Consider the following 95,439-nt stretch of genomic DNA (forward strand, 5'->3'; position numbering starts at 1 on the left):
GACCACCGCCACGCTCACCGGCCACGTCGGTGCCGTGTTGTCGGTGGCGTTCAGCCCGGACGGGCGCACCCTCGCCACCGGCGGAGCCGACCACACCGTGCGGCTGTGGGGCACGGCCACTGGCAAGACCACCGCCACGCTCACCGGCCACGTCGGTGCCGTGTTGTCGGTGGCGTTCAGCCCGGACGGGCGCACCCTCGCCACCGGCGGAGCCGACCACATCGTGCAGCTGTGGGACACCACCACCGGCAAAGCCACCGCTACCCTCACCACCAACGTCAATTCGGTGGCGTTCAGCCCGGATGGGCGCACCCTCGCCACCGGCGGCGACGACGCCACCGTGCGGTTGTGGGACACCACCACCGGCAAGACCACCGCCACCCTCACCGACAGCGGATTCGTGTTGTCAGTGGCGTTCAGCCCGGACGGGCACACCCTCGCCAGCGGCGGCAGCAACACCACCACGCGGCTCTGGTTCTACACCGAACCGGACGCCGCGATCAGTGCGATCTGCGCAGCCGTCGCCCGCGACCTCACCTCTGAGGAGAAAGCGGCGTACCTACCCAAATCCTCCAGGCCGGTCTGCCACTCATGAACCTTCAGCCCGACGGCACCCCCGGCTCAGCCTTGCCGGACGTACCACCAGTCCCCGACAGCCGAGCGACCACCCCGCCAACGCACATGAAGCGCTATGTGGCCGGTCAACCCGACATAACGTCGGGCTAACCGGCTACATAACGTTGGTTGACCACCAGGAGGCGAAGGCCTCGCCCAGCTGGGACAAGAGCCCCGGCGCCGCCTCCACGGGCACCTCGGCCAGCACCTCCGCGCCCCCGACGCCGGATCGGCCCGCTCCCGCAGGCCAGTAGCCCCGGATAATGAGCCGTCAGCATGACGACAACCCTTCTCCGTGTACTGACGAAAACGCGGTGGAAGGCGGACTCGACGGAACCAGTGCGGCATGGGGTCTTGGTGTCGCTGGAGCACCGAAGGCGCTACGGCGCAGGCGGGAAATCGCTGGATCACGGCTGTGGAGGACCCATAGCCTGACCGGCCATGACGACCCCTGACGAGATTGACGAGACGGCTGTCCTGCACGCCTTGCTACGTCACTTCGAGCGCGTCGCGCTGCTTGGCGAACGTACCGCCGGTCCATGGCCCGGATGGCGTGTGGAGGCGGGCAGTGCGCTCGCCGGCGATGACGCGAGAACCAACCCGTACCAGCTTTCCCACAGCGCTCACCATGCCCTGGTCGTGGCCGTTGACCACCTAAGAGCCCTGGCGGCTCTCGTGAGCGGCACCGAGAACGCCGGCCACCGCGAGATGCTGCTGCCCACCCACGCTCCGTTCACCCTGCTGCGCGCCGCTCTGGAGAACGCCGCGCGGGCCGTGTGGCTGCTCGGCCCCGCCTCCCGCCGCGAGCGGGTCCACCGCTGCCTGCGAATGCACCTCGCGGACCTGAAGAGCAGCACCGCGAAGATCGAACTGCTAGGCCACACCCTGGAGGGCGGTCAGGAACGCCAGGAACGGATCAAGAGCCTGCTGCGTACGGTCGGCATACCGGAGGGCGAGCTGTCGAACGGGAAGCTCAAAATGCCTGGGTATGGCGGCATCGTGCGCGCGGCCGGCACGCACATTCCCGCCGGAGGGGAACGCGCCGAACTGGTCTGGAGTGCTTGCAGCTCCCTCGCGCATGGCGACCTGCACGGCACCCTCACCGTCCTGGACCGCGAGACGATGGCCACCGACGGTGACGTCAGCTGGATCAGGTTCACCGGTTCGACGAAGGCCGCGTTGGTCATCACCAAAATGGCGATCGACATGACCGAGTCGGCCTTCGCCCTCTACACCACCCGTGCCCGCGCTCCCTTCTAGGATCGGGAGCGCGCAGCTCCTGGACGTCACCGGTCGCGAAGGAATGCTCTTGTAGGCGAGGCGTCGACGAACTCCCTGGTTTCACACCGCACTTCATGAGTTTCGATGGCGACGGAACGGCCGGTCACCTGGAAGAGGCGTTGGCAGGGCGCGCTCATGTAGTGGGAGGAGTGCTGGGAGGGAGCGCTCCGGCCGGGGGCGGTGTATTGGCTGCTGCTGGTGTCGTCCCGGAGAAGGTATGCCTTGCCGACTTCGACCGTGACGGGAAGACGCGGTTTCCGGAGCCGGTGCGTGCAACGTGGATTGACGAGGACCTGGCCGCCCACTGCGCCTCCGGGCCCGCGTCGGCGACAGCGCGGGCCCGGGGTCGCCAGAGGCTCTGCGCTTCGGTCCTCGTCGACGAACTCGTGCGTCCGGCGACGGTAGGGCCTCCGAGATGGCGGTGAGGCGGTTCGGCGACCAAGGCGTCGGATCGCTTGCTGAGGGCCAGATCGCCGTCCTGGCGCACCAGTCAGACGTCTTCGTGGTCGAGGTGGAGGACGGCTTCGACGGGCGGCTGAGCGAGGAGGCCGTCGGCCGGGCGGGTCATGTCGCCCTGCGCGCCGGAGGTGTCGGTGTCCTTGTCCATCCGGAAGGTGACCGAGACGGTCGGGGTGAAGACACGGCCGCCGATCCGCCGGTCCCACCAGCACCTGGGCTCGCGGCGGGGGCACCTGGATTCAGGTTCCGTACGCGGTGAGCACTCCGTCTCCGAGCAGTGTGTCGGAGGTTGCGGGGGAGTCGAAGAGCCGCAGCGGCTGGGCGACGTTGACACCCCTCTGGCCGACCTGGGAGGCGGTCCGCTGGGTCACCAGCGCAAGGCTGTAGAAGGTTGCCGGCACCACACGTCTGCACGCACGACCCCGCCCGGTATCCGGCCGCCCCTACGCCTACCTCGGCGGCCGCGTCCCCGAACCGCCGTTCGGCGCCGCAGCCCTGCGGCCTGTCACGGAGAGCGCCGGCCGATGTCACCGAAGGCCTGGGAGGGCAGCCCGGTGCGCAGAAGGTCGAAGGCGTCCAGAACACTGCCGCCGGCCGCAGGGTCGGGCCACCGGTCCGGGTCGACCACAGGGACACCGAAGTACGTCTGGCCCCATCCGTCCTTCCACATCGGGTCGACGACCGTACCGTCGGTGCTCGCACACCAGGCATGCGCGAGCGGTACCACGCTGTCGCCCCCGACACCGGCGGCGGCGAAGCCCTCGACGTAGACCAGACCCGGGCGTCGCCGGGCGGTGGTGGATGCGTTGCCGTAGCAGAGCTTCTCGGTCATGGGCGCGATGCCGATGGGCAGGGCGGCCGGTTCGAAGAAGCGACCGTGCTGGAGAAGAAGATGGTACGCAGAGCGGTATGCCCAGCCCGCGGTGCCTGGGGCAGAGTGCTCGTACAGCTCGGCGTGAATACGGATGTAGCCGAGAAGGTCGGCTTCGTCTGCCGTGAGTTCCGGTGGCGTGGTCATGCCTGTTCTCCGTCGTCCGCAATCCGTGCCGCAGCCCGGGAACGGACCGGACGTGACATGCCTGGAATCCAGGCCACGGTGAATCGTGGCGGGGCCGCGATTTGCCCTTCACGCCAGGGAGATCGTATGCCCGTGGTGGTCATCGGCCGTCCCCGCTGCCAGGAATATCGGCAGAGCGGGTCAGTTCCATTCGAGCGCTGTCCGGCTCCCAGGTGATGGTATAGCCGTGGATCGGGGCTCTCTCCGCCGCCCATCGGAAGTGCTCCAGCACGTCGGGGTTGTCTTCCATGTGACGTCCCGTGAGGGTGTAGCCGCCTTGGACCTGATATTCCACATCGATCCGGTGGGCGGCCTTGACGGGCAGGTTGCCGGTGCGGCCGCCGACGGCACGGAAGGTGAAGCCCGCCTGGCCGTCGCCGCCGACGGCCAGTCCCATCTCGCGGAACAAGCGCTGGGCCTGAACGAGCGTGATCTTCCGTGGCGAGTCTTCGTTCGTTGCCGGCTTTCGGGTGGCGACGCGAGGAGAGTCGGTTGCCGGCCGGGGCGGTGCCGGGGGCTCCGGGCAGGGGAGGGGCCCGCCCGCCTCCCGGGCCAGGGCGGCCAGCGTGCCGACGGGGTACTCGGGGTGGTCGGCCCACTTCCGGGCCTGCTCCATCAGGTGTCGGACGTGCTTGGCGGCCAGGTCGAGCCGCCCGGCGGCGATCGCCGTGTCGACGGCGCCGTGTGCGTATGCGGCAGCGCGGAGCAGGGCGCCAGGGTTTGAGCGAAGGCTCTCGGCCATGACGTTGACCTGGTCGAAGGCTCGCTGGTTGATGAAGTCCACAAGCCGGTTCACGTTGTTGCCTATGGCGGTCGTGACTTCGTCCGGTCCGAAGTCGCCGGAGGGAACCGCTTCTGGGGTCACGTGACCAGTCCTCGGGAGAAGTCGTGGGCGTGGAAGGCACGGGGGCCATCGAGATCGTAGCCGTCCAGGATCCGGACCCGGGTCGTGTCCCCACCACCTGGTCCTTGTGGGTTCGCGTCTTCACCGAGTCGATGGGCGTCCGCAGGTCCCGGTAACCGGGAAGGCCGCGTTGATGACCCTGCTCGATGGCGGCGAACGGATGCCCGGCGCCGTGACGCAGCCAGCCGCGTGCCGGCCCCTTGTGAGGAGCACCGGCCCTCCCGCTGCGGGCCTCGCAGGTGTGCCGGCCGTGCTGCCAGACGCAGGACCCTTGCCGACGTCATGCACCGGTTCGGGGAATTCGGCCAGGTCGTCGGCATCGAAGTGTGAACTGCCCTGCCAGCATGGAGGATCCGCGCAGGTGATCCTCCAGGAGGGGGCCGGTCGAAGCCGAGGTCGGACTGCCTTCAGCTGTCGGCCATGGCGGCACGGGGTCGCCCTGGAACCCTCAGGGAGTTCCAGCCTCAGGGCGACCCCGCGTGGCCGAGACGAGCCGATCGAGAAGGTTCCTGCCTACTGCGTGGTTCCCAGACGGAGGGTGGCGCCGTCGGGCAGCTCGTGGATCTTCTGTGCGATCGGGCCCCTGATCCGCATCGCCTCGCCCGCCTCCCGGACCACGAGGTTCTCGAACGCGAACTCACCGCCGGCGACGAAGAACTGGAGCGGTACAAGACGCTGGTCCGGGGCAAGAGCGCCGTTCTGCTGCTGGAAGGCGTGGGCGAAGGAGGCGACGCCGTTCACGTCCGGGTCGCTCAGCAGCCACGCGGCCCAGTCGTCCAGGCCGGCACCGAGGTCCTTCACCTCCGCGGTCTCGGGATTGAAGGTGACGACGCGTTCACCGCCGACGATCGCGAACTGGGTGCCGAAAAGGTCCTGGCCGAAACAGAAGACGTGATCGGCCAGGCCCTCGTAGGTGCTCTTCCACACCTCGTCCGAGTTCCAGGACAGCAGGTCGGGCCCCAGCCCCTCGTCCCCGGCCCGGAAGACCTGCACGCCGGCGTTGAAGACGAAGAAGCCGTTCATCCGGCCGAGCAGGGCCCCGAGCTCCTGGAGCGGTCCGGTGTCGAAACCGAAGTCGAGGTCGATGGCCGGGCCCATCGGGCCGCGGGCACGGCCGAGCAGCTGGTCCAGTGGACTGTCGGGCATCTTCACTCCGCTGCTCGTGCTTCCGGGCCGATCGCCCTGGTGAGGTAATGATGCCGCACCCGGTCCGTGGCCACGAGGCGCAGGGTGGGCTGGAGGACGGGCGCGTCCGGGATCGCGTCCCACTTCGCGTAGGGCCACCAACGGCTGTGCGCGGCCAGGAGCATGCGCTCGCCGTGCTCGGTCTCGCCGCGCGTGGCGTACCAGCCGGCCATCCACAGACAGATGGCGTACTGCTCGGGTTCCGCTCCCGTCTCGGCCAGGAGCTGGTGGGCCCGGGTGAAGTCGTTGGTCTCGCAGAGCGCCTCCCACACCAGTCGGCCCTGCCGCTGGTCCAGGTCGCGGAAGTCGCGGTCCAGGAGTTCCGCGCCGATGACGCCGTCCCGCGGGAGAACCGGACCGCCCCAGTCGCTGTGGCAGGGAAGAAGACGCTCCGCGCCCTGCCGGGCCAGCTCCCCGGAGGCCCACTCGAAGTCCCTGCGCATGACGCGACCCGCCGGAACATGCTCGGCGCATGCGGCCAGACGCGGCGCGGCCGGCTTCTGCGCATGGAGCTGGGCGGCGAGCAGGGCCTGCCGGAAGGGAGTGGACTGGTCGCAGAGTTCCCCGCCGAGGGGACCGTCGCGTTCGATCAACGCCTCCGCCAGGTCGGCGGCCTGCCCGAACTCCCCGGTCCAGAAGAGGATCTGCACAGCGGCGGCTGCGGCCTCCCACACCGGCCCGCGGGCCCCGCCCTTCCTGCCGGCGATCTCCAACAGGGCAGGAAGATCGGCAAGGAAGTTGCCCTCCCTTGCGTTGGAGATAATCTTCTCACTCTTGTTCACAACCACCTCCGATCTTCATCTATTTCACTTTTATCTTTACTCTCGTCCCGTTGGGGAGTCCGCCTAAGGCCTTCCCCATGGTCGAGCCGGAGCCGGTATTATCCGATCCGTTGATGTATTTTACACTAGCCCCTCTCCCTCCCTCCTTGAACATGGCCGGGGGGTACTCGTCACGCTGACCGGAAGGGCTGGTGGGAATTCCGCGAAGCGAATTATCTCGATTGTCGTCACCGCCCGCCCGGTCGATGGTCAGGACGGAGGGAAGCGGCGCGCCAGGGCTGTGCGAGGCGCCGCGCCAGATCTGCCCGTTTTGAGCCTCCGCAATGTGCCTGGCCGATTCCGGATACTTGCCGCTGTCGATCAGGTACTCGACGTCGAAGTCCCCCTTGGCCCCGACGGCCGCGGCGAGCTTGGTCCTGGCGTCGGCCTGGGCCACAAGCCTCGCCTTGCCTCCCTTGCCGCCTGTACCCGGGTTCTTCGCGATCTTCTCCGCGAGCTCGATGATGCTGCGCTTGTGCGCCTCGTCGGCCGCGGTGACGTTCTTCACGACCTGCTTGGCGCCCGCGCTGGCATGCTCGTACATGCCACTGACCGCGTCGGCCGCCTCCTTGCTGATGGTCCTCCCAATCTTCTTGGCGGCATCTTCGAGTGCCTTTGTGATCGGGTGCCGGCTCATCCGAAGCTCACCGCCGCAGTCGCCGTCGTGAAGGTCCTGGCATGCCCCCGCACGTCATCCGCATGCTTCTTCAGCTTCTCCGCGGTCGCCAGAAGCTTCGCGGGATCGACCCGGAACCCGGTCCCGACATTGCCGGCCGCGCCAGGCCCCGCACCGGCCAGAGCCTTCTTCACCCCCTCGAATACCAACCCCTTCACCGCCTTCTCGACCTGCTTCTGAAGCGGATCCATGGCCTTGGTGATGAGAATGGCGACGACCTCCTCCTCGGCCTCCTTGATCAACTGGTTGACGATCTTCCGCGTCGCCGCGATCGCCGCCGCCTCGGCGACCGAAGCAACGCCAAGGGTCGCGACAGAGGCGATCGTCCCACCCACCGCCTCGGCGGCCAGGATGCCGAGCTCCACGATCACCGCGCCCTTCATCGCCACGATGGCATCCGCAGCCACGTCGAGAGCGGTCGCTGACGCATTGCACACGGCAACGAGTTCGTGCAGGTGATCCTGAGTCATCTTCGACCAGCGCGCGACCAACTGGTTGTACGACTGCGCCTGATAGTGCTGCGCCATCTCCCGCAGGGTGGCAGTTGCCGCCGCGTGCGTGTGGTCGATGTTCGTCGCGAAGCCCCGAACGTGACCGGCGTACTCCCTGACCTTGTCCTCGTTGATCTGGGGCCACGGCACGCCCAGCAAGTCCACGACCCATACCAGTCCACCGGGTAACTCGATGGCCATCGCTCCCCCTCAACGGCGACACGCACACAGAATGATGCCACGCACACGGTGGGCTACGGCTGTTTTCGCCCGGCCGGACACCCAGTCCGCCCACCGCGGAGCCGCAGCCCCCTGCCTCGGCACTTGACCCGAGCCCTTCGCAACACTGACGCTAAGTCAACAGACGTTCAAGAAACGAGACTTGGGGGAGCGTTGGACGAGAAGGTGCTCATCCGCGTGGACGACGCCGACACCACCGCGATCGGCTCCCTACTGGCCTGGCTCCGAGCCGAGCCCACCCTGCGCGGGCGCGTCGAACCGGTCGGGACGGCTCCGCGACCCGGTTCGCTGGGCACCCTCGCGGACGTGCTCACCGTCGCCCTCGGCGCCGGCGGAGTCGCCTCCGGCCTGATCAGCGCCCTGATCGCGTGGATCCGCCGGCAGAGCGGCGACACGGTCGTCCACGTGACACGCTCGGACGGCAGCTCGATCGAGCTGCGGGCGACGGCCGTCCACGGACTCGACCCGGATGCCCTCGCCACCCTCGTCCGCGAGGTCGGAACCTTACTCGCCAGCCCATCCGAGTCGGCCGCCGCCCCATCGGCCGACAACGAGTAACGCCAGGTGGCGACGAGTGACACCGGAGGCCCCCGGATGACACCAGCCGGCCCCCTCGGCCTGCCCCTGAGCCTGCCCGGCACACGGGCCCTGATCATCGGAACCGGCACCCACATCCCCGGATCCGTCCTGCCCGACGTCCCCGCGGCCGCCGGGACCGTCCACGCGATCAGAGAGGAGCTCGTCACCCGCTGCGGCCTTGACCCCGACCACGTGCGCACCGTGATCGACCCCGAAGACCCGCTCGTCCTCGGCGACGCGCTGACGGCCACCGCCGAAGCGGCCGAATCAGTACTCCTCGTGTACTACGTCGGCCACGGCCTGGTCGGGCTGGACGGCGAACTCCACCTGGCGACCCGCACCACCGACCACCTGACCCGCGGCCTGGCCTTCCGGGCCCTTCGCTACTCCGCGCTGCGCGAGGTCCTGGCCTCCTCCCGGGCGCGCTCGATCGTCCTCGTCCTCGACTGCTGCTACTCCGGCCGGGCCGCCCCCGTCGCCGGCGCGGCCAGCCTGTTCGACACCTCCTACCCCGGCGGCGGGTTCACGCTGGCCTCGGCCGCCCCGGAAGAACTCGCACTGGCCCCGGTCGGCGCCCAATACACCGCCTTCAGCGGCGAACTGCTGCGCCTGCTACGGGAAGGCGACCCGACCGGCCCGCCAAAGCTGACACTGGGCCACATCCACCGGCACCTGGCCCGGACGCTGCCCAGCCGCGGCTTCCCCAAGCCGTACTGCCACTCCGAGGACCGGGCCGGCGACCTGGTACTGACCACCAACCCGGCCTACACCTCCCCACCGGAGCCGCCACCGCCGACCGGACCGGAGGAGGAGCCCGGCGCCGCTCCCGAACTGGACACCTGTCCATACCGCGGCCTGGCACCCTTCGGCTCACAGGACGCCCGGTTCTTCTTCGGCCGCGAGCAGCTGACCGCCGAACTCGTCGCCCGGGTATCCGCCAAGCTCTCGCTCGACGGCCCGATCGTGCTCGTCGGCCCCTCCGGCGCCGGCAAATCCTCCCTGCTACGCGCCGGCCTGCTGCCCGCACTCGACCGCGGCCTGCCCGGCGCCGAGAACGCCTGGCGCTGGCCCCGCGCGGTACTCACCCCGGGAGAGCACCCGCTCTCCCGGCTCGCCGACGTCCTCGCCGCCCTGCTCCCAGACGACCCGGGCACCCGCCGCGAAGTCCTCCTCGACACCCTGACCACGAGCCCGGAATCGATCGCCGACCTGCCGACGGACGGATCCCGCCTGCTCCTGGTGGTGGACCAGTTCGAGGAATTGTTCACCGCCTGCAAGGACGAGCAGGAACGGGAGGCGTTCATCCGCGCCCTATCCGCCCTCTGCTCACGCACCGAGCGAGGCCACACCCCGCCGGCCGTGATCCTGCTCGGACTGCGCGCCGACTTCTACGGACACTGCGCCGCCTACCCGGCCCTGCACACCGCACTGAAGGCCAGCCAGGTCCTGGTCGGCCCGATGCTCCCGGAGGAACTGCGCGACGCCATCGAGAAGCCCGCCCACCTCGCCGGCCTGCGCGTGGAACAGGGCCTGGTGGACCTCCTCCTCCAGGACCTCCGCACCAGAAGCGACGAACGGCACGACACCGCGACCGCGCTCCCCCTGCTGTCGCACGCCCTGCTGGCCACCTGGCAAAAACGCACCGGCCGAGTCCTCACCCTGACCGGCTACCAGGCATCAGGCGGCATCTGGCACGCCGTCCGACAGACCGCCGAGGACACCTACCAAGCCCTCACCCCCGAGGAGCAGCGGGCCGTCCAGCAGATCCTGCTGCACCTGGTGCACGTCGTCGACGGCGCCGAGGACACCCGCCGCCGCGCCCCGCTGGCCGACCTCGGCCTCGACACCGACCCGGCCGCACCCGCCGCCCTCGACGCACTCATCCGGGCCCGCCTGGTCGTCGTGGACGACGGCCACGCCGAACTCGTCCACGAGGCCGTGCTGCGCGCCTGGAAACGGCTGGCCGACTGGATCCGCGAGGACCGCGCCGGCCTGGTGGTCCGCCAACGCCTCCACGACGCCGCGAAGGCATGGGAGCAGGACGGCCGCGACGAGGGAGCGCTCTACCAGGGCGTACGGCTCGCCGCCGCCCGTCAGTGGATCGAGGAGTCCGCCCAACGGCACGGAACCGTCCCAGCGGCCCGGGAGTTCGTGACGGCGAGCCTGGCCCGACAAACCGCCGAACAGCACACCGCCCGCCGCCGCACCACCCGCCTGCGCGCCCTGGCCGCCACCCTCGCCGTGCTGCTCCTGGTCGCCGTCACCGGCGTGGGCGCAGCCGTCTGGCAGAACCGGGTCGCCAACGAGCAGCGCGACCTCCTGGCCTCCAAGCTCGGCGCCCAGGCAGCCGACCGCCTCCGGACGACCGACCCCACCCTCGCCCTCCAACTCGCCCTCTCCGCCCGCCACATCGCCGACACCCCGGAGGCCCGCAGCAGCGTCTACAACGCCGCGCTCGCCCCGTACTACACGCCGATCAAGGGACACACCGACACCGTCCGGAAGCTCGCCTTCAACGCCGAACGGCACCTGCTGGTCAGCGGCGGCCGCGATCACACCGTCCGGCTCTGGGACCTCTCGGACTCCCGCCGGCCCCGACCCGTGGGTCTGATCGACACCCACGACACCAGCCTCGCCCTGAGCAGCGACGGTCGGCTCCTGGCCACCACGAACTCCGGTGACTCCGTCCAACTATGGGACGTCTCCGACCCCGCCCACCCCGCTGCCGTCGCCACCCTGGCGGACACCCACGGCACCCTGGCCTTCAGCCCGGACAGCCACGCACTGGCAGCCGTCGACAAAGACCGGTCCGAGCTGTGGAACCTCACCGATCCCCGGCATCCGGTCCGGGCGGGTACCGTCCCCCCGGGCACCGATGCGCCGCAGTCCGTCGCGTTCAGCTCGGACGGGCGCCTTCTCGCCATATCCGTCAAAGCGGCTGACGGCAACTACGCGGCCGAGCTGTGGAACGTCGCCGACCTCGCCAACCCCGCGCGGACCGCGGCACTCAACGACAGCCACGCCCTCTCACTGGCCTTCAGCCCGCGCCAGCCGCTGCTAGCGGTCGGTACCAACGGCCGCGGCGTGCTGCTATGGGACACCACCAACCCGGCCAAGCCCGACCCGGTCACCACACCCACTCCGGACTTCATCGCGGATCCGCCCTACTCGACCTACCCCGTGGCGATCGCGACCGGTCAGCTCGTGGGGGCGATCGGGTTCTCCCCGGACGGCCGGACCCTGACCCTCGGGGGCTCCAACGACGACGGCTACCAGCTCGGCCATGCCGAGACCGTCGACATCACCGACCCGCACCAGCCGGCCGTCCTGGCCGACTTCCCCACCCCCGGGGTGCTCACCTCGGTCCAGATCGGCGAACGCGGGTCCCTGATCAGCGCAGGCACCGAACCGGAGATCCGGCACTGGTACCCCTCCATCGACTCCACCCTGCCCAACACCCGCAAGGACGGCGACTACTCGCCGGAGGGCGGCATCCTGGCCTGGGCCACCGACGCCCGCATCCACTACGAGAGCTTCACGCAGAGATACCGGCTGTGGCGGACCACCGGGCCCTACGACCTGCGCCCGGCCGGCACACTAACGGCTCCGAACGTCCTGCTCGTCAACGACCGCACCCTGCTCTCGTACGTCAAGGGCGGTCCGGCACGGCTCTGGGACATCACCGACCCCGACCACCCGGCGCCGGGGAGCACGCTCAACGAGATCGCTGAGGAAGTCCCCCACAGCGGCTTCGGCAATCAGGACTCGCACGTGGCTCTGGCGGACGGGATCCTCGCCCTCAACGGGAGTGACGGGCTGATCCACCTGTGGGACGTCGGCGACCCGAACGCCGCGAAGCAGCTGTCCACCATGCAGTCTCCGCAGCCGCCCGGCCGCCTCCTCCTCGACAAGCGGAAACTGGTGTCCATCGACCAGCGGCAGGACCGCCGGAGCATCGATGTCTGGGACCTCGGCGATCCCAGCCGACCCGTCGCCTCGCCCTCACTCCCGATCAGTGTCGGTGTCGTGTTCGAGAGCAGGAGATCGGACCTGCTCGGCATCGCCACCGGCAGCGAGTCCCAGAACCCGAAGTCCATCCAGCTGTGGAACCTCGCCGACCCCGGTCATCCCGACCACGCCGAACTTCTCAACGGCATCGTGAACGGCATGACGCTCAGCCCCGACGGACGGACCCTGGCGGTGACGACCGACAAGACCATCGACCTGTGGGACGTCTCCGACATTCACCACCCCGTGAAGACCAACGCACTCACCGCCGAACGGCCGGGCGCGATCGGGTTCAGCCCCGACGGCCGTCTGCTCGCCAGCTTTGCCAAGGCGGGTCGACGCACCGATCCCCTCGTCGGCCAGTTCCATCTGTGGCGGGTGGAGGATCCGCGCGCCGCCACCGACGTGGGCACGCTGACCCTCCCCGGTGTGATCGACGCCGCCTCGTTCAGCCCCGACGGGCAGGGGCTCCTCATCGACAAGGCCGGTGACGACAGCGGGGCGAAGGGCCGGGCCTACCTCATCGACCCCGACATCGACCGGGTCACTGCCCGCCTCTGCGACCTGGTCGGCGGCATCATCACCGCCGACCAGTGGCACCGCTACTTCCCCGGCACGCCGTACCGCCCGCCGTGCAGGTGACGGCGGGCGGCGGACCGTCGGACGGGAGCGGGGTGTGGATCCGGGCCAGGTGACGCGGAGCAGGACGGGCAGGGCAGCGGCCACCGTCTCGCGAGTACAAAGACAGCGAGCACCGACCCAGGAATAGATCAGGCCCGCAATGACGCTCTCGTCAGCCGCTGCCGACGTCTGGACCATGGAAGAGCACCGCGGGTTCGCCAATGACCTGGGGCCATTCCAGTTGGTCGCGGCGTTCGCGGCTTCGAACCAGCAGCGCTTGCCCGCGGTGGACTCTCCGAGACCGTCGACACACTGGTCGCGCCCGGAGCACTCACTGCGTACGGCACCTGGATCCGGGTAACCCAGCGCAGGCCCATCGCCTGGGGGGACCCGCAGATCGGCGGCCGCGTCTTCACCCCGACCGTCTCGATCGACTTCCGGCTGGGGAAGAACGCAGACCTCTCGGGCCAGCAGGACGACATGGTCCGCCTGGCCGACGCCCTCCTCGCGCGGGTGCCCGGAGACGCGGTCCTGCACCTCGACTACGAGGACGTCTGGATGGTGCGCCAGGACGGCCAACTGAGCCTCAGCGAGAGCTCCGACGTGTGGCCGCCGAACCGCCTCGCCGCCGTTTCGGGGCCCTACCGCCGCCACACGCACGAGTTCGTCTACGAGGACTGACCACCAGCGCCGTCCGGGAATCCGGCCCGGCCCCTCGCCCATCCTGGACACGCCGTCCCCGGCCGGAGGCCCGGGACAGCGGCGCGAGTGTCTCCGGCGAGAGTCGGCAGAGAGGAAGCAGGCAGCGGCCGATCGAGAGGGCGCCCGAGCCTGACCCGACACCGCCGCCGACTTCCTGGCCACCATGGCCAAGGCCGACCTGGCCCTGGCCGACGTCAGCCAGCACGAGGTCGACCGGTGGCTGGCCGGAGGCCGCAGCACCCGCTACGAGGTCCGCGACTTCCTCCTCTGGGCCGCACGCCGCGGCCACAGCCGCGACCTCGCCGTCCCCGCCCGGACCCGTCGTCCTGGACGACGACTCCCACTGGGAGAGCCTCCACCAGTGCTTGACCGACCCGGAACTACCGCCCGACGTCCGCGCCGCCGGGGCCGTCCTCTACCTCTTCGGCCAGGAGGTCACCCGGATCGCCGCCTTGCCGACCGACTCCGTGGCCGAGCGGGCCGGCGAGACCGTCCTTCTCCTGGACCGCGTGCCCATCTACCTGCCCGACCCCCTGGTCCGGCTCCTCGCCGACTTCGCCGACCGGCCGCGACCACCTGGCTGGGCAGCCAACCACCCCAATCCATGGCTCTTCCCCTCCGCCGAACCCGGACGGCACATCACCGGCTCCGCACTCGCGCGACGCCTCACCGCCCACGGCATCCCCAGCCGCCCGGCCCGGGCCGCCGCCCTCGTCCAACTCGCCCAGGACATGCCCCCGGCCGTCCTCGCCCCCATGCTCGGCCTCAACCTCAACACCCTCACCCGATGGCGCTCCTGGGCCGTGACCGACTGGACCGCCTACCTCCAGGCCCGGGCTGCCGCCTGGCCCGCCCACGTCAACGGGACCGGCGGCGCGCCGACCACCGGGTGACGGTACGACGGTCGGCTGTCCCCGGCCGGTAGCCCTTGCCGCATGACCACCTCTGCCTGGTGGCGCCGAGGCGCCACCACCGTTGCCGCACTCACCCTCGTCCTCGCCCCCACAGCCGCGCCAGCAGCGGCAGCCGCAGTACCACCGGCCACCTCCGCAGCCACCGCCCAGCACCGGCAGCTGCCCGAACCGCCTCCGGCCGACCAAGCCCGTACCGAGTTGGACGAACTCGTCGTCGAAGCCCCGCACTCCATGGAGGGGTACTCGCGGGACCGCTTCCCGCACTGGGTCCAGCAGTACGGTACCTGCGACACCCGCGAGGTGGTTCTCGCCCGCGACGGCCAGGACGTCGTCCAGGACGACCAGTGCCGCGCCGTCTCCGGCACTTGGGTGAGCCCTTACGACGACAAGACCTTCACCGACGCCAAGGCCCTCGACATTGATCATCTGGTTCCGTTGGCGGCGAGTTGGCGGGCGGGTGCCGACACCTGGACCACCGACAAGCGCCGCGCCCTCGCCAACGACCTGACCCACTCCCAGCTGGTCGCCGTCTCCGCCGCCAGCAACAGGGCCAAGGCCGACAAGGGACCGGACGCCTGGAGGCCGCCGCTGCGGTCGTACTGGTGCACCTACTCCCGGGCCTGGACCGACATCAAGCACCTCTACGGCCTGACCGTCACCGAGTCCGAGAAGACGGCGCTGGTCGAGATGCTGGACACCTGCGCGTAGCCGGCGGTGAGCCCGCCCGCCCAGAGCCGATGGACAGGCGGGCAGGTTCGGCTGAGTTGGGCTTTCGCCTGCGTGTGCCGGTGCGCGGGCTCTACGGTGTCCGCATCGGCATGATCGCAGGTCAGGTGTTCAAGGGGTGGGTGCGAATGGATGTTCCGCTGGCGGACGCGGTCGCGGCGGTGCGCGACGAGCTGCTGAAGGCGGCGGCCCAGGTCGGAGACGACCCCGGGGTGGTGTTCGCGGTGGGTCCGGTGGAGATGGAGTTCGAGGTCGAGCTGCGCGCCGACGCGAAGGCGAAGGCCGGCTTCAAGCTGTTCGCGGTCGGCGCGGAGACCGAGGCCGGTCTTTCCCGCACCCGCACCCACCGGGTCTCCTTCACCCTCACCCCCAAGCGCCCCGACGGGGGCGACCTCCTGGTCAGCTCCGCGCAGGAGCGCCCGGCGGGGCCCGGCGACACCAGCGGGCGCATCAGCGACTGAGGACCGGGATCGCGGCCGTCGTCCGGTCGCGGCCAGCGGGCGGCATGCAGGGCGGGTTGTAGGGGGCGTGGGTGGAGCGGGTACGTCTTGCCGGGGTGAACGGGCCGGGCGGACGCGGGTCCGGGTACGCGGTCGGCGGACATCTGGTCCTGACCTCCGCCCACGTCACCGGTCCAACCGGCACCAGGGTGACCGTCCTCCACCCGGTCGGCACCGGCACCGCAACCGCACAGGTCGTCTGGGCCGGCACCTCCGGTGGGCGCGACGACGCTGCGTTGGTCCTCGTCGACGACTCCCCTCACTGGCAGCCGCCGACCGCGCCCGTACGGTGGGGGCGGCCAGACACCACACGCCCCGGCGCCCCGTGCGAGACCTGGGGCGTCCCCGACGAGACCTAGCGCCGCGGCCACGTGGTCGAGCGCTCGCACCTGCACAGGAAAGTAAGCCCGGGGCAGTAGCTTCGTCGGCAACCAGTACATCATGGACCTGCGCCCCCGCCACCGAGTGGCCGGCGGTTGGTACCTCACCGATTGCGGGGCTGTCCGGGGCGGCGGTGTTCTGCGACTGCTACCTCACCGGTGTTGTCGCCTACGACCAGACGGACTCCGGCTGCGGGCGTCTCAACGTGCTCCCCGCCTACGTCTTGGACCACGACCCCGCCTTTTGGGCCGCCCTCTCCGCCCACGGTGGCGGCCTGGCGGCCAACGTTGGAGGCAGTGGAGTTCCAGGAAGTTGCCGACCCCACCAGCAACCCCGCCGCCCGGCGCGCCCCGGTGACAACGGCGGCCCTGCTGGCGGCGGGACGCCAGATCGTTCCCTTCCGCAGCCGCGCCCGCGACTACCCCGTAGAGGAAGTCAATAGCGGTGCGGTCCGATCACGGGTCAAGGTGATGAAGACCACTGGCGTTGGAACGCCGCCGAACCGCCGCCCCGGCGAGCCACAGCCATCTGCCTTCCCTGCCAGAGGGGAGCCGCAATGGCCGGATCTGTGATCGGCGGTAGCCGGCCTGCTTTGGCCGCGCCTTTTCGCTATCCGCGTTCGATCCGCGAGGATGACGCGGTGGACTTGAACCTCACTCTGCGCCTTCGTGGCCTCCTGGCCACCTACAAGGGTCTGCGCGATGATTCCGGCCTGACGCCCCAGAAGCGGGGGCAGGCGTTCAACACACTGATCGCCGACGTCCTCAAGGCGTGGGGACACGATGCCCGGCCCAGTGTGATCGGGGTAGGCGGCAGGGACGAGACGGACGTCTTCTTCACGATCGGCCACAACTACATTCTCGAAGCCAAGTGGGAAGCCGACCCCCTCAGCGCGGACCCTCTGACCAAGCTCTCCGAGCGGCTCTCCACCCGCCCCCCAGGTACCCGCGCCATCGTCCTGTCCGCGACCGGCTTCAACTCGAACGCACTGGAGTGGATCAACCGCCACAACGAGCTGCTCCTGATGGACAGCTCCCACATAGAGGCAGCCCTGTGCGGGCTACTCGACCCAGAGGAGCTGCTGCACCGACTCTACGGCGAGACTGCCGCTTCCGGTAACCGGCTGGTCCCCCTGGCCGACATCGTCGTCCCCCGGCACGCCGAACCGGACGTTCCCGTGCTTACGCGGACAGCCACCGCCCCGCCGCCCTGGCCGATCGTCAAGACCAGTGCCGAAGGTGTGGACGCCAGCGTGGAGTTCACCGGAGTCTGGCAGTCCGACCAGCACCCGAGCGGAATCAGCGCTGCTCCCGCCAACCGGCTCCTGATCACGACCAACGCCGGCGTGATTGAACTCCACACCACGACCGGCAAGATCAAGTGGGCCCTGGCGCTGCCCGGCACCGAAGACCGGGCCGTCCGCAGCATCGACGGCTCGGTGACCGTGCTGTGCCGCGGCGCGCTTGTACGCTGGCACCCCAAGACCCGCGACCTTCAGCTCGTGGCCGGCGGCTTCGGCGGCTACGCGACCCTGGAAGCCGGGCGGGACGGCACCCTGTGGGTCTACAACCAGGTCGGGGGACTGGCCGACGGATCGGTCACCATCAACCGCATCGGCGAACGGCCCGGCGACGAGACCCGCCACGACGTCCCGTTTCCCAACGGCATGCGGGCTATCCACCTTGGCGACGAGCGACACTTCCTCAGCGGCACTGGGCGCAGCACCCCCATCGACGTCAGCAAGAACCCGTCCGCCGACAAGGAGGACTGGATCGACTCCGCCGTTCCCGACCCTCGCGCGGCCACCGGCCCAGACGAATACACCATCCTCGCGGCCGGCATCCGCAGCTCCGTCGACGGAAGCCTTCAACGCCTTGACCTCCGGCAGGCACCGGACTGGACCGAACTCCTGACCTTCACCGCCAACCGGGCCACCGACCTCACCATGAAGCGCACGAGCGCCGCTCGAGCTGAGGGCTGGCTGCTGGCCGACGCGTCCGGCAACACCCAGAAGCCCACCCCGGTCCTGGTCAAGCTCACCCTTACGCCCACAAGCCCGAGTTGACCATGCAGCAGGACGAACCCTCCCGACTCAGAGCCAGCACCGGCCCGGCCCGAACCGCTACCCGTCGGACGAGCACCGCTTCCACCTCGCTGGGTCAGTCCTCCCTCTCTCACTCCAAGGGCGCACCAGGGCCTGCGGAGTGAGGGATGACGCTCCATCCGGCGGGGCGATCGAGAGCGGGCCCCGGCGGCCGGACAGAACACCTCGAAGACAGCCCAGCAGGGCGCAGTCAGTGGAAGGGCCAGGGCCGCCGGGAATCCGGCTACGAGCATCAGTGTCGGTGGGTGCCGGTAGCCTCCCCCGAGGGGTCTAACAGGGAGAGGAAAACGGCATGGCCGGACGGCGCTCAGAAGCACGTACGAACGGCTCCATCTACAAGCTCACCGATCCTCGCGACGACAAGATCAGATACATCGGACAGACGGTCAACCCTGTCCACGAGCGGCTGGCCCAGCACCTCGCGAAGCCCACCAACAAGGGCATGAACGCCTGGCTCGGCATCCTCTACGCCAACGGCGAGACGCCCAGGATCTCGGTCCTCGCCACGGTCGACAAGAGCCAGCTCGACGCCGAAGAGCAGCGGCAGATCAGCGAGCACGTAGCGGCCGGCCACCGTCTTCTCAACGCGCCGTACTACCACACCAACGTCTCCGACCTGCGATCCGATTCTGAGCCGGCCAGCATTCTGCTGGACCATCACTGGTCCCCGGGTTGGCGCGCTCGATGGCGAATGCGTCGTGAAGCCCGAGCACAGAGCCGAGCCAGGCGGCGTGATCAAGTCATCGATGAATTCGGCGAACTCTGGGACGGGAAGCTCTTCGAGACCTTGGCCGAGGCTTCCATGAACAAGTCGATCGGCCATGGCGAGTGGTGGTTCCGGTTCCTCGTCCTGGTCCCGCAGGCAACAATCCGCATGGCGTGGCTGGCACTGCGTGTATTGACCAGCGACTCACGAGCCCTACGTCGCGTTCCGTGGCTTGTCCTAGGTATTTGGTACTGCTACAGCAAGTTACGCTTCAGCCTGATGCTGCATGACTTCATCGCACCACTCTTGCCGGTGCAGCAGATGGCTCGATTCTGGGACCGATACCTTTCCTATGGCGCCCATGAATTCCTTTCATCGTGCGTCATCGCCGCCCCAGTCATGGGGTTTGCATTTTCCGCCCTGATGTACACGACGAAGAAGATGGACTTGGAGGCGGAGCGCGACACGGAGAAGAAGGCCGCAGAAGCGGCCACGAGTCAACAACCTCGGAGCGACCTCGACGGGGCGCTGCTCTACGGCGTCCCTCGCCAGTCCTCGATGCGTAGGACCCGCAAAAGGCCCGCAGCGGCAACGAGGCCTCCAACGGGCGCAGAAACTGGCGTGCCCTGACGTCAGCTCGGCAAACAGCGAGCAGCGGGCAGGCCGAGCGATCACATCGCCTGGCCCACCGGCCCGGCGCTCAGTTGGCCTTCAGGCCGTCCAACCGGCCCCGCCGAGACAGCCACCGCAGCCATAGAGTCAGCCCGAGTCCAGATGAAGTGCTCGGTGGTGCCGACATCGTCGGGCGGCGCCCCGCTGAAGAGATGGTAGGCCGCATGAGTCGGTACCGCTCCCTGAGGCGCCGCTCCGGCTCGGTGCTCAGTCCGACGTGTGCTCCACTTCGACCAAGCCGACGTGTTGACCGGAGACCAGCTCCCGCAACTTGGCGCGCGTCTCCGGGTCCGTGGAGTACACGACGGTGCCGATCATTCCTCGTGTCAGCAGCACCTTGTAGGTGTTGCGGATCAGGCGGCTGATGTCGGCGTCGGTGGTGGACTTGCGGAACACGGGGTCCTTGGACGCCGTCCGGTCGGGGATCCACCGGTCGGTGCGCCAGACGAGGTCCGGCCCGAGGATGACGCCGCTCCAGTCGTACTCGAAGCCCTGGGCGGTGTACACGCAGCCGACCTGGCCGAAGCCGGCCGGGTCGGTGGCCCACAGCGCGGCGGGCGGGGCACCGGCGATCGAGCGGTCGCCGTACACGTTCCACGGCCGGGCCCAGTCACCGATGCGCACGTCGAGGGGGAGCGGGTCTCCAGGGGCGACCTTCGTCGTCCACTTCCAGCAGTACCCGGCCGACATCCGGGCACCGTACCCCTCCGCGCGCCGGGCGTCGAGGAACGTCTCCAACTCCTGGGGGCTGTCGACCACCTCCAGGACGACCTTGCCGTCGGGCTCCCAGCCGACCGGGCCGCCGGGCTCGAGGTCCAGGAGTCGCACCACCCAGTTCAGGTAGGCGTCGCTGCCGCCGCAGCGGAACTGGCTGTCCAGCTCGACCACCTGGCAGCCCAGGCCCTTCACGGCGGCGGCCGCCCTGATCTGGGCCACCGTGCCCATCTCGCCCGGCCGGACGACCTGGTGCTCGTCCAGCAGGAAGACAGGAACCCGGGCAGCGTCGATCAATTCTTCGATCTGCGGCTTGCCGGTGCGCTGGGCGGCCCGGGTGTAGCGGTTCGCCGACGTCTCCCGGATCCGGTGCGCCTCATCGCAGATCAGCACGTCCAGCCCGTTGCGCTCGGCGGCCATGAAGCTGTTGAAGTACTTGAACAGGTCCTGGACCTCACGCTTCCGCGCGCCGGCCACCCGACGCATGGTGGTGGTGAACGAGCTGGACCCGGTCGCGTGCAGAGCCGTGACGCCACGCCGGTACAGATCACCCAGGAGGGACAGCGCGATGACGCTCTTCCCGGTCCCCGGGCCGCCCGTGATGACGACGACCTCCTTGTGATCGGACTGCTGCGCCTGGCGGACCGCGCGCAGCACCAACTCGTAGGCGACCCGCTGCTCGTCGAGCAGTACGAACTGCTCGCGCTCGCGGACCTCCTCGGCGGCGACCGCCATCAACTGCTTGGACGGGGCCACCTTGCCCGCGAGCAACTGGTCTGCGGCCTCGGCGCCGGAGACCGGCTCCAGCTTTGATCGGAGGTACTGGATGAACTCCCCGCGGCGCTCGGCGGTGAAGAGCCGGCCGCGCTCGTCCTGCGGCACCTCGTAGAGGCCCTGGACGCCGAACTCCGTCGCGTTGTGAAGGAAAGCCACTCCGGACAGCCGCTCGGGATGGGCGGCGAGTGCGCCGTTGAAGGAGATCAGGTAGTCGCAGTAGCCGCGGACCTGCTCGATCGGGTTCAGCACCGGCCGGGCGTAGGCGTCGACCCGGCAGAGCAGGGGCTCGCCGTCCTCCGGCAGCGCGCTGCTCCACTGCTTGAGCTCGACCACCACGTACGACGGCTCGCCCGTGCCCGGGTGCACGCCGGCGAGTATGACGTCCGCGCGCTTGCTGTTGAGCGGCAGCGAGTATTCAAGGAGTACCTCGACCATGCCGAGCCCGGCGTCCAGCAGAGCGTTGGTCAGGACCGGGATGCTCCGCTCCCAGGAGCGCACCTCGGACGGGCTCGGCTTGTGGCCGTGCTTGTGAACGAACTGGTCGATGAGGCGCACGAACAGTGATCCGGCCAGGCTCTCGGTGGCGACCGCAGACGCGGAGTCGCGGAACAGCAAGACATGCTCCCAGGCAGCACGAAGTGACTCGTGCGGGTGGGGGCATGTCCCTGGAGGGAAGCCCGGCGGGCCGCGCTGATGACTGGCCAAACTTACAACGGGTGGTCTGAGCTCGTACTCGAACGCTAGAGGAAAGGGGCCCAGAGACTTCCTCGTTGCTGTCAGGCATGGATGCGGAGCGCACTGGGGCCCGCTCACCGTCTCTCTGCAGAGCCAGCCACGCGCCTGGCGACACTTGCGGTCGACGCACCAGACCGCATCCTTTGCCGATCGTTCCTCGTGTGCCGCGAAACGGTGTGCGCCGAACCCCGCCGCACCCGGTGATCTAATACCGACCTAGAGGTTCTGACCGTGAGTTCTCGGCGTTGGCGAGCTGCCGCTCGATGCATCCAAGTCGACTACGTCTCGGTTCCGAGACGTGCTTTCTGCTTGAGCGAGACGGAGCTGCGGTTCGGGACCCGCAGTGCCGTCTGCACCTGGGCGATGTGTCCTGCTTCGAGGGCGCCTGGGGCTTCGGGATGTTCCGTGACCTGGGCTGGGTAGCTGATCCCTGCTGGGCGCTAGCAGTGCGATCACTCCTCGGGCCGTCCCTGGGTGACGCGCCGGGCAGAATTCGCTGCCTCCATCGCTCTCAGCCGTGGCTGGTGCTCCGTGGGCGGAAGAGAGCTTCGGAGGTCAACTGGTGATGCCCGGTGCTGTGTCGCCACCTCGAGCCCCCTGGGAGGATCACGGCAGCCAGTCGCCTGAATCTGCCGGATGGTAGCTCAACTCATGTCTCTGAAAAAAGTTCTGATGGTTTATCACTCAAACGAGTGGGGGCTGTCGGTGGGGGCTGCTTCGATGCGAACTGTCCGAGAGGTTCTGCCCAAGGAGGTTTTCATGGAAGCGTTGTACGAGCGGCTGGCCGAGGCGGCGAACGGGCTGTCGACGGACGGTGCGATCCGGCTCGTGGCCCAGTACGAACCGGTGGCCGGCCTGGGGGCGCCCGTGGCGCCGCCGACGGTGAAGCTCAAGGAGAGCGACGGGCCGGGCCAGTTGTTCGAGAACCGGTGGGTCGGCGGGGAACGCACGAGGGTGGTGCTGCTGGATCAGCGGCAGTCGCAGGCGAACCGCTGCGAGACGGCTCTGTTGGAGGCCGTCGACCTGGGGGATGTGGTGGTGCCGCATCTGGCGCTGCATGTGACCGCGGAAGGCCGGGTGCTTCGGATGACGAACTTGGATGCGCCGCACCGTTCCCGTGATGCCTACTTCCGGGACGCGCTGGACGAGTCCGGGGTCAAGTTCGACGAGACGGACACGGGCCGGGCGCTTCGCGATACCGGGACCGGAGATGTGCGCGCCTTCCTGGAGTCGGCGCCGTCGGACCTCGTGTACGGGCTGTGGGACTCGCACCGCAAGCGCCGCGTGCAGCTGAAGGTGCCGCGCACCTACACCTCGGAGCTGGTGGGCCTGGATCCGCTGTCCGGGAAGAGGGCGGCGGGGCGCTTCGACAAGTGGAACTTCCCCGGCGACAACGTGGAGCTGACCGCCGACGGCTGGAGGCCGGTCGAGGGCACCGGGAAGAAGGGCAAGGGGAAGACGCTCAAGGCGTCGGCGGTCGGGCACGGCATGATCCCGCCGGTCGAGGGCATGGGCGGGGTGACGGTCCGCGCGATCGAGCGGAACGCGACGCTGGCCATGGCGGGCCTGCGGGCGCTGCGCTTCGGCGACGCGCCGCAAGAGTACGTGCGGGCAGGCAGGGCCCTGCTGGCGGCCCTGGCGCTGCTGGGGGACCGGCTGGCGTTCGCGGCGCCGGCGGTGCGGCTGCGATCGGGCTGCGACCTGCTGCTGGTGTCGGAGCGTATCGAGTGGGTCGGCCGCGGGCGCGAGGGCGTGGCGGTGACGGAGCCGCTGGAGCTGGACACCGCGGCGCAGGCACTGGAGCTGTTCGACTTCGCGCGCTCGCGGGCCGAGGAGGCTGGCCTGGTGTGGTCGAAGGAGCCCGTGCGGCTGCGGCCGAACACGCAGGTCCAGCAGGCGATCGAGCGCTCCTTCCGCCTGGAGGGCATCGGCGAGGCGGAAGGCGAGTAGAACGTCATGCCCTTCCACATCTCGGTGGAGCTGCTGGAGCCGCTCTACCAGGCGACCGCCATGGACGGCGAGCAGGCCGAGTGGCCGCCCCACCCGGCCCGCCTGTTCTGCGCACTGGTCGCGCACGCCGACCTCGACGATGCCGCGCACCGGATGGCGCTGACCTGGCTGGAGGCCCAGGATCCGCCCGTGGTCACGGTGCCGGCCAGGCCCTTGGAGGCGGAGCACCCGCGCGCGGCGTGGGTGGTGACCAACATCGTGGACCCGGGAAAGGTGACCCACGGCCTGCTGCCGGGACGCACCGCCGGCGGTGTGCCGCGAGCGTGGGCGCAGAAGACGCTGTCCGGTACGCGGATGGTGTTCAGCTGGGCTGGGGAGCCGGGTGAGGAGCTCGCCCCGGTGCTGAAGGAACTGGCCCGCCGGGTGCCGTACTTCGGGCGATCGACCGGGGCCGGGCTGCTGGATGCCTGGTGCGGCCCCGACGAACCCGGTGACAAGGACGGGTGGCGGCAGAGCTGGAGGCCTGCCGCCAGCGGGGAGTACCCGAAGGAATCGCGGCCGATCCGGATCCCCTACCGCGGCTATCTGGCGTGGCTGGAGGAGGCGTTCGAGGAGCAGCGGCCGTCCTGGAGCCAGGCGGTCACCCACCACTACCTCGACCCCGACCACACCGACCGGGACGAACCGGCAGTGGCGGAGGGTCCGTTCGGTGATCTGCTGACGTTCTCGTTCGCCCCAGGCGTGACGCTGGACCCGCGGTGGACGCTGGAGCTGACCAGCCGGCTGCGGAGCATGGTGATGGGCACCCTGGAGGCGATGGGCCACGACGTCGAGGCGATGACCACGGTCCACGGCCACAAGAACAGCCCGGACGACCCAAGGCCGGTCGCCTACCTCGCGCTGCCGTTCGCCGGCCACCACCACGCCGACGGGATGCTGCGCGGACTCGGCATCGCCCTGCCCCGCGAGATGCCCAGGCAGGACCGCAAGGCCCTGCTCGCGGCCCTCCTTCGAAATGACGGGGGCTTGCGGTGGATCCCGTTCGCGGACGGGGAACCGCTGGACCTGGTACGGGTCAGTCCCGCCGACCACGACCAGTGGCCGCAGACTGTCCAGCCGGGGACGTGGCAGGGGCCATCGACGGCGTGGACCACGGTGCTGCCGATGGTCCTCGACCGCTTCCCCAAGAAGTACGAGGAAGCCGCGTGGGCGGACTCGGTCGCGGCCAGCTGCGCCGCGGCCGGTCTCCCTGAACCTACGCAGGTGCAGGTGAGCCCGCGCGGCGCGCTTGTGCCCGGGGCCCGGGGCGTGGACGGGTTCCCGGTGCGCCGCAAGGACGGGGAGAGGCCGCTGCCGAGCTGCCATGTGCGCCTGACCTTCCCGGTCCCGGTGACGGGGCCGGTGGTGCTGGGCAGCAAGAAGAACTTCGGCCTGGGCCTGTGCCGCCCGGAGCCCGACTTTCAGGAGGACGACCAGTGACGGGCACCGAGCGGCTGCCGGTGATCGAGACGGCCGAGTTCCCTGCCTTCTTCCGGGAGCTCCACCACCACACCCACTGCCCCGGCGGGGCCGAGACCGCGGTGTGCGCCGGGTGCGAGGGCTGGGCGCCGTTCCCGTGGCAGAGCGCCTACCTGAACGCCGTGGCCGAGGGGGCCGACTGGCCCGACCTCGATGTTCCCACCGCGCTGGGCAAGACGACGTTCATCGACATCTGGCTCTTCCTCCTCGCCCAGCAGCACTCTCACCACCGGCACCAGGAACTGGGCCGCGAGTACCGGACGGTGCCGCTGCGGCTGTTTTTCTGCGTTGACCGGCGCTTGGTGGTCGACCAGGCCCACCAGCACTCCACGGAGCTGGCCGCGGCGCTCGCCGAGGCGCCGGCCGGTTCGGTGCGGGCGAAGGTCGCCGCCGCGCTGCGTGACCTCGGCGGCGGCGAGTTGCCGCTGGAGGTGGTGCGGATGCGTGGCGGCACCCGCTGGGAGTCGAACTGGGTGCGCAGCCCGGCCCAGCCGCTGGTGGTGACGTCGACCGTGGACCAGTACGGCAGCCGCCTGCTGTTCCGCGGCTACCACACCTCCCCGCAGCGCGCCCCGATCGACGCCGCCCTGACAGGGCACGACGCTCTCCTCGCTCTGGATGAGGCCCATCTGTCGAAGGCTCTGCTGGCGACCGCCGCCGACACCGCGCTCTACCAGCAGACGGCGGTGCGAGGGGAGTTGGCGGCGCGGGCGCTTCGGGTGGTGAGCCTGTCGGCGACCAGCGCCACCGGCGGCCGGCCCCGCCTGGGCATCGGTGAAGACGACTGCGCCCATCCGATCGCCGGGCGGCGGATCGCGGCCGAGCGCCACGTGACGCTGCTGGACGCCGGCGGCTGGTCGAAGAAGCCCGCAGAGGCGTTCGCCCTCGCGGCCGAGACCGCGCTGGACGCCGTTCTGCCTGTCCTGGGGCTGCCCGCGGTCGCGTTGATCGCCAACACCATCAGCCACGCCCGCGCCGCCCACGAAGCGCTGGCCCGGCGCACCGACGTGGACGTGCTGCTGCTGACCGGCCGCTGCCGGCCCGCGGAGCGCGACCTGCTTGTCACCGGCCCGCTGGCCGAACTCCTCGACGGTGTCAGCCGGGACCGTGAACGCCCCCTCGTCGTGGTCAGCACCCAGACCCTCGAAGTGGGGATCGACTGCACCTTCGGGGCGATGGTCAGCGAATGCGGCGACTGGGCCTCCATCCTCCAGCGCCTCGGGCGCCTCGACCGCCGCGGCGAACTCGGACCCGTGCCCGCGATCCTCGTCCGCGCCCACAAACCCGAGGACCCCGACCGCATCCCCGTCTACGGCCCGGCCGCCGCCCACACCTGGCAGTGGCTCACCCAGCACACCCCCACCCACGACACCCAGGACCCTGCCGAGCTGACCCCCCATCTCCTGGACGGCCTGGTCCTCAACCCCGTTACCCTGCCCCAACTTCTCGACGGCACCGACACCACACCGCTCACCCGCGCCGGCGAACACATCCCCCCGGTCGAGCAGACGCGCCTGGGCGCCTTCGCCCGCACCAGCCCCATCCCCGTCCCCGACGAATCCCCCGCCCCCTTCCTTCACGGCCTCGACACCGGCCAGCCCGAAGTCCAACTCCTGTGGCGCGCCGACCTGCCCACCGACACCACCGACCCCGAGACCCTGGCCGAACACATCCGCACCACCCCCGTCCACCCTGGCGAAACCCTCGCCCTGCCCCTCGCTGCGGTGCGCCGCTTCCTCACTCAACCCCGCGCGACCCCCGACACCAGTGACCTCGAAGGCCCCGACGCCGACACCACACCCGAACCCCGCAACCCACCCACCCGCCTTCGCACCACGGTCCTCCAACGCGAGACCGACGGCACCTGGACTACCCCGCGCCTCATCCAAGACCTGAAGCCCGGCGCCACCCTCGTCCTGCCCACCACCGCTGGCGGCCACGACGCCTACGGCTGGACCGCAGGCCCCGACACCCCCGTCCCCGACCTCGGCGACCACCCCACCGACAACACCCGCACCCCGCTACGCCTCGACCCGGCCGTCCTGGCCAGCACCACCGGCAGCGACCCCGAACAGTTCACCCCGATCATCAAGCAGGCCCACACCGACCTCACCGCAGACCCCGACGACCCGGACGCCTTGAGCACGACCGACGCGGTCCACGCCGCGATCACCCGGCTGCTCGCCGCCCTGCCCACCGACAGCCCGGCAGACGGCCCCGCCCGACACACCCCGGTACTGCGCCGGCGTCTGGAGCCCCTGCTGCAGGTCGCCGAGTGGCGCACCGGACGAGCGGCTGCCGTCGGGGTGGTGCTGATCGATCACGGTGGTCCGGGCCGGATCACCCTCGTCCCGCCCCGGATCACCGACGCCGGCCACTACCGGATCACCGTCGACGACGAGGACCCGGACAGCAGCAGCCTCACCCGCCCCGTCACCCTCAAGCACCACCACCAGACCGTCGGCGAACGCGCCCGCGACTTCGCCCGCGCCGTCGGACTGCCCGACGACCTGGTCGACGCCATCGTGCTGGCGGCCCAGGCCCACGACTGCGGCAAGGACCACCCGCGGTTCCAGTGCATGCTCTGCTCCGGTGACCGCTTGCTCGCCGAATCCCTGCCCGAACCCCTCGCCAAGTCCGGCATGGATCCCACCGACCGCACCGCCCGCCGACGCGCCGCCCGCCTGGCCAACTGGCCCAAGGACCTGCGCCACGAAGCCCTCAGCGCCGCCGCCGTCCACACCTGGCTCGCCACCAACCCCACAGTCGCCCGAGGCCTCGACCACGACCTCGTCACCCACCTTGTCGCCGCCCACCACGGCTACGCCCGCCCGATGCTGCCCGCGTTCGCCGACCCCGAGCCGGTCCTCGTCGAGTGCACCATGCCCGACGACACCACCGTCACCGTCTCCAGCATCGTGATCGGCACCGACTGGAACGGCCCGGACCGCTTCGACGCGCTGAACCGGCGTTACGGCTTCTGGGGCCTGGCCCTCCTCGAGACGATCCTGCGCCTCGCCGACATCGCCTGCTCCGAAGAAGGCAACTGACGTGCACCAGCTCGAACTCCCCGCGCTCCGCTCCGACGACCCGCTCGGCTTCCTCGCCGCCCTGGGCGTCCTCGAACTCACCACCGCCGTCCTGCCCGCAAAGCCCCGCCTCCACTGGAAGGGCCCGGCCGGAGCAGCCGTCCTCAGCACCGCCCATCCCCTCACCCTCGACACCCTCACCGAGCTTCTCACCAGCCATCTCCCGCCCAAGCCCGCCCAACGGAGCAAGAAGAAGGTCAACGGGGAGGAACCCGAGAACCCGGCAGCCGCTGTCGACCCGCTCCCGCACGCCCCAGGCCTGCTGACCATCCCCCGGGACGACGACCCCACCGCCCGCAACGACGCCCTACGGATGCTTCTCGACGCCAACCACGACCTCCTGCGCCAACTCGCCCGAGCCGAAAGAGAAGACGGCAACCACCTCGCCCGCTGGCTCGCCGCGCTCACCAACAGCATGTGCTTCCAGGAGTTCACGCCCGACAGCAAAACTGGGGGCTCCGGGAACACGGTGGTACGCCGCACCCGCACCACCCCGCTGATCGCCACCAGCGGACGCATGACCCTGGCCATCGTGATGCAGAAAGCCGTCGAAGGATGCCACCAGGATCCCTTGCAGATCCGGTCCGCCCTGACCGGCTGGCGCCGTATCCCCGAATACGCACCGGCCAACCTGGACCACCGCGCCCTCGGCGACGCCCACACCAACCCCGAGGGCGAGGCCTACCAGCGCGGCGCCCCCGGCCCCACCTGGCTCGCCCTCCACGCCCTCGGCGCCTTCCGCCTCACCGCCATCGGCCGAACCGAAGCCGCCACCAGCTGGGACATCGCCGAGGGCGGCGCGCTGCGCTGGCCAGCATGGACACCACCCCTGACCACCACCGCCGTCACCGTCCTGCTCGAACACCCCGCCGTCCGAGCCCCCGAACCCGCCACACCCCGCAATGGCAGAATGCTGACCGACCTCGGCGTCACCGCCCTCTACGCCGCCCCCCGAACAGGCACCTCGAAGTACGCCAGCCCCCTCGGCGCGGGCCGCCCCCTCTGGCCCTGAACCCCACCGTTGATCACCCGCAAGTACCCGAACCTTGACAACTCCACAACGCCAACCCCACCGAGGTCACAGACCGCCCCAACTTCGGAACCACAAGGACGCCACGCACCCCCGGCCCACACCGAAGCAAAATGTTCTAGATAGCCCGAAAAATCACCGCCGCCATTCGGCACACAGACCATTCACCGAATAAACCAGCAGGTCAGATAGCGTTTCTCCGCACCACTTCGGTGCGGCTCCATCGCAGCTCCGTCGAGGCGTTCAAGGACGCCCTCGCCGAGCACGTTTCTCCGCACCACTTCAGTGCGGCTCCATCGCAGCCGCAGTGAAGTGGTGCGCGTGGGATCCGCTTCCGCTGTTTCTCCGCACCACCGTGGTGCGGCGCCATCGCAGCACCTCGACCAGCAGCACCAGGTCGTGGAAGACGACGAGTTCCTCCGCACCTCACGGGCTCACGGGTGCGGCAGCATCGCAGCTGGATGTTGGCGCCGGTGGCCGTCGTCTCGGTGCTTGTGCTCCATGCCTCCATGGTGCGGCATCATCACGGCGCTGGATCGTCGCCCACCTCGTCCACCGTCAGACGGATGCCACTGCCCACGTCCTGGTGCGACACCATCGCAGTATGGCGCACTCGTCCACGTCAACTAGGGTGATCGCCGCCCTTCGTCACCATCCCGGTGAGGCACCATCACAGCTCGACGGTCATGTAGTACTTCGGCTCCTGTGCCACGGGCCCTCCGCACCGTCTCGGTACCGCCCCATCGCAGCAACAGCTCCGACTCCTGTTACTACCTGCTGATAGACGTTCCTCCGCACCTCACCGGTGCGGCACCATCGCAGCTTCGACGGCACCCGAATGCGCAACTCCTACGCGCTCGCTCCTCCGCACCCCGCCGGTGCGGCACCATCGCAGCCCGACCGAGCGCCTGGAGAACGGCGAGCGCCACACGGTGCGACTCCATCGCAGCTCCACCGCTTGGACCATGGCCGGGCGCCACGCCGCGCGCCTCCGCACCATCCCGGTGCGGCACCATCGCAGCCAGGCCGGATAATCCTCTAGGTAGTCGGCCGCCCTCGTCGCTCCGCACCATCTGGGTGCGGCACCATTGCAGGTCCTCGATCGCCCACGCCGACCAGTGGTTGGCGACGCCGTTGCTCCGCACCATCCCGCTGCGGCACCGTTGCAGCCCATTAGTTCTGGCTGCCCCGCTGTCCACCGAAGGGTTGGGATTACTCTGCAACCGCCAGGTGTGGCACCATCGCAGCGCCATAGCTCCCTACGTAGCCGCGTCCTGTACGCCGTCCCGCCGTGTCCTTCTGGTGCGGCGCCATCGCAGCTTGTGGACGTGGAGGACGTGAGCGATCTCGCTCACAGTTGCTCCGCACCCGTCTCGGTGCGACACTATCGCAGCGCGGACCATGCGCTCATGGGCTTGGACGCTGGCACGTCCCTCCACATCTTGCTGGTGAGGCACCATCGCAGCGGCGATTATCTCGCCAAGTCCCAGGATGGCTGGGGCCCCGTTGCTCCGCACCATCCCGGGGGAGGCTGAATCTCAGCTGGCACGTCAACCGCCGGCACCGCCGACCCCTCGGCGTCCCTCTGCGCCTCGCTGGTGCAGCTCCATCGCAGCTCTACTTCCCGGTGCCTACCGGAGTCGGTCTTGTGGTTTCTCCGCACCAACCGGCTGCGACACCATCGCAGCATCACCATGGCCGACGAAGGCACCGAGGGCTGGATGCTCTTCCGCACCATCGCGGTGCGGCACTATCACAGCTACGAGGGCCTGGCGTCCGAGACGGTCGAGACGTTGCAACGCTCCGCACCATCGCCGTGCGGTACCACCGCAGCATCGCGTGGGCCGGCGTGGTCAACGGAACCACCACCGCGTCGCTCTGCACAACTTCCGGTGCGGCACCATCGCAGCAACTTCCAGGCACAGCCGATGGTGTCGACTGTCGAGCCGCTGCACACCATCCGGGTGCGGCAGCATCGCAGAATCGGCAAGGGCAGGTCCAGGAATACCCACTCGCCGGTCGCTCCGCACCATCCTGGTGCAGCAGCATTGCAGTCGCGGTGACGTCCGATCTCAGGATCGGTGGACCTGATGGCGTCTCGGCACCACGTCGACGCGACTCTATCGCGGCCACACCCGGGGCTTGGTACCGAACAGCATGATTACCTGCGGCTCTGCGACACCGAGGTGCGGCACTCTCGCAGCAAGGATGCCGGCCTCAACGCCGAGAAGCTCACCGAGTCTCGCCGCACCATCATGGTGCGGCACTATCCCAGTTTGCCTAGCCCGGTGACGATCAGTTCTTCCTGGCCGATTCCTCCGTACCTTGTCGGTGCGGCACCATCGCAGCACCCGGTTCGGGGACTACCTCACCGCGCGGAAGTCCCTCTCCCTCCGCACCATCTCGGTGAGGCCCCATTGCAGGCGCACGCAGGGTCGGGCCGTATCCCTCCAGGACTATGGTCGCTCCGCATCGTCCCGGTGAGGCACCATCGCAGCTCGTCGCGCGGGATCAGGTACACGTGCTCCTGGGGGAAGCCGTTCTGCACTGCCCTGGTGCGGCACCATCGCAGTGCCATGCGCCCAACCAGGTATTGACTGGGGGTACGGGTGTTGCTCTCCGCACTATCCCAGTGCGGCACCATCGCAGCTTGTAAATCAGCGTCCGGCGTCCGGCGACGACCCGGTCGCTCCGCACCACCTTGGTGCGGCTCCATCGCAGCGCGAAGGCGACCCGGAAGCTTGGCGCGTCGGTCGCGTGTCGCTCCGCACCACCCTGGTGCGGCACCATCGCAGCTTCGAAAGCTCGCTGTTCGTCGAACCTCCGGCCGACCGTCACTCCGCATCCCCGGTGCGGCAGCATCGCAGGCTAGTCGTGGTGCACGGCTGCGTAGGCCATGTCCAGGCTCCTCGCACCTCGCCGGTGCGGCACCATCGCAGCGCGCCATTGCTGAGCGGGAGCACCTGCAGGATGACCGCTAAACTCCGCACCTTCCCGGTGCGGCACCATGACAGCGTTCCGGTGCCCATCTTCTGCGTCGACCCGATCAGTGCTCTGTCCGCACCGTCCCTGGCGCGGCACCATCGCAGCGCCTGGCTCGACCGACCGGCGACGCTCCGGAGTTCGTCACTCCACGTCGTCCCGGTGCGGCACCATCGCAGCACACGGTCGAGGAACTGTTCAACCTGGCCTGGGCTGGTCCCTCCGCACCACCTCGGTGCGGCATCATCGCAGCGACAGCATTAGCGGGGTGACGGCGAGCATCCCGGCGTTCCTCCGCACCATCCCGATGCGGCACCATCGCAGCATCCAGTGCTGGAAGCAGCGAACCGCCAGGACGGCAATGTCCCTCCGCACCTTGCTGGTGCGACACCATCGCAGCTCGTCACCTAGATCCGTTAGGTGTAGCCACTGGACAGCCTCTCCGTACCCTCCCGGTGCGGCACCATCGCACTGCGGTGCTCGGCGACAAGCAGTGCGCGACCTCGTAGTGGCTCCGCATCACCCCGGTGCGGCACCATCGCAGTCAGGCCGGCACGTTCGTGCCGCTGGGAACGACAACTATCCCTCCGCGCCGTCCTGGGCGCGGTACCACCGCAATCCGGGCCGTGCCATTCGGGTGTCTCCTCACCTCAACCGTCACTCCGCATCGACCCCGTGAGACGCCATCGCAGCGACACCGGCCGGCCCACCGTCGTCACCAGCAACCTGCCGCTCTGCACCATCTTGGTGCGGCACTATCGCAGCACGGTTCCGGCGCCGCTGGACAGGCCTCTTGACCGCCTGCTGCTCCCCGCCATCCCGATGGGGCACCATCGCAGGGCTCCCCCTCGCACCGGCGAGTCCGCCTTTCTGTTGGGGCGACGCTCGACACCGTCCCCGTGCGGCACCGTCCGCACGTCTGGCTGGCTTCCGAACCTCAATGACCTGAAGAGCTGCGGCACTCCTATGGCTTGGTCGCGGTCTTGAACCGGAAGCCGAAGAGGCCGCCGGTTTCGTGTTCGTCGGTGAGTCGGGGGCTGCGGATGTATGGCTCTGGATCGAATCCGCGTCGAGCAGCGACGCTGAGGTTGTCGGTATTGATGGTGACGATGTACTGCATTCGCTCCTCCTCGGCTACCTCGGCGGCGAGGGTCAGTGCTCTTGCGATCTGGCGCTCGTCTACGCCGTCATAGAGGTGGCTGTCGTGGATGAGGAAGTCGGGCCCGCGGCCGTAGCGGTGGGCCAGCACGGCCAGGGTGAGGTCGAAACAGAAGATGACCATGCTGGCGATGCCGCGACTGTCGTCACTGTCGATGCGGGGGGTGATGGTGAGGCTACTACGCCCTGCCTGTATGGCGAGGTACGCTTCGCGGCCTTCTCCGTAAAGGCGTTGTGCGTACCGAGAGAAGAGGAGAATCGCTTCGTTGGTCTGCTCCTGGCGCTCCTGCAGGTCGGTATCGACTGCCTGTTGCAGCTCCACGCTTTTGGCCGTGATCTGCCGGGCGCTTGCCTCCAGGGTCTGGGCTGCCTCGAAGCGGTGGCGAAGAGCGCCGAGCGCTGCCTCCTCCCGTCCCAGGGCGGTCTGCAGGGCTGTCAGGGCTCCCAGCGCCCCACCGTCGGCCAGTTCGCGGAGGAGGCGAGCCTGGTCGTCGCCCAGACGCGCGCGCTCAGCCCGCCGAGCGTTGAGACGTTCGGTGAGCTCGTTGACCTCATCTTCGAGGAAGCGCCGACGGTTGCGGACGATGGAGTGGTGGAAGGCTTTGACATCCTCGAACCGACGTCGCACCTGGTCGTTGAGGATGACACCGAGCTCGTTGTAGGCCGGCTCCAGATAGTCAACGTCGACATCCGTCGTCTCGGTGACTGCAGCCTGAAGTTCCTCCAGGTTGTGCTGGTCGATCACGTCTTCCTGGGTCAGCTGCTTGATCCGGCGGCTGACCTGGTCTGCGCGGTCTTTGAGTCGTTCGTATTCGGGAACAACCTGGAAAGCGGCGACCTGGTTGCGCAACCGTTCCACTTGCGCCTCAGCCAGCGTGATCTGCCCGCGAAGATCTGCGGTGGATCCGACGATGCGTCCCCATACGGGGTCGTTGACGGCCTTCTGGAGCTGGCTCCGGGTGGCTTTGCGGGCAGCGAGCTCCCGATAGCCATCGACGAGCTGCCAGTCCAATCCCAGCAGGTAGGCGAGGTTGGTTGACGCCTCAGACGCGGACTGTTGGGAGAACGTGCGGGTGGGCTCGTTGAAGGCGTGCGACGAAGCGCGGCGGGCCAGGAAGGACAGCAGGGTGCGCCCGCTGACGCCGGGATGGTCCCCGCGGAGGCCGAAGAGATCTCGTTCGATCGCGCCAGTCCATTGTTCCACTGACAGCTCTACTGCACCCTCATGGGGGAAGAGGCCTTCGGCAGGCAGACCGACGACGTCCTGGCTCAAGGTGATGACCTTGTGCCGGGCTCCGCTCCGGCGCACTTCCAGCGGCTGCTCCAGTTCGGGCCAGTCCATCTCGAGGCCGAAGGTGATGCCGCGCAGGGCCTTGTTCAGAGCCAGCACCTTGTTGCTGGCTCGAGCGCCAAGGAGGAAGTGGATGAGCTCGATGACGCTGGACTTGCCCGCACTGTTGCGGCTGTCCGTGTCAGCTGACGAAGCCGTTTTGTCCGCCACCAACAGGTTCAAGCCCGGTGTGAAGGTCACGGTCTTGAATCGGGAATCGTCAGCGCTCAGACGGCGCAGCATCCGCACTCCTAGCAATGAGGACATCCTGGACGAGCTCCACGGCACCCATGGCGTAGAGCACATCGAGGGCCAGCACGAACCAGCCGAACGATACCGGTGAGACGTGCGCGTGATTGGCGCGCCAGCCTTTGAGTCGCGACCAGGCCTGGCTGATGGTCCGTGGCTCGTCCAGCTGAAGGAGGATCTGGGCTCCGACTGCCAGCAGGCATCGGTCCGGGGCAATGCCCTTCGTCGGAGTGATCACGCGGACCGCTCCAAACCTGGCTGCCAGCCGGCTGGTGGCGCCTCGAAGATGTCACACCGCTCGAAGAAGTGGGCGAGGACCACCAGCGCCGCACGCATGACCTTTGGCCTGGGGTGCGCGTTGCCAAGAACGTACATCCGCAGTTGCCACAGAACGTCCTCTGGGTCGGTCCAGTCCCTGCGCATTTGCTGGTAGTACACCCGGAAGCCCTCGGCCACCTCGTCGTGTTCCAGTTCACGCAACGTGCCATTGTAGAAATCGTCGACTAGATAGCTCTGGCGCATGCCGCGTAGAAGGTCCTCCCGATCCTCACCGTCGATGCAGTTGAAATCCAACTTTTCGACGGGCACATCGGGCAGGGAAATGAGCGGGTCAGGTTCCCTGCGCCGGTCCTGGAGCTGCTTCAAAAGCGGCTCCAAGTCGTCCATCCCGATACCGAAGGTCATTTCCTTGATCGGGATCTCGCACCGCAACACGTCTTCAGCGGTCATCAGGTCGAGCTTCATGCATTCTTGCCAGAGTCGCCGAGCGCCCATCTGTTCGAAAGTCAGGGTGGGGGTTTCGGCGGCCGCCGTTGCGAGGAGACCGGTTACCTCCGGATGTATCCCACGCCGGTCGTTGTGAACGAAGACGAAGGTGTCGAACTGCCCGCTGCGCTTGGCTATGGCCCCAGCCAGGTCTCCCTCGAACTTCTCGCGAATCTTGTAAGGCTTCACAGTCTGAGGTGCGTAGCAGGCGTACAGCCGCCTCGAGTGGAGAGTCAGACCGTCCGCCGACATGTCACCCAGGCTGCCTGCGGTTCGCACATCGAGAAAGTCCGGGTAGCGTGAGCACATCAACCGGTGAAAGAAGTCCTCGAAATCGTTCTCGTACAGCTCTGCCATGAGTTCAAGGAACTTTACGTGCGCGTAGGCCCGTTGCTCGTACCGCAAGACACCCCCCTGACGTACAGGCGGGAAGCCTAGCCTCTGACGACTAGCTGTCGGTAGTCCACCGACGACGATGGATCACTGAGCTTGTAGCGACTCGGCGGACGTGCTGCCCGATAGGGGTGCTGCTGACGGCGTCGACTCGGCCAAAGTCAGGAGTGGTGAGACTCATCGATGAAGGAGTGAGCCTCGTCCGGGACGCGGACGCCGGCATGCACCGCTGTGCGGCAGCGCCCCGCTCGCAGCCGCGCCATGGACGCCAATCGCTAGAGGAGGCTGGTGAGGGACCTGCTCCGTCGGCCCGGCGCGGGGTGGCGGCCGCTGGACAGAACTCGGGTGAAACGTCGAGGCCGAGCGTACCCGCCGAGCCCGCGAGCAGGTGGCAGCTGCCATGCAGGGCAGCAGCGAGCGCAACAGCAAAGGGTCGCATGTTGTGGCCCGGACGAGTTGCTTCGACGAGCCGGGATGGCTTGGAAGGGGGGCGGGATTCGGGGACTTGTTGGGGACCACGCGTCGTTCACCATCTCCTCTGAGGCGCCCTTCGGTGAACGAACAGCGCGGGCTGTCTACCGTCCGGCGTGCAGCGAGGGCCATCGCCGGGCGACTGGAGGTCAAGGGGGCTCAGGTTCACATCCTGTCGTCCCGACAGTGATGTCGGTTGTGAGAGCCGGTACTTGGGAAACCGAGTGCCGGCTCTTTCTGTTGTGGTGTCGGCTGGTGGTCGCCGGACCGCATCGGCCAGGGTGTGGGCGGTCCTTCTGGTCGGCTGGTAAGCGGGCAGTTGCCGGTGGAAGTGCGGGCGCTGGGCGAGGCAGACGGGGTGGCCGAGGACGGTGTGGTCGGTGCTGTCGAGGATCCAGGCGATGGCGTCGAAGGCTGCGCGGGCGGCGGGTTTCGTGAACGGGTTGGGCGAAGTGTCGCGGCTGCGGCGCTGGTGCTGTTCGGGCTGTTGGTCGTTTCGGTCGTCGGCGGTCTCGACGGCGGCGAGTTGGTGATGGTCTCGGCGAGGGCGGACTTCGTCAGGTGGGGGCGTCGAGGGCGTGCAAGGTGTGGTCGGTTTGGTGGGCGGATTCCGGCGGGGGCTGTAGGGGATGACCAGCGAGTCGTCGTTGGGCGGGTTCGGGTTGGTGACCTTGGTGAACTGCTTGTGGTTCTGTTTGCGGCGCCGGCCCTCGGTGTTGGGGTTCAGGGAGCCGGGGGGGTGGGTCAGAGGTGGGGGGTGCGGGTGAAGTGGTGGGTGGCGGTGGTGAAGAGGAGGGTGCACCAGGCGGTGGTGGTGAGGGTGGGGAGGGTGGGGGAGGGGGCGGCGGAGAGGCGGGTGACGGCGGAGGCGGGGAGCCAGGGGGAGATGTCCCAGCCCTTGGTGGCGGCGAGGGCGGTGAGGGCGGACTCGGCGACCAGGGTCCACCCCAGGACTGTTCCCAGGGCTGCCGCGGTCGACCGCAGGAGCAGGCCGGCGGCGGAGCCCAGGACCGTGTAGGCGGGCATTGCCGCGAGCAGGCGCAGGGTGGTGGACGGGGCCCCGTCCCAGTGGGGTGGGGAGCCGTGGCGTGCGGCGGTCAGGGTGGTGGTCGCCGCGCAGGTGGCCCAGACGGTGGCGGCGACCAGCAGGGACAGGAGGGCCAGCCCGGCGAGCTTGCCGGTGACGAGTGCGCCGCGGGCCGGCTGGCGGACCAGCAGGTTCCGCCAGGTGCCCTCGCGGTACTCCTGGCAGAAGGCGTTGGCGGCCACGCACATCATGACCAGGCCGATCAGGGGTGTGGCGGTACGGGCGGCGCCGAGCAGGTCCACCGGGCCGGGGTCGTCCCGGAGGGCGGCGGTGCCGGCGGCGACCGCGGCGGTGGCCGCCGCGACGGAGCCGAGGAGCGGCCAGAGCAGCCGCGGCCGGAGCAGTTTGACCAGCTCGCTGCGGAACGCCTGGTGCACGTGGGTCAGCACGGGACGGCCGTCCTCTCGGTCGGGCTGGTCGGGGCGGTCGGGGCGGTCGGCGCGGGCCCGGTGCCGGTGACCAGGGCGAGGAAGGCCTGTTCCACGGAGGTCCGTCGGACGGCCAGGTGGGCGAGGGTCACGCCGCCCGCCGCCGCGATCCGGTTCAGTTCGGCGGCCGCGTCGGCGGGGGCCTCGACCAGCAGCAGCCCGTCCTCGTGGCGGTTGGGGTACCCGGCCCCGCTCAGCACGTCGTGGAGGGCCGCGCCGTCGGCGGCGGACTCCGGGGCCAGTTCGACGACGGCCGTCCGGGAGGCGGTCAGCTCCGCCCTGCCGCCCTGGAACAGCACCCGGCCCCGGTGCATCAGGATGAAGCGGTCGCAGATCGCGTCCAGTTCGTTGAGCTGGTGGCTGGAGACCAGCACGGTGGCGCCGGAGTCGGCCAGGGACCGCAGCAGCTCCCGGAGTTGGAGGATGCCGATCGGGTCGAGCCCGTTCATCGGCTCGTCCAGGACGAGCAGCCGGGGCTCGGGGAGCAGGGCCGCGGCGATGCCGAGCCGCTGGCGCATGCCGAGCGAGTACCCGCTCACCGGTCGGCCGGCGTGGGCGGTGAGGCCGACCTGCTCCAGCACCTCGTCGACCCGGCCGCGGGGGATGCCGCCGAGTTCGGCGAGCACCCGCAGGTTGGTGCGGGCGTCGAGCCGCCGGTAGAGCGCGGGTTGTTCGATCAGCGCGCCGACCGCGTGGAGGTAGCGCTCGGGCCGGTCCAGCGGGTGCCCGAGGACGGTGCCGGTGCCCGCGTCGGGGCGGTCCAGGCCCAGCAGGACGCGCATGGTGGTGGTCTTGCCGGAGCCGTTGGGCCCGATCAGCGCCGTCAGCGAGCCGGCAGGGACGGTCAGGTCGACGCCGTCGAGGGCGGTGAGGGCGCCGTAGCGGCGGCGCAGTCCGCGGACCTCGACCGCCGGGCCGGCCGTCCGGGCGGTGGGAGGGGCGCTGGGAGGGGTCATGGTGTGGCGGGCTCCGTGCTGGCCGGGTGGTCGGGGAGTCGGCGGTGGTGAGGAGGGTGCCGGTCGGGTCGAGGCGGTGCAGCGCGGCGGTGGCCGTCTCGCCGTCGAGCCGGAGGTCGTGGCGGACGGCGCCGTGGTCCAGGACGACCAGCCGGCTCACCAACTCGTCGGCCCAGCCGAGGTCGTGGGTGCAGAGCAGGACGGTGCGCCCCTGGTCGCGCCAGTCGGCGGCGGCGGCCCGGAGCGCGCCGGCCGCGCCGCTGTCGAGGCCGTTGGTCGGCTCGTCGAGCAGGAGCAGCCGGGGCCGGTGCACGGTGGCGACGAGCAGGCCGAGCTGCTTGCGCATGCCGAGCGAGAGCTCCCGGACGAGGGCGTCCGGGCGGTCCTCCAGGGCGGTGCCGGCCAGCGCGGCGAGGGCCTCCCGCACCGGGGCGCCGTACAGCCTGGCCGCCAGGACCAGCTGCTCACGGACGGTCAGGTAGTCGTAGAGCGGCGGTTCGGCGGGGGCGTAGCCGCGCTCGGCCCGGACGGCGAGCGCGGTGGCCGGCCGGCGACGGCGACCCGGCCCGAGGTGGGTTCCTCCAGCCCGGCGAGCAGCCGCAGCAGGGTGGTCTTGCCCGACCCGTTGTGGCCGACCAGGGCGACGAACTCGCCCTCCCCGACGGTGAGTCCGACCTCGGCGAGGGCGGTGTGCCCGGCGTACCGGACACTGGCGGATTCGACGGCGATCACGGGCGCACCTTCCGGATTCGGAGATCACTTCGGGCCGCGAACCGCAGGACGGCCAGCAGCAGGGCCAGGTCGAGCAGGCAGGCCGCGGCCTCGACGGCCCCGCCGGTGCCGGTGGCCGAGCGGAGTAGCGGCCCGGCCGCCGCGGGGGCGGCCAGCACCGCGGCCAGCAGGCCCTCCACGGTCTCGGTCGCGCCGGAACGGGCGGCCCGGCCGTCGGCGAAGCCCTCGGCGGCCGGGGTCAGGAAGGCGGCGGCCACCAGCGCGCAGCTTCCGGCCAGCAGCGCGACCGGGAGGGCGAGCAGCGCGCCCGCGGTCACGCTCCCGCCGCCGACCAGCAGCAGCCCGAGGTACAGCGGTACGACCGGTACGGCCGCGACGGCGCAGCAGGAGGCCACCTTCCCGGCCAGGATCCGGCCGAACGGCACCGGCGCCTGGCGGAGCAGGTCGAGCGACCGCTGCTCGGCCTCGACCCCCGCCACCTGGGCCACCACGGTGGACAGCGCCAGGAACACGGCGAGCGCCAGCGGAACGCTCCAGGCGCCCAGCGGGAGCCGCCACGGCGGTTCGCCGCCGTGGCCGAGCCGGACCCCCGCGCCGAGCGTCGCCAGGGCGAGGCCGACCAGGGCCGTCCGGAACAGCGCGCCGGTGCTGGCGACGGGGCGGCGGCGCAGCGCCAGCAGGTCCTTGGCCGCGGGCAGCAGCACCGGCGGCACCCGGTCGAGCAGGGTGCCGGAGGTGTGTGCGGCGGCCGCGGGCCCGCCGGGGACGGCGGGGCGGAGCGCGCCGCGGGCGGCGGCCCGGCGCAGCAGGAGGTGGGCGAGGCCGCCGAGCAGCAGCAGGGCCGAGCACCAGCCGAGCAGGGCCGTCCCGAGCCGGTCGGGGTCGAGCAGGCGGTCCCAGAGGTCCGGGCGGAGGCGGGCCACGGCGGAGCGCAGCGCCGCCCCGTACTCCTCGGGTTCGGCCCGGCCGGACAGGTGGAGGCGGTCGGCGAGCGGTCCGAGGACGAGCCCGAGGGCGAACAGCCCCGGCAGCAGGACGCCGAGCGCGGCGAGCGGCAGGGCCCGGCGCGGGCCCAGCATCAGCGCGGCGGTCGCGGCCACGTGGCCGAGCGCTCCGGCCAGCGCGGAACCGGCGACGGCGGTGAGCACGGCGGGCAGCAGGGCCCGGCCCGCGGGGGAGGCGGCCAGCCAGGGGCCGGCCGCCAGGCCCGCGACCACCACGGAGCCGACCGCCCCGGCCAGGGCGGGCAGCCAGAGGCGGGCCAGGAACACGGACTGCTGCGGCACCCGCCAGGAGAGCAGGACGGCGCGGTCGGGCGGATCGAGCAGCAGCCGGGCCTGGTTGGGCCGCGCCGAGAGCAGGTGGCCGGCGACCAGCACGACCGCCACCGACCAGCAGGCGCCGGACACGACGGTGCCGTCCTCGGGGCCGGCCGGGAAGACCCGGCCGAGCGCCGAGCCGATCCCCCAGAGCAGGGCCGCGACGGTGGCCAGGCCGACGCCGACGGCCAGCGCGAGCACGGCCCGGGCCGGCGGGGCGAGGGTGCGCAGCCCCGGGAGGCGGTTGCGCCGGCGCCGCAGGTCGGCGTCGACCAGGGCCAGCCCGGCGGTCCAGGCGAGTCGGCGGCCGTCCATCAGTCCCGCCGGCCGGTGAGCAGGGCGACCGCGCTGGCCGCGACGACCAGGACGCAGAAGCCGGCGGCCGTCCCGTTGAGTCCGGCGGCGGCGGGCAGCCGGAAGCCCGCCACCCCGAGCGGCATGCAGACCAGGGCCGAGAAACCGAACAGCAGCCAGCGGCCGGTGGAGGCCAGGGCGACCACCGCGCCGAGGGCGAGCAGCAGGACGGCGGCCGCCAGCCAGCCCCAGTTGAGCAGGTCCTGGGTCTGCACCACCGTCGACCGGGCGGCGTCGACGACCCGGTCGGCCCGGTCGACCGCGGCCAGGGTGTCCGGCCGGCTCGTCCAGTACCAAACCGTCCGGACCCCGGCCAGGACGGCGGCGGCCACGGCCAGCAGGCCGGCCACGGCCACACCGGTCGGCTTGATCTGCGATACCACGGTGATGTCGGCTCCTCGGTCGTGCGGGGTCGTGCGGGGTCGTGCGGGGTCGTGCGGGTCGTACGGGGGTCGTTCTCTCAGGCGGTGCGGGCGGTGCGGGCGGTGCGGGCGGCGCCGGGCCCGGTCCCGGCCCGGCGCGGGCTCAGCGCGGGATCAGGCAGAGCGCGAGGAGCACCGCCGTGGGCGCGAGCGCGGCCGCCGCGCTGCGGGCGGGGCTCAGGCCGGTGCTGCGGCGCAGGACCTCGGTGAAGGCCGCGAACAGCACGACCAAGCCGAGGTCGGCGCTGCCCAGCGCGTCCACCAGTCCGTCCCAGGACGGGTGGCCGACCAGGGCGGCGCCCGCGCCGAGCAGCAGCAGCTTGCCCACGAAGTAGAGGGCGGCCACCGTACCGACGGTCGCGCGGTCCCGGGCGAAGCCGTCGCGGGCGCCGGCCAGTCGGCAGGCGGCGGCACCGGCGGCGCCGGCGAGCAGGACGGCCAGCAGCACGCCGATCGCGCCGAGCACCGATCCGAACAGCCAGCCCGCCCAGACGCCGGCCTTCACCGCGCCCGGTGCCGCGTCGGGGATCTTCTCCAGGACGGCCGCACGGTAGCGGCCCAGGAGGCCGAGACCGGCCAGGGGCTGGACGAGGACGGCGAGCGCCAGGGCGACGCGGTGGCGCAGGCGCCCGGCCCGGTCGTCGTCCCGGTCGTCGTCCCGGCCTTCGGGCGCGGCCTCCGGATCGAGCAGGGGACGGTGGTCCGTCGTGGTGGTCAAGGTCATCGGGGGCTCACCCACGTTTCCACGCCCGCGGCCACGGCGAGCGCGGCCAGCGAGGTTCCGAAGAGGACAGCGGCGTCGACCACGTGCTGGCTGAACGGGGCGCCCCGTCCGGACACCAGGCGGCGGGACAGCCCGAGCACCGGGGCCAGGCCGGCCGCGACGGCGAGGCCGAGGGCCGGCAGTTCGAGCACCGCGTGCGGTCCGACGGCCCGCAGCAGTTGGCTCCCGCCCAGCGCGTACGCGTGCCCGATCAGCACGCCGACACCGAGGCCGGAGAGCAGCGAGAAGGCGACCGTGGTCAGGCCGAGGGTGGCGACTCCGCTGAAGGCCAGCGCGGCCACCTTGGCGTTGTTGAGGAAGACCTCGAGCCACAGGCCCGGACCGGCGGGTTTGGGTTCCACACGGACGGCGGACTCGATGCCGCCCGAGCAGGCGATCCCGATCGCCATGCAGGCGAACCAGAGCAACTGCCCCGCGGCCACGGCCCAGCGCTGCCGGGCCCAGGCGGCTGCGAGCCCTCCGCGGACTCCCGCGATCACGTCGTCCCTCCCCAAGTCGTCTGCTACACAAGGCCGGTGGGCCGGACCCCGCCGGTGCGGCGGGGTCCGGCCGGCGCCCGGGTCAGGCGATGATGGCGCGGCGGCCGCCGGCGGTGATCGCCTTCTTGAGCATCCACATGGCCACGCCGCCGGCGGCGGTGACGCCACCGAACAGCGAGAGGGCGGCGGCGACGTCGGTGCCGGCCTCGATGGCGGTCAGCACGCGGTCGGCGCTCTTGTACTCCAGACCGAAGTAGCCGGTCAGCACGTCAGGGGTGGTGGCGGCCAGCAGGAGCGGGGCGCTCAGACCGGCAACGGCCGCGCCGGCGGCGGCGATGCGCTTCTTCGGGGTCGAGAAAACGGACATGTTAATCTCCAGTTCGCCACTTTCAGGGAGTGGTTGGGAATATCCGGCAGCCACCGGTCGCTTCGGGACTGCGCCTGATCATCGAATCCGACCCCGTGCTGACGGTGGTGGCGGACTGTCCGGTGGACCGGGCGGTCGAGCAGGCCCGCGCGCTCCAGCCCGACCTGGTCCTGCTCGACCTAGGCCGCCAGGCCGACGCGGCCCTCGACACCCTGCTCTCGCTGATCTACCTGCCCCGGGCGCCCCGGGTGGCCATGCTGGCCACGGAGGAGGACGGCGACCTGCTGAACCGGGCGCTGCAGCACGGCGCGGTCGGCTACCTCCGGCGGAACGCCCCGAGCGGCCTGCTGCTGGACGCCGTCCGGGTGCTCACCTCGGGCGGCACCGTGGTCTTCCCGCAACTCCGGTCGGCCGCCCCGGCGGTGGCTCCCGAGCCGCCCGACCGGCAGGTCCCGGCCCGGCTCAACGCCCGTGAGCGGGAACTCCTGGTCTGCCTGGGCGAGGGCCTGTCCAACGCGGACATCGCCGAGCGGCTGTACCTCCGCCCGGCGACCGTCAAGGACTACGTCAGCGAGCTGCTCGCCAAACTGGGCGTCCGCAACCGGACCCAGGCCGCCGTCCTGGCCGAGCGGTACGGACTGCTCAGGGCCCACGCCGCGGCGTGAGGAAGGGGCCCCGTGCGGGGCCCGGCGCACGACTCGGGGGCCCCGCAGGCGGGTTCGGGGCCGGCCGGGCGGCTCTCCCCGGGCCGGACGGCCGGCTGCCCTACGGGTTCTTCACCTCGGCGGTCCGTTCCGTCGCGTCCGGCTCGGCCGGCTCCTCGGTGGCGCGCGTGCCGTCCAGGCGGATGCCGCGCATCGAGGCCCACATCACCAGGGCGCTGCCGCAGACCACGCCGCAGTCGGCGAGGTTGAAGACCGGCCAGTGCGGCAGTTGGATCCAGTCCACGACGCGTCCCTCCCACGGGGACGGGTCCCGGAACAGCCGGTCGATGAGGTTGCCGGCCGCACCGGCGATGACCAGCCCGAAGGAGACCGCCCAGAGGGGAGTGCGGATCCGGGGCGACACCACCAGCATGAGGACGATGACCAGCATCTTCACCGTGGTGAAGAACCAGGTCTCCCCCGCGCCGATGGAGAACGCCCCGCCCGAATTGAAGACCAGCGTGAATTTCAGAAGCCCGCCGAGGGTCGATGTCGGATCGGTCCCCGAGAAATGTGTCAGCGCTATCTGTTTGGTGATGAAATCCGACGCCAGCAGTGCGATTGCCACGGCTGTCATGGTGCCCAGTCGTCGAGGCGTGTCACCGGACAAGGAAGCTCCTCGCGCAACCCGTAGGCGTAGTAAGCCAGTCATGGCCGCATTGTAGGTGACGGCGGCTTGCGCACGAGTGTCCACAAGTACGGGAGCGCACCGTCAGAACGGGAGCATACCTGCGCCGTTGCCGGGCGCCGGCCCCGCCGTCGCCGGGTGTCGGCGGGCCCCGATGGTCACCCGAAGACTCCGGCGAGGCGGGTCAGTCCTTCCCTGATCGCCTCGGCGGGGTGTCCGGTGAACGACAGCCGCAGGGTCGCCGGGTCGGGCCGGTCGGCGAAGAACGGCGCGCCGGGTACGTAGGCGACGTCGTGGGCGGCGGCCCGGGGCAGCAGGGCGGTGGCGTCGTGCCCGTCCGGCAGGCGCACCCACACGAACATCCCGCCGTCCGGCCGGTTCCAGGTGCTTCCGTGGGGGAGCGCGTGGGGCAGGCCGTCGAGCAGCGCGTCACGGCGTTCCCGGTAGGCGGCGCGGACCCGCGTCAGGTGCGCGTCGAGGTCGGCATGGGTGAGGTACCGGGCGGCGGCCGCCTGGTCGACGGTGGAGGAGTGCAGGTCGGTGGTCTGCTTCACCGTCGTACAGGCGCGGCGCAGTTCGGCCGGAGCGCGCAGCCAGCCGAGGCGCATGCCCGGGGACATGGTCTTGGAGAGGCTGCCGAGCAGCACCGTGCGGTCGGCCGCGGCGTCGAGCGAGGCGATCCACGGCAGCGGAGCGCCGTCGAACCGCAACTCGCCGTAGGGGTCGTCCTCGACGATCCACAGGCCGTGCTGGGCCGCGACCTCCGCGACGGCCCGGCGGCGCTCGACGGGGAGCGTACGGCCGGTCGGGTTCTGGAAGTTGGGGACGAGGTAGAGGAGTCTGGGCCGCTCCGAGGCGACGAGGCGGGCCAGCGCCACCGGGTCGACGCCGTCCTCGTCGGACGGGACCGGGACGACGCGGGCTCCCGCGAAGGCGAAGCACTGCAGGGCCGCCAGATAGGTGGGGTTCTCCACGAGGACGGTGTCGCCGGGGGCCAGCAGCGCCGTCGAGACCAGCGTCAGTGCCTGCTGGGAGCCCGAGGTGACCAGCAGGTCGTCCGCCGGGGTGGGCAGGCCGCGGGAGCCCAGCCGCTCGGCGACGGCCGCCCGCAGCGCTGGGTCGCCCTCGGTGGTCGAGTACTGGAGGACGCGGTACGGGGCCGTGGCCAGCACGTGGTCGTACGCGGCCCGCAGGCCGGCGACGTCGAAGAGCTCCGGGGCGGGCAGGCCGCCGGCGAAGGAGATCACCTCCGGCCGCGCCGTGAGTTCGAGGATCTCCCGCACGGACGAGGCGTGGGCGGCGGCGTGGCGGGCGACGGGAACGGGGGCGGCGGCTGGGCTCGTCATGCCCGCAGGATACGGACGATCGGGGCGGTGTCCCGGGTGCGGGAGTCCCACGGGTGCCCAAACATGTCCCGTCGATTTCTTGCCGAGATCGCTCAGGCGTCCGTGGTGACGGCGGGTTCCGCGACCGGCCGTGCCGGACCGTGATCTTCCGGAAACCACCAGGTGGGACCGGGGCCGACGTTGACCTGCGGTCTTCCGCCAGATGGGCCGAAAACGCGTGGTCGGCCGTCGAACGGGCTTGTCGGGCCGTGCGGTGCGTATGTCAGTCTCTGGGGGCCGTGTGCCGTGTTCCACAGTGTTCTGACGGGGAATTCCGAATCTCTCTTTCCTTTCCCTGGTTCTCCGGGATGCGTTCCGTCATGCCGTCGGTCGGTTCGAAGTGATAACAGGGGGCGTCATGTCTGATCTCCGCCATGGGCATTCCGAGGCCTCCGTGAATTCCGCGGGAAATCGGTCGGTGCCGGAGGAACCCATCGCGTTGGTCGGAATCTCCTGCCGCCTTCCGGGGGCTGCCGGACCCCGGCAGTTGTGGGACCTCCTGCGGGACGGCCGCAGCGCCGTCACCGAAACTCCCGACGACCGCCGGGGCGGCCCCGGGGGAACCGGGGACGACGAGCCGTCCGCCCTGCGGTGGGGGGCGTTCCTGGAGGACGTGGACCGGTTCGACGCGGGATTCTTCGGGATCGGCCCGCGCGAGGCCGCCGCGATGGATCCGCAGCAGCGCCTGGCCCTGGAACTGAGCTGGGAGGCCTTCGAGGACGCGGGAATCCGCCCGGAGACCTGGCGCTCCCAGGACACCGCCGTCTTCCTCGGCGTGGCGTCCGGCGACTACGGCCTCCTGCTCGACCGTCGGGGACCGGCCGCCCGGACCCCGCACACCGTCGCCGGCACCCAGCGCGGCATGACGGCCAACCGCGTCTCGTACGCCCTCGGCCTGCACGGCCCCAGCCTCACCGTCGACGCCGGCCAGGCGTCGTCGCTGGCCGCCGTCCACCTGGCCTGCGAGAGCCTGCGGCGCGGCGACTCCGCGCTCGCCGTGGCGGGCGGGGTGCACCTCAACCTGCTGCCCGACACGGCGCACGCGATGGCCGGGCTCGGCGCGCTCTCGCCCGACGGCCGCTGCTTCACCTTCGACGAGCGGGCGAACGGCTACGTCCGCGGCGAGGGCGGGGCGATGGTGGTGCTCAAGCCCCTGAGCCGGGCCCTCGCGGACGGGGACCCGGTGTACGGCGTCCTGCTCGGCAGCGCCCTGAACAACGACGGCGGCGGAGAGGGACTGACGGTGCCGGCCCGGGCCGGGCAGGAGGAGGTGCTGCGGCGGGCCTGCGCGAGGGCGGGTGTCGACCCCGCGCACGTCCAGTACGTCGAACTGCACGGGACGGGCACCAGGGTCGGCGACCCGGTCGAGGCCGCCGCGCTGGGCGCCGTGTTCGGCGCGGCCCGGACGGCCGGCCAAAGCCCCCTGCACGTCGGCTCGGTGAAGACGAACGTCGGCCACCTGGAGGCCGCGGCGGGCGTGGTCGGCCTGGTCAAGGTGGCACTGTCGCTCCAGCACGCGACGCTGCCGCCGAGCCTCGACTTCCGTACCCCCAACCCGCTGATCGACATGGACGCCCTGCGGCTGCGCATGGTGACGGACCGCCTGCCGTGGACCGGGGCGGACGGCACCCGCCTCGCGGGCGTCAGCTCCTTCGGTCTCGGCGGGACCAACTGCCATGTCGTGCTGTCCCAGCCGCCCGCCCCCGCCGCGGGCAACCGGGCGCCGGCGGACGGTGGTTCCGGCGTGCTGCCGTGGGTCCTGTCCGGTGCCACAGCGGAGGCGCTGCGGGCCCAGGCCGACCGCCTCCGGTCGTACGTGGCCGAGGAGCCCGACGCCGAACCCGCCGACGTGGCCCTCGCGTTGGCCACCACGCGCGCGACCCGGGAGCACCGCGCGGTCGTCGTCGCGGCCGACCGCGAGGAGTTCCTCCGGGCCCTGACCGCCGCCGCCGAACCCGGCGGAGTCGACCCGGCACTGGTCCGGGGCAGCGTCGCCGAGGACGGCGAGGTCACCTTCGTCTACCCGGGCCAGGGATCCCAATGGGACGGCATGGCAAGGGAGTTGCTCGACACCTCGGTCGTCTTCCGGGAGCGGATGGAGCAGTGCGACGCGGCGCTGCGGCCGCACGTCGACTGGTCGCTGCTCGACGTGCTGCGCGGGACGCCCGACGCCCCGCCCCTGGAACGGGTCGACGTCGTCCAGCCCGTGCTGTGGGCCATGATGCTCGCGCTGACCGAGGTGTGGGGCTCCTTCGGGGTGCGTCCCGACGCGGTGGTGGGGCACTCGCAGGGCGAGATCGCCGCCGCGTGCGTCGCGGGCGCCCTCAGCGTCGAGGACGGCGCGAAGATCGTGGCGCTGCGCAGCCGCGCGCTCGGCCGGCTGGCGGGCACCGGCGCCATGGCCACCGTCTCCCTGCCCGTGGCGCAGGTCCGCGACCGGCTCGAACGGGGCTGGGACGGGGTGGAGATCGCCGCGGTCAACGGTCCGGTGTCCACGGTGGTCTCCGGCCCGCCCGGGAGCGTCGACCGGCTGCTGGCGGAGTACGAGGCCGAGGGCGTCTGGGTGCGCGCGATCCCGGTCGACTACGCCTCGCACTCCGGCGACGTGGAGGTCCTGCGGGACGCGCTGCTGACGGAACTCGCCGGGATCACCCCGCGCCCGTCGCGGATCCCGTTCTGCTCCACCGTCACCGGTGAGATCACCGACACCACGGAGCTGGACGCCGGCTACTGGTACCGCAACCTGCGCCGGCCGGTCCGGATGGAGACCGCCACCCGGCACCTGCTGGAGGCCGGGCACCGGACGTTCGTCGAGGTCAGCCCACACCCGGTGCTCACCGTCGCGCTCCAGCAGACCGTCGGTGCCGAGGCGGCGGTCACCGGGACGCTCCGGCGGGGCGAGGGCGGTCCGCGCCGTCTGCTGGACTCCGTCGCCCGGCTCCACGTGCGCGGTGCGCGGGTCGACTGGCGGCCCGCGCTCCGGACGGGCAGCGGGCGCCGGCTCCGGCTGCCCACCTACCCGTTCCAGCGGCAGTCGTACTGGCTCGACGGCGAGGACCGGCGCGAGACCGCGGCGGTGGACGGGCGCGAGACCGTGGTGGCGGACCGGCGTGGGCCCGCGGTGGTGGACCGGCGTGTGCCGTTCGGCGCGGAGACCGGGGCTTCCGCACCCGGGCCGTCGCGGCCCGGCCACGGCGAACTGACGGGCCTCGTACGGGAACACGCCGCGGCCGTGCTCGGCCACCCGGAGCCCGGGCTGGTCGACACCTCCCGCCGCTTCAAGGACCTCGGCTTCAACTCGCTGGACGCCGTCAACCTCCTGGAACGGCTGGCCGCCGCCACCGGCGTCCCCCTCCCACCCACCCTGATCTTCGACCACCCCACACCCGCCCTCCTGGCGGAGTGGCTGCGCACGGAACTCGCGGGCGAACGCACCGACACCGGCACCGCACCCCTCCGCACCCCCCACGACGACGAGCCGATCGCGATCGTGGGGATGGGGTGCCGGTACCCGGGCGGGGTGCGGTCGCCGGAGGACCTGTGGCGGCTGGTGTCGGAGGGGCGCGACGCGATCTCCGGCCTCCCGGAGGGGCGGGGGTGGGACCTGGAGCACCTCTACGACCCCGATCCCGACGCGGGGGAAGGCGGGCGGACGTACACGCGTGGCGGGGGTTTCCTGCACGACGCGGACCTGTTCGACGCGGGGTTCTTCGGCGTTCCGCCGCGCGAGGCGGAGGCGATGGATCCGCAGCAGCGGCTGCTGCTGGAGGTGTCGTGGGAGGCGCTGGAGCGGGCGGGGATCCGTCCCGACACCCTGAAGGGCAGCGCGACCGGCGTCTTCACCGGAGTGATGACCAGCGGCTACCGGCCCGCCCCCGCCCGGGTCCCGGTGGAGTTCGAAGGGCACGTCCTGACCGGCAACGAGAGCAGTGTCGCGTCCGGCCGGGTGTCCTACGTGCTGGGGCTGGAGGGCCCGGCCCTGTCGGTGGACACGGCGTGCTCGTCGTCGCTGGTGGCGCTGCACCTGGCGGTGCAGTCGCTGCGGCGGGGCGAGTGCTCGATGGCCCTGGCCGGCGGCGTCACCGTCATGGCGGCCCCGGCCACCCTCATCGAGTTCGCCCGGCACCGGGGCCTGTCCCCGGACGGCCGGTGCCGGGCCTTCGGTGAGGGGGCCGAGGGGACGGGGTTCGGCGAGGGCTGCGGCGTGCTGGTGCTGGAGCGGTTGTCCGACGCGCGGCGGGCGGGGCGTCGGGTGTTGGGGGTGGTGCGGGGTTCGGCGGTGAACCAGGACGGTGCGTCGAACGGGTTGACGGCGCCGAGTGGTCGGGCGCAGGTGCGGGTGGTGCGCGGGGCGTTGGGGGATGCCGGGTTGGCGGCGGGTGATGTCGACGCGGTGGAGGCGCACGGGACGGGGACGCGGTTGGGGGATCCGATCGAGGCGCAGGCCTTGCTGTCCGCCTATGGGGTGGAGCGTGAAGTGCCGTTGTGGCTGGGGTCGGTGAAGTCGAACATCGGTCATACGCAGGCCGCGGCGGGTGTGGCGGGTGTGATGAAGATGGTGCTGGCGATGCGGCACGGGGTGTTGCCGCGGACGTTGCACGCGGAGGTGCCGTCGTCGCATGTGGACTGGTCCTCGGGCGGGGTGGAGCTGCTGGCCGAGGCGCGGGAGTGGCCTGAGGTGGGTCGGCCGCGGCGGGCGGGTGTGTCGTCGTTCGGGATCAGTGGGACGAACGCGCATGTGATCGTGGAAGGGGTCGCCGAAGAGCCAACTGCCGTAGCTGGGAGCCCTGTTGATGATGTGGTGCCGTGGGTGGTGTCCGCTCGGTCGGTGGAGGCATTGCGGGCGCAGGCCGGCCGGCTGGCGGAGCACCTGACGGAGCACCCGGAGGTCGGAGCGGGCAGCGTCGGCTGGTCGCTGGTCGCGCAGCGCTCGCTGTTCGAGCAGCGTGCCGTCGTGACGGGCGCCGACCGTGAAGAACTGCTCGCCGGACTGCGGACCCTGGCCGAGGGCGGCACGGCGGACAACGTCACCGTCACGCCCTCCATCACGCCCCCCGACGGCTCGAACAGGCTCGCGCTGCTCTTCACCGGCCAGGGCGCGCAACGCCTCGGCATGGGCCGCAGTCTGCACCGGGACTTCCCCGTCTTCGCGAAGGCGTTCGACGAGGCGTGCGCGCAGTTGGACGCGCACCTGCCCGTCCCCCTGAAGGACGTCGTCTTCGGTACGGACGCCGAACTCCTGGACCGCACCCTGTACGCCCAGTCGGCCCTGTTCGCCCTGGAGACCGCGCAGTTCAGGCTCCTGGAGCACTACGGCATCAGGCCCGACCACCTGCTCGGACACTCGGTCGGCGAGGTGGCCGCCGCCCATGTCGCGGGCGTGCTCGACCTGCCGGACGCCGCGCTCATGGTGGCGACGCGGGGACGGCTGATGCAGGCCGCCCGCGGCGACGGCGCCATGATCGCCGTGGAGGCCACCGAGCAGGAGGTCCTGACGGTCCTCGGAGAGCGCGAGGACCTGGCGGGGATCGCCGCGGTCAACGGCCCGCGGTCCGTGGTGGTCTCGGGTGATGCCGCGGTCGCCACCGAGGTCGCGGACCACTTCGCGGCGCTGGGGCGCCGGACCAGGCGGCTGCGGGTCAGCCACGCCTTCCACTCTCCCCACATGGACAGTGCGCTGGAGGAGTTCCGCACCGTCCTCGAAGGCCTGACCTTCCGCGCCCCCGTCCTCTCCGTCGTGTCCAACGTGACCGGGCGGGAGGCCACCGCCGAGCAGCTCTGCTCCCCTGACTACTGGGTGTCCCACATCCGCCGTGCCGTCCGGTTCGGCGAGGGGGTCGAGCACCTCGCCGGGCTCGGCGTGGGGACCTACCTCGAACTCGGCCCCGACGGTGTCCTGACCGGTCTGGTCCCGGACTGCCTGCCGGCCGGGACCGACGCGGTCACCCTGCCGCTGCTGCGGGCCCGGCGCCCGGAGAGCGGCTCCCTGCTCACCGCGGTCGCCCAGGCCGCCTTCATCGGCCACCTGCCCGACTGGTCCCCGCTCTTCCCGGGCGCGCGGCCGGTGGAGCTGCCGACGTACGCCTTCCAGCACCGGTCCTACTGGCTGACGCAGGACACCGCCGTCGCGGACGTGGCCTCGGCGGGTCTGGAGACGGTGGGGCATCCGCTGCTGGGTGCGGCGGTCGAGCGGCCCGAGGGGAGGGGCTGGGTGTTCACCGGCCGCCTGTCGCCCACGACCCACCCCTGGACGGAGGACCACGTCATCGGCGAGGAGGTGCTGCTGCCCGGTGTGGCGCTGCTCGACGTCGCCCTCGCGGCGGGCGCCCGGGCCGGCTGCCGGCGGCTGGACGAACTCACCCTGGAAGCCCCGCTGTCCCTCCACCCCGACGCCCCGGCCGACCTGCGCGTGGTGCTGGACCCCGAGGAGGAGGGGCGCTGGTCGCTGGCCGTGTTCTCGCGCTCCGACGACACCTGGCGGCGCCACGCCACCGGCGTGCTGGCCGCCGGGGCCGAAGGCAGCGGGAGCGCGCTGACGGACTGGCCGCCGAAGGACGCGACCCCCCTCGACGTGGCCGACGCGTACCAGGCCCTGGCCGCCCGCGGCTACGACTACGGGCCGACCTTCCAGGGCCTGCGCGCCGCCTGGCGCGACGGCGACGTGCTGTACGCGGAGGTCGGGCTCCCGGCCGGCGTGGAGCCCTCTGGTTTCGGGGTGCACCCGGCCGTGCTGGACGCGGCGCTGCACCTGCTCGTCCTGGAGGGCGACCAGGCGGCCGGGCTCCGGCTGCCGTTCGCCTGGTCCGGTGCCGAACTGCACGCCACCGGTGCCACCGTGCTGCGGGTACGGCTGACGCCCACCGGTACCGACACCGTGGCCCTGGCCGTCTGCGACGCCGGCGGGGCGCCGGTCGCCACCGTCGAGGCGTTGACCCTGCGCCCCTACTCGGCGGCGGGCGGGGGCCGTACGCCGCTGTTCGCCGTGGACTGGGTGCCCGTGCCGGACCCGGCCGCCGGCACCGCTCCGGCCGGCCCGGCCCCGGACCTGCCGACGGGCCCGCCGACGGACCGCTGGGCCGTCCTCGGCACGCGCGGCCCCGACCTGCCGGGCGTGGCCCGCCACGCCGACCTCACCACGCTGTCCGGTGCGGTCGAGGACCTGGAGGTGGCCGTCCTCCCGTGGACGGCGAGCGCGCCGGAGCACGAGGTGCCGTCCGCGGCCCATGACGCCGCCCGGGAGGTCCTGGGCCTGCTGAAGAGCTGGCTGGCCGAGGAGCACCGGACCTCCGCGCCCCTGGTGGTCCTCACCCGGAACGCGGTGGCCGTCGAAGCGGCCGAAGGCGTGGCGGACCTCGCCGCATCCGTGCTGTGGGGCCTGCTGCGCACCGCCCAGACCGAACACCCGGGCCGCTTCGTCCTGCTCGACGCCGACGCCGACCCGACCCCCGGGCTGGTGGCCGCCGCGCTCGCCACCGGAGAGCCCCAACTGGCCCTGCGCAACGGCACCTTGAAGGCCGCCCGGCTGACCCGGCAGACACCCCGAGAGCTGCTCGCACCCCCGGAGGGCGCGCCGGCCTGGCGGATGGAACCGGGCGCCAGCGGCTCCCTCGACACGCTGTCCCTCCGGCCCCGCCCCGAGGCGCTCGCCCCCCTGCTGCCGGGCGAGGTGCGCGTCGCCGTCCGCGCCGCGGGCCTCAACTTCCGTGACGCGCTGAACGCCCTGGGGCTCTACCCCGGCGACGCGGGCCCGCTCGGCATCGAGGGCGCCGGTGTGGTCACCGAGGTCGGCCCCGGGGTGACCGGGTTCGCGCCCGGCGACCGGGTCATGGGCCTGCTGCCCGGTGCCTTCGGACCGGTGGTCGCCACCGACAGCAGGATGCTCGTCACCGTCCCGGACGGCTGGACGTTCGCCCAGGCGGCGGCCGTTCCCGTCGTCTTCCTGACCGCCTACTACGCGCTGACCGACCTGGCCGCCCTGGCCCCGGGCCAGTCGCTGCTGGTCCACGCGGCGGCGGGCGGCGTCGGCATGGCCGCGGTCCAGCTCGCCCACCACCTCGGCGCGCGGGTCTTCGGCACCGCGAGCCCCGGCAAGTGGGACACGCTGCGCTCGATGGGCCTGCCGGACGAGCGCATCGCCTCGTCCCGGGACCTCCTCTTCGAGCAGGGCTTCCGCCGGGTGCTCGGCGAGGACGGCGGCTTCGACGTCGTCCTCAACGCGCTGGCCCACGAGTACGTGGACGCCTCGCTGCGCCTGCTGCGCCCCGGCGGCCGGTTCCTGGAGATGGGCAAGACCGACGTCAGGGACCCCGCGTCCCTCCCCGACGTCTCCTACCAGGCGTTCGACCTCATGGTGGTCGACGCGGACCGCATCCAGGAGATGCTCACCGAGCTCGTGCGCCTCTTCGAGGCCGGCGCGCTCACCCACCTCCCGCTCACCGTCCGGGACGTCCGCCGGGGCAGGGAGGCCTTCCGCCACATCAGCCAGGGCCGCCACACCGGCAAGAACGTGCTCACCCTTCCGGCGTCGTTGGATCCGGAGGGGGCGGTGCTGGTGGTCGGTGGGACGGGGGTGCTGGGGGCGTTGCTGGCGCGTCACCTGGTGGTGGCGTGCGGGGTGCGGCACCTGGTGCTGGTGAGCCGTCGGGGTGTGGAGGCGCCCGGGGCGGCGACACTGCGGGACGAGCTGCTGGGGTTGGGTGCGCGCACTGTGGTGGTGCGGGCGTGTGACGCGGCCGACCGGGTGGCGTTGGGGGTGCTGGTCGACGAGGTGGTGGCCCAGCGTCCGCTGACGGGTGTGTTCCACGTGGCGGGTGTGTTGCGGGACGGGGTGCTGGTGTCGCTGGGTGCGGAGGCGCTGGGGGAGGTGTTGCGGTCGAAGGTGGACGGCGCGTGGGCGTTGCACGAGGTGACGCGGGAGCGGTGCCCCGGGCTGGCGGCCTTCGTGCTGTACTCCTCGGTGTCGGGCCTGGTGGGCACCGCGGGCCAGGCGAACTACGCGGCGGCGAACACGTTCCTGGACGCGCTGGCGCAGGAGCGGTCAGCTCGTGGGCTGCCGGGCCTCTCGCTGGCGTGGGGGCTGTGGGAGCAGGAGTCCGGTATGACCGCCGGCCTCGACGACACGGCCTTCCAGCGCTTCGAGCGGTACGGCATCGGAAAGATCCCCTCCGAGCAGGGCATGGCGCTGTTCGACGAGGCACGGCAGGGAAGCGAGCCGGCGGTGGCACCGCTGGTGCTCGACCCGGCGCGACTGCACGCGAGGGCCGCCGTGGCCGACTTGCCACCGCTGCTGCGCGGCCTCGTCTCCGCCCCGGCCCGGCGTACGGCGGCCCCGGCCGCGACACCGAGGACGGCGGGCGCCTCCACCTGGACCGACCGGATCGCGGGGGCGGCCGGAGGGCGCGGCCTCGACGTCGTGACGGAGCTCCTGTGCCAGGAGATCGCCGACGTCCTCGGCCACTCGGGGCCCGGAGCCATCGACACCGGCGCGGAGTTCCGGGGGCTCGGCCTCGACTCCCTCACCCTCGTCGAACTGCGCAACCGGCTCAACGCGGCCACCGGGCTCAGGCTCCCCGTCAACGTGCTGTTCGACCAGCCCACACCGGACGAACTGGCCGCCCACCTCCTGGCGGCCCTCGAACCCGAGCAACCGGACCCGGTCTCGCGCATCCTCGCCGACGCCGACCGGATGGAGGAGGCGTTGAAGCTCTTCGCCGGCGAGCGCGAGGACCGCACCAGGGTCACCACCCGACTGACGCAGATCCTTCGCGCCTGGCAGCGGGAGCAGGACGAACCCGCCGAACCCGCCGACGACCTCGACCACGTGACCGACGACGAACTCTTCGACGCGCTCGACAACGAACTGTCGCGCTGAGGTAAGGGAAAGGTGAGCCCCATGTCCAACGAAGCCAAGCTCCGCGACTACCTCAAGCGCGCCACGGCGGACCTGCGCGAGGCACGACAGCAGACCAGGGAACTGGAGGAGAAGGCCCACGAACCCATCGCGATCGTGGGGATGGGGTGCCGCTACCCGGGCGGGGTGAGCTCGCCGGAGGACCTGTGGCAGCTGCTGTCGGAGGGGCGCGACGCGATCTCCGGCTTCCCCGAGGGACGGGGATGGAACCTGGACGGCTCCGGCGCCCCGGCCCGGGACCAGGACGCGCGGGGACCCGGCTCGATCCCCACCCGGAGCGGCGGCTTCCTGCACGACGCGGACCTGTTCGACGCGGGGTTCTTCGGCGTCTCGCCGCTCGAGGCCGAGGCGATGGACCCGCAGCAGCGGCTGCTGCTGGAGGTGTCCTGGGAGGCGTTGGAGCGGGCGGGGATCCGTCCCGACACCCTGAAGGGCAGTGCGACCGGTGTCTTCACCGGGCTGATCTCCGGGGAGTACGTCTCCCGGCTGTCCTCCGTCCCCGCCGAGGCCGAGGGCTACGCCGGTACGGGGAACACGGCCAGTGTCGCGTCCGGCCGGGTGGCCTATGTGCTGGGGCTGGAGGGCCCGGCCGTGTCGGTGGACACGGCGTGCTCGTCGTCGCTGGTGGCGCTGCACCTGGCGGTGCAGTCGCTGCGGCGGGGCGAGTGCGCGATGGCGCTGGCCGGCGGTGTCACCGTCATGGCGGGCCCGTCCACGCTCGTCGAACTCGGCAAACAGGGCGGTCTGTCCCCGGACGGCCGGTGCCGGGCGTTCGGCGAGGGGGCCGACGGCACGGGGTTCGGTGAGGGCTGCGGCGTGCTGGTGCTGGAGCGGTTGTCGGACGCGCGGCGGGCTGGGCGCCGGGTGTTGGGGGTGCTGCGGGGTTCGGCGGTGAACCAGGACGGTGCGTCGAACGGGTTGACGGCGCCGAGTGGTCGGGCGCAGGTGCGGGTGGTGCGCGGGGCGTTGGGGGATGCCGGGTTGGCGGCGGGTGACGTCGATGCGGTGGAGGCGCACGGGACGGGGACGCGGTTGGGGGATCCGATCGAGGCGCAGGCCTTGCTGTCCGCCTATGGGGCGGGGCGTGAAGTGCCGTTGTGGCTGGGGTCGGTGAAGTCGAACATCGGTCATACGCAGGCCGCGGCGGGTGTGGCGGGTGTGATGAAGATGGTGTTGGCGATGCGGCACGGGGTGCTGCCGCGGACGTTGCACGCGGAGGTGCCGTCGTCGCATGTGGACTGGTCCTCGGGCGGGGTGGAGCTGCTGGCCGAGGCGCGGGAGTGGCCTGAGGTGGGCCGGCCGCGGCGGGCGGGTGTGTCGTCGTTCGGGATCAGTGGGACGAACGCGCATGTGATCGTGGAAGGGGTCGCCGAAGAAGCAACTACCTTTCCCGATAACCCTGTTGATGATGTGGTGCCGTGGGTGGTGTCCGGCCGGTCGGTGGAGGCGCTGCGGGCGCAGGCCGGCCGGCTGGCGGAGCACCTGACGGAGCGCCCGGAGATCGGAGCGGGCAGCGTCGGCTGGTCGTTGGTCGCGCAGCGCTCGCTGTTCGAGCAGCGTGCCGTCGTGACGGGCGCCGACCGGGAGGAACTGCTCGCCGGACTGCGCGTCCTGGCCGAGGGCGGCACGGCGGACAACGTCACCGTCACGCCCTCCACCACGCCCCCCGACGGTCGGCGCGGCACCGTCTTCGTCTTCCCCGGCCAGGGCTCCCAGTGGGCCGGCATGGCACGGGAACTGCTCGCCGGGTCACCGGCGTTCGAGGAACAGCTCCGCGCCTGCGACCAGGCCCTGACCCCGTACGTCGACTGGTCCCTGCTCGACGTGCTGAACGGCCGTGACGGCGCACCCCCGCTGCACCGGGTCGACGTCGTCCAGCCGGCCCTCTGGGCCGTGATGATCGGACTGGCCGCGGTCTGGCGCTCCCTGGGCGTGCGTCCCGACGCGGTGGTGGGCCACTCCCAGGGCGAGATCGCCGCCGCCCATGTCGCGGGAGCGCTGTCCCTGGACGACTCGGCCAAGATCGTCGCCATCCGCAGCCGGGCCCTGCTGCGCCTGGCGGGCACCGGTGGCATGGTCTCCGTCGCCGCCCCGGTCGAGGACGTGCGCGCACTGCTGGCCACCGTCGACGGCCATGCCGAGATCGCCGCGGTCAACGGCCCCTCCTCGACCGTGGTCTCGGGCGGCCCCGAGGCCCTCGACCAGCTCACGGCCCGCTGCGAGGCGGGCGGGATCGTGAGCCGCCGCATCGACGTCGACTACGCCTCCCACTCCGCGAGCGTCGAGCCGCTGCGTGAGCAGCTCCTGGCGGAGCTGGCCGGCATCACCCCCACGACCTGCGACACCGCCTTCTACTCCAGCGTCACCGCGACCGCCCTCGACACCGCGCGGCTGGACGCCGACTACTGGTACGAGAACCTCCGGCGGCCGATCCGGTTCCAGGAGGCCGTCCAGGCCGCGGCCGACGGCGGCCACGGGTTCGTCGTGGAATCCAGCCCGCACCCCGTCCTGACCGCCGGCATCGAGGAGACCCTCGGCGGCGAGCGGGTCGTCGTGGGCTCCCTGCGCCGTGACCACGGGGCCGTCCGGCAGATCCTCACGAACGCGGCCCGCCTCCACACCGGCGGACTGCCCGTCGACTGGTCCCCGCTCTTCGCCGGGGCGCGGCCGGTGGAGCTGCCGACCTACGCCTTCCAGCGCCGGTCCTACTGGCTGAAGGAGGACACCGCCGTCGCGGACGTGGCCTCCGCGGGTCTCGAGACGGTGGGGCACCCGCTGCTGGGCGCGGCGGTCGAGCGGCCCGACGGGACCGGCTGGGTGCTCACCGGCCGGCTCTCGCCCACGACCCACCCCTGGGCCGCGGACGTTCCGCACGCCGTACTGCTCGAACTGGCGCTGGCCGCGGCCGACCGGGCCGGGTGCGACCGGCTGGAGCGGCTGACCGTCGAGACGCCCCTGAGCCTCGGACGGACCGCGACCGACGTGCAGGTCGTGGTCGAGGCGCTGGGCCGCGGCCGCTGCTCCCTCGCCGTCTTCTCGCGGGCTTCCGGAACCTGGATCCGGCACGCCACCGGGGAACTGACCGAGACCCCGGTCGACGCCGGGCCGGCGCCGGCCGCCACGGGCCCGGACCACGAGGTTCTCCGGGCGGATGTGGAACTCCCGTCCCACACCGACCCCGTGGGGTACGGCGTGCACCCGGTGCTGCTGGCCGCCGCACTGCGACCGTTCGCCGGAACCGGTGCGCCCCGCACCTGGTCCGGCGTCGAGCTGTACGCCAGCGGGGCCACCGCGCTGCAGGTGTCGCTGACGCCCACGGGAGCCGGCACCGCGCGGGTGTTCGCGGTGGACGCGATGGGCGAACCGGTGCTGAGCATCGCCGAAGTGACGATGAGTCAGAACACCGAGGACACGGCCGAGGTCGAGTCCGAGGTCCACGACGACCTGTTCCACCTGGACTGGACCGCACTCGGCGGCCACGCCGTCCGGCCCTCCTCCGAAGACTCCTTGGGCGTGCTCGGCTCCGCCGACGGGCTCGCTCTCCCCGGTGCCGTGGCGTACCCCGACCCGGCCGCCCTGGCCCGGGCCGCCGAGGTGCCCGGCACGGTGATCCTCCCCTGCCTGGACGTGGAGGGCGACGGGCGGGACGTGCCCGGCGCGGCCCGGGCCGTCGCCCAGCGCGCGCTGGAGGTGCTGCAGGACTGGCTGGCCGAGGGGCGGTTGACCCGCTCGCGCCTCGTCGTCCTCACCCGCGGGGCCGTCGCGACCGCCCCCGACGAGGGCGTGAGCGCGCTGTCCGCCTCGGTCCTGTGGGGTCTGCTGCGCTCCGCCCAGACCGAGCACCCGGACCGCTTCGTCCTCCTGGACGTCGACACCGACCCGGACCGCGGCGTCCTGGCCGCGGCCCTCGCGACCGGCGAACCGCAACTCGCCCTGCGAGACGGCACCCTGCTCGCCCCCCGGCTCACCCGGACGGCACCGGCCGAGTTCCGGGCCCCGGTGTCGTTGGATCCGGAGGGGGCGGTCTTGCTGGTCGGTGGTACGGGGGTGCTGGGGGCGTTGCTGGCGCGTCATCTGGTGGTGGCGTGTGGGGTGCGGCACCTGGTGCTGGTGGGCCGTCGGGGTGTGGAGGCGCCCGGGGCGGCGACACTGCGGGACGAGCTGCTGGGGTTGGGTGCCCGCACTGTGGAGGTGCGGGCGTGTGACGCGGCCGACCGGGTGGCGTTGGGGGTGCTGGTCGACGAGGTGGTGGCCCGGCGTCCGCTGACGGGCGTGTTCCACCTGGCGGGTGTGCTGCGCGACGGGGTGCTGGTGTCGCTGGGTGCGGAGGCGCTCGGGGAGGTGCTGCGGTCGAAGGTGGACGGCGCGTGGGCGTTGCACGAGGTGACGCGGGAGCGGTGCCCCGGGCTGGCCGCGTTCGTCGTGTACTCCTCGGTGTCGGGCCTGATCGGCGGTGCCGGTCAGGCGAACTACGCGGCGGCGAACACCTTCCTGGACGCGCTGGCGCAGGAGCGGTCAGCTCGTGGGCTGCCGGGCCTCTCGCTCGCGTGGGGGCTGTGGGAGCAGGAGTCCGGCATGACCGCCGGCCTCGACGAGGGCGACCTCGGCCGCATCCGGCGCTCCGGCGTCCTGCCGCTGCCCACGCCGCGGGCCCTCGCCCTCCTCGACCTCGCGATCCGCGCCCGCCGGCCCGTGGTGGCTCCCGTCCGCCTGGACACTGTCGGCCTGCGCGAGCGCTCCGCCGGGCCGGTGCCCTCCGTCCTGCGCCGACTGGTACGCCGCCCGCGCCGGATCGCGGCCACCGGCGCCGAGTCGTTCTCCCTGGCCGGCCTGCTGTCCGGCGGCCGGGAGGACGAGCGGGGCCGCCGTCTGCTCGACCGACTGCGCGACCAGCTGCTCGAACACCCCGAGGTCTCCCACGCGATCCCCGTCCTGGTGCGGGCCGAAGATCCCGCGGGGCAGGAGCAGGAGCAGGAGCGGACGACGGCCCGGGCCGAGACCAGGCTCGTGGCCTACGTCCTGCCCGGCCCGTCCCCGAAGGTGCTCCAGGAGCTCCGCGACCGCCTGCCGGCCCACCTCGCCCCCGTCGAGATCCTGGGCGCCGACGAGCCGCACGCCCGGGAGGCGGTCCTCTGCGGGCTCTTCGCCGAACTGCTCGGCCTCACCCGGGTGGCACCCGGCGACAGCTTCTTCGACATCGGCGGCCAGTCCCTGCTCGCCACCCGCCTGATCAGCCGCGTCCGCGGTGTCCTCGACGCCGAGATCCAGCCTGGCGAGCTGTTCGAGCACCCGAGCCCGGGCGCCCTGGCACTGCGTCTCGGTCACGGAACCGGGGAGCGGCGCACCCGCCTCGCGCCCGTCTCCCGACCGGACGTCCTTCCCCTCTCCTTCGCGCAGCAACGCCTCTGGTTCCAGCACAAATTGGAGGGCCCGTCGGCGACGTACAACGTGCCGCTCGCGCTGTGGATGTCGGGGGAGCCGGACCCGGCGGCGCTGGCGGCCGCGCTGAACGACGTGGTGGGCCGGCACGAGTCGCTGCGGACGGTGTTCGAGGAGGTGGACGGCGAGCCGTGCCAGCGGGTGCTGGCCGAGTTCGAGGTGCCGGTGGAGACGCGGCGGCTCGAGACCGCCGACCTGCGCGGGGAGTTGGACGAGGCCGCCCGGTACGCCTTCGACCTGGCGGCCGAAGTGCCCATCCGGTCCTGGCTGTTCAGCGCCGGACCGACCGAACACGTCCTGCTCGTCGTGCTGCACCACATCGCGGGCGACGGGTGGTCCATGGTGCCGCTGGCCCGCGACCTGGCCGAGGCCTACGCGGCCCGGCTGGAGGGTGCGGCGCCGGGGTGGGAGTCGCTGCCGGTGCAGTACGCGGACTACACCCTCTGGCAGCGGGACCTCCTGGGTGGGGCGGACGATCCCGACAGCCTCTTCGGCCGCCAAGTAGACTACTGGCGACAGGAGTTGGCCGACCTCCCGACGGAGGTGAGCGCCCCCGCCGACCGGGCGCGGCCCGCCGTGGCCTCGTACGCCGGAGACGTGACCCCCTTCGCGCTCGACCCGGACCTGCACCGCGCGCTGAGCGAACTGGCCCGCGCCCTCGACGCCACCGTCTTCATGGTCCTGCAAGCCGCTCTCGCCGCCCTGCTGACCCGGCTCGGCGCCGGCACCGACATCCCGCTCGGCAGCGGCATCGCCGGCCGGACCGACGAGGCGCTCGACCGGCTGGTGGGCTTCTTCGTCAACATGCTGGTCCTGCGCACGGACACCTCGGGCGACCCGTCGTTCGCCGAACTCGTCGGCCGGGTACGGGAGACCAGCCTCGCCGCCTACGCCCACCAGGACGTCCCCTTCGAGTCCCTGGTGGAGGAGATCAACCCGCACCGTTCGACCGCCCACCACCCGCTGTTCCAGGTGGCCCTGACCCTGCAGAACAACGAGCAGGCCCGGTTCCGGATGCCCGGACTCGACGTCCGCCCGGAACTCGTCGGCACCGGGACCTCCCGCTTCGACCTCTTCTTCAGCCTGACGGAGAGCCACGGCGCGAACGGCGAACCCGCCGGCATCGACGCCTACGTCGAGTACGCCACGGAGCTCTTCGACGCCTCCACCGTCGACGCCCTGATCCACCGGTGGACCGCGTTCATGCGCGCCCTGCTCCACGACCCCGCGGCCCCCATCGGCGCGGCGGACATCCTCACCCCGCGGGAGCACGCGCGGATCACCGGGTGGAACGCCGGCCCCACCCGCGACACCACCGGGTCGAGCCTGCCGACGCTGTTCGCCGCCCAGGCCGCCCGCACCCCCGACGCGACGGCCCTGGTCTGCGAGGACGTCGAACTGACCTACCGGGAACTGGACGCCCGCGCCAACCGGATCGCCCACTGGCTGCGCGCCCGGGGCATCGGCGCCGAGCAGCACGTGGCCGTCCTCTACGAGCGCTCGCCCGAGCAGATCGCGGCCGTCCTCGGCGTCCTCAAAGCGGGCGCCGCCTACGTCCCCCTCGACCCCGAGTACCTCGCCGAGCGGGTCGGCCACATCCTGGCCGACGCCGCCCCGGAGCTGATCCTGACCACCCGGGCGCTCGCCGACACGATCGGCACCCTGCACGACGGCACCGAGACCGTGGCCACCGACGACCCGGGGACGGCCGCCGCCCTGGCCGGCTGCCCCGACCACGACCCGGAGCCCGCCGCACCGCCGCACCCCGGCCACCCGGCCTACGTCATCCACACCTCCGGCTCCACCGGCGTGCCCAAGGGCGTCGTCGTCACCCACCAGGGCCTCGGGAGCCTGGCGAGCACCCTGCTGCGACAGTGCGCGGTCACCCCCGACTCCCGGGTGCTCCAGCTGTCGTCGCCCGGCTTCGACGCGGCCGTCCTCGAACTGACCATGGCCTTCGCGGCCGGCGCCGCCCTCGTCCTGGGCGGCCGGGACCGCCTCGTCGGCGCCGAACTGGCCGACGTCCTGGCCGACCGCCGGATCACCCACGCGCTCATCCCGCCGTCCGTGCTCGGCACCCTGCCGGCCGGATCCGCCGAGGCGCTCACCGGGTTCCGCACCCTGATCGTGGGAGCCGAGGCGTGCGGCGCCGACCTGGTGCGGACCTGGTCGCCGGGACGCCGCATGGTCAACGCCTACGGCCCGACCGAGTCCACGGTCGTCGCGGCCATCAGCGAGCCGCTCACCGGCGGTGACGTACCGATCGGACGCCCCGTCGACAACACCCGGGTCCGGGTCCTGGACGAACGCCTGCGGCCGGTACCGCCGGGCGTCCCCGGCGAGCTGTACCTGGCGGGCGCGGGCCTGGCCCGCGGCTACCTCGACCGGCCCGGGCTCAGCGCCCAGCGCTTCGTGGCCGATCCGTTCGGCCCGGCCGGCACCCGCATGTACCGCACGGGCGACGTCGTGCGCTGGACGGCGGAGGGGCAACTCGAGTACCTGGGCCGGGCCGACCAGCAGGTCAAGGTCCGCGGCTTCCGGATCGAACCCGGCGAGATCGAGGCCGTCCTGCGCGAGCAGTCCGGTGTCGCCCAGGCCGTGGTGGTGGTCCGCGAGGACCGCGAGGGCGACCCGCGGCTCGTCGCGTACATCGTGCCCGAGGGCGAGGGCGCCGAGGACGACCAGGTGGACGAGTGGCGCGAGATCTACGACGACGTCTACGGCGGCGCCGGGACGGAGACACCCGGGTTCGGCCAGGACTTCACGGGCTGGAACAGCTCCTACACCGGTGAGCCGATCCCGCTCGACGAGATGCGCGACTGGCGCGACGCCGCGGTGCGGCGCATCACGGAACGCCCGCCCCGGCGCGTCCTGGAGATCGGCGTGGGCTCCGGCCTGCTCTTCGGCCCGCTGGCCCCCCGGGCCGAGACCTACTGGGCGACGGACTTCTCCGCGCCCGTGATCGAACGCCTCACCGCGCAGTGCGAGACCGCCGGACTCGCCGACCGGGTACGGCTGCTGTGCCGGCCCGCCGACGTCGTGGACGACATCCCGGCCGAGTACTTCGACACCGTCGTCCTCAACTCGATCATCCAGTACTTCCCCGACGCCGACTACCTGGCCCGGGTCCTGGACGGCGCGCTCGGCCGGCTCGCCCCCGGCGGGCGCATCGTCGTGGGCGACGTCCGCCACCGCGGCTCGCTGCGCGCCTTCCAGACCGGGATCCACCTCGGCCACGCGGCGGAGGACAGCACCGGCGAGCAGCTCAGGGCGGCCGTGGAACACGCGGTGATCATGGAGAAGGAACTGGTCATCGACCCGGACTTCTTCACCGTCTGGGCGCGGCGCCACCCCGAGGCGGTGGCCGGCGTCGACATCCGGCTCAAGCGCGGCGCCCACCACAACGAGCTGACCAGGCACCGCTACGAGGTCGTCCTGCACAAGGCGGACGGGACCGCCCGGGCCGAGTCCCTCGCGAACGTGCCGGAACTCGTCTGGGGCCGCGATCTCACGAGCCTCCAGGACCTGGCAGGCCTGGACGCCCTCACCTCCGGGGCCGGTCCTGTCCGGGTCACCGGCCTCGTCAACAGCCGGCTGACCGGAGAGGTCGCGGCGGCGGAGGAACTCGCGCACGAGGCGTCGCCACAGCGGCTCCGCGCCCGGCTGAGCACGGGGCGGGCCGACGGGACCGCACCCGGGGCCGTCGACCCGGAGGCCCTGCACGAGTGGGGCGAGCGGCACGGCTGCCAGGTGCTGACCACCTGGGCACCCGGGGCGCCGGACGCCATCGACGCCGTACTCGTTCCCGGCGGGCGCGCGGACGCCGTCTACACGGACGTGCACCGACCGGCGTACACCCAGGACAAGCCCCTGTCGGCCCTGGTGAACAATCCCCTGGGCTCCCGGACGACCGGACGCGTCCTGGCCGGGCTGCGGGACGCCCTGCGGCAACGGCTGCCCGAGTACATGGTGCCGTCCGCCGTCATCGCCCTCGACGCGCTGCCGCTCACCTCCAGCGGCAAACTCGACCGGCGGGCCCTCCCGGCTCCCGACTACGCGTCGCGGTCGGCACGCGGGCCCCGTACACCGCGGGAGGAGATCCTCTGCGGCCTGTTCGCGGAGGTGCTGGGAGTCGACCGGGCCGGGATCGACGACGACTTCTTCGACCTGGGCGGGCATTCGCTGCTGGCGACGCGGCTGGTGAGCCGGGTGCGCTCGGTGCTGGGCGTGGAACTGCCGTTGCGCGCGGTGTTCGAGACTCCGACGGTGGCCGGGCTGGTCGAGCGGTTGTCCTCCGGCGGTGCGGTGCGCCCGGAGCTGGTGGCGGGGGTGCGGCCGGAGCGGTTGCCGCTGTCGTTCGCCCAGCAGCGCCTGTGGTTCCTGCACCGGTTGGAGGGGCCGTCGGCGACGTACAACATGCCGCTCGCGCTGCGGTTGTCGGGTGTGCTGGACCGGGGTGCGTTGAGGGCCGCGCTGGATGACGTGGCGGGCCGGCACGAGTCGCTGCGGACGGTGTTCGCGGAGGTGGACGGCGCGTCGTACCAGCGGGTGCTGACCGGCGTGCGGGTGCCGTTCGAGGTGTCCGAGGTCGAACCCGCAGCTCTGGATGCGGCGTTGGCGGGCGCGGCGCGGTACGCCTTCGACCTGGCGGCCGAACTGCCCATCCGTTCCTGGCTGTTCGGTACCGGCCCGTCGGAGCACGTCCTGCTCGTGGTGCTGCACCACATCGCGGGCGACGGGTGGTCCATGGCGCCGCTGGCCCGTGACCTGGCCGAGGCCTATGCGGCCCGGCTGGAGGGTGCGGCGCCGGGGTGGGAGCCGCTGCCGGTGCAGTACGCGGACTACACGCTGTGGCAGCGCGAGCTGCTGGACGGTGTAAGGGAAGATGAACTCACGTATTGGCGCGGTCAGTTGGCTGGCCTGCCGGAGGAGGTGAGCCCGCCCGCCGACCGGGCTCGGCCGGCCCTGGCCTCGTACGCGGGAGAGACGGCGTCGTTCGGGCTGAGCCCGGCCCTGCACCGTGCCGTCGGCGAGGTGGCGCGGGCCCATGACGCCACGGTGTTCATGGTGCTCCAGGCGGCGTTGGCCGTGCTGTTGTCCCGGTTGGGTGCGGGGGAGGACATCCCCATCGGTTCGCCGGTGGCGGGGCGTTCGGACGAGGCGCTGGACGACCTCGTCGGGTTCTTCGTGAACACGCTGGTGCTGCGGACGGACGTGTCGGGTGATCCGTCGTTCGCCGAGCTGGTGGGCCGGGTGCGTGAGGCCGGTCTGGGCGCCCTGGCGCATCAGGACGTGCCGTTCGAGTACCTCGTGGAGGAGTTGAATCCCCGGCGGTCGGCGGCGCGGCATCCGCTGTTCCAGGTGATGCTGGCGTTGCAGAACACCGAGCAGGCCCGGTTCGAACTGCCGGGCCTGGAGGTGGTGGCGGAGCCGGTGGGCACGGGCGTGTCCCGGGTCGACCTCACCCTCAGCCTCGCCGAGGACCCTGACGGCGGGATGCGCGGAGTCGCCGAGTTCGCGACGGACCTCTTCGACCGGTCCACCGTCGAGGTGCTCCTCGACCGGTGGGTGCGGTTGCTGGAGGGGCTGACCGCGCGGCCGGAACTGCCGGTGGCCCAGGTCGACATCCTCACCCCCGAGGAGCGCCGGCAGCTCCTGTCGGGCCGGAACGACACGGACCTGCCCGCGCGCAGCCTGGTCACGGCGTTCCGGGCGCAGGTCGAGCGGGTCCCCGACGCCGTCGCGGTCGTCGCCGACGGCACCCGGCTCACGTACGCCCAGCTCGACGAGCGGGCCGACCGCCTCGCCCACGAGCTGACCGGCCGTGGTGTCGGCGCGGAACGCCTGGTGGCCATCGCCATGCCGCGGTCGATCGGCTTCGTGGTCGCGGTGCTGGCCGTGGTCAAGGCCGGCGGAATGTACCTGTCGCTCGACGCGCGCTACCCGGAGAGCCAGGTCCGCAGGATGTGGGCGGACAACGACGTCAACCTGCTGCTGACCGACTCGCCGACCCGCGTCCCGGCCTTCGTGCCCGGGGACCAGGTGCTGCTCGTCCAGGACGACGCCGCACACGTCCCGTCCACGTCCCCGTCCGCCCCGCCCGCCGGCGACCGCGGCGCGGCCCCCGACCCCGACCAGCTGGCCTGCGTCATCTACACGTCCGGATCCACCGGCACCCCGAAGGGCATCGGGCTCACCCACGCCGACATCACGTCCCTGGCCGACGACCCCGTGGTCGGCGGGTACCCCGCACGGGTGCTCCTCCACTCGCCGACCGCCTGGGACGCCCTGCCGTTCGAGCTGTGGATGCCCCTCCTGCTCGGCGGCCGGGTCGTCATCGCCCCCGACGTGCCGCTCGACGGACCGCATCTGCGCGACATCGTCCGCGACCACGGCATCACCTCCATGTGGATCACCGCAGGACTGTTCAAGGCGATGGCCGAGGACCACCCCGACTGCTTCGCGTCCATGCGCCAGGTCTTCACCGGCGGCGAGGTCGTCCCGCAGGGCCCGGTGCGGCGCGTCATGGCGGCCTGCCCGGACCTCACCGTGGTCAACGGCTACGGACCGGGTGAGACCACCACCTTCGCCACCCTGCACGCGATGGCGCCCGGCCACGACCCCGAGCCGTCCCTGCCGATCGGCCGGCCGATCACCGGCAAGCAGGTGTACGTCCTCGACGAGCGCCTCGGCCTGGTGCCGCCCGGCGTGGTGGGCGAGCTGTACGTCGCCGGCGCCGGTATGGCGCGCGGGTACCTGGGGCAGCCGGGGCTCAGCGCCCAGCGCTTCGTGGCGGACCCGTACGGCCCGGCCGGCACCCGCATGTACCGCACCGGCGACCTCGCCCGCTGGAACCGGGACGGCCTGCTGGAGTTCGCCGGCCGGGCCGACCACCAGGTCAAGATCCGGGGCTTCCGGATCGAACCGGGCGAGGTCGAGTCGGGGCTGCGGCGCTGCGCCGGAGTGGCGCACGCCACCGTCGTCGTCCACACCGTCCGGGAGGGCGATGTCCGTCTGGTCGCCTACGTGGTGACCGAGCCCGGCACGGGGTTCGACCCGTCCGCGATCGCCGGGGAACTGCGCGGGCGGCTCCCGGAGTACATGGTCCCCTCCCTGATCACGACCGTCCCCGCCATACCCCTGACGCCGAACGGGAAGGTGGACCGGGCCGCGTTGCCGGCGCCCGACTTCGGCGCCCTGGTGTCGGAGGGCGGCCGGGGGCCCCGTTCGGCGCGTGAGGCGGCGCTGTGCGAGGTGTTCGCGGAGGTGCTGGGAGTCGAACGGGTCGGGATCGACGACGACTTCTTCGACCTGGGCGGCCATTCGCTGCTGGTGATGCGGTTGATGAGCCGTGTCCGTGAACGGATGGGTGCGGAGCTGCCGCTGCGTGCGGTGTTCGAGTCGCCGACGGTGGCCGGGCTGGTCGAGCGGCTGGCTTCGGGTGCGGTGGCGCGGCCGGAGCTGGTGGCGGGGGAGCGGCCGGAGCGGTTGCCGCTGTCCTTCGCTCAGCAGCGGTTGTGGTTCCTGCACCGGTTGGAGGGTCCGTCGGCGACGTACAACATGCCCTTGGGGCTGCGCTTGTCGGGTGTGCTGGACCGGGGTGCGTTGGCGGCCGCGTTGGATGACGTGGTGGGCCGGCACGAGTCGCTGCGGACGGTGTTCGCGGAGGTGGACGGCGAGCCGTGCCAGCGGGTGCTGACCGGGGTCCGGGCGGCGTTCGAGGTGTGCGAGGTTGAACCGGCAGTTTTGCGCCGGGAGTTGGACGAGGCCGCGCGGTACGCCTTCGACCTCTCGACTGAACTGCCCATCCGTTCCTGGCTGTTCAGTACCGGTCCGTCGGAGCACGTCCTGCTCGTCGTGCTGCACCACATCGCTGGTGACGGCTGGTCCATGGCGCCGCTGGCCCGTGATCTGGCCGAGGCGTACACGGCCCGGCTGGAGGGTGCGGCGCCGGGGTGGGAGCCGCTGCCGGTGCAGTACGCGGACTACACGCTGTGGCAGCGCGAGGTCCTGGACGAGGTGCGCGACGGCCAGATCGCGTACTGGCGCGGCCAGTTGGCGGAGCTCCCGCAGGAGGTGAGCCTGGCCGCTGACCGCGTGCGGCCGGCAGTCGCCTCGTACACGGGTGACGTGACCACCTTCGCCCTCGATCCGGACCTGCACCGTGCACTGGGCGAGCTCGCGCGGTCGTCGAACGCCACGTTGTTCATGGTGTTGCAGGCTGGCCTCGCCGTGCTGTTGTCCCGGTTGGGTGCGGGGGAGGACGTCCCCATCGGTTCGCCGGTGGCGGGGCGTTCGGACGAGGCGCTGGATGATCTGGTCGGGTTCTTCGTGAACACGCTGGTGCTGCGGACGGATGTGTCGGGTGATCCGTCGTTCGCCGAGTTGGTGGGTCGGGTGCGTGAGGCGGGTCTGGGTGCCTTGGCGCATCAGGATGTGCCGTTCGAGTACCTGGTGGAGGAGTTGAACCCCCGGCGGTCGGCGGCGCGGCATCCGCTGTTCCAGGTGATGCTGGCCTTGCAGAACACCGAGCAGGCCCGGTTCGAACTGCCCGGTCTGGAGGTGGCGGAGGAACCGGTGGGCACGGGCGTGTCCCGGATGGACCTCACGCTCAGCCTCGCCGAGGAGCCCGGCGGCGGGATGCGGGGAATCGCCGAGTTCGCGACGGACCTGTTCGACCGGTCCACCGTCGAGCTGTTCCTCGACCGGTGGGTGCGCTTGTTGCAGGGGCTGGCGGCGCGGCCGGAACTGCCGGTCAGCCAGGCCGACATCCTCACCCCCGAGGAGCGGCACCAGCTGCTGTCGGGCTGGAACGACACCGGCCGGGACGTGCCGGCGACGACCGTGCCGGAGCTGTTCGCCGCGCAGGTGGCCCGGACGCCCGAGGCCACGGCCCTGGTCGCCGGGGCCGCACGGCTGAGCTACGCGCAGCTGAACGCCCTGGCCAACCGGATCGCCCACTGGCTCATCGCCCAGGGCGTCCGACCGGGCGACACGGTGGCCGTGGCACTGCCCAGGTCGGTCGAACTGGTCGCCGTGCTCCTGGCCACGCACAAGGCCGGTGCCGCGTACCTGCCGCTGGACCTGGACTACCCGGCGGAGCGCACCGCGTTCATGTGCCGTGACGCGGAGCCCGCGTACGTGGTCGACGACCTCGACCTGATCAGCGGGCTGCTCGACGGGGACGGCGGTGACGCCACCGGGCCGGCCGTCGAACAGCACCCCGGCCTTCCCGCCTACGTGATCTACACCTCGGGTTCCACCGGGCGCCCCAAGGGCGTTGTCGTCCCGCAGCGGGCCATCGTCAACCGGCTCCTGTGGATGCAGGACGAGTACGGGCTCGGCCCCGACGACCGGGTGCTCCAGAAGACCCCGTCGAGCTTCGACGTCTCCGTCTGGGAGTTCTTCTGGCCGCTCGTCACCGGCGCCACGCTCGTGGTCGCGGAGCCCGGAGGCCACCGGGACCCGGCGTACCTGAGCCGGCTGATCCAGACGGAGGCCGTCACCACCGTCCACTTCGTGCCGTCCATGCTGGAAGCGTTCCTCGCCGACGAGTCCACCGCCCGCTGCACCGGCCTGACCCGGGTGATGTGCAGCGGGGAGGCGCTCCCGGCGGACCTGGCCGCGCGGTTCCACGACACGCTGCCCCAGGCGGAACTGCACAACCTCTACGGCCCGACCGAGGCCGCGGTGGACGTCACCTCCTGGCACAGCGTCGCCGACCCGGGGGTCGTACCCATCGGCCGGCCGGTCTGGAACACCCGCCTGTACGTGCTCGACGCGGCGCTGCGACCGGTGGCTCCCGGCGCCCCCGGCGAGTTGTACATCGCCGGAGTCCAGTTGGCCGACGGTTACCTGCGGCGGCCGGGAGTGACGGCCGAGCGGTTCGTGGCCAACCCCTTCGGCGCACCCGGCGACCGCATGTACCGCACGGGAGACCTCGCCCGCTGGACGACCGACGGGGTCCTCCAGTTCCTCGGCCGGGCCGACCAGCAGGTCAAGATCCGGGGCTTCCGGATCGAGCCGGCCGAGATCGAGGCGGCTCTCACCACCCATCCGGCGGTTCGCCAGGCCCTGGTCGTCGCCCGGGAGAACACCCTGGTGGCCTACGCGGTGCCGGAGGAGGGCGCCGGGATCGACACCCGGCAGCTCCGGGAACACCTGCGGGCCGCCTTGCCGGACCACATGGTCCCGGCGGCCGTCGTTCCCCTGGACCGGCTTCCCCTGACGCCGAGCGGGAAGGTGGACCGGGCCGCGTTGCCGGTGCCCGACTTCGGCGGGTCGGTGTCGGAGGGTGGCCGGGGGCCCCGTTCGGCGCGTGAGGCGGCGTTGTGCGAGGTGTTCGCGGAGGTGCTGGGGGTCGAACGGGTCGGGATCGACGACGACTTCTTCGACCTGGGCGGGCATTCGCTGCTGGCGACGCGGCTGGTGAGCCGTGTGCGGTCGGTGCTGGGTGTGGAGCTGCCGTTGCGTGCGGTGTTCGAGTCGCCGACGGTGGCCGGGTTGGCGGAGCGGTTGGGTGCCGGTGGTGCGGTGCGGCCGGAGCTGGTGGCGGGGGTGCGGCCGGAGCGGTTGCCGTTGTCCTTCGCGCAGCAGCGGTTGTGGTTCCTGCACCGGTTGGAGGGTCCGTCGGCGACGTACAACATGCCGTTGGCGATGCGGTTGTCGGGCGCGTTGGACCGGGGTGCGTTGGCGGCCGCGTTGGATGACGTGGTGGGTCGGCACGAGTCGCTGCGGACGGTGTTCGCGGAGGTGGACGGCGAGCCGTGCCAGCGGGTGCTGGCCGGAGTTCAGGTGCCGTTCGAGGTGTCCGAGGTCGAACCGGCAGTTTTGCGCCGGGAGTTGGACGAGGTCGCGCGGTACGCCTTCGACCTTTCGACCGAACTGCCCATTCGGGCATGGCTGTTCGGTACCGGTCCGTCGGAGCACGTCCTGCTCGTCGTACTGCACCACATCGCTGGTGACGGCTGGTCCATGGCGCCGCTGGCCCGTGACCTGGCCGAGGCCTATGCGGCCCGGCTGGAGGGTGCGGCGCCCGGGTGGGAGCCGCTGCCGGTGCAGTACGCGGACTACACGCTGTGGCAGCGTGAGGTCATGGACGACGTTCTCGACGGCCAGATCGCCTACTGGAGTGGCCAGTTGGCGGGCCTTCCCGAGGAGGTGGGCCCGCCCGCCGACCGGGCCCGGCCGGCCGTGGCCTCGTACGCCGGCGACATGACGTCCTTCGTCCTCGATCCGGCTCTGCACCGTGCCGTCGGCGAGGTGGCGCGTGCCCATGGCGCCACGGTGTTCATGGTGCTCCAGGCGGCCTTGGCGGTGTTGCTGTCCCGCCTGGGTGCGGGGGAGGACGTCCCCATCGGTTCTCCCGTCGCGGGGCGTTCGGACGAGGCGCTGGACGATCTGGTCGGGTTCTTCGTGAACACGCTGGTGCTGCGGACGGACGTGTCGGGTGATCCGTCGTTCGCCGAGCTGGTGGGTCGGGTGCGTGAGGCGGGTCTGGGCGCGCTGGCGCATCAGGATGTGCCGTTCGAGTACCTGGTGGAGGAGTTGAACCCCCGGCGGTCGGCGGCGCGGCATCCGCTGTTCCAGGTGATGCTGGCCTTGCAGAACACCGAGCAGGCGCGATTCGAACTGCCCGGTCTGGAGGTGGCGGAGGAACCGGTGGGCACGGGCGTGTCCCGGGTCGACCTCACCCTCAGCCTCGCCGAGGAGCCCGGTGGCGGGATGCGGGGAATCGCTGAGTTCGCGACGGACCTCTTCGACCGCTCCACCGTCGAGGTGCTCCTCGACCGCTGGGTGCGGCTGCTGGAGGCGTTGACCGCGCGGCCGGAGCTGCCGGTCGGCCAGGCCGACATCCTCACCCCCGACGAACACCGCGAACTGTCGCGGCTGGACTACGTCCTGGACCGGAACCTCCGACTCGTGCCACGGGGTGTCGTGGGCGAGCTGTACGCCAGGGGCGCGGAGAGCGACCTGGCCGGCAGCGACCCGGGGCGCTGGGTGCCGGACCTGTTCGGTACGCCGGACGCGCGGATGTACCGCACGGGTGACCTGGCCCGCCGCCGGACCGACGACGGGCACCTGGAACTCGTCGGCCCCGCCGACCCGTTGGCCGCCGCCCTGGAGATCGAAGCCGTCCTGCGGACACTGCCCGGCGTCGCCGAGGCCGCCGTGGTGGTGGACGGCGAGGCGACGCGGTCGGTGGCCTATGTGGTGCCGCTCGTCATGAACCAGTTCTCCGTGTCGCGCCTGCACGAGGACCTGAAGCACCGGCTGCCGGACCACCGGCTGCCCGCGGTGGTCATGCCCGTCCCCGCCCTCCCGCTGACGGCGGACGGTGCGCTCGACCGGGCCGCCCTGCCCGACCCCGACCCCGACCCCGACCACGCGCCGCGGGCGGTGCGGACGACGCGCTCGCCGCAGGAGGAGATCCTCTGCGGTCTGTTCGCGGAGGTGCTGGGGGTCGACCGGGTCGGGATCGACGACGGGTTCTTCGGTCTGGGCGGTCACTCGTTGATGGCGGCACGGCTGGTGAGTCGTGTGCGGTCGGTGCTGGGTGTGGAGCTGCCGTTGCGTGCGGTGTTCGAGTCGTCGACGGTGGCCGGGCTGGCGGAGCGGTTGTCTTCCGGTGGTGTGGTGCGCCCGGAGTTGGCGGCGGGGGTGCGGCCGGAGCGGTTGCCGCTGTCGTTCGCGCAGCAGCGGTTGTGGTTCCTGCACCGGCTGGAGGGTCCGTCGGCGACGTACAACATGCCCTTGGGGCTGCGGTTGTCGGGCGCGTTGGACCGGGGTGCGTTGGCGGCCGCGTTGGACGACGTGGTGGGCCGGCACGAGTCGCTGCGGACGGTGTTCGCGGAGGTGGACGGCGAGCCGTGCCAGCGGGTGCTGGCCGAGGCGCCGGTCCCGCTGGTGACGGTGGAGGTCGACGCCGACGGACTGCGCGACGCGATGGCCGAGGCCGCCCGGTACGCCTTCGACCTGGCGGCGGAGATCCCGCTCCGGGCGTGGTTGTTCGCCTCGGGCCCGTCGGAGCACGTCCTGCTCGTCGTGCTGCACCACATCGCGGGCGACGGTTGGTCGTTGGCGCCGCTGGCGCGTGATCTTGCGGAGGCGTACACGGCCCGGTTGGAGGGTGCGGCGCCCGGGTGGGAGCCGCTGCCGGTGCAGTACGCGGACTACACGCTGTGGCAGCGCGAGGTCCTGGACGAGGTGCGCGAAGGCCAGATCGCCTACTGGCGCGGCCAGTTGGCGGAACTTCCGGAGGAGGTGAGCCTGCCCGCCGACCGGGCTCGGCCGGCGGTGGCCTCGTACGCGGGAGGGACGGCGTCGTTCGAGCTGGGCCCGGACCTGCACCGCGCACTGGGCGAGCTCGCGCGGTCGTCGAACGCGACGTTGTTCATGGTGCTGCAGGCGGGTCTCGCCGTGCTGCTGTCCCGCCTGGGTGCGGGGGAGGACGTCCCCATCGGCTCTCCGGTGGCCGGTCGCTCCGACGGGTCCCTGGACGATCTGGTCGGGTTCTTCGTGAACACGCTGGTGCTGCGGACGGACGTGTCGGGTGATCCGTCGTTCGCCGAGCTGGTGGGCCGGGTGCGTGAGGCGGGTCTGGGCGCGTTCGCGCATCAGGATGTGCCGTTCGAGTACCTGGTGGAGGAGTTGAATCCCCGGCGGTCGGCGGCTCGGCATCCGCTGTTCCAGGTGATGCTGGCGTTGCAGAACACCGAGCAGGCCCGGTTCGAGCTGCCGGGTCTGGAGGTGGCGGAGGAGCCGGTGGGCACGGGTGTGTCCCGGGTCGACCTCACCCTCAGCCTGGTCGAGGAGCCGGGTGGCGGGGTGCGCGGGGTCGCGGAGTTCGCGACCGATCTCTTCGACCGGTCCACCGTCGAGGGGTTCCTGGGCCGGTGGGTGCGCTTGCTGGAGGGGCTGGCCGCGCGGCCGGAACTGCCGGTGGCCCAGGTCGACATCCTCACCCCCGAGGAGCGGCAACAGCTGCTGTCGGGCTGGAACGACACCGGCCGGGACGTGCCGGCGACGACCGTGCCGGAGCTGTTCGCCGCGCAGGCGGCCCGGACGCCCGAGGCCACGGCCCTGGTCGCCGGGGCCGCGCGGCTCAGCTATGCCCAGCTGAACGCCCGGGCCAACCGGATCGCCCACTGGCTCCTCGCCCGGGGCGTCCGACCGGGCGACACGGTGGCGCTGATGTACGAGCGGTCGGCGGACCTGGTGGCCGCGCTCCTCGGCGTCCTCAAGACGGGCGCGGCCTACCTGCCGGTCGACCCGGAGTTCCCGAGCGCCCGGGTGGCGCACATCCTCACCGAGGCCGCCCCCGCCCTCCTGCTCACCAGCGACGCCGTCGCCACGGGCGCCGGAGCGGACGCCCTCGCGGAACGCCCCTCCTCGGCGACGGTCGTCACCGACGCCCCCGGCACCGCGGCCGCCCTGGCGCTGTGCCCGGACACCGACCCGGACCCGGTCGCCGGTGCCGCGGACCCGGCCTACGTCCTCTACACCTCCGGATCCACGGGCGCGCCCAAGGGCGTGGTCGTGGAGCACGGGGCGCTGTCGAACTTCCTCGCCGACATGGCCGCGCGCTTCCCGCTGACCACCGGGGACCGCTGGCTGGGTGTGACGACCGTCGGGTTCGACATCTCCGTGCTGGAGCTCTGCCTGCCGCTGACCAGCGGCGCCACGCTGGTGCTCGCCGACCGTGACACGGCCCGCACGCCCGCCGCGCTCGCCGGTCTGCTCCGGGCCACCGGAGCCACCGTCATGCAGGCGACCCCCACGCTGTGGCGGGCCCTCGCCGAGGAGCAGCCCGAGTGCCTCGACGGGCTCCGGGTCCTGGTGGGCGGCGAGGCGCTCCCGTCCGACCTCGCGCGGAACCTCGCCGCCCGCGCCGCCGAGGTCGTCAACCTGTACGGACCGACCGAGACCACGATCTGGTCCACGGCGGCCGGCATCGCCCCCGGGGCGGCACCGGAGCGCACGCCCATCGGAACGCCGATCGCCAACACGCGGGTGCACGTCCTCGACGAGCGCCTCGGCCTGGTGCCGCCCGGCGTGGTGGGCGAGCTGTACATCGCCGGCGCCGGCGTGGCGCGCGGGTACCTGGGGCAGCCGGGGCTGACCGCCCAGCGCTTTCTGGCGGACCCGTACGGCCCGGCCGGCACCCGCATGTACCGCACCGGCGACCTGGTGCGCCGGAACCGGGACGGCCTGCTGGAGTTCGCCGGCCGGGCCGACCAGCAGGTCAAGATCCGGGGCTTCCGGATCGAACCGGGCGAGATCGAGGTCCTGCTCCGGGAACAGCCCGGCGTGGCGCACGCCGTGGCGGTGGTACGGGAGGACCGGCCGGGAGACCAGCGGCTGGTCGCCTACGTGGTGCCCGACGAGCCGGCCGACGCGCCGCACCTCGCCGAACGCCGCGACCTCCGGGACGCCCTGCGCCTGCGGCTGCCCGAGTACATGGTGCCGTCGGTTGTGCTCACCCTGCCCGCCCTGCCGCTGACCCCGAACGGCAAGCTCGACCGCCGGGCCCTGCCGGCCCCGGACCGGGGCGCCGCCGGCCGCGGGCCCGCCACCCCCCAGGAGGCGGTGCTGGCCGGGCTGTTCGCCGAGGTCCTCGGGGTGGAGCGGGTCGGCGTGGACGACGGGTTCTTCGACCTGGGCGGCCACTCCCTGCTCGCCACCCGGCTGATCGACCGCGTCCGGGACGTGCTGGGCGTGGAGCTGCCGCTGCGCGCCCTGTTCGAGACCTCCGACGTGGCCGGGCTCGCCCGCCGCCTCGACGCGGACCACGACGGCACGGCCGACGCCTTCGGTGTCGTCCTGCCCCTGCGGCCCCGCGCCGAGGGCGTGCCGCTGTTCTGCGTCCACCCGGGCGGCGGCCTGAGCTGGTCGTACGCCGGACTGCTGCGGCACCTGCCCGCGGAGGTGCCCGTCTACGGCATCCAGGCCCGTGGACTGTCCGAGCCGGACGACCTGCCGGGCAGCGTCGAGGAGATCGCCGACGACTACATCGCCGAGCTCCTCCGGCTGCGTCCCGAGGGCCCCTTCCCGTTGCTGGGCTGGTCGTTCGGCGGGGTGGTCGCCCACGCCATGGCGGCCCGGCTGCGGGAGCGCGGGTTCGACGTCCCGTTCCTGGTCCTCCTCGACGCGCAGCCCGCGCGGCCCAGGACCGCCGAGGAACTCGCCGAGGAGGCGACCCTCGACACGTCCATGGTGTACCGGACGCTGCTGACGGCGTTCGGGGTGCCGGTCGGCGACGGGGAACCGCTCACGCACGCGCGGTTCACGGAGCTGGCCCGTGAGCACCACGCGGCCGTGGCCGACTTCACCGAGGACCGGATCGCCGACGTCCTGCGGGTCATGGCCAACGACCTCCGGATCACCCCCGCCCACCGGCACACGCCGGTGGCGACGGAGGCCGTCGTGTTCGCGGCCACCCGGAAGGACCCGTCCGACCTGGTCACCCCGGAGATGTGGGCCCCGTACATCGACGGGCCGCTCGACCACCGCACGGTCGACTGCGGCCACGCCGCGATGGCCGGCCCGGAGGCGCTGCGGGTGATCGGGCCGATCCTCGCCGAGAGGATGCGCCGGCTCTCCTGAGCGGCGTGCCGGGGAACCGTCGGCCGGGGAACCGCGTGCCGGGGAACCGTGGGCCCGGGCAACCGTGGCCACGGTTCCCCGGGCCCGCGGGGAGAGACCGGAGACCAGCTCCAGAAGTCCGTAGATCCGTAGACGCAGAGATTCCGTAGACGCAGAGATGAGGACATCCCATGACGAACCCGTTCGAGGACCCGAACGCCGGCTACCTCGTGCTCGTCAACGACGAGGGGCAGCACTCCCTGTGGCCGGCCTCCCTCGCGGTGCCCGACGGCTGGGCGGTCGCCCACGCCGAGGACACCCGCGACACCTGCCTGGAGTACATCGACCGGCGGTGGACCGACATGCGGCCGCGCAGCCTGGCGGGGAGCATGCAGTCATGACCGGAGCCTCCCCGATCCAGGACGCGGTCCGCCGCTACTACGCGCTGGTCGACGCCAACCGCTTCGACGAACTGGTGGAACTCTTCACCGCCGACGCGACCTACGAACGGCCGGGCTACCAGCCCCTGGTCGGCCGGGGCGAACTGACCGCCTTCTACCAGGGGGAGCGGGTCATCGCCGACGGCCGGCACACGGTCGACCAGCTGCTGCTGTCCGGGCGGGAGGCCGCGGTGCGCGGCAGTTTCACCGGAACGCTCAAGGGGGGTGACGCGGTGAGCCTGCGGTTCGCCGACTTCTTCCGGACGGACGGCACCGGCCTCTTCGCCCACCGCGTCACGTACTTCTTCGCCCCCTTGGTGTGAACACCGCTGGTGTGGGGACCGTTACGGGGTCTCCCCCACGCGGCCGAGGACCAGCTCCACGAAGGACCGCGCCGTCGAGTTCCCGTAGAACTCGCGCGGCGTCACCTTGGGCAGCCCCCGTTGCCGCAGGTCCGACAGCATGCGGACCACCAGGAGGGAGTTGCCGCCGAGTTCGAAGAAGTTGCCGTCGGGTTCCACGTCGACGCCCAGCAGACCGGACCACACGGCGAGGATCTCGGTCCCGAGGTCGCCGCCCTTCGCCTCCGGATCCGCCGTGGCGCCGTCCCGGTCCGTGACCGGTGCCGGCGCCGGTGCCGCGGTCGGAGCCGGGGCCGGGGCCGGGGTGGGGCCGGTGGACGGGGCCGGGAGCCGGGAGAGGTCCGGCTTGCCGTTGAGGGTCAGCGGGATGCCGGACACCCCGGTGACGCCGGCCGGCAGCATGTGGTCCGGCAGCACGCGGCGGGCCGTCCGCCAGACCTGGTCCACCGAACCGCCGTCCCGGAGCACCACGTAGGCGTCGATGCGGGCGCCGGCCGGGTCCCCCGCCTCGCCCTCCCGGAAGACGACCGCCGCGTCGGCGACCCCGGGGTCCGAGGCCAGGACGGAGGTGATCTCGTCCAGCTCGATCCGGTGGCCCCGCACCTTCACCTGGTTGTCCAGCCGGCCGAGGTGGTCGAGCCGGCCGTCCGGCCTCAGCCGGCCCCGGTCGCCGCTGCGGTACACCCGCTCCCCGGTCACCGGGTCGTCGAGGAAACGCTCCGCCGTCAGCTCGGGACGGCCGAGATAGCCGTCGGCCACCCCGGCACCACCCACGTAGATCTCACCGGCGGGCCCCGGCGGCAGGACGTGGCCGTGCTCGTCCCGGACCGACACCCACCAGCCGGGCAGCGCCCGGCCCACGGACCGGGACCGCTCCAGGACCTCGCGCGGGGTCACCTCCTGCGCGGTGACGTGGACGGTCGTCTCCGTGATGCCGTACATGTTGACCAGCCGGCACCGGGCGGGGGAGTGGCGGGCGAACCACCGCCCCAGCATCGCCGTGTTCAGCGGTTCGCCGCCGAAGACGACCAGCCGCAGGGCGAGCGGTGCGGCGCCCGGGGCCGCCCGGGTGTCGGCCTCGATGAGCTGGGAGAACGCGGACGGGGTCTGGCTGAGGACGGTCACCCGCCGCCGGGCCAGCAGCTCGTGGAACTCGTCCGGGTCACGGGCCGCCCAGTGCGGTACGACGACCAGCCGGCCCCCGGTGAGCAAGCAGCCCCAGATCTCCCACACGGAGAAGTCGAAGGCGCTGGAGTGGAAGAACGTCCACACGTCGTCCGGCCCGAGCCCGAGGTCCGCGGACGTGGCACCGACCAGGGCCAGCACGTTGCGGTGGGGGACCACGACCCCCTTGGGGCGGCCGGTGGATCCCGAGGTGTAGATGACGTAGGCGGCCGTGTCGGTGTTGCCGGTCTTCCCGGTCTCCAGGGGTTCCTGCGCGTCCATCAGTTCCTGGGGCGAGACCACGGTCACCCCCTCGATCCGGGGGAAGCGCGCCGGGTCCCCGATGACGACCGGCACCCGGGCGTCGGTCGCGGTGTAGCGCAGCCGCTCCTCGGGGTACCGGGCGTCCATCGGGACGTAGGCGCAGCCCGCCTTCAGCACGCCCAGCAGGGTGGCGACGAGCGTGGTGTCCCGCTCCAGGCACACCCCCACCCGTGCGCCGCCCACCCCGAGGGCGCGCAGCCCGGCGGCCACCCGCTCCGCCCGGTCGTCCAGCTGGCCGTACGTCAGGCTGCTCGCGTCGTCGGTCACCGCGACGGCGTCCGGCCGTTGCCGGGCCAGCTCCGCGATCCGCCCGTCGATGGTCTCCGGCGGCGTCCGCCGCTCCGGCCCGGGCCCGGCGGGCGCGGGCTCGCCGGGGTCGGCCGCGGGACGGAAGCCGCCCAGCCGGGTCACGGCCTCGGCCGCGGCGTGGTCCAGCAGGCCCAGCCGCGCCGTCGGAGTCGTCCCGGGCAGGGTGCGCAGCCGCTGGGCCAGGTGCAGGACGCTCCGTCCGAACCACTCCGCGGTCGGCGGGGCCACCGTGCGCGGATCGTGGTGGAGGCGGGCGGCGCAGGTGCCGTCGGGCTGCCGTTCCAGATGGAGGAGCAGGGAGAGCCCGGAACCCGGGAACGGGGTGTAGGACGTGCCGGAGGTGGCGTCACCGAGGACCACGCCCACGCTCGCGACCGCAGCGCCGGGCAGCGGAGTGCCGGTACCGGCCGCGAGGAGGTCCGCGACCGTGCCGTCCGCGTCGACCCGGACGGAGCGCACCGCGGGCCCGACTGCCCGGAACGCGCGGTCGAACACCGCGATGCGCGCCTCCGGCCCGCCCTGGTAGCGCGCCAGCGCCAGCGCCGCCGCGGCCACCAGCGGCTCCTCCCCGGGCCACTCCGGACGGTCCGTCAGCGGGACCGTCCCGGCGGCGGTGGGGTCCGGCGCCTGGCGGTCCCCCAGGCCCCAGGGCACCGTGAGCGGCGTGGTGTCCCCGTCCGACCCGTCTTGCGCGTCCTGCGCGTCCGGTGCGTCGAGGGAAGGCAGCGGGTCGCCGTCGAGGGGCTCACCGTCCAGGAGGAGCGCCGCCAGCCGTACGAGGACGCCGTAGGGCACCGAACGCCGCGCCACCAGGACCGCGTCGACGACCCCGTCGGCGTACTCCACGAGCACGGCGCGCAACGGGGGTCCGCAGGGGTGCAGGGGCCGTTCGGCCTCCTGGCGGACGCGGGCGTGCCCGGGGCCGGTCGAGGAGCCCACCGCGAGCGGCAGGGTCCACAGCCTCGACCCCGCTAGCTCCGGCCGTTCCCTGCTCTCTTGTTCTAACAACGTCCGGCTCTGTTCCCGGTCGACCGGGTACCGGGCGCGTACCACCAGGCTGTGGCAGGCAGGAGTGCGTACGGTCATCAGATCTCCGTCTCCGAAGGGGGGCGGGCGGGCACGGTCACCGGGCGCTGAAGCCGCCGTCGACCGTGAGCACACTGCCGGTCACCTGGCGCGAGTCGTCGCCCGCCAGCCAGAGGGCCGCACCGGCGACGTCCGGGGGCTCGATGAGGGCGTTCATCGGCTGGGCCTGGACGAACACCTCCTCGTGTTCGTCGACGCGGACGTCGAGCGAGCGCGCTATCTCGGAGAGCATCCGGCCCTCGACCAGCGGGTCGTCCCGGACGGAGCCGGGGCAGAGCGCGTTCACCCGGACGCGGTGCGGCGCGTAGTCCAGTGCCGCCGCCTTGGTCAGGCCGATCATGCCGTGCTTGGCGGCGACGTAGCCGGCGAAGTGCCGGTAGCCCACGAGACCGGCCGTCGAGGCGATGTTGATGATGCTTCCCGAGCGCTGCTCGATCATCGCCGGGACCACGGCCTTGGTCATCCGCCAGGCGCCCGACAGGTCGACGTCCAGCATGAGCGACCACTCGTCCTCGGTGATCTCGTGGACCCTGCGGCCGGAGGGCGCGGCGATCCCCGCGCCGTTGACCAGGACGTCCAGCCGTCCGAACCGGTCGAGGCACTCCGCCACGACCGAGGTGACCCTTCGGAGGTCGCGCACGTCGCAGTGGGCCGGGAGCACCGTGACGCCGTGCCGCGCGCACAGGTCGGCCGTGTGCGCGAGCTGGGCGGCCGACCCCATGGGGTAGCCCACGCCGGGGAGGTCGTCGGCGATGTCGAGCAGCAGCAGGTCGGCGCCCTCCGCCGCGAACCGGACGGCACAGGCGCGGCCGAGCCCGCGCGCCGCCCCCGTGATCACGGCCGTCTTGCCCTTCAGCTGCACGGCGACCCTCCGCGGTCGGGGTCGGCCGGGGCGGCGCCGCCGTCGGAGAGTACCTGCGCGACCGTGGCCAGCAGCACCTCCGGGGAGTCGACCAGGTACATGTGACTGCCGGGCAGTTCCCGGTAGTCGAAGGACGCCCCGGTGGTGCTCCGCCACTCCTCCGCCTGCGTCCGGGAGACGAGCCCGTCCTCGGCGCCGCGCAGCGAGGTGACCGGGAGCGGCAGCGGGGTGTCGGAGGCGGGGACGTAGTCCTCGTGCATCGCGACGTCGGCGCGCAGCAGGGGCAGGAGCAGCCCCCGCAGGTCGGGGTCGTCGAAGGCCGCGTGCCGGTAGCCGGCGAACTCGCCGACGCGGGCCAGGAACTCCTCGTCGTCCAGCCCGGTCGCCCGCCGCTCGCGCCCGCTGCCGGGGCCGGGGGATCCGCTCACGAAGAGGTGGCGGAGTCCGGAGCGTCCGCCCAGCTCGCGGGCCAGCTCGTACGCGAGGACGGCACCCAGGCTGTGCCCGAAGAGCGCGAACGGCGCCTCGCCGCCCACGAGTTCCAGTATTCGCGGGGCGAGGGCGGCGGCGGCCTCCGACGCGTCGGTGAACGGCTCCTCCAGGAACAGCTCCTCGCGGCCGGGAAGTTGGAGGGGTACGACCTTGAGGCCGGGCGGTGCGACGTTCCAGGCGCGGTAGAACCCGGCTCCGCTGCCCGCGAAGGGAAGGCAGACGAGGGGCAACTCGGTGGGGGACACGACTCGTTCACTCCTTGTGTTCCGATGGGGCCGGAATGCTGATTTCGGGCATGGCACGCCGAAGCCCCGGCTCGGCGGGGCCGTCGTCGGCCACCCGCTCCAACCGGAGCTTCTTCCTGCGGGTCAGGCGCGTTCGGCAGAGCTATGTCATGCCACGCCTGAGGTGAACTCGTGCTACGCGGTGCGGACTTCCCGTGTCTCCTTTCCGAGACCGGCGTCGCGGGCCAGCACGGCGGCGGAGGCCCGGTCGTGCACCTCCAGTTTCGCGAAGATCCGCGAGACGTAATTGCGTACGGTCTTTTCCGCCAGGAAGATCCGACGGGCGATCTGGTGGTTGCTCAGTCCGCCGGCGACCAGTTCCAGGATCTCGAGTTCCCTGCTGGTCAGTTCGGACAGCCCGGTCGTCTCCGGCAGGATCTGCACGGTGGAGAAATGCAGGCTGAGCCGGGAGGCGATGGTCCGGCTGAAGACGGCGCCCCCCTTGGCCACGATCTCGATGGAGTGGAGGAGTTCCTCGGAGGACCTCATGTGCGAGAGGTATCCGCTGACCCCGACGCGCAGGGCGGTGAAGACGGCGTCGTCGTCGTCGTTCTGCGACACCACCATCATTTTGGGCCTGGTCTGGTGGCGACGGTATGTCGAGACGATCTGCTGGGCGTTCTCATAGATCGACCTCTTCGAGGACGGCTCACCCAGGATGACCACGTGCGGCTGTAATTCGCTGTTCTCGAGCCATCGCATGCCGTCGAGGACGCCCAAGGCCCGGCCGACGAGCGTGAATCTGTCATCCTGTTCGATGATTGTCTCCAGTCCGGCGAGTGAAACCGGATTGTCGCTGATGATGAACAGGTTGATCCCCATATTGCACGTCCCCCGTTTGGCACGTCGTACGGCTCGTCTTTCTTCGGTGCGTCATTCTTTGCAGGAGAAAGGCCGGTCCGGTGCTCAAGCGAGTATGGGTAGGCGAATGATCGGAACGCAAGTTCCGCTGTCAAGTGAAAGAGACCGTTCCGCTTCATGAGTGACTATCCGGTCATCGGTATGTCTTCGCCGGAGGGGTGCGGCGCGCGGACGTCGGCGGCCCCCCGGACCGGCGGGTGAGCCCGTGGCCCCAGCGGCCCCGGGCCCGGCGCGCCCCCGCCGCCGGACGCTCTCCCTCCGTTCCGGGCGCCGCGCGAACGCGACGGACGGTGGCCGAAACGGAGAGGTGACGGCTGTTTCCCGAGGAACGGATGTTTATCCAGTGACAGGGGGGAATTGTCGACAGGCCTATGGTGCGGACCAATTGGCCCGGCAGTCGGCGGGCGACAGCACACCCGCGGGGCGATCGCCGTACATACGGGCCTTGACCCACGCCCGTACTGGACGTGCCTCGAACCGGCCCCCTACGTTCGGCACATGGGTAATGCTCCTCGTCGGCGCCTGATCACACTGGACGTGCTGGCCGCGCTCGGGTTCGTGATCCTCCCGCAGGTGTCGGTGCTGCGCCCGGCCGACGGCGGCGAGGTGGGCGCCACCGCCGTGTGGCTGCTGTCCCTGGGCACCGCGCTGCCGCTGGTCGTACGGAGGCTGTGGCCGGTCCCGGTGTTCGTGGTCGCGTTCACCGCCGCCTGGTTGGCGCTGGTCGCCGGGGTCGGGCCGACCCCCTTCCTCGCCGCCGCCTACGCCCTGTACCTGGTGGCCACCACTAGGAGGGGACGACCGGGGCTTTCCGTGGCCCTCGTCGCCGGGCTGTGCACGGCCGGCGCGGTCCTGATGACGGTGTCGGGAGGGCAGGGGTACCAGGGCGGGAGCAGGGCCGTACAGGTCGTGCTCGGAGTGCTCGTCCTCGGCGCCACCTGGGCGACGGGGGCCGCGGTCAGGGAACGGCGGGAGAGCCTGCGGCGCGCCATCGAGCACGCGGCCGAGCAGGCGAAGGCCGAGGAACGCCTGCGCATCGCCCGTGACATCCACGACGTCGTCACCCACAGCGTGGGCGTGATCGCGATCAAGGCGAGCGTCGCCAACCACGTGGCCACCACCCGCCCCGAGGAGGCGCGGGAAGCCCTGGCGGTGATCGAGGACATCAGCCGCCGGGCGCTGCGTGACATGCGGGCCACCCTCAAGGTGCTGCGCCGCGAGCAGGACGGCGGCGCCGGCGACCTGCGGCCGATCCAGGGGCTGACGGACCTGCCGGCCCTGGTGCGCACGGCCGAGGCCGCCGGAGTCCGCGTCGACCTGCGGAGCGAGTACCAGGAGGAGCCCCCGAACGGTGTCGCGCTGTCCGTGTTCCGGATCGTCCAGGAGGCCCTGACCAACGTCGTCAAGCATGCCGCGCCCACCCGCTGCCGGGTCCGGATCGCGGCCGTCCAGGGCACGTTGACGATCGACATCACCGACGAGGGCCCCGGGCCCGGGCACCGGCCCACCGTGCCCGGCGGGGGGATGGGCCTGGTCGGGATGAAGGAGCGGGTCGCCGCGCACAGCGGCACCTTCGGCGCCGGGCCGCGGCCGGGCGGCGGCTTTCGGATCGTGGTGACACTGCCGTACTGAGCCCGACCCGTTCCCGGGTGCCGGACTCATCCGCAGGTATGGGTTCGGCCCGCGCGGGCCGCCGCGGAATCCCGACCCCGGACCGATGCGGCCGGCCGGCCCGCCCGACGAGACTCGTCCCGTGATCGAAGTCCAGAACCTGACCAAGCGGTACGGGGAGACCACCGTCGTGGCAGGCCTCACCTTCACGGTGCGGCCGGGCGCCGTCACCGGATTCCTGGGCCCCAACGGGGCCGGGAAGTCCACGACGATGCGCATGATCCTCGGCCTCACCCGCCCGGATGCCGGAACCGCCCTCATCGGCGGCCGCCCCTATCACGAACTGACGTACCCCGCCCGGCAGGTCGGCGCCCTGCTGGAGACGGCGGTCGCGCACCGCAGCCTGACCGCCGCCGACCATCTGCGCTGGATCGCGCAGAGCAACCGGATCGACCGGCGGCGGGTCGCGGAGGTCCTGGAGGCGGTCGGCCTGACCGGAGCGGCCCGGCGGCGGGTCGGCACGTTCTCCCTCGGCATGGGACAGCGGCTCGGCCTGGCCGCGGCCCTGCTCGGCGACCCGCCCGTCCTGGTGCTCGACGAGCCGGTCAACGGCCTGGACGCCGAGGGCATCCGATGGCTGCGCGACCTGCTGCGCTCGATGGCCGCCGAGGGCCGGACCGTCCTCGTCTCCAGCCACTTGATGGCCGAGATGTCCGTGGTCGCGGACGACCTGGTCGTCATCGGCCGCGGACGACTGCTTACCCAGACCGGCACGGAGGAGTTCATCCGGCGCCATGCACGGACCTACGTGCGGGTGCGGACCTCCGAACCCCTGCGCCTGCACCGGGAACTGGAACGGAACGGCGCCTCGCTGAGCCTCGCGCACGACGGCAGCCTGGAGGTCGACGGCATGACGGCGGCCGAGATCAACCGGCTGGCCGCGGCGGGCGACCTCCCGCTCGAAGAGCTGAGCACCCACACGGGATCGCTCGAGGACACCTTCCTCAAGCTCACCGGCCCCGAAGGGAGCAGCACCCGTGTCTGAGACGGCCGCGGCCATGCGGGCCGAGTTCACCAAACTGCGCGGCGTCCGCGGCACGTTCGTCGCGCTGCTGCTGTTCGCCCCCGCCAGCCTCTTCCTCTCCGCCCTGGGCGGCTGGTCCGCGAGGAAGGCGATCGAGTCGGACAACCCCCTGCTCCGCTCCGACTTCACCCCCGAGCAGACCGGCATGGACGGCGTCCTCTACGGCCAGCTGGCGCTGATCGTGTTCGCCGTGCTCCTCGTCTCGAGCGAGTACTCGTCCGGCATGATGCGGGTCTCGCTGCTCGCCGTACCCAGGCGCGGTCGGCTCTACCTGGCGAAGACGGCCGTCACCGCCGCCGCCGCGGTGGCCGTCGCGATCCCCGTCACCGTCCTCGGCTACCTGCTCACGCAGTTCGCCCTCGGTCCCCACGGCGCCGGTATCGACACGAGTGGTGTCCCCCGCGCCCTCGCCGGCGCCGTGGTCTATCTGACGATGATGAGCCTGTTCGCGGCGGGCGTGGCCTCGACGGCCCGCGGCGCCGTCGTCCCGCTGGCCGTCCTGCTCCCGATGGTGCTCGCCGGCTCCCAGATCCTGTCCACCATCGGCGCGACCAAGGAGATGGTCCGGTACCTCCCCGACCGGGCCGGCATGCGGATGCTCACGGTCGGCTCGGACGACGCGCTCACCGGGTTCGCCGTCCTCCTCGCGTGGACCGTCGTGGCACTGGCGGCCGGCTGGCTGCGCCACCGGCGTTGGGACGGTTGACGGGACGGGCGGGGAGGGGCTCGACGTCGCGTGACGGGCGCGGCCGGCCGGCGTGCTCCGGCCCCGGCCGACCGCCCTCAACAGGGCTTATGTCCAAAGGCAGTTGAGGGGACGGAACAGGCGCTGCTGCTAGAATCGCGGACTTCGAGGGCTCGATGAGCAGTTTGCGGGGAATGCGGGATGGCCGAGGCGGTCCGGGTGCTGATCGCGGACGATCAGGCGCTGTTGCGCGGGAGCTTCCGCGTCCTCGTCGACTCGACACCGGGGATGGAGACCGTCGGCGAGGCCGGTGACGGCGCCCGGGCGGTGGAACTCGCCCGGGAGCTCAGGCCCGACGTCGTCCTGATGGACCTGCGGATGCCCGTCATGGACGGCATCGCGGCCACCCGGGAGATCTGCTCCGACGAGACCATGGCCGGCGTACGGGTGCTGGCCCTGACGATGTTCGACATGGACGAGTACGTCTACCCGGCCCTCCAGGCGGGCGCGAGCGGATTCATGCTGAAGGACGCCTCGCCCTCGGACCTGGTCGCCGGCATTCGCGTCATCGCCACCGGCGAGGCCGTCCTGGCGCCCACGGTCACACGCCGCCTCATCGAGACCGTCTCCCGCACCCGGCCGACGGCGCGGCCGGCTCCGCGGCTCGTCGGGCTCACCAGGCGGGAGCAGGAGGTGTTCGTGCTGATCGCGAACGGGCTGTCGAACGCCGAGATCGCCCAGCGGCTGGTGATCAGCCTGCCCACCGTGAAGACGCATGTGAGCAGCCTTCTGGCCAAGCTGAACGTCCGGGACCGGGCCCAACTGGTCATCATCGCCTACGAGAGCGGTCTCGCCGAGCCGGGTATGCCCGCCTGACGCCTGACGCCTGACGCCTGCCCGAGGCCGCGCCCGGGCGTGGCGGAGCCGCCGTGGTGAGGAGGGGCCCGGGGCCTCTTCCACGGCGGCTCCGCTGTTGTGGTCGCGGTCGGTGGCAGTCCGTCGGCTTCTGGAGCCGGTCGGTGCCGCCGGGGGCTACCAGTTCGCCCAGGGGAGGTTCCAGCCGCCCAGGCCGTTGTCGGGGGCGACGGTCTTCTCCTTGGTGTTCACGATCGTGACGACGTCGCCGATCAGCGAGCTGTTGAAGAACGCCCCCGCGCTGGAGGTGTCGCTGCCGCCCTCGGTGTCTTTGAGCGCGACGCAGCCGTGGCTGGTGTTCGCCTTGCCGAAGGGGTCGCCCTCGTACCAGTAGTTGCCGTGGAGGTAGGTGCCGCTCCTGGTCAGCCGCATCGCGTGCGGGACGGCGGGGATGTCGTACTCGTTGCCGAGGCCGACGGTCTGGGAGTTCATGTGGGTGACCTTCTCCTTGGACATGATCACCATGGTGCCGCCCCACGACGGGTGCTTCGCGTCGCCGAGCGTGGCGGGCACGGTGGTGCTCTTGCCGTCCCGGACGACCGTCATCTGGTGCGTGGCGGCGTCCGCGGTGGAGACCTGGGAGCGGCCGATGCTGAACGGCTCGTCCTTGTCGACGTCGCCCCACACGCCCGGGGCGACCTCGACGTTCTTCAGCCGGTAGTGGATGGTCACCCTGGTGCCCGGCTTCCAGTATTCGGCCGGGCGGAAGTCCAGCCGGTTGTCGTCGAACCAGTGGCCCTTCACCTCGGTGCCGTTGTCCGTCTCGAAGGTGATCGCCTTGGCGACGGCGTCCTTGTTCACGACCTTCGTGCTGAAGTCCACCTTGACGATCATGCCCACGCCGTACGTCTGGCCGTCGCCGATGTTGTCGTTGGTGGACACCTGCTTCTCGGGCGTGAGCGTGGTGAAGGCGGAGGTGGACGCGGCCACCAGGCCGTCGGCGTCCGCGGCCTGGGCGTTCACCGTGTACGCCGTGCCGGGGGTGAGCGCGGCGGCGGGCTTCCAGCCGGTGCCGTCCGGGGTGATCGAGCCCTGGACGGGCTTGCCGTCCTTGTCGGTCACGTCGACGGTGGTGAGCCTGCCCTTGGAGACGGACACCCGCAGGGCGTTCGGCGCGACGCCGCGGGCGCCGTCCTTCGGCTCGACGTCCAGCACGGCGGCGGACGTCTTCGAGGTGGTCGTGTTCGCGTTCCCGTCCCCGGTGGCGCCGGGGGCGGTGGTGGCGGAGGCGCCCGCCGGGCCGGCCGCTTCACCGCCCTTGCCCTGCTCGTCACCGCAGGCCGCGGTCATCAGCAGGACCCCGCCCATCGTCAGTGCCACCGCGCCGCGGTTGAAACGGTCGGTGGTGCGTATGGCGGAACGGGCCGCCCGAACAGTGCTCACAGGTGCTCCTTCTCGGTGTTGGTCGCCAGCTTGTCCGCCCGCTCGTCCCGGCCACAACGGTGAGCCGGCGATCAGGGACCCGGGGACGCCCGTACCTGCTCTGAGCTGGGAAGACGTAAGCTTCCTGGGACGCGTTCGCGGGATGGCGGAACCGTGGGACGGCGTGCCGCGTGCTTGTCTGCCGGAGCCCGCGCCACAGCCGGCGGGGGCGGGAGCGGGGGACGTGACGGTGCCGAGCCCGACTGCCGGGGGCGGGTGAAGGAACAGTGCCGAAGGGAATCGGGAAGTTGAGGGAGACGGACGAGGTCGCCCGGCTGCTGCAGGAGCTGAAGAGCCGGTCGGGGCTCAGTTACGGAGCGCTGGCGAAGCGGCTGCACCTGAGCACGTCGGCCCTGCACCGCTACTGCAACGGCGATGTGATGCCGACGGAGTTCGCCCCGCTGGACCACTTCTCGCGGGTGTGCGAGGCGACGCCGCAGGAACGTGTCGAGCTGTACCGGCTGTGGGTCGTCGTCCGTGCGACGCGTGGGAACAGGCCGACCGCCGCCCCTGAGCCGGTGGCACCCGCACCGCCCGCGACCCCGGTACCGCCCGCGACCCCGGTACCGGAGGCGGCCCCGGCACCGGAGCCCGTCCCGGACCGCGCCCCCGCGGTGCCGTCGCGGCGGCGCACCCGCCGCCGGGGCGTCCTCGCCGCGGTGACGGCCATCGCGCTGCTGGTCGCCGTCGGGGTCGTCGTCACCGGTCTGAGGCTCCGTCCGGACGGGGAGACCGACCCCGCCCGGGCCGCCGACGCCGGGTCGTCCACCGGATCCCCGGCCCCGTCCCTGTCCCCGCAGCTGTCCGCGGCCGCCGTCGCCGCTGCCGGGGCGAGCCTGCCCGGGGCGACCGGCGGGGCGGACCCGAGCACCAGCGCACCGATCAGCGTCGCCGTCCACCCGTCCGGCTGGGACGCCAAGTGCGACCAGTACGTCGTCAACCGCCCGCCGTCCGAGGTCCCCCGACCGCCCGCCGTGCCGGAGGCGGCGGGCTGGGCCTCCCAGGTCGGCGCGGTGCCGGGCCACTCCCGGTCGGTCAAGCTCACCGTGCAGGGCACCGGCTGGGACACCGTGCTGCTGACGGGTCTCAACGTCCGGGTCACCCGGGTCGCGGCCCCGCTCGCCTGGAACGCCTACTCCATGGGCGAGGGCTGCGCCGGCGGGGTCGGCGCCCGCTCCTACCGCATCGACCTGGACGCGGCCCGCCCCGTCCCGGTCGTGGCCGACGGCAGCGGCAGCCTGCCGGTGGTCGTGACCCAGAGCGAACCGGCGGTCATCGAGGTCACCGCCGAGACCACCACCCACGACGTCAGCTGGTACCTGGAACTGGAGTGGACCAGCGGCAACCGGAAGGGGATGCTGCCCGTCGACCTCGGCCACGGCACCCCGTTCCGCACCAGCGCGGTGAAGGACCGGCCGCTGTACGCCTACCCGGCGGGCGGGCAGGCCTGGGAGCAGGCCCCGGCCCGGCAGTAACGGCGGCGGCGGGGGCGGGAACGGGGGCGGGAACGCGATCAGGACCGGGGCCCCGGGGTACGGCCCCGGCCAGGACCAGGGGCCCGGTCCGGGATCGGTCCCGGGAGCCTGCCCGGGGCCGGGGGCCGCTGGGAGGATCGACCGGGGACGCCGGAGCGCTCCCCGGGCCGCGGGCCGCCGCGAGGGGACGGCTCACGGGCGGCGGTCTCGGTGGACCGGCGAGGCCCGGGGCGGCCGACCGGCCGTAGAGAGGAGCGCCACAGCATGTCGACGCACCACGGGCCACTGCTGCCACTGCCACTGCCACTTCGGCCGTCGCCGGAGCAGAGCGGCGCCGGCCTGCCCTGGACGGCCGGTGACGCGCTGGTGGCCGTCGGGGTGGCCGTCCTGGACCTCCTCGGCTACACGATCGGCGGCTCGGACGGAAGACCGCCGATCGCCGCGACCGCGCTGGTCCTGCTGGTACTGGCGGCCGTGCCGCTGCTCACCAGGCGCCGCCACCCGCTGGCGTCGCTGGCGGGGGTGCTGGTCCTCGGCCTGGCGCTGAACCTGAGTGTGTCGATGCCGCCGCACTTCACCGGCACGCTCTGCGTCGCGCTGTTCGCCGTGGCCCGGTCCCGCGGCGTCGCGGTGGCCGTGCCGGCCGGCCTCGTGGCGGCCGCCGTACCGCTGGTGGGCCGGGGGTATCCGCTGCCGCCTCCGGTGGGGGACGTGGCGGGCAACGTGGTCGCCGCGGCGCTGGTCGTCGTCACGGCCGAGGGGCTGACGTGGTGGCAGCGCGAGGCGGAGGTCAGGCGCGGGCTGCTGGCCGACCGCGCGGTGGCGCAGGAACGGCGGCGCATCGCGCGGGAGCTGCACGACATCGTCGCCCACCACATCACCACCATGCAGCTGATGGCCGCCGGTGCCAGGGCCAACCTCGGCGGTGACGCCGAGGTGGTGCGCGAGGCCCTGGTCACCCTGGAGGGCTCCGGCCGGATGGCGCTGCGCGAGATGCGCCACCTGCTCGACGTGCTGCGGGCCGACGACGAGCCGGACGGGTCGGACCGGGCGCCGGGCAAGGCTCCGGGCGGGGCGTCGGGTGAGGCGCCGTCCGCGCCGCAACCCGGGGTCGGGCAGCTCGGACAGCTCGTCGAGGAGTCCCGCAGGGCCGGCCTGCCCACCGACTTCGCCGTCCTGGGGGAGGAGCGCCCGCTGCCGCCGAGCGCCGGCCTGGCGGTGTTCCGGATCGTCCAGGAGGCCCTCACCAACACCCGCAAGCACGCGGGCCGGGCCGCCCGGGCGAGGGTCCGGCTGACCTACCACCCGGACCGGGTCACCGTCGAGGTGTCCGACAACGGCACCGCCGCGCCGCCCGACTCCCCGGCGGACGCCTTGGTGGGCGCGGGCGGTGCGCCCGGACCGCGGGCCGGCCGCACCGGGTACGGTCTGATGGGCATGCGCGAGCGCGTCGCGCTGCAGGGCGGCAGCATGGTGGCCGGGGGCATCGACGGTGGTGGCTTCCGGGTGGTGGCCAGTCTGCCGGTGGCGCCGGCGGACGGAGAGGAACGGCTCGGATGACGGGAACCACGGAACGGATCAGGGTGCTGATCGCGGACGACCAGCCGCTGGTGCGGCGAGGCCTGGCGCTGATCCTGGCCCCCGACCCGGCGTTCGAGGTGGTGGCCGAGGCGGACAACGGGCAGCGGGCGGTGGACCTCGCGCACCTGCACCGGCCTGACGTCGTGGTGATGGACATCCGAATGCCGGTCCTCGACGGGGTCCAGGCGACCGAGCGGCTCTCCCAGGAGCTGCCCGCGTGCCGGGTCCTGGCGTTGAGCACCTTCGACATGGACGAGTACGTGGTCGCCGCCCTGCGCGCCGGCGCCTCCGGGTTCCTGCCCAAGGACGTCTCCCCGGAGGAGCTTTCGGCGGCCGTGCGGACGGTGCACGGCGGGGAGGCGGTGGTGGCGCCGCGCCTGCTCACCCGGCTGATCTCCACCTACGTCACCTCGCCCCGCCTGCCGCGGCCGCCGGTGTCGGCGCCGGTGCCGGTGTCCGCTCCAGGCGAACTGACGCCCCGCGAGATCGAGGTGTGGCACCTGCTGGCCACCGGCCTCGACAACGCCGAGATCGCCTCGGCGATGGGCATCAGCGTCTCCACGGTCAAGAACTACATCACCAGCGTCTTCGCCAAGCTGAGTGTCCGCGACCGTGCCCAGGCGGTCATCGCGGCCTACGAGTCCGGTCTGGTCGAGGCCCGGTCCGCGAACCCGGCCGGCTGAAGCGGGCCGAAGCGGGCCGAAGCGGGCTGGAGCCGGACCGAGTCGGACCGGGCCGGGTCGGGCCGGCCCCCGGCGTGGGCAGGGGGCCGGCCCGAGGCCCGGGTCAGCGACAGAGGGCCGCGTCCAGGGCGTCCGTCATGTGCTGCGCGCCGGCCTCGCCCGGAACGGTGGTGACGGTGATGGTGGCGGCGCGACCGTCCTCGGTGACGCCGCCGCGGGACCGGTAGCCGGGGGCGGTGCCGCCGTGGCCCCAGACGAGGCCGCCGCAGGAGAGCGGCCTGCTCTGCAGGCCCAGTCCGTAGCGGATCCCCTGGCCGATCAGATCGGCGGGGACGGTGGTGCGCATCTCGGCGAGCTGCGCCGCGGGCAGGAGCCGCCCGCCGAGGAGCGCGGCGAAGAACGTGTTGAGGTCGGTGTTGGTCGAGACGATCGCCCCCGTCGCCCAGGCCATCGAGGAGTCCATCTCGGTGTAGTCGAACCGGGGCGCGCCCGGTGTGCCCGGAAGGTAGCCGTGGGGGTGGGCCTCGTGGACGGTGGTGTCACCGACGGCGGGGAAGTAGGTGTGGCGCAGGCCGATGCGGTCGATGACGCGCTTGGTGATCTCCTCGCCGACGGGCCGTCCGGTGATCTTCTGGACGAGGAGCCCGGCGACGATGTAGTTGGTGTTGCTGTACGCCCAGCCGGTACCCGCGGGGAAGAGGGCCTTCTGGGCGAGGGCGCCGTCGAGGAGGTCGCGGGGCTCGAAGTAGCGGTACTGCACCGTGGTGAAGTCCGAGAGTTCGGGGGAGTCCATGTAGTCGGGCAGGCCGCTGGTGTGCTGGAGCAGTTGGCGGACGGTGATCTCGCGTCCGTCGATGCCGTCGCCGCGCAGCAGGCCCGGCAGGTAGGTCTCGATGGGGGAGTCCAGGCCCACCTTTCCTTCGGCGACGAGTTGGAGGACGACGACGGCGGTGAAGGTCTTGGTATTGCTGCCGGCGCGGATCTGGCCGTCCACGGGGACCTTGGCCCCGGTGGCGAGGTCGCCGACGCCGGCGGTGTAGTTGCGGGTGCGGCCGTCGCGGCCCTTGACGGCGGCCAGGGCGGCGGGCAGGCCGTCGTCCTTGACCAGGGCGTCCAGGCTCTGTTGGACGACGTCGGGCCTGCCGCCGGCGAACGCCGTGGTCGGCGCCAGGACGCCGGCGGCCACGGCGGTGACGGTCGCCACGGCCGCCACCACCCGGTGCCGGCCACGGCGTCCGCGATGGGTTCGGTTGTGCTGTACGTGCTCGTTCATGGAGGAACTCCTCTGCTGGAGGCGGGAATTGGCGGGTCGGGGGGGGGGGGGGGGCGGGGGGGGGGGGGCCCCCCCCGGGGGGGGGGGGGGGGGGGGGGCGGGGGCGGGACCGGCCCGCGCGGGGGGGGGGTGGCGACCCCGCGCG

Annotated in this window: 54 protein-coding genes and 1 pseudogene; 27 read left to right on the plus strand and 28 right to left on the minus strand. The window is 72.0% G+C overall.

Annotated features, from left to right (window positions below; all coding sequences use genetic code 11):
* Positions 1–595: WD40 repeat domain-containing protein (locus ACFCY1_RS11865; protein ID WP_375874375.1), on the plus strand; the 595-nt coding region annotated here is incomplete at its 5' end.
* A 461-nt stretch (positions 596–1,056) separates the two neighbouring features.
* Entirely contained in the window at positions 1,057–1,875 is an 819-nt protein-coding gene (locus ACFCY1_RS11870; protein WP_375874376.1) for a hypothetical protein, read from the plus strand.
* 511 nt (positions 1,876–2,386) lie between these two features.
* Here ACFCY1_RS11870 and ACFCY1_RS11875 read toward each other — a convergent pair.
* The 8 genes from ACFCY1_RS11875 to ACFCY1_RS11910 all read right to left on the minus strand — a co-directional run bounded on the left by ACFCY1_RS11875 (position 2,387) and on the right by ACFCY1_RS11910 (position 7,690).
* A complete protein-coding gene (locus ACFCY1_RS11875) occupies positions 2,387–2,548 on the minus strand; it encodes a SitI3 family protein (RefSeq protein ID WP_375874443.1) in 162 nt (53 codons plus the stop codon).
* Positions 2,549–2,594: 46 nt separating this feature from the next.
* Positions 2,595–2,726, minus strand: a complete 132-nt coding sequence (locus tag ACFCY1_RS11880) for a hypothetical protein (RefSeq protein WP_375874447.1) — start codon at positions 2,724–2,726, stop codon at positions 2,595–2,597.
* Between the two features lie 134 nt (positions 2,727–2,860).
* Positions 2,861–3,373, minus strand: a complete 513-nt coding sequence (locus tag ACFCY1_RS11885; protein WP_375874377.1) for a hypothetical protein — start codon at positions 3,371–3,373, stop codon at positions 2,861–2,863.
* A gap of 139 nt (positions 3,374–3,512) precedes the next feature.
* Positions 3,513–4,277 (minus strand): hypothetical protein, encoded by a 765-nt coding sequence (locus ACFCY1_RS11890; protein WP_375874378.1) that lies wholly within the window; start codon positions 4,275–4,277, stop codon positions 3,513–3,515.
* A 552-nt stretch (positions 4,278–4,829) separates the two neighbouring features.
* Positions 4,830–5,462, minus strand: a complete 633-nt coding sequence (locus tag ACFCY1_RS11895; protein ID WP_375874379.1) for an SMI1/KNR4 family protein — start codon at positions 5,460–5,462, stop codon at positions 4,830–4,832.
* Positions 5,463–5,464: 2 nt separating this feature from the next.
* Positions 5,465–6,283, minus strand: coding sequence for a hypothetical protein (locus ACFCY1_RS11900; RefSeq protein ID WP_375874380.1), 819 nt, complete (start codon positions 6,281–6,283; stop codon positions 5,465–5,467).
* Between the two features lie 19 nt (positions 6,284–6,302).
* Positions 6,303–6,959, minus strand: coding sequence for a hypothetical protein (locus tag ACFCY1_RS11905; RefSeq protein ID WP_375874381.1), 657 nt, complete (start codon positions 6,957–6,959; stop codon positions 6,303–6,305).
* On the minus strand, positions 6,956–7,690 hold the full coding sequence (locus tag ACFCY1_RS11910; RefSeq protein WP_375874382.1) for a hypothetical protein: 735 nt from the start codon (positions 7,688–7,690) through the stop codon (positions 6,956–6,958). The genes ACFCY1_RS11905 and ACFCY1_RS11910 overlap by 4 nt, the downstream gene beginning before the upstream one ends.
* A 216-nt stretch (positions 7,691–7,906) precedes the next feature.
* Here ACFCY1_RS11910 and ACFCY1_RS11915 point away from each other — a divergent pair, with 216 nt between their 5' ends.
* The 8 genes from ACFCY1_RS11915 to ACFCY1_RS11950 all read left to right on the plus strand — a co-directional run bounded on the left by ACFCY1_RS11915 (position 7,907) and on the right by ACFCY1_RS11950 (position 19,600).
* Positions 7,907–8,287 (plus strand): hypothetical protein, encoded by a 381-nt coding sequence (locus ACFCY1_RS11915; RefSeq protein WP_375874383.1) that lies wholly within the window; start codon positions 7,907–7,909, stop codon positions 8,285–8,287.
* Between the two features lie 36 nt (positions 8,288–8,323).
* Positions 8,324–12,958 carry a hypothetical protein gene (locus ACFCY1_RS11920; RefSeq protein ID WP_375874384.1) on the plus strand — a complete coding sequence of 1,545 codons (4,635 nt, stop codon included), beginning with the start codon at positions 8,324–8,326 and terminating at the stop codon, positions 12,956–12,958.
* A 291-nt stretch (positions 12,959–13,249) separates the two neighbouring features.
* Positions 13,250–13,618, plus strand: coding sequence for a SitI3 family protein (locus tag ACFCY1_RS11925; protein ID WP_375874444.1), 369 nt, complete (start codon positions 13,250–13,252; stop codon positions 13,616–13,618).
* A 386-nt stretch (positions 13,619–14,004) separates the two neighbouring features.
* A complete protein-coding gene (locus ACFCY1_RS11930) occupies positions 14,005–14,532 on the plus strand; it encodes a hypothetical protein (protein ID WP_375874385.1) in 528 nt (175 codons plus the stop codon).
* Positions 14,533–14,574: 42 nt separating this feature from the next.
* Positions 14,575–15,261, plus strand: a complete 687-nt coding sequence (locus ACFCY1_RS11935; protein ID WP_375874386.1) for an HNH endonuclease family protein — start codon at positions 14,575–14,577, stop codon at positions 15,259–15,261.
* A gap of 146 nt (positions 15,262–15,407) precedes the next feature.
* Entirely contained in the window at positions 15,408–15,740 is a 333-nt protein-coding gene (locus tag ACFCY1_RS11940; RefSeq protein WP_375874387.1) for a trypco2 family protein, read from the plus strand.
* A 976-nt stretch (positions 15,741–16,716) separates the two neighbouring features.
* The gene (locus ACFCY1_RS11945; RefSeq protein WP_375874388.1) at positions 16,717–18,225 is read left to right on the plus strand and encodes a restriction endonuclease; all 1,509 of its coding nucleotides are present in this window, start codon (positions 16,717–16,719) and stop codon (positions 18,223–18,225) included.
* Positions 18,226–18,556: 331 nt separating this feature from the next.
* A complete protein-coding gene (locus ACFCY1_RS11950; protein ID WP_375874389.1) occupies positions 18,557–19,600 on the plus strand; it encodes a hypothetical protein in 1,044 nt (347 codons plus the stop codon).
* 249 nt (positions 19,601–19,849) lie between these two features.
* Here the strand turns inward: ACFCY1_RS11950 and ACFCY1_RS11955 are convergent, their stop codons facing one another.
* Complete coding sequence (locus ACFCY1_RS11955) at positions 19,850–21,748, minus strand: DNA/RNA helicase domain-containing protein (protein ID WP_375874390.1); 1,899 nt, start codon at positions 21,746–21,748, stop codon at positions 19,850–19,852.
* Between the two features lie 879 nt (positions 21,749–22,627).
* Here ACFCY1_RS11955 and cas7u point away from each other — a divergent pair.
* The 5 genes from cas7u to ACFCY1_RS11980 all read left to right on the plus strand — a co-directional run bounded on the left by cas7u (position 22,628) and on the right by ACFCY1_RS11980 (position 31,518).
* The gene (gene cas7u, locus ACFCY1_RS11960) at positions 22,628–23,818 is read left to right on the plus strand and encodes a type I-U CRISPR-associated RAMP protein Csb1/Cas7u (protein WP_375874391.1); all 1,191 of its coding nucleotides are present in this window, start codon (positions 22,628–22,630) and stop codon (positions 23,816–23,818) included.
* Between the two features lie 6 nt (positions 23,819–23,824).
* Positions 23,825–25,297 carry a type I-U CRISPR-associated protein Csb2 gene (gene csb2 / locus ACFCY1_RS11965; RefSeq protein ID WP_375874392.1) on the plus strand — a complete coding sequence of 491 codons (1,473 nt, stop codon included), beginning with the start codon at positions 23,825–23,827 and terminating at the stop codon, positions 25,295–25,297.
* Positions 25,294–28,386 (plus strand): type I-U CRISPR-associated helicase/endonuclease Cas3, encoded by a 3,093-nt coding sequence (cas3u, locus tag ACFCY1_RS11970; protein ID WP_375874393.1) that lies wholly within the window; start codon positions 25,294–25,296, stop codon positions 28,384–28,386. Before csb2 ends, cas3u begins: the two co-directional genes overlap by 4 nt.
* 1 nt (position 28,387) lies before the next feature.
* Positions 28,388–29,437, plus strand: a complete 1,050-nt coding sequence (locus ACFCY1_RS11975) for a hypothetical protein (protein WP_375874394.1) — start codon at positions 28,388–28,390, stop codon at positions 29,435–29,437.
* Between the two features lie 1,664 nt (positions 29,438–31,101).
* The gene (locus ACFCY1_RS11980) at positions 31,102–31,518 is read left to right on the plus strand and encodes a hypothetical protein (RefSeq protein WP_375874395.1); all 417 of its coding nucleotides are present in this window, start codon (positions 31,102–31,104) and stop codon (positions 31,516–31,518) included.
* Positions 31,519–33,401: 1,883 nt separating this feature from the next.
* Here ACFCY1_RS11980 and ACFCY1_RS11985 read toward each other — a convergent pair.
* From ACFCY1_RS11985 to ACFCY1_RS12035, 11 genes and pseudogenes are all read right to left on the minus strand, one after another.
* Positions 33,402–35,168, minus strand: coding sequence for an ABC-three component system protein (locus ACFCY1_RS11985; RefSeq protein WP_375874396.1), 1,767 nt, complete (start codon positions 35,166–35,168; stop codon positions 33,402–33,404).
* Entirely contained in the window at positions 35,146–35,412 is a 267-nt protein-coding gene (locus ACFCY1_RS11990) for an ABC-three component system middle component 6 (protein WP_375874397.1), read from the minus strand. Before ACFCY1_RS11990 ends, ACFCY1_RS11985 begins: the two co-directional genes overlap by 23 nt.
* The gene (locus ACFCY1_RS11995; RefSeq protein ID WP_375874398.1) at positions 35,409–36,296 is read right to left on the minus strand and encodes an ABC-three component system protein; all 888 of its coding nucleotides are present in this window, start codon (positions 36,294–36,296) and stop codon (positions 35,409–35,411) included. The genes ACFCY1_RS11990 and ACFCY1_RS11995 overlap by 4 nt, the downstream gene beginning before the upstream one ends.
* Positions 36,297–37,547: 1,251 nt before the next feature.
* The gene (locus ACFCY1_RS12000) at positions 37,548–38,279 is read right to left on the minus strand and encodes an ABC transporter permease subunit (protein ID WP_375874445.1); all 732 of its coding nucleotides are present in this window, start codon (positions 38,277–38,279) and stop codon (positions 37,548–37,550) included.
* On the minus strand, positions 38,273–39,274 hold the full coding sequence (locus ACFCY1_RS12005) for an ABC transporter ATP-binding protein (RefSeq protein ID WP_375874399.1): 1,002 nt from the start codon (positions 39,272–39,274) through the stop codon (positions 38,273–38,275). Before ACFCY1_RS12005 ends, ACFCY1_RS12000 begins: the two co-directional genes overlap by 7 nt.
* 331 nt (positions 39,275–39,605) lie before the next feature.
* Positions 39,606–40,006 (minus strand): annotated as a pseudogene (locus ACFCY1_RS12010) (ATP-binding cassette domain-containing protein); the annotation flags it as partial.
* Positions 40,003–41,640 (minus strand): hypothetical protein, encoded by a 1,638-nt coding sequence (locus ACFCY1_RS12015; protein ID WP_375874400.1) that lies wholly within the window; start codon positions 41,638–41,640, stop codon positions 40,003–40,005. The gene ACFCY1_RS12015 and the pseudogene ACFCY1_RS12010, both read right to left, overlap by 4 nt.
* Positions 41,640–42,062, minus strand: a complete 423-nt coding sequence (locus tag ACFCY1_RS12020) for a hypothetical protein (RefSeq protein WP_375874401.1) — start codon at positions 42,060–42,062, stop codon at positions 41,640–41,642. Before ACFCY1_RS12020 ends, ACFCY1_RS12015 begins: the two co-directional genes overlap by 1 nt.
* Positions 42,063–42,204: 142 nt before the next feature.
* The gene (locus ACFCY1_RS12025) at positions 42,205–42,825 is read right to left on the minus strand and encodes a hypothetical protein (RefSeq protein WP_375874402.1); all 621 of its coding nucleotides are present in this window, start codon (positions 42,823–42,825) and stop codon (positions 42,205–42,207) included.
* Positions 42,822–43,364 carry a stage II sporulation protein M gene (locus ACFCY1_RS12030; RefSeq protein ID WP_375874403.1) on the minus strand — a complete coding sequence of 181 codons (543 nt, stop codon included), beginning with the start codon at positions 43,362–43,364 and terminating at the stop codon, positions 42,822–42,824. Before ACFCY1_RS12030 ends, ACFCY1_RS12025 begins: the two co-directional genes overlap by 4 nt.
* 82 nt (positions 43,365–43,446) lie before the next feature.
* The gene (locus ACFCY1_RS12035) at positions 43,447–43,731 is read right to left on the minus strand and encodes a hypothetical protein (protein WP_049649003.1); all 285 of its coding nucleotides are present in this window, start codon (positions 43,729–43,731) and stop codon (positions 43,447–43,449) included.
* A gap of 95 nt (positions 43,732–43,826) precedes the next feature.
* Here ACFCY1_RS12035 and ACFCY1_RS12040 point away from each other — a divergent pair, with 95 nt between their 5' ends.
* Positions 43,827–44,396: a LuxR C-terminal-related transcriptional regulator gene (locus tag ACFCY1_RS12040; protein ID WP_375874404.1), complete on the plus strand. Its 570-nt coding sequence runs from the start codon at positions 43,827–43,829 to the stop codon at positions 44,394–44,396.
* 100 nt (positions 44,397–44,496) lie between these two features.
* Here the strand turns inward: ACFCY1_RS12040 and lspA are convergent, their stop codons facing one another.
* Positions 44,497–45,003 (minus strand): signal peptidase II, encoded by a 507-nt coding sequence (gene lspA, locus ACFCY1_RS12045; RefSeq protein WP_198959458.1) that lies wholly within the window; start codon positions 45,001–45,003, stop codon positions 44,497–44,499.
* A gap of 218 nt (positions 45,004–45,221) precedes the next feature.
* The gene (locus ACFCY1_RS12050) at positions 45,222–46,409 is read right to left on the minus strand and encodes a PLP-dependent aminotransferase family protein (RefSeq protein WP_375874405.1); all 1,188 of its coding nucleotides are present in this window, start codon (positions 46,407–46,409) and stop codon (positions 45,222–45,224) included.
* Between the two features lie 433 nt (positions 46,410–46,842).
* Here ACFCY1_RS12050 and ACFCY1_RS12055 point away from each other — a divergent pair, with 433 nt between their 5' ends.
* The 4 genes from ACFCY1_RS12055 (at position 46,843) to ACFCY1_RS12070 (ending at position 79,144) form a co-directional block, all read left to right on the plus strand.
* Positions 46,843–56,319 (plus strand): beta-ketoacyl synthase N-terminal-like domain-containing protein, encoded by a 9,477-nt coding sequence (locus tag ACFCY1_RS12055; protein ID WP_375874406.1) that lies wholly within the window; start codon positions 46,843–46,845, stop codon positions 56,317–56,319.
* Between the two features lie 21 nt (positions 56,320–56,340).
* Positions 56,341–78,402 carry an amino acid adenylation domain-containing protein gene (locus ACFCY1_RS12060; RefSeq protein ID WP_375874407.1) on the plus strand — a complete coding sequence of 7,354 codons (22,062 nt, stop codon included), beginning with the start codon at positions 56,341–56,343 and terminating at the stop codon, positions 78,400–78,402.
* A 170-nt stretch (positions 78,403–78,572) separates the two neighbouring features.
* On the plus strand, positions 78,573–78,782 hold the full coding sequence (locus ACFCY1_RS12065) for an MbtH family protein (RefSeq protein ID WP_375874408.1): 210 nt from the start codon (positions 78,573–78,575) through the stop codon (positions 78,780–78,782).
* The gene (locus ACFCY1_RS12070; protein WP_049649014.1) at positions 78,779–79,144 is read left to right on the plus strand and encodes a nuclear transport factor 2 family protein; all 366 of its coding nucleotides are present in this window, start codon (positions 78,779–78,781) and stop codon (positions 79,142–79,144) included. The genes ACFCY1_RS12065 and ACFCY1_RS12070 overlap by 4 nt, the downstream gene beginning before the upstream one ends.
* A gap of 21 nt (positions 79,145–79,165) precedes the next feature.
* On the opposite strand, the gene ACFCY1_RS12075 is transcribed toward ACFCY1_RS12070, so the two are convergent.
* From ACFCY1_RS12075 to ACFCY1_RS12090, 4 genes are all read right to left on the minus strand, one after another.
* Entirely contained in the window at positions 79,166–82,066 is a 2,901-nt protein-coding gene (locus ACFCY1_RS12075) for an amino acid adenylation domain-containing protein (protein WP_375874409.1), read from the minus strand.
* A 37-nt stretch (positions 82,067–82,103) separates the two neighbouring features.
* On the minus strand, positions 82,104–82,928 hold the full coding sequence (locus ACFCY1_RS12080) for an SDR family oxidoreductase (RefSeq protein WP_049649015.1): 825 nt from the start codon (positions 82,926–82,928) through the stop codon (positions 82,104–82,106).
* Positions 82,919–83,665, minus strand: a complete 747-nt coding sequence (locus ACFCY1_RS12085) for a thioesterase II family protein (RefSeq protein ID WP_375874410.1) — start codon at positions 83,663–83,665, stop codon at positions 82,919–82,921. Before ACFCY1_RS12085 ends, ACFCY1_RS12080 begins: the two co-directional genes overlap by 10 nt.
* A gap of 174 nt (positions 83,666–83,839) precedes the next feature.
* Complete coding sequence (locus ACFCY1_RS12090) at positions 83,840–84,526, minus strand: LuxR C-terminal-related transcriptional regulator (protein WP_375874411.1); 687 nt, start codon at positions 84,524–84,526, stop codon at positions 83,840–83,842.
* Positions 84,527–85,063: 537 nt separating this feature from the next.
* Between ACFCY1_RS12090 and ACFCY1_RS12095 the strand changes: the two genes are divergently transcribed.
* From ACFCY1_RS12095 to ACFCY1_RS12110, 4 genes are all read left to right on the plus strand, one after another.
* The gene (locus ACFCY1_RS12095) at positions 85,064–86,197 is read left to right on the plus strand and encodes a sensor histidine kinase (RefSeq protein WP_375874412.1); all 1,134 of its coding nucleotides are present in this window, start codon (positions 85,064–85,066) and stop codon (positions 86,195–86,197) included.
* A gap of 121 nt (positions 86,198–86,318) precedes the next feature.
* Positions 86,319–87,221 (plus strand): ABC transporter ATP-binding protein, encoded by a 903-nt coding sequence (locus ACFCY1_RS12100; protein ID WP_049649023.1) that lies wholly within the window; start codon positions 86,319–86,321, stop codon positions 87,219–87,221.
* Positions 87,214–87,966 carry an ABC transporter permease gene (locus ACFCY1_RS12105; RefSeq protein WP_375874413.1) on the plus strand — a complete coding sequence of 251 codons (753 nt, stop codon included), beginning with the start codon at positions 87,214–87,216 and terminating at the stop codon, positions 87,964–87,966. Before ACFCY1_RS12100 ends, ACFCY1_RS12105 begins: the two co-directional genes overlap by 8 nt.
* Positions 87,967–88,146: 180 nt before the next feature.
* Positions 88,147–88,821 carry a response regulator gene (locus ACFCY1_RS12110; protein ID WP_375874414.1) on the plus strand — a complete coding sequence of 225 codons (675 nt, stop codon included), beginning with the start codon at positions 88,147–88,149 and terminating at the stop codon, positions 88,819–88,821.
* 156 nt (positions 88,822–88,977) lie between these two features.
* On the opposite strand, the gene ACFCY1_RS12115 is transcribed toward ACFCY1_RS12110, so the two are convergent.
* On the minus strand, positions 88,978–90,243 hold the full coding sequence (locus ACFCY1_RS12115) for an Ig-like domain-containing protein (protein WP_375874415.1): 1,266 nt from the start codon (positions 90,241–90,243) through the stop codon (positions 88,978–88,980).
* A 287-nt stretch (positions 90,244–90,530) separates the two neighbouring features.
* Here ACFCY1_RS12115 and ACFCY1_RS12120 point away from each other — a divergent pair, with 287 nt between their 5' ends.
* The 3 genes from ACFCY1_RS12120 (at position 90,531) to ACFCY1_RS12130 (ending at position 94,021) form a co-directional block, all read left to right on the plus strand.
* Positions 90,531–91,757 (plus strand): helix-turn-helix domain-containing protein, encoded by a 1,227-nt coding sequence (locus tag ACFCY1_RS12120; protein WP_375874416.1) that lies wholly within the window; start codon positions 90,531–90,533, stop codon positions 91,755–91,757.
* 264 nt (positions 91,758–92,021) lie between these two features.
* Entirely contained in the window at positions 92,022–93,317 is a 1,296-nt protein-coding gene (locus tag ACFCY1_RS12125) for a sensor histidine kinase (protein ID WP_375874417.1), read from the plus strand.
* The gene (locus ACFCY1_RS12130; RefSeq protein ID WP_375874418.1) at positions 93,314–94,021 is read left to right on the plus strand and encodes a response regulator; all 708 of its coding nucleotides are present in this window, start codon (positions 93,314–93,316) and stop codon (positions 94,019–94,021) included. Before ACFCY1_RS12125 ends, ACFCY1_RS12130 begins: the two co-directional genes overlap by 4 nt.
* 103 nt (positions 94,022–94,124) lie before the next feature.
* Here the strand turns inward: ACFCY1_RS12130 and ACFCY1_RS12135 are convergent, their stop codons facing one another.
* Positions 94,125–95,294 (minus strand): serine hydrolase domain-containing protein, encoded by a 1,170-nt coding sequence (locus ACFCY1_RS12135; RefSeq protein ID WP_375874419.1) that lies wholly within the window; start codon positions 95,292–95,294, stop codon positions 94,125–94,127.
* Positions 95,295–95,439: the final 145 nt, after the last annotated feature.

Origin of the sequence: Kitasatospora sp. NPDC056273 (genome assembly GCF_042268845.1) — a bacterium.
Classification (GTDB): Bacteria; Actinomycetota; Actinomycetes; order Streptomycetales; family Streptomycetaceae; genus Kitasatospora.

Excerpts from the sequence above, each read along its gene's own strand:
- ACFCY1_RS11870 (WP_375874376.1), top strand. The coding sequence starts at position 1,057 with ATGACGACCCCTGACGAGATTGACGAGACGGCTGTCCTGCACGCCTTG.
- ACFCY1_RS11885 (WP_375874377.1), bottom strand. The coding sequence starts at position 3,373 with ATGACCACGCCACCGGAACTCACGGCAGACGAAGCCGACCTTCTCGGC.
- ACFCY1_RS11895 (WP_375874379.1), bottom strand. The coding sequence starts at position 5,462 with ATGCCCGACAGTCCACTGGACCAGCTGCTCGGCCGTGCCCGCGGCCCG.
- ACFCY1_RS11905 (WP_375874381.1), bottom strand. The coding sequence starts at position 6,959 with ATGAGCCGGCACCCGATCACAAAGGCACTCGAAGATGCCGCCAAGAAG.
- ACFCY1_RS11910 (WP_375874382.1), bottom strand. The coding sequence starts at position 7,690 with ATGGCCATCGAGTTACCCGGTGGACTGGTATGGGTCGTGGACTTGCTG.
- ACFCY1_RS11920 (WP_375874384.1), top strand. The coding sequence starts at position 8,324 with ATGACACCAGCCGGCCCCCTCGGCCTGCCCCTGAGCCTGCCCGGCACA.
- ACFCY1_RS11935 (WP_375874386.1), top strand. The coding sequence starts at position 14,575 with ATGACCACCTCTGCCTGGTGGCGCCGAGGCGCCACCACCGTTGCCGCA.
- ACFCY1_RS11940 (WP_375874387.1), top strand. The coding sequence starts at position 15,408 with ATGGATGTTCCGCTGGCGGACGCGGTCGCGGCGGTGCGCGACGAGCTG.
- ACFCY1_RS11945 (WP_375874388.1), top strand. The coding sequence starts at position 16,717 with ATGGCCGGATCTGTGATCGGCGGTAGCCGGCCTGCTTTGGCCGCGCCT.
- ACFCY1_RS11950 (WP_375874389.1), top strand. The coding sequence starts at position 18,557 with ATGGCCGGACGGCGCTCAGAAGCACGTACGAACGGCTCCATCTACAAG.
- cas7u (WP_375874391.1), top strand. The coding sequence starts at position 22,628 with ATGGAAGCGTTGTACGAGCGGCTGGCCGAGGCGGCGAACGGGCTGTCG.
- csb2 (WP_375874392.1), top strand. The coding sequence starts at position 23,825 with ATGCCCTTCCACATCTCGGTGGAGCTGCTGGAGCCGCTCTACCAGGCG.
- ACFCY1_RS11985 (WP_375874396.1), bottom strand. The coding sequence starts at position 35,168 with ATGCTGCGCCGTCTGAGCGCTGACGATTCCCGATTCAAGACCGTGACC.
- ACFCY1_RS11995 (WP_375874398.1), bottom strand. The coding sequence starts at position 36,296 with ATGGCAGAGCTGTACGAGAACGATTTCGAGGACTTCTTTCACCGGTTG.
- ACFCY1_RS12005 (WP_375874399.1), bottom strand. The coding sequence starts at position 39,274 with ATGACCCCTCCCAGCGCCCCTCCCACCGCCCGGACGGCCGGCCCGGCG.
- ACFCY1_RS12015 (WP_375874400.1), bottom strand. The coding sequence starts at position 41,640 with ATGGACGGCCGCCGACTCGCCTGGACCGCCGGGCTGGCCCTGGTCGAC.
- ACFCY1_RS12025 (WP_375874402.1), bottom strand. The coding sequence starts at position 42,825 with ATGACCTTGACCACCACGACGGACCACCGTCCCCTGCTCGATCCGGAG.
- ACFCY1_RS12035 (WP_049649003.1), bottom strand. The coding sequence starts at position 43,731 with ATGTCCGTTTTCTCGACCCCGAAGAAGCGCATCGCCGCCGCCGGCGCG.
- ACFCY1_RS12050 (WP_375874405.1), bottom strand. The coding sequence starts at position 46,409 with ATGACGAGCCCAGCCGCCGCCCCCGTTCCCGTCGCCCGCCACGCCGCC.
- ACFCY1_RS12060 (WP_375874407.1), top strand. The coding sequence starts at position 56,341 with ATGTCCAACGAAGCCAAGCTCCGCGACTACCTCAAGCGCGCCACGGCG.
- ACFCY1_RS12065 (WP_375874408.1), top strand. The coding sequence starts at position 78,573 with ATGACGAACCCGTTCGAGGACCCGAACGCCGGCTACCTCGTGCTCGTC.
- ACFCY1_RS12070 (WP_049649014.1), top strand. The coding sequence starts at position 78,779 with ATGACCGGAGCCTCCCCGATCCAGGACGCGGTCCGCCGCTACTACGCG.
- ACFCY1_RS12075 (WP_375874409.1), bottom strand. The coding sequence starts at position 82,066 with ATGACCGTACGCACTCCTGCCTGCCACAGCCTGGTGGTACGCGCCCGG.
- ACFCY1_RS12090 (WP_375874411.1), bottom strand. The coding sequence starts at position 84,526 with ATGGGGATCAACCTGTTCATCATCAGCGACAATCCGGTTTCACTCGCC.
- ACFCY1_RS12095 (WP_375874412.1), top strand. The coding sequence starts at position 85,064 with ATGGGTAATGCTCCTCGTCGGCGCCTGATCACACTGGACGTGCTGGCC.
- ACFCY1_RS12110 (WP_375874414.1), top strand. The coding sequence starts at position 88,147 with ATGGCCGAGGCGGTCCGGGTGCTGATCGCGGACGATCAGGCGCTGTTG.
- ACFCY1_RS12125 (WP_375874417.1), top strand. The coding sequence starts at position 92,022 with ATGTCGACGCACCACGGGCCACTGCTGCCACTGCCACTGCCACTTCGG.
- ACFCY1_RS12130 (WP_375874418.1), top strand. The coding sequence starts at position 93,314 with ATGACGGGAACCACGGAACGGATCAGGGTGCTGATCGCGGACGACCAG.
- ACFCY1_RS12135 (WP_375874419.1), bottom strand. The coding sequence starts at position 95,294 with ATGAACGAGCACGTACAGCACAACCGAACCCATCGCGGACGCCGTGGC.